The organism is Ruegeria sp. CE8 (assembly GCF_056537465.1).
The window spans coordinates 165,193-270,458 of the sequence record NZ_JBQFRP010000006.1; the positions used below are offsets into that span (position 1 = coordinate 165,193).

102 protein-coding genes, 1 tRNA gene and 1 pseudogene (1 of these 104 running past the window's edge) are annotated in these 105,266 nt (G+C 57.8%); 38 read left to right on the forward strand and 66 right to left on the reverse strand.

Annotation, left to right across the window (positions count from 1 at the left end; translation table 11 throughout):
- The 4 genes from ACR0AA_RS12285 to ACR0AA_RS12300 form a co-directional block, all read right to left on the reverse strand.
- Positions 1-581 carry the 5' portion of a glycosyltransferase family 25 protein gene (locus ACR0AA_RS12285; protein WP_480665004.1) on the reverse strand. The gene continues 142 nt to the left of window position 1, outside the view, so the window shows 581 of its 723 coding nt (coding positions 1-581); its start codon is at positions 579-581; its stop codon lies off the left edge, out of view.
- 70 nt (positions 582-651) lie between these two features.
- Positions 652-1,341 (reverse strand): outer membrane protein, encoded by a 690-nt coding sequence (locus tag ACR0AA_RS12290; protein ID WP_480665005.1) that lies wholly within the window; start codon positions 1,339-1,341, stop codon positions 652-654.
- Positions 1,342-1,481: 140 nt separating this feature from the next.
- On the reverse strand, positions 1,482-2,003 hold the full coding sequence (locus tag ACR0AA_RS12295) for a helix-turn-helix transcriptional regulator (RefSeq protein WP_480665006.1): 522 nt from the start codon (positions 2,001-2,003) through the stop codon (positions 1,482-1,484).
- Between the two features lie 23 nt (positions 2,004-2,026).
- Positions 2,027-2,299 carry a PepSY domain-containing protein gene (locus ACR0AA_RS12300; RefSeq protein WP_480665007.1) on the reverse strand — a complete coding sequence of 91 codons (273 nt, stop codon included), beginning with the start codon at positions 2,297-2,299 and terminating at the stop codon, positions 2,027-2,029.
- Between the two features lie 237 nt (positions 2,300-2,536).
- Between ACR0AA_RS12300 and ACR0AA_RS12305 the strand changes: the two genes are divergently transcribed.
- Positions 2,537-3,172: a DUF1326 domain-containing protein gene (locus ACR0AA_RS12305; protein WP_480756148.1), complete on the forward strand. Its 636-nt coding sequence runs from the start codon at positions 2,537-2,539 to the stop codon at positions 3,170-3,172.
- Positions 3,173-3,175: 3 nt separating this feature from the next.
- Here ACR0AA_RS12305 and ACR0AA_RS12310 read toward each other — a convergent pair whose 3' ends face one another.
- From ACR0AA_RS12310 to ACR0AA_RS12320, 3 genes are all read right to left on the reverse strand, one after another.
- Positions 3,176-3,565, reverse strand: a complete 390-nt coding sequence (locus ACR0AA_RS12310) for a nuclear transport factor 2 family protein (RefSeq protein ID WP_480665009.1) — start codon at positions 3,563-3,565, stop codon at positions 3,176-3,178.
- Positions 3,566-3,658: 93 nt separating this feature from the next.
- Positions 3,659-5,809, reverse strand: a complete 2,151-nt coding sequence (gene pnp / locus ACR0AA_RS12315; protein ID WP_480756149.1) for a polyribonucleotide nucleotidyltransferase — start codon at positions 5,807-5,809, stop codon at positions 3,659-3,661.
- Between the two features lie 195 nt (positions 5,810-6,004).
- Positions 6,005-6,907, reverse strand: a complete 903-nt coding sequence (locus ACR0AA_RS12320; RefSeq protein WP_480665011.1) for a LysR family transcriptional regulator — start codon at positions 6,905-6,907, stop codon at positions 6,005-6,007.
- Between the two features lie 149 nt (positions 6,908-7,056).
- Here ACR0AA_RS12320 and ACR0AA_RS12325 point away from each other — a divergent pair, with 149 nt between their 5' ends.
- A complete protein-coding gene (locus ACR0AA_RS12325) occupies positions 7,057-8,625 on the forward strand; it encodes an arylsulfatase (protein WP_480665012.1) in 1,569 nt (522 codons plus the stop codon).
- Between the two features lie 254 nt (positions 8,626-8,879).
- The gene (locus ACR0AA_RS12330; RefSeq protein ID WP_480665013.1) at positions 8,880-10,481 is read left to right on the forward strand and encodes a BCCT family transporter; all 1,602 of its coding nucleotides are present in this window, start codon (positions 8,880-8,882) and stop codon (positions 10,479-10,481) included.
- An 84-nt stretch (positions 10,482-10,565) separates the two neighbouring features.
- Here ACR0AA_RS12330 and ACR0AA_RS12335 read toward each other — a convergent pair whose 3' ends face one another.
- The 8 genes from ACR0AA_RS12335 to rbfA all read right to left on the reverse strand — a co-directional run bounded on the left by ACR0AA_RS12335 (position 10,566) and on the right by rbfA (position 16,448).
- A complete protein-coding gene (locus ACR0AA_RS12335) occupies positions 10,566-11,216 on the reverse strand; it encodes a sulfotransferase family 2 domain-containing protein (protein WP_480665014.1) in 651 nt (216 codons plus the stop codon).
- Between the two features lie 113 nt (positions 11,217-11,329).
- Positions 11,330-11,968, reverse strand: coding sequence for an outer membrane protein (locus tag ACR0AA_RS12340; RefSeq protein WP_480665015.1), 639 nt, complete (start codon positions 11,966-11,968; stop codon positions 11,330-11,332).
- A 328-nt stretch (positions 11,969-12,296) separates the two neighbouring features.
- Positions 12,297-12,566 (reverse strand): 30S ribosomal protein S15, encoded by a 270-nt coding sequence (gene rpsO, locus ACR0AA_RS12345; protein ID WP_170613058.1) that lies wholly within the window; start codon positions 12,564-12,566, stop codon positions 12,297-12,299.
- Between the two features lie 143 nt (positions 12,567-12,709).
- Positions 12,710-13,732, reverse strand: coding sequence for a calcium-binding protein (locus ACR0AA_RS12350; protein WP_480665016.1), 1,023 nt, complete (start codon positions 13,730-13,732; stop codon positions 12,710-12,712).
- A 95-nt stretch (positions 13,733-13,827) separates the two neighbouring features.
- Positions 13,828-14,331 (reverse strand): DUF1643 domain-containing protein, encoded by a 504-nt coding sequence (locus ACR0AA_RS12355; protein WP_480665017.1) that lies wholly within the window; start codon positions 14,329-14,331, stop codon positions 13,828-13,830.
- Between the two features lie 21 nt (positions 14,332-14,352).
- Positions 14,353-15,258, reverse strand: a complete 906-nt coding sequence (gene truB / locus ACR0AA_RS12360; protein WP_480665018.1) for a tRNA pseudouridine(55) synthase TruB — start codon at positions 15,256-15,258, stop codon at positions 14,353-14,355.
- 60 nt (positions 15,259-15,318) lie between these two features.
- Entirely contained in the window at positions 15,319-16,056 is a 738-nt protein-coding gene (locus ACR0AA_RS12365; RefSeq protein WP_480665019.1) for a phosphodiester glycosidase family protein, read from the reverse strand.
- Positions 16,053-16,448, reverse strand: a complete 396-nt coding sequence (rbfA, locus tag ACR0AA_RS12370) for a 30S ribosome-binding factor RbfA (RefSeq protein WP_010438628.1) — start codon at positions 16,446-16,448, stop codon at positions 16,053-16,055. The genes ACR0AA_RS12365 and rbfA overlap by 4 nt, the downstream gene beginning before the upstream one ends.
- A gap of 89 nt (positions 16,449-16,537) precedes the next feature.
- Between rbfA and dapB the strand changes: the two genes are divergently transcribed.
- Positions 16,538-17,347 (forward strand): 4-hydroxy-tetrahydrodipicolinate reductase, encoded by an 810-nt coding sequence (gene dapB / locus ACR0AA_RS12375; protein ID WP_480665020.1) that lies wholly within the window; start codon positions 16,538-16,540, stop codon positions 17,345-17,347.
- Between the two features lie 3 nt (positions 17,348-17,350).
- On the opposite strand, the gene ACR0AA_RS12380 is transcribed toward dapB, so the two are convergent.
- The 3 genes from ACR0AA_RS12380 to ACR0AA_RS12390 all read right to left on the reverse strand — a co-directional run bounded on the left by ACR0AA_RS12380 (position 17,351) and on the right by ACR0AA_RS12390 (position 19,284).
- Positions 17,351-17,719: a hypothetical protein gene (locus ACR0AA_RS12380; protein ID WP_480665021.1), complete on the reverse strand. Its 369-nt coding sequence runs from the start codon at positions 17,717-17,719 to the stop codon at positions 17,351-17,353.
- A 34-nt stretch (positions 17,720-17,753) separates the two neighbouring features.
- On the reverse strand, positions 17,754-18,611 hold the full coding sequence (locus ACR0AA_RS12385) for a hypothetical protein (protein ID WP_480665022.1): 858 nt from the start codon (positions 18,609-18,611) through the stop codon (positions 17,754-17,756).
- Between the two features lie 61 nt (positions 18,612-18,672).
- Complete coding sequence (locus ACR0AA_RS12390; protein ID WP_480665023.1) at positions 18,673-19,284, reverse strand: TetR/AcrR family transcriptional regulator; 612 nt, start codon at positions 19,282-19,284, stop codon at positions 18,673-18,675.
- A 99-nt stretch (positions 19,285-19,383) separates the two neighbouring features.
- Between ACR0AA_RS12390 and ACR0AA_RS12395 the strand changes: the two genes are divergently transcribed.
- Positions 19,384-20,271 (forward strand): DMT family transporter, encoded by an 888-nt coding sequence (locus ACR0AA_RS12395; RefSeq protein WP_480665024.1) that lies wholly within the window; start codon positions 19,384-19,386, stop codon positions 20,269-20,271.
- Positions 20,272-20,343: 72 nt separating this feature from the next.
- On the opposite strand, the gene ACR0AA_RS12400 is transcribed toward ACR0AA_RS12395, so the two are convergent.
- Genes ACR0AA_RS12400 through tmpA form a run of 3 tightly spaced genes read right to left on the reverse strand, consistent with a single transcriptional unit; the run spans position 20,344 to position 22,732 of the window.
- Positions 20,344-21,012, reverse strand: coding sequence for an ureidoglycolate lyase (locus ACR0AA_RS12400; RefSeq protein ID WP_480665025.1), 669 nt, complete (start codon positions 21,010-21,012; stop codon positions 20,344-20,346).
- Positions 21,009-21,599 (reverse strand): (R)-1-hydroxy-2-trimethylaminoethylphosphonate oxygenase, encoded by a 591-nt coding sequence (tmpB, locus tag ACR0AA_RS12405; RefSeq protein WP_480665026.1) that lies wholly within the window; start codon positions 21,597-21,599, stop codon positions 21,009-21,011. The genes ACR0AA_RS12400 and tmpB overlap by 4 nt, the downstream gene beginning before the upstream one ends.
- Positions 21,596-22,732 (reverse strand): 2-trimethylaminoethylphosphonate dioxygenase, encoded by a 1,137-nt coding sequence (gene tmpA / locus ACR0AA_RS12410; RefSeq protein WP_480756150.1) that lies wholly within the window; start codon positions 22,730-22,732, stop codon positions 21,596-21,598. The genes tmpB and tmpA overlap by 4 nt, the downstream gene beginning before the upstream one ends.
- A gap of 98 nt (positions 22,733-22,830) precedes the next feature.
- Here tmpA and ACR0AA_RS12415 point away from each other — a divergent pair, with 98 nt between their 5' ends.
- Complete coding sequence (locus ACR0AA_RS12415; RefSeq protein ID WP_480665028.1) at positions 22,831-23,685, forward strand: LysR family transcriptional regulator; 855 nt, start codon at positions 22,831-22,833, stop codon at positions 23,683-23,685.
- 4 nt (positions 23,686-23,689) lie between these two features.
- Here the strand turns inward: ACR0AA_RS12415 and ACR0AA_RS12420 are convergent, their stop codons facing one another.
- Positions 23,690-23,872 (reverse strand): DUF1674 domain-containing protein, encoded by a 183-nt coding sequence (locus ACR0AA_RS12420; protein ID WP_170326393.1) that lies wholly within the window; start codon positions 23,870-23,872, stop codon positions 23,690-23,692.
- Between the two features lie 90 nt (positions 23,873-23,962).
- On the opposite strand from ACR0AA_RS12420, the gene ACR0AA_RS12425 reads away from it, so the two are divergent.
- The 7 genes from ACR0AA_RS12425 (at position 23,963) to ACR0AA_RS12455 (ending at position 32,427) form a co-directional block, all read left to right on the forward strand.
- Positions 23,963-25,219, forward strand: a complete 1,257-nt coding sequence (locus tag ACR0AA_RS12425; protein ID WP_480665029.1) for an RsmB/NOP family class I SAM-dependent RNA methyltransferase — start codon at positions 23,963-23,965, stop codon at positions 25,217-25,219.
- Between the two features lie 88 nt (positions 25,220-25,307).
- Entirely contained in the window at positions 25,308-27,047 is a 1,740-nt protein-coding gene (locus tag ACR0AA_RS12430; protein WP_480756151.1) for a heparinase II/III family protein, read from the forward strand.
- A 22-nt stretch (positions 27,048-27,069) separates the two neighbouring features.
- Positions 27,070-28,659: a bifunctional phosphoribosylaminoimidazolecarboxamide formyltransferase/IMP cyclohydrolase gene (purH, locus tag ACR0AA_RS12435; RefSeq protein ID WP_480756152.1), complete on the forward strand. Its 1,590-nt coding sequence runs from the start codon at positions 27,070-27,072 to the stop codon at positions 28,657-28,659.
- Entirely contained in the window at positions 28,659-29,129 is a 471-nt protein-coding gene (gene lspA / locus ACR0AA_RS12440) for a signal peptidase II (protein WP_480665032.1), read from the forward strand. Before purH ends, lspA begins: the two co-directional genes overlap by 1 nt.
- Before the next feature lie 50 nt (positions 29,130-29,179).
- Complete coding sequence (locus ACR0AA_RS12445) at positions 29,180-29,698, forward strand: DUF3035 domain-containing protein (RefSeq protein ID WP_480665033.1); 519 nt, start codon at positions 29,180-29,182, stop codon at positions 29,696-29,698.
- Positions 29,699-29,779: 81 nt separating this feature from the next.
- Positions 29,780-31,120 (forward strand): M16 family metallopeptidase, encoded by a 1,341-nt coding sequence (locus tag ACR0AA_RS12450; protein ID WP_480665034.1) that lies wholly within the window; start codon positions 29,780-29,782, stop codon positions 31,118-31,120.
- A complete protein-coding gene (locus ACR0AA_RS12455; protein WP_480665035.1) occupies positions 31,117-32,427 on the forward strand; it encodes a M16 family metallopeptidase in 1,311 nt (436 codons plus the stop codon). The genes ACR0AA_RS12450 and ACR0AA_RS12455 overlap by 4 nt, the downstream gene beginning before the upstream one ends.
- 20 nt (positions 32,428-32,447) lie before the next feature.
- Here the strand turns inward: ACR0AA_RS12455 and ACR0AA_RS12460 are convergent, their stop codons facing one another.
- The 3 genes from ACR0AA_RS12460 to deoC form a co-directional block, all read right to left on the reverse strand.
- Positions 32,448-33,257 carry an SDR family oxidoreductase gene (locus tag ACR0AA_RS12460; protein WP_480665036.1) on the reverse strand — a complete coding sequence of 270 codons (810 nt, stop codon included), beginning with the start codon at positions 33,255-33,257 and terminating at the stop codon, positions 32,448-32,450.
- 24 nt (positions 33,258-33,281) lie between these two features.
- Positions 33,282-35,615, reverse strand: coding sequence for an aldehyde dehydrogenase family protein (locus tag ACR0AA_RS12465; RefSeq protein WP_480665037.1), 2,334 nt, complete (start codon positions 35,613-35,615; stop codon positions 33,282-33,284).
- 75 nt (positions 35,616-35,690) lie between these two features.
- Positions 35,691-36,689 (reverse strand): deoxyribose-phosphate aldolase, encoded by a 999-nt coding sequence (gene deoC, locus ACR0AA_RS12470; protein ID WP_480665038.1) that lies wholly within the window; start codon positions 36,687-36,689, stop codon positions 35,691-35,693.
- Positions 36,690-36,886: 197 nt separating this feature from the next.
- Here deoC and ACR0AA_RS12475 point away from each other — a divergent pair, with 197 nt between their 5' ends.
- The 6 genes from ACR0AA_RS12475 to ACR0AA_RS12500 all read left to right on the forward strand — a co-directional run bounded on the left by ACR0AA_RS12475 (position 36,887) and on the right by ACR0AA_RS12500 (position 44,197).
- Positions 36,887-37,840, forward strand: a complete 954-nt coding sequence (locus ACR0AA_RS12475) for a metal ABC transporter solute-binding protein, Zn/Mn family (protein WP_480665039.1) — start codon at positions 36,887-36,889, stop codon at positions 37,838-37,840.
- Between the two features lie 3 nt (positions 37,841-37,843).
- Positions 37,844-38,647: a metal ABC transporter ATP-binding protein gene (locus tag ACR0AA_RS12480; RefSeq protein ID WP_480665057.1), complete on the forward strand. Its 804-nt coding sequence runs from the start codon at positions 37,844-37,846 to the stop codon at positions 38,645-38,647.
- A 3-nt stretch (positions 38,648-38,650) separates the two neighbouring features.
- Positions 38,651-39,856: a metal ABC transporter permease gene (locus tag ACR0AA_RS12485; protein ID WP_480665040.1), complete on the forward strand. Its 1,206-nt coding sequence runs from the start codon at positions 38,651-38,653 to the stop codon at positions 39,854-39,856.
- Entirely contained in the window at positions 39,853-40,782 is a 930-nt protein-coding gene (locus ACR0AA_RS12490; protein WP_480665041.1) for a metal ABC transporter permease, read from the forward strand. The genes ACR0AA_RS12485 and ACR0AA_RS12490 overlap by 4 nt, the downstream gene beginning before the upstream one ends.
- 282 nt (positions 40,783-41,064) lie before the next feature.
- Positions 41,065-42,915: a DNA mismatch repair endonuclease MutL gene (gene mutL / locus ACR0AA_RS12495; protein ID WP_480665042.1), complete on the forward strand. Its 1,851-nt coding sequence runs from the start codon at positions 41,065-41,067 to the stop codon at positions 42,913-42,915.
- Between the two features lie 52 nt (positions 42,916-42,967).
- Complete coding sequence (locus ACR0AA_RS12500) at positions 42,968-44,197, forward strand: DNA recombination protein RmuC (RefSeq protein WP_239343204.1); 1,230 nt, start codon at positions 42,968-42,970, stop codon at positions 44,195-44,197.
- Between the two features lie 3 nt (positions 44,198-44,200).
- Here the strand turns inward: ACR0AA_RS12500 and ACR0AA_RS12505 are convergent, their stop codons facing one another.
- The 3 genes from ACR0AA_RS12505 to ACR0AA_RS12515 are packed head-to-tail and all read right to left on the reverse strand — an operon-like array spanning position 44,201 to position 45,981.
- A complete protein-coding gene (locus ACR0AA_RS12505) occupies positions 44,201-44,605 on the reverse strand; it encodes a hypothetical protein (protein WP_480665043.1) in 405 nt (134 codons plus the stop codon).
- A gap of 58 nt (positions 44,606-44,663) precedes the next feature.
- Positions 44,664-45,314: a ChrR family anti-sigma-E factor gene (locus tag ACR0AA_RS12510; RefSeq protein WP_480665058.1), complete on the reverse strand. Its 651-nt coding sequence runs from the start codon at positions 45,312-45,314 to the stop codon at positions 44,664-44,666.
- 10 nt (positions 45,315-45,324) lie between these two features.
- Positions 45,325-45,981, reverse strand: a complete 657-nt coding sequence (locus ACR0AA_RS12515) for a sigma-70 family RNA polymerase sigma factor (RefSeq protein ID WP_480665044.1) — start codon at positions 45,979-45,981, stop codon at positions 45,325-45,327.
- Positions 45,982-46,130: 149 nt separating this feature from the next.
- Here ACR0AA_RS12515 and ACR0AA_RS12520 point away from each other — a divergent pair, with 149 nt between their 5' ends.
- From ACR0AA_RS12520 to ACR0AA_RS12535, 4 genes are all read left to right on the forward strand, one after another.
- Complete coding sequence (locus tag ACR0AA_RS12520; protein ID WP_480756153.1) at positions 46,131-46,904, forward strand: DUF1365 domain-containing protein; 774 nt, start codon at positions 46,131-46,133, stop codon at positions 46,902-46,904.
- Positions 46,905-46,991: 87 nt separating this feature from the next.
- Positions 46,992-47,309 (forward strand): DUF3775 domain-containing protein, encoded by a 318-nt coding sequence (locus tag ACR0AA_RS12525; protein WP_480665046.1) that lies wholly within the window; start codon positions 46,992-46,994, stop codon positions 47,307-47,309.
- A gap of 151 nt (positions 47,310-47,460) precedes the next feature.
- Entirely contained in the window at positions 47,461-48,540 is a 1,080-nt protein-coding gene (locus ACR0AA_RS12530) for a hypothetical protein (RefSeq protein WP_480665047.1), read from the forward strand.
- A 212-nt stretch (positions 48,541-48,752) separates the two neighbouring features.
- Positions 48,753-48,842: transfer RNA gene (locus tag ACR0AA_RS12535), tRNA-Ser, on the forward strand.
- A gap of 104 nt (positions 48,843-48,946) precedes the next feature.
- Here the strand turns inward: ACR0AA_RS12535 and ACR0AA_RS12540 are convergent.
- From ACR0AA_RS12540 to ACR0AA_RS12550, 3 genes are all read right to left on the reverse strand, one after another.
- Positions 48,947-49,300 (reverse strand): PepSY domain-containing protein, encoded by a 354-nt coding sequence (locus tag ACR0AA_RS12540; protein WP_480665048.1) that lies wholly within the window; start codon positions 49,298-49,300, stop codon positions 48,947-48,949.
- A gap of 400 nt (positions 49,301-49,700) precedes the next feature.
- A complete protein-coding gene (locus tag ACR0AA_RS12545) occupies positions 49,701-50,084 on the reverse strand; it encodes a hypothetical protein (RefSeq protein ID WP_480665049.1) in 384 nt (127 codons plus the stop codon).
- Between the two features lie 812 nt (positions 50,085-50,896).
- Positions 50,897-51,847: a helix-turn-helix transcriptional regulator gene (locus ACR0AA_RS12550; RefSeq protein ID WP_480665050.1), complete on the reverse strand. Its 951-nt coding sequence runs from the start codon at positions 51,845-51,847 to the stop codon at positions 50,897-50,899.
- Positions 51,848-51,925: 78 nt separating this feature from the next.
- Between ACR0AA_RS12550 and ACR0AA_RS12555 the strand changes: the two genes are divergently transcribed.
- Positions 51,926-52,423, forward strand: a complete 498-nt coding sequence (locus ACR0AA_RS12555) for a DUF1579 domain-containing protein (RefSeq protein WP_480756154.1) — start codon at positions 51,926-51,928, stop codon at positions 52,421-52,423.
- An 871-nt stretch (positions 52,424-53,294) separates the two neighbouring features.
- On the opposite strand, the gene ACR0AA_RS12560 is transcribed toward ACR0AA_RS12555, so the two are convergent.
- Complete coding sequence (locus ACR0AA_RS12560; RefSeq protein ID WP_480665052.1) at positions 53,295-53,846, reverse strand: orotate phosphoribosyltransferase; 552 nt, start codon at positions 53,844-53,846, stop codon at positions 53,295-53,297.
- Positions 53,847-54,132: 286 nt separating this feature from the next.
- Between ACR0AA_RS12560 and ACR0AA_RS12565 the strand changes: the two genes are divergently transcribed.
- On the forward strand, positions 54,133-55,491 hold the full coding sequence (locus tag ACR0AA_RS12565) for a leishmanolysin-related zinc metalloendopeptidase (RefSeq protein ID WP_480756155.1): 1,359 nt from the start codon (positions 54,133-54,135) through the stop codon (positions 55,489-55,491).
- 226 nt (positions 55,492-55,717) lie between these two features.
- Here the strand turns inward: ACR0AA_RS12565 and ACR0AA_RS12570 are convergent.
- Positions 55,718-55,878, reverse strand: a pseudogene (locus ACR0AA_RS12570) (two-component system response regulator); the annotation flags it as partial.
- Positions 55,879-56,058: 180 nt separating this feature from the next.
- On the opposite strand from ACR0AA_RS12570, the gene ACR0AA_RS12575 reads away from it, so the two are divergent.
- Positions 56,059-57,030, forward strand: coding sequence for a DUF2652 domain-containing protein (locus ACR0AA_RS12575; protein WP_480756174.1), 972 nt, complete (start codon positions 56,059-56,061; stop codon positions 57,028-57,030).
- Positions 57,031-57,414: 384 nt separating this feature from the next.
- Here ACR0AA_RS12575 and ACR0AA_RS12580 read toward each other — a convergent pair whose 3' ends face one another.
- Together ACR0AA_RS12580 and ACR0AA_RS12585 are read right to left on the reverse strand one after the other, a co-directional pair.
- Entirely contained in the window at positions 57,415-57,612 is a 198-nt protein-coding gene (locus ACR0AA_RS12580; RefSeq protein WP_480666172.1) for a hypothetical protein, read from the reverse strand.
- 469 nt (positions 57,613-58,081) lie between these two features.
- Positions 58,082-58,447 carry an HAD hydrolase-like protein gene (locus ACR0AA_RS12585; RefSeq protein WP_480666173.1) on the reverse strand — a complete coding sequence of 122 codons (366 nt, stop codon included), beginning with the start codon at positions 58,445-58,447 and terminating at the stop codon, positions 58,082-58,084.
- Between the two features lie 502 nt (positions 58,448-58,949).
- On the opposite strand from ACR0AA_RS12585, the gene ACR0AA_RS12590 reads away from it, so the two are divergent.
- Together ACR0AA_RS12590 and ACR0AA_RS12595 are read left to right on the forward strand one after the other, a co-directional pair.
- Positions 58,950-59,543 carry a helix-turn-helix transcriptional regulator gene (locus tag ACR0AA_RS12590; protein ID WP_480666174.1) on the forward strand — a complete coding sequence of 198 codons (594 nt, stop codon included), beginning with the start codon at positions 58,950-58,952 and terminating at the stop codon, positions 59,541-59,543.
- 348 nt (positions 59,544-59,891) lie between these two features.
- The gene (locus ACR0AA_RS12595) at positions 59,892-60,143 is read left to right on the forward strand and encodes a hypothetical protein (RefSeq protein WP_480666175.1); all 252 of its coding nucleotides are present in this window, start codon (positions 59,892-59,894) and stop codon (positions 60,141-60,143) included.
- 64 nt (positions 60,144-60,207) lie between these two features.
- Here ACR0AA_RS12595 and ACR0AA_RS12600 read toward each other — a convergent pair whose 3' ends face one another.
- Genes ACR0AA_RS12600 through ACR0AA_RS12610 form a run of 3 tightly spaced genes read right to left on the reverse strand, consistent with a single transcriptional unit; the run spans position 60,208 to position 63,540 of the window.
- Positions 60,208-61,443, reverse strand: coding sequence for an ABC transporter permease (locus ACR0AA_RS12600; RefSeq protein WP_480756156.1), 1,236 nt, complete (start codon positions 61,441-61,443; stop codon positions 60,208-60,210).
- Positions 61,440-62,204 (reverse strand): ABC transporter ATP-binding protein, encoded by a 765-nt coding sequence (locus ACR0AA_RS12605; RefSeq protein WP_480666177.1) that lies wholly within the window; start codon positions 62,202-62,204, stop codon positions 61,440-61,442. The genes ACR0AA_RS12600 and ACR0AA_RS12605 overlap by 4 nt, the downstream gene beginning before the upstream one ends.
- 7 nt (positions 62,205-62,211) lie before the next feature.
- Positions 62,212-63,540 (reverse strand): efflux RND transporter periplasmic adaptor subunit, encoded by a 1,329-nt coding sequence (locus ACR0AA_RS12610; protein WP_480666178.1) that lies wholly within the window; start codon positions 63,538-63,540, stop codon positions 62,212-62,214.
- Between the two features lie 546 nt (positions 63,541-64,086).
- Between ACR0AA_RS12610 and ACR0AA_RS12615 the strand changes: the two genes are divergently transcribed.
- Positions 64,087-64,995: a GNAT family N-acetyltransferase gene (locus ACR0AA_RS12615; RefSeq protein WP_480756157.1), complete on the forward strand. Its 909-nt coding sequence runs from the start codon at positions 64,087-64,089 to the stop codon at positions 64,993-64,995.
- A 142-nt stretch (positions 64,996-65,137) separates the two neighbouring features.
- On the opposite strand, the gene ACR0AA_RS12620 is transcribed toward ACR0AA_RS12615, so the two are convergent.
- From ACR0AA_RS12620 to ACR0AA_RS12720, 21 genes are all read right to left on the reverse strand, one after another.
- Complete coding sequence (locus ACR0AA_RS12620; protein ID WP_480666180.1) at positions 65,138-65,668, reverse strand: N-acetyltransferase family protein; 531 nt, start codon at positions 65,666-65,668, stop codon at positions 65,138-65,140.
- 645 nt (positions 65,669-66,313) lie between these two features.
- Positions 66,314-67,216, reverse strand: coding sequence for an FAD:protein FMN transferase (locus tag ACR0AA_RS12625; RefSeq protein WP_480666181.1), 903 nt, complete (start codon positions 67,214-67,216; stop codon positions 66,314-66,316).
- Entirely contained in the window at positions 67,213-67,728 is a 516-nt protein-coding gene (locus ACR0AA_RS12630) for a nitrous oxide reductase accessory protein NosL (protein WP_480666182.1), read from the reverse strand. Before ACR0AA_RS12630 ends, ACR0AA_RS12625 begins: the two co-directional genes overlap by 4 nt.
- Positions 67,725-68,546, reverse strand: a complete 822-nt coding sequence (locus ACR0AA_RS12635; RefSeq protein ID WP_480666183.1) for an ABC transporter permease — start codon at positions 68,544-68,546, stop codon at positions 67,725-67,727. The genes ACR0AA_RS12630 and ACR0AA_RS12635 overlap by 4 nt, the downstream gene beginning before the upstream one ends.
- Positions 68,543-69,436, reverse strand: a complete 894-nt coding sequence (locus ACR0AA_RS12640) for an ABC transporter ATP-binding protein (RefSeq protein ID WP_480756158.1) — start codon at positions 69,434-69,436, stop codon at positions 68,543-68,545. The genes ACR0AA_RS12635 and ACR0AA_RS12640 overlap by 4 nt, the downstream gene beginning before the upstream one ends.
- Complete coding sequence (locus ACR0AA_RS12645; RefSeq protein ID WP_480756159.1) at positions 69,426-70,682, reverse strand: nitrous oxide reductase family maturation protein NosD; 1,257 nt, start codon at positions 70,680-70,682, stop codon at positions 69,426-69,428. Before ACR0AA_RS12645 ends, ACR0AA_RS12640 begins: the two co-directional genes overlap by 11 nt.
- A gap of 3 nt (positions 70,683-70,685) precedes the next feature.
- Positions 70,686-72,593: a TAT-dependent nitrous-oxide reductase gene (gene nosZ / locus ACR0AA_RS12650; protein ID WP_480666186.1), complete on the reverse strand. Its 1,908-nt coding sequence runs from the start codon at positions 72,591-72,593 to the stop codon at positions 70,686-70,688.
- A gap of 16 nt (positions 72,594-72,609) precedes the next feature.
- Complete coding sequence (locus ACR0AA_RS12655; protein ID WP_480666214.1) at positions 72,610-74,733, reverse strand: 4Fe-4S binding protein; 2,124 nt, start codon at positions 74,731-74,733, stop codon at positions 72,610-72,612.
- A 44-nt stretch (positions 74,734-74,777) separates the two neighbouring features.
- A complete protein-coding gene (locus ACR0AA_RS12660) occupies positions 74,778-75,242 on the reverse strand; it encodes a DUF2946 family protein (RefSeq protein WP_480666187.1) in 465 nt (154 codons plus the stop codon).
- Between the two features lie 89 nt (positions 75,243-75,331).
- Positions 75,332-75,595, reverse strand: a complete 264-nt coding sequence (locus ACR0AA_RS12665) for a hypothetical protein (RefSeq protein ID WP_480666188.1) — start codon at positions 75,593-75,595, stop codon at positions 75,332-75,334.
- Entirely contained in the window at positions 75,552-77,105 is a 1,554-nt protein-coding gene (locus ACR0AA_RS12670) for a cytochrome D1 domain-containing protein (protein WP_480666189.1), read from the reverse strand. Before ACR0AA_RS12670 ends, ACR0AA_RS12665 begins: the two co-directional genes overlap by 44 nt.
- Positions 77,080-78,294, reverse strand: coding sequence for a heme d1 biosynthesis radical SAM protein NirJ (gene nirJ, locus ACR0AA_RS12675; RefSeq protein ID WP_480666190.1), 1,215 nt, complete (start codon positions 78,292-78,294; stop codon positions 77,080-77,082). Before nirJ ends, ACR0AA_RS12670 begins: the two co-directional genes overlap by 26 nt.
- A 3-nt stretch (positions 78,295-78,297) precedes the next feature.
- On the reverse strand, positions 78,298-78,792 hold the full coding sequence (gene ahbB, locus ACR0AA_RS12680; RefSeq protein ID WP_480756160.1) for a siroheme decarboxylase subunit beta: 495 nt from the start codon (positions 78,790-78,792) through the stop codon (positions 78,298-78,300).
- On the reverse strand, positions 78,789-79,238 hold the full coding sequence (locus ACR0AA_RS12685; RefSeq protein ID WP_480666192.1) for an Lrp/AsnC family transcriptional regulator: 450 nt from the start codon (positions 79,236-79,238) through the stop codon (positions 78,789-78,791). The genes ahbB (ACR0AA_RS12680) and ACR0AA_RS12685 overlap by 4 nt, the downstream gene beginning before the upstream one ends.
- A complete protein-coding gene (gene ahbB, locus ACR0AA_RS12690) occupies positions 79,235-80,224 on the reverse strand; it encodes a siroheme decarboxylase subunit beta (RefSeq protein WP_480756161.1) in 990 nt (329 codons plus the stop codon). Before ahbB (ACR0AA_RS12690) ends, ACR0AA_RS12685 begins: the two co-directional genes overlap by 4 nt.
- Before the next feature lie 3 nt (positions 80,225-80,227).
- On the reverse strand, positions 80,228-81,373 hold the full coding sequence (locus ACR0AA_RS12695) for a cytochrome D1 domain-containing protein (RefSeq protein ID WP_480756162.1): 1,146 nt from the start codon (positions 81,371-81,373) through the stop codon (positions 80,228-80,230).
- On the reverse strand, positions 81,370-81,720 hold the full coding sequence (locus tag ACR0AA_RS12700; protein WP_480666195.1) for a c-type cytochrome: 351 nt from the start codon (positions 81,718-81,720) through the stop codon (positions 81,370-81,372). Before ACR0AA_RS12700 ends, ACR0AA_RS12695 begins: the two co-directional genes overlap by 4 nt.
- The gene (cobA, locus tag ACR0AA_RS12705; RefSeq protein WP_480666196.1) at positions 81,713-82,474 is read right to left on the reverse strand and encodes a uroporphyrinogen-III C-methyltransferase; all 762 of its coding nucleotides are present in this window, start codon (positions 82,472-82,474) and stop codon (positions 81,713-81,715) included. Before cobA ends, ACR0AA_RS12700 begins: the two co-directional genes overlap by 8 nt.
- A gap of 205 nt (positions 82,475-82,679) precedes the next feature.
- A complete protein-coding gene (locus ACR0AA_RS12710) occupies positions 82,680-83,081 on the reverse strand; it encodes a cupredoxin domain-containing protein (RefSeq protein WP_480666197.1) in 402 nt (133 codons plus the stop codon).
- A gap of 54 nt (positions 83,082-83,135) precedes the next feature.
- On the reverse strand, positions 83,136-84,923 hold the full coding sequence (locus ACR0AA_RS12715) for a NapC/NirT family cytochrome c (RefSeq protein WP_480756163.1): 1,788 nt from the start codon (positions 84,921-84,923) through the stop codon (positions 83,136-83,138).
- Positions 84,924-85,047: 124 nt separating this feature from the next.
- Positions 85,048-86,724, reverse strand: a complete 1,677-nt coding sequence (locus ACR0AA_RS12720; RefSeq protein WP_480666199.1) for a cytochrome D1 domain-containing protein — start codon at positions 86,722-86,724, stop codon at positions 85,048-85,050.
- Between the two features lie 235 nt (positions 86,725-86,959).
- Between ACR0AA_RS12720 and ACR0AA_RS12725 the strand changes: the two genes are divergently transcribed.
- The 7 genes from ACR0AA_RS12725 to ACR0AA_RS12755 all read left to right on the forward strand — a co-directional run bounded on the left by ACR0AA_RS12725 (position 86,960) and on the right by ACR0AA_RS12755 (position 93,658).
- Positions 86,960-88,141, forward strand: a complete 1,182-nt coding sequence (locus tag ACR0AA_RS12725; protein ID WP_480756164.1) for an NnrS family protein — start codon at positions 86,960-86,962, stop codon at positions 88,139-88,141.
- 99 nt (positions 88,142-88,240) lie between these two features.
- Positions 88,241-88,690: a c-type cytochrome gene (locus ACR0AA_RS12730; protein WP_480666201.1), complete on the forward strand. Its 450-nt coding sequence runs from the start codon at positions 88,241-88,243 to the stop codon at positions 88,688-88,690.
- A 15-nt stretch (positions 88,691-88,705) separates the two neighbouring features.
- On the forward strand, positions 88,706-90,073 hold the full coding sequence (locus tag ACR0AA_RS12735) for a cbb3-type cytochrome c oxidase subunit I (protein WP_239343150.1): 1,368 nt from the start codon (positions 88,706-88,708) through the stop codon (positions 90,071-90,073).
- Positions 90,074-90,078: 5 nt separating this feature from the next.
- A complete protein-coding gene (locus ACR0AA_RS12740; RefSeq protein WP_480666202.1) occupies positions 90,079-90,888 on the forward strand; it encodes an AAA family ATPase in 810 nt (269 codons plus the stop codon).
- A 9-nt stretch (positions 90,889-90,897) separates the two neighbouring features.
- Positions 90,898-92,820 carry a nitric oxide reductase activation protein NorD gene (locus ACR0AA_RS12745; protein WP_480666203.1) on the forward strand — a complete coding sequence of 641 codons (1,923 nt, stop codon included), beginning with the start codon at positions 90,898-90,900 and terminating at the stop codon, positions 92,818-92,820.
- Entirely contained in the window at positions 92,817-93,365 is a 549-nt protein-coding gene (locus tag ACR0AA_RS12750) for a cytochrome c oxidase subunit 3 (protein ID WP_480666204.1), read from the forward strand. Before ACR0AA_RS12745 ends, ACR0AA_RS12750 begins: the two co-directional genes overlap by 4 nt.
- 5 nt (positions 93,366-93,370) lie before the next feature.
- Positions 93,371-93,658 carry a cytochrome C oxidase subunit IV family protein gene (locus tag ACR0AA_RS12755; RefSeq protein ID WP_480666205.1) on the forward strand — a complete coding sequence of 96 codons (288 nt, stop codon included), beginning with the start codon at positions 93,371-93,373 and terminating at the stop codon, positions 93,656-93,658.
- 58 nt (positions 93,659-93,716) lie between these two features.
- Here ACR0AA_RS12755 and hemA read toward each other — a convergent pair whose 3' ends face one another.
- On the reverse strand, positions 93,717-94,940 hold the full coding sequence (gene hemA / locus ACR0AA_RS12760; RefSeq protein WP_480756165.1) for a 5-aminolevulinate synthase: 1,224 nt from the start codon (positions 94,938-94,940) through the stop codon (positions 93,717-93,719).
- A 182-nt stretch (positions 94,941-95,122) separates the two neighbouring features.
- Here hemA and ACR0AA_RS12765 point away from each other — a divergent pair, with 182 nt between their 5' ends.
- Together ACR0AA_RS12765 and ACR0AA_RS12770 are read left to right on the forward strand one after the other, a co-directional pair.
- Positions 95,123-95,815, forward strand: a complete 693-nt coding sequence (locus tag ACR0AA_RS12765; protein ID WP_480666207.1) for a Crp/Fnr family transcriptional regulator — start codon at positions 95,123-95,125, stop codon at positions 95,813-95,815.
- A 134-nt stretch (positions 95,816-95,949) separates the two neighbouring features.
- Positions 95,950-97,569: an adenylate/guanylate cyclase domain-containing protein gene (locus ACR0AA_RS12770; RefSeq protein WP_480756166.1), complete on the forward strand. Its 1,620-nt coding sequence runs from the start codon at positions 95,950-95,952 to the stop codon at positions 97,567-97,569.
- A 100-nt stretch (positions 97,570-97,669) separates the two neighbouring features.
- On the opposite strand, the gene arcC is transcribed toward ACR0AA_RS12770, so the two are convergent.
- From arcC to ACR0AA_RS12800, 6 genes are all read right to left on the reverse strand, one after another.
- On the reverse strand, positions 97,670-98,608 hold the full coding sequence (arcC, locus tag ACR0AA_RS12775) for a carbamate kinase (RefSeq protein WP_480756167.1): 939 nt from the start codon (positions 98,606-98,608) through the stop codon (positions 97,670-97,672).
- Positions 98,609-98,611: 3 nt separating this feature from the next.
- Complete coding sequence (argF, locus tag ACR0AA_RS12780) at positions 98,612-99,610, reverse strand: ornithine carbamoyltransferase (RefSeq protein ID WP_170423409.1); 999 nt, start codon at positions 99,608-99,610, stop codon at positions 98,612-98,614.
- A 56-nt stretch (positions 99,611-99,666) separates the two neighbouring features.
- Positions 99,667-100,893 carry an arginine deiminase gene (locus ACR0AA_RS12785; protein ID WP_480756168.1) on the reverse strand — a complete coding sequence of 409 codons (1,227 nt, stop codon included), beginning with the start codon at positions 100,891-100,893 and terminating at the stop codon, positions 99,667-99,669.
- Positions 100,894-100,907: 14 nt separating this feature from the next.
- Positions 100,908-102,269, reverse strand: a complete 1,362-nt coding sequence (locus ACR0AA_RS12790) for an amino acid permease (protein WP_480756169.1) — start codon at positions 102,267-102,269, stop codon at positions 100,908-100,910.
- Positions 102,270-102,278: 9 nt separating this feature from the next.
- The gene (locus ACR0AA_RS12795; protein WP_480756170.1) at positions 102,279-103,766 is read right to left on the reverse strand and encodes a YfcC family protein; all 1,488 of its coding nucleotides are present in this window, start codon (positions 103,764-103,766) and stop codon (positions 102,279-102,281) included.
- Positions 103,767-104,047: 281 nt separating this feature from the next.
- Positions 104,048-105,055, reverse strand: coding sequence for a helix-turn-helix domain-containing protein (locus ACR0AA_RS12800; RefSeq protein ID WP_480756171.1), 1,008 nt, complete (start codon positions 105,053-105,055; stop codon positions 104,048-104,050).
- Between the last annotated feature and the right edge of the window lie 211 nt (positions 105,056-105,266).

Below are 105,266 nucleotides of genomic sequence, written 5' to 3' on the forward strand. Positions count from 1 at the left end.
CTTCCCTGCAATGAAAGAATTGGCTGTCCTGTCACCCAATGCATCTGCAGGAACGTATCAACCGGTCGGTCGATCTGATTGGTTACGGCTAGCAACCGCTCGGCCGCACGGCGTCCGACCATCTGGCAAACACATTGCAGGCCAATCACCCTGGGCAGGATCAGGCGCAGCCCGTTATGCTGGGCCAGGGTTTGCGACGGTTCTTCGCGTTGCTTTACCGGAATGCGGATATAGTGATCCGGGGTGGCCAGCGGTTCCAGCATTTCCAAGGCTTCGGCCATGCGGCAGGCGTCCACGCGCAGATCATCCTCGGTGATGATCGCCCGATCGATTTTCTCATCCACCATCTTGCGCCAAATGCGACGGTGACTCTCGAAGACGCCAATCTCGGCCGGCTTCAATGCGAAGGGGTATCTGGGGCGATACAAATCGCCGGGAAACAACTGAATGCCCGCGATCTGTTCGGGGTCTTTGCCGTTTACGGCTTCGAACAACTCGGCGTTGGGCAGTTCAGAGCATAGCCTTTCGGCGTTGGGACGCCGGGCTGCGCTTGAGGTCATATGGATCACAAAAGACTTCATGCCACAGTGCATAGAACACGGGGGGCAGAGGGGGAAGAGAAACCAGACAGAAACCCTTCCGCCCAGTCAATCAGAAGCCGTAGCGCAGGCCAAAGTTGACGCTGAAGGCGTCGATGTCGTCCTCAACTGTACCAGTTGAGGTGCCATTTGGGGCCAAACGCGCAGAAGAAACGTCGAATGCGCGAGTATAACGAGTGTCCAGGGTCAGGTCGGTGTTCGTGCTGACCTCGTAGGCGACACCGGCAATAACTTGCGCAGCAAAGGTCGTGTCGGTGTCGTTCAGCGCGACGCCCGGTCCGTACGCAAAGTCCAGATCGGAATAGGTGGCCCCCAGACCCAGGCCGACATATGGGGTGAACGCTCCGGCTTGCTTGAAATCGACCAGCACATTGGCAAACAACGATGTTTGCGTCACGTCGCCCGAAATGTTGGCTTCGGCGCCGGGACCGTTGCCCGAGAAGTTCACGCCATCCACATCATTGTCACGATAGGACAGCTCAAGCTCGATCCGGGTGCCGATCTGGTCGTTCGACCATTGCGGGATCTCTTTGCCGACGGCGATACCCAGCCCGTAACCGCCATCAAAGTCTGCATCCACGGATTGGGTCGATCCGTTGATCGTTCCGCTGAAGTCGCTGTCCTGCAACTGGCTGTACCCGGCGAAGCCCTGAACGTAGAGGCCGTCCGACAGGCTTTGCGCGGCCAGCGCGGATGCGCTGATTGTCAGGGCCGCTGAGGCGAGAATAAGACGCTTAACCATAATCAAGTCCTTTGTTCCGTGGTCTGTCTTGCGCAGATGTGGGAACCGCGGGGACGAAAGGAAGGTGGCGGGCCTTCACTTCGCTTCACAGGTTATTTGGGCAGTGTGAATGAATAACCCGGAGACTGTAAGTCGTCAGTTCAGACCGCCGAACCCGCACTGTCATCAGGGTTTTTGATCAGCGGTTCAGACAGAAGTTCTTCGACGAAGTAGCTCAGCAACTGCAACCGCCCAGAGACGCCCGCCTTGCGGTAAACCGCAGCGCACTGTGCCTTGATCGTGCCCTCTTTGGTCTGTCGCAGTTCAGCCATTTCAGCTATGGTCAGGCCCTTGATCGACAACATCGCGACGTCCCGTTCAGCATCGCTTAGCTGCCATTCATCGAACTGGTGTTCAATGATCCGGGCGAATGCGCCTTGCGCGATGTGCAATTGCCGCTGCAAGTCGTATACCCGTCTGACCTGAGAGCGGATCAGGGCGATTGTGGCGGTCAGCCCTCCGACCAATGCCAGCGCCAGAACCAGTTCGAACGCGTGCAGGTGGCGAAAACCGGCGCTTTCCCCTCCGGTCCAGTCCAGAGCCGCGTCGGTCATGAAAAAGGCGGCGCAGAGGGCCTGCACCACCAGAAGAAGCCAGAGCAAAGACGTTTGTGAAATCTTCATACGGCCCCTTTGACATCACGTGTTCAGTCGTCGTCCTCTTCCAGTTCGATGGCGGTCACCACGCCATCGGTCTCGGACAGGACCAGTTCAGTTTCCACGCCATCCTTGACGAGTTCAACCTCGATCTCGCCATCTTCGAATTCGATCTCTTCGATCTGGTATCCCTGCCCCTCCAGAGCGGCGCGGATATCGGCCTCGGTGGTGCCCAGCTTGTCACCCAGCCCAACATTGGCCAGCGCAAGGACCGGTGCGGTCGCAATCAGGCCGGTCAAAGTCAGCAGTTTCAAGGTTTCCATATCGCATCTCCTTTTTGCGTTGTGGCGATGTGATCGAACTGGGGGGCTGCGGGACGCTCTGCGATTGGCTTTTGGTTGATTTGGGTCGAATTGAACCAAGGTTTATGCCTCAAAAACGGTGGATTCGGGCGTCTGGTTTAGGATTTGAGCATTTTGTGATAGGGTGTCGTGGGGGAAAATCTACAGGCAGCAACCAACGACGTCGGGATTTCACACTGTGCGTAACAGGAGATGACGATGGCATTTACTGATTGGTATGTTGAAGGCGATGCTTTTGGGAACTGTAACTGCGGCTATGCATGTCCATGCCAGTTCGAAGAGTTGCCCACTCATGGGCATTGTCGCGGGTTCGAAGTGCTTGAGATCAAAAAAGGACATTTCGGCGATACGGATTTGAGCGGCACAAAAGCTGCCCTGATTTACGCCTGGCCGGGTCCGATTTTCGAAGGTGGCGGCGAGATGCAGGTGATCATCGATCCCAGCGCGTCAGAGGCGCAGCGCGCAGCATTGGAAAAGGTTTTTCACGGCGAAGAAACCGAAGAAATGGCAACACATTGGTTCGTGTTCAGGGCCATGTGCGAGAGGGTTCACGACACCCTGTTTTTGCCGATTGATTTCGAAATGGACATGGAGGGGCGCACGGCCAATGTCTCAATCGGTGACGTACTTCAATCAACCGGAAAGCCGATTCAGGCCCCGCATGGCGGCGGCCCACATCGTGTGCGGATCGACATACCCGGCGGGATTGAATTCACCCTGGCTGAGATCGGTAGCGCTTCGACCAAGGCAGACGCAGCGATCAAGTTGGATCTGAACGACAGCTATGGCCAATGGCATGTGATGAAGCACGGACCGTCGGGAGTTGCGCACTGACGATCACGCTTCATCGATGTCCACAAGAACCGGGGCTGTGTCATAGATGATCGTTACAGATTTGAACCGGCTCTGATCTTCGGTAAGTTCGAAAAGGGCCACACACTCGATGGTTTCGGGATGACCGTCATGGATGATGCGTGTGTAGTCAAAATGCACCGCCATTTGCAGTGCGCTGGACGTATCGGCGAATGTGTTCTTGTGTACGGTAGACCGGTCCTTCGTGATCTTCATGACATGGGTATAAAAATCCCGCGCCTGTTGCTTGCCGGAAATTGGTGAGGTCGCGGTCGCGTCATTGGCAAACAAGCTCAGCATCTGAGAGACATCATCGCTTTCGATAGCCTGCAAATATTGCCGCGCCAGATGGTCAATTCGATCTTTGTCTGACATCGCTTTCCCTCCTGCTGGATCAGGTTGCAATGTAGCACAAAAAAAGGCCCCGGCGTTTCCGCCGGGGCCTCGGTCATTGGAAAGAAGAACAGATTACTCTGCGCTTTCCTCTTTCTTTTCTTTCTTCTCGGGAACGATCTCTTCGCCGGTTTCTTGATCGACGACTTTCATCGACAGGCGGACCTTGCCGCGATCGTCAAAGCCCAGCAGCTTGACCTTTACTTCCTGACCTTCTTTCAGAACATCCGACGGATGGTTCAGGCGGCGGTTTTCGATCTGGGACACGTGGACCAGTCCGTCGCGCTTGCCAAAGAAGTTCACGAAAGCGCCGAAGTCGACGATCTTGACCACTTTACCGGTGTAGACCTGACCTTCTTCCGGCTCGGCCACGATCGAGTAGATCATGTCGTAGGCCTTCTTGATCGATTCACCATCGGGCGAGGCGATCTTGATGACGCCATCGTCGTTGATGTCGACCTTGGCACCCGAGGTTTCCACGATCTCGCGGATGACCTTACCGCCCGAGCCGATCACTTCGCGGATCTTGTCGGTCGGGATGTTCATGGTCTCGATACGCGGAGCGTGGACCGAGAATTCGTTGGTCTCTGACAGGGCTTTGCCCATCTCGCCCAGAATGTGCATCCGGCCTTCTTTGGCCTGTGCGAGAGCGGTTTCCATGATCTGCGGCGTGATGCCTGCGACCTTGATGTCCATCTGCAGCGAGGTGATGCCGTTTTCGGTACCCGCCACTTTGAAGTCCATGTCGCCCAGGTGGTCTTCGTCACCCAGAATGTCGGTCAGAACAGCGTATTCGCCGTCATCTTCCAGGATCAGACCCATGGCCACACCGGCAACCGGTGCTTTCAGCGGAACACCTGCATCCATCATCGACAGCGAGCCGCCGCAGACAGAAGCCATCGAGGACGAGCCGTTGGATTCCGTGATCTCCGACACCACGCGGATGGTGTAGGGGAAGTCGGTCGGCGCAGGCAGAACCGCCTGCAACGCGCGCCATGCCAGCTTGCCGTGGCCAATCTCACGACGGCCGGGCGACCCGACGCGGCCAACCTCACCCACCGAATACGGAGGGAAGTTGTAATGCAGCAGGAAGTTCGATTTGAAGTTGCCGTGCAGTGCGTCGATGAACTGTTCGTCGTCGCCGGTGCCCAGCGTGGTCACGGCCAGTGCCTGTGTTTCACCACGGGTGAACAGGGCAGAACCGTGCGTACGCGGCAGCAGCGAGGTTTCAGCATCGATGGCACGGACATCGGTGGTCGAGCGACCGTCGATGCGCTTGCCGCCTTTGACGACGTCGCCGCGCAGGATGCCGGCTTCCAGCTTTTTCATCGCCGAACCCAGGTTGCCGTCTTCCAGCTGTTCCTCGGTCAGCGCTTCCTTGATCGCTTCACGGGCAGCGGCAACAGCGGCGGTGCGCTCTTGCTTGTCGGTGATTGCGAAAGCGGCGCGCATCTGCTCTTCACCGGCGGCCGCAACGGCGGCGTACAGTTCCGAGTAATCGGGCGCTTCAAACTCAAACGGCTCTTTGGCGGTTTCTTCGGCCAGATCGATGATCAGGTCCAGAACCGGCTGGATCTGCTCATGCGCGAAATTCACGGCGCCCAGCATCTCTGCTTCGGACAGCTCGTAAGCTTCGGATTCAACCATCATCACGGCGTTCTTGGTGCCGGCGACAACTAGATCCAGACGCTGTTCAGGATTCAGGCGCAGGTCCTGCATGTCGTCCACGGTCGGGTTCAGGACGTACTCGCCATCCACGAAACCAACCCGGGCACCGGCGATCGGGCCGCGGAACGGTGCGCCCGAAATGGTCAGGGCAGCCGAAGCGGCGATCATAGCGACGATGTCGGGGTCGTTGACCAGATCGTGGCTCAGCACGGTGCACATCACCAGAACTTCGTTTTTGAAGCCGTCAACGAACAGCGGGCGGATCGGACGGTCGATCAGACGCGCGGTCAGCGTCTCTTTCTCGGTCGGGCGCGCCTCGCGCTTGAAGAAGCCACCCGGAACCTTACCGGCGGCATAGTATTTCTCTTGGTAGTGCACGGTCAGCGGGAAAAAGTCCTGACCGGGCTTTTGCTGCTTGGCAAAGGTCACGTTCGCCATAACGCTGGTTTCGCCCAGCGTGGCAATCACGGTGCCGTCGGCCTGGCGCGCAACTTTGCCAGTTTCCAGTGTGAGCGTCTCTTCGCCCCACTGCATCGATTTCTTCGTTACATCAAACATATGCGTATCCTAGATGAGAGCACTCCCGCCCCTGCGGGTCTCCCGTTTGCATGGCGGCCCCATTGCCGCCGACCCCAATTTATCTTCCGTTCGAGTGCCGGGGTCAGGGCACAACGTCTCAGATAGCGCGCGCATACATGAGATTGCGCCCAAAGGAAAGCGAAACCGACCGCTCCGTTGGGGCTGACAATTTGGTCACGCAGCAAGTCCGCACAACTTTTGCCAAAGCAGTTCGATGGCAATGTGATCCTGATCCGCCTTGCGTGCAGCGCAAATGTTCCAAGTGATCTGCGGGTCGGTCTCGATCAGTTTGATCCGGCCAGTTTCGACAAGCTCAGCAAAGGTTTCGGGCATCCCACCGACGATCCATTTTCCGTCGCCCAAAAGAGAGGTCAGAAACGCATAGTCGTCACTTTCGATCTGCGGCAATGTCTTGACCTTCTGGGCCGCGCCATCGTCGCCACCAAGGGCTTTGGTCAGCGCCGCGCGCCAGTGTTTGTGCAAATGCGGCGAGGCAAAAGGATAGGTGAACACGTCGCTGAGGGTGCACACAGGAACGTCGTGCAGCGGATGGCTGACATGGGCGCCGAAGACCACGGCCCGTTTTTCGAACATCATCAGTTCGATATTCTCGGTTTCCGGCGTGTGGGTCAGATCGCCGACGTAGATGTCAATCTCGCCGCTTTCCAGCATCTCGATCGGTGCCTGTCGCGCGCTGACAGAAACGCGAACGCGCAACCCGGGCGATACCTGCAAAGCTGCCTGTATTGCAGGCTTGATCAGCGTTCGAGGCGTCAGTGGCCCACAGCCGATGCGTACCGTCTGCCCCGCATCAGACCGGATAAATTCGATTTGACGTTCGCAAGTCTGCAAGTCCGTTTGGAGCTTTCTGGCGACCGGCAGAAAGTCCCGCCCTTCGCGGGTCAGACCACTGTTGCCGCGTTTGCGGTGAAACAGCGGAAATCCAACCTGGCTTTCCGCCATCGCGACATAGCGTGACAATGATGCGTTCGATACGCCCATGCGTTTTGCGGCCTCCTGAAAGTTTCCGGTTTCAGCAAGGTTCAGGAAGGCAGAGAGGGATTTTTCGTTCAGCATCGCGGCCTCTGAAGTTTCAGATATCGCGTATTACGTTCCAGAAATTGCAAGAATGTAAACCCATGTTGCGAGCCAATCAGGCCAGCCTCTAGGAACATATCATGCGGGCCGTTTTGGCCAATATTCATCGTTCTCAGGAGGTTAACCTGGTGTTTCAGATCAAATCGATAGCGGTTAGCGCCGCCACCGCACTCTGGGCGGTCGCGACAGCGGCCATTGCAGAAACCGAAAAACCCAACATCCTTGTCATCATGGCCGATGATGTCGGTTGGGCCAGCCTCGGCAGTTATCATCAGGGTGTCAAAAGCATCCAAACGCCCAATCTCGATCAGCTTGCCGCCCAGGGTGCGCGCCTGACGGACTACTATGCGCAGCCCAGTTGTACAGCAGGTCGGTCCGCTTTCATCACGGGCCAATACCCGGTGCGGACCGGCATGCACACAGTTGGCCTGCCCGGCGATCCCGTTGGCCTCAGTGATGAAGACCCGACATTGGCCAATATCCTGAAATCTCTGGGCTATACGACCGGTCAGTTTGGCAAGAACCACCTGGGTGACCTCAATAAGTTCCTGCCAACGGTCAAAGGGTTTGATGAGTATTGGGGGTGGCTCTATCATCTCAACGCGATGGAATACACGTCCGACCCGGATTGGCCAAAAGATCCGGAGTTCGCGCAGCAGTTCGGCCCGCGCAACATCATTCACTCGTTTGCAACGGACACCATGGACGAAACCGTCAATCCCCGTTGGGGCGTGGTTGGGAAGCAGCGCATCATCGATGACGGCCCCGCCCCACCAGAACGCCAGAAGACGCTAGATGACGAGGTCACGGCCCATACCCTCGACTTCATTGATCGCGCGGTCGAAAGCGAAACGCCGTTTTTCGTCTGGATGGCCCCCGCAAGGGCGCATGTCTGGACCCATCTCAGCCCGGAATACGAGGCGATGCTGGGCGACGGTCGTGGGCTGCAGGACGTTGTGATGAAAGAGTTGGACGATAATGTCGGCAAAGTCACCGCTCATCTGGAAGAGCTCGGTATCACCGACAATACCATCGTCATTTTTACGTCTGACAATGGCCCCGAGACGATGACCTGGCCCGATGGCGGCACGACGCCGTTCCACGGCGAAAAAGGCACGACCTGGGAGGGCGGATTCCGTGTGCCCGCCATCATCCGCTGGCCCGGCCAGATTGCCGAGGGTCAGGTGCTGAACGGTATCTTTGATGGCATGGACTGGATGCCGACACTTGTTGCGGCGGCCGGAGGCTCTCAGGATTTGCCAGCAGAGCTGCTGGACGGGTTCGAAGGGTACAAAGTGCATTTGGACGGTTACAATCAGCTTTCCTACCTGACTGGCGAGACAGGCAGCAACCGGAAGGAAATCGTTTATTATGAAGGCACTGACCTGCAGGCGGTGCGCTATAACGACTGGAAGGCGCACTTCACCATTCAGGAGAAAGGCTGGGCTGGTCCCAAGGAAGAACTGAACGCGCCGCTTCTGTTCAATCTGCGCCGTGATCCGTACGAAAAGGCGGCCGAGGAATCCGGCATGTATACCCGCTGGATGGGCAACAAGATGTGGGCTTTTGGCCCGGCAGCCCGTCTGGTTCAGGCGCATCTGGCCACGTTCGCCGAGTTTCCACCGCGCGGCGCAACCGTGGGCAATGAGACACACGTTCAGGAGCAGGTCAGTAGCGAAGGGGGGATGTCGCAGTAGCGTCTCAGGCGATTGCGTACCGGCTAACAAAAGGTTGAAACGCCCGCTACTCGGTGGGCGTTTTCCTTTCAATATGTTTGCCGCTAACATGCGGTAAAGTGAATGCATTTTGTGAAATTTTGGTGTCAGTGTAATATGTTAACACTTCCCCCAAGGTCGACATGACGGGAGCGCGCCAAGGGAGTCGATAACTCAGAACCGTCATCCGGCAGAATACCTTGGCGTTTGCATTGCGCGAACAGAAGGGCAGTCGAATGGCTGACACCAAGAAAATGCTGGATCCGGATCCGCGGATCTATGATTTTGAGACCGAATACGAGCTTGGGCAAGACAACGTCCGGCCCTTCGGTCTGGATATCCACAACCCCGTTTTCCTGATCTCGAGCATCGTGATTTTTGCGTTCGTTCTGATCGCACTGGCCAACCAAGAAGCGGCCGCCACGTTCTTTGGGTGGCTCAGGCCATGGCTGACCAGCACGTTTGACTGGTTCCTGGTGCTATCGGTCGATGCGATCACCCTGTTTTGCCTCGTTCTGATCATTCTGCCGGTGGGCAGCGTTCGGATCGGAGGCAAGGACGCCAAGCCTGACTACTCCTACGCCGGATGGATCGCGATGATGTTCGCCGCCGGTATCGGCATTGGGCTGCTGTTCTTCGGCGTGATGGAGCCGGTTTATTACAACTTCGCGGAAGATGGTAATGCCGTTCCGTTGGGTATCGACATCGCAGTGCCGGGCAATGAATACGCCGGTGTCGTTGGCACCATTCACCATTGGGGCCTTGAAGGCTGGGCGGTCTATGCCGCAGTCGGTCTTAGCCTTGCGATCTTCAGCTATAATCTGGATTTGCCACTGACCCTCAGATCCGCTTTCTACCCAATTTTGGGCGAGCGCGTCTGGGGATGGTGGGGTCATATTATCGACACGCTGGCGGTCTTTGCCACATTGTTCGGTCTGACCACCTCACTTGGTTTGGGCGCACAGCAAGTTGCAGCGGGGTTGAACGAAGTCTTCGGTATCGAACCCAGTCCGACAGTCGTCGTTCTGTTGATCATCGGTATCACCATGATTGCCCTCGGCTCGGTTCTGCTGGGTATGGATGCAGGCGTCAAAAGGCTGAGCGAGATCAACATGGTCATGGCCGTTGGCCTGTTCCTGTTCGTGATTGCCGTGACCGGAGTCGGCACTGCGATAGCGCGGTACTTCAACGTGATGACGGACTATGTGTTGCACTTACCGGCGCTCTCGAACCCATTTGGTCGTGAGGACACCAGCTACTTCCACGGCTGGACGACGTTCTACTGGGCATGGTGGATCGCATGGTCGCCATTTGTGGGCATGTTCATCGCCCGCATTTCCAAGGGTCGCACGGTGCGTGAATTCGTCATATGTGCATTGCTGGCCCCCACAGCGGTATGTGCCCTGTGGATGTCGACATTCGGTGGCGCAGCCATCGATATGCTGAACGCAGGCGGTGCCGAAGGTGTCCGTGCAACGGTGATCGAAAGCTACGCCCCCGAAGGCGCGCTGTTTGGGTTCCTGAAAGAGCTTCCGCTCTACGGTATCGTGGCCCCGATCGCGTTGATATTGATCGTGATCTTCTTCGTGACCTCGTCGGATTCCGGATCGTTGGTGATCGACACGATCACTGCGGGCGGCAAAATGGATGCCCCGGTGATCCAGCGCGTGTTCTGGTGCACTCTGGAAGGTCTGGTGGCCATTGCGTTGCTGCTTGGCGGAGGGTTGGCGGCGTTGCAGGGCGCGGCGGTATCGACCGGCATTCCGTTCACGCTGGTGGTTCTGATCATGTGCTACTGCCTGTGGCTGGCGCTGAAATCGGAACGGGCTAAGATGTAAGCTGACATCGCATGAACTGAAAATGCCCGCCAATTCGGCGGGCATTTTCAGTTTTGACCTGGTATCTTGATCGTGCCTCAGAGGCTATTTCAGAAACCCGAGAACCCCGGACTTTTGTCTCCGGTTTCCGTCCTCGAACTCATACCCCAACAGGTCGATGTCCCGTTCGTAAACCCGCGCGATCACTGCGCGGCTTTCATCGTCATAATAGTCGCGGAAATCAGAGCGTTTCGTTTGCTTTCTCCGGCGTACGAGCGAGCGCCGCAGCCCTATCTTTTTCAGCACCACCTTGAGATCGTCTTCGAACCTTTCCAACCGACCGACAAAATCCAATGGCACCGCACCGGTGGCGTCTGTCAGATAGGTCCATTGCGGTCTGAAATAGCGGATATGCAGGAATGCCTCGGGGTCAGCTGAGAATGCGGAGGTGAACTCTGCGAATGATCCGTGTGACGTCACCTGAGTCAATTCCGGGCGCCTCTGGCAAACATAGTGATAAGCCGAGACAAACCGATCCCAGGGGTTTCTTGCAAAGCTGAACTTGAAGTAGTCGGCGGCCTCATCCCCAAGCACATCGAGATATTGCGAGACAAATTCACAATCATCGCAACGGGGGTCTGTATTGTTCACCCGTCGTCCCAGAAAACGATTGCGTTTCAGCACCGTTGTCAGCGTTGATCCACCGTTTTTCGGAATGTTCACGAATATCGCGCGGTGATTTGGGTAAACTGGCATCTTTCTTCCTCGAAATCACAAACCCTACAAGCCTGTGGGTCAAATGGCACGAAAAACCTGAACTTCGGCACACTCACCTGAATGAGTTCACGCCAAAACACTCTCGGCGTTCTTCAGAACCGATACGCAACCCGGGCGGTGATTGTGCTCAGATCGATGTCCGAGTCGCTGGAGGCGTCGTCGAAACTGCCGCTAAGGTCGCGATAGGTATAGTCCGCGCCTACGAACCAACGTTCCGAGACATTGTACTCCATACCCAGGCCGATGTTGAAGCCATTCAACGTGGTCTGACTGTCACGGGGTTTGAAAGTTCTACTGGGATGAACGCGGAAACGCGACCAGGACCATCCCAGCGCGCCGTAGAACATAAAATCGCCGGTCACATAACCCACCCTTCCGCGCAGGTCGGAAAAGTCCAAAACCTCGCGCCGCTCGGGATCGGGGGCGTCGTTTTGCAGAACGTGGGACATGTTCGAATACCGAAACTCGGCACCGTAAATCCAATCGCCACGTTGCAGGTTATAACCGGCCAAGGCACCAAAGCTGCGCCCATTGTCCGGGTCAAAGGACGCGTTCACATTTCCGCCGGACAAAACAGGGTAATCCGTCGTGCCATCTGACGTTGCTGCGCCGAGTTCCAGACCCACATACGCCCCATCAAATGCGCTGCCGGTCGCGGTGCTCTGCGCCAGCGCCAAGTTCGGTATGAACTGGACCAACGGCAAAAAATACACAAGCGCGACTGCTTTCATCGAAACTCTCCTAAAACCCAAAAAACTGACGTCATAAATGCGCATGTATAGAAAGCATAGGGGATTTGGTAGGGCGGGCAAATATTAAGTAAATTGTGCGGGCATTTAGCCGCTTATGGCTGGCAAAAAATCACCATCGAATTCCAGTTGGTTTGAAAGACGGAAGCCAGCTTTGTTTTTGACCTCTTCCAAGGATAAGCGTGTTCGGAATTGAAAGTCCGGTAATACGTTTTGTTCGAAACATGAAACAAAAAACGCCCGCCAGGATGGCGGGCGTTCCAATCAGCAAACCGGGTCTCAAACCCCGTCCAATGCGCACAAATGGCGCTTAGCGACGGATGCCCAGCTTTTTGATCAGGTCCTGGTAGCGCGCTTCTTCTTTGCCCTTCAGGTAGTCCAGCAGCTTGCGGCGCTGAGCAACCATCTTCAGCAGACCACGACGACCGTGGTTGTCTTTCTTGTGGGTCTTGAAGTGCTCGGTCAGGGTATTGATGCGCGAGGTCAGGATTGCAACCTGGACTTCCGGGGAACCGGTGTCGCCCTCTTTGGTTGCGAATTCTTTCATGACGCGTGTTTTTTCAGCGGCAGTAATCGACATCGGGGTCTCCTTTAAAGGTTAGAGTTGATGGCGCAGGCCGGGATGTCGTCCAGCACAGGCCCATGGAGAAAACCGCACCGAATCCGATGCGGATGGGCGCGTATAAGCGCATTTAGGGTAAATGGCAAAGGGATTCTGGTGGTTCAGCTAAGTGCGCTGAGCTGCGACAGGTCCTGACCGTTGATCAACTGGATATCGTCCAGCGTCAACCCGTCAGCGCCCAGCAATTGGGCGACGTTCTGTCCGTTGACCATTACGCGGGTCAGGTTTTCGTTATCGGCGTCGGTTTCGATCTGAATGTCGGGGTCTTCCTCACCTTCCCAGGATACCAGCAGCTTGTCCTGACCCGGTTCGAAATCCATGATTTGGACCGCCTCATCGCCATCCTCCGGGGCGACCTGGATGCTGTCCGCACCTTCGCCTCCGGTCACGATGTCTCCGCTATCTGCCAGGATCGTATCGTCGCCAGCACCTCCATTCAGAAAATCCATGGACTCGTCACTTTCGCCGTCGTCGCCGGTCAGCACATCGTTGCCGTCACCGCCAAGCAACACGTCCTCGCCCGCGCCGCCATCCAGCACGTCGTCGCCATACCCGCCGTGCAGCGCATCCTTTCCCGCTCCTCCGGTCAGAGTGTCGTTGTCCTGGCCGCCGAACAGATCATCATCGCCTTCGCCGCCGTCCAGTTTGTCCGCGCCGAAATGCCCGTAAAGCGCGTCGTCGCCAGCATCACCGGACAGATCGTCATCGCCGTCCTCACCATGCATCACGTCATCGCCTTCGCCGCCTTCCAGCGTATCGGCCCCCTCTCCACCGTGCAGGGTGTCGTTGCCCACGCCCCCGATCACCGTGTCGTCACCGCCATAGCCGTTGATCTGGTCGTCCCCATCCTGTCCGGTCAGGACATCCGTGTCTTCGCCGCCGGCAATGACCAGATCGCCCTCGAACTCCGAAATTATGGTCCCGGTCGAAAGCTCGGGTACTTCGGGCGGCTCGGGGTCGTCGACGTTTTCGCCGACGTCCAGAAAGTTCCCGTCGGGCACTTCATGAGGTTCATCATCGATGACATAGTCCTCTTCGGAGTTTTCGTCAGAGTCGAATATGTCGCCCATCGCGTAGGCCGCACCGCCTACCGCGGCCAGACTCAGAAATCCAATCAGAAACATGGGAACCCTCCGCGAACGCACTGCTCCGAGGGTGAAATATCCCATGATGTCAGTCAGTTGGTCAAAGCCAAGCTGGACTCGTGGTTAACCTTTGGTCACCAGCGTTCGGGTTGTTGAGTGTATGCGATATAGAGCGGATGCTTGGGATGCCCGCCCTTGGTCAGCCCCAGATGGAACAGCGGCTGGCCGGTGCCGCGCAGCAGGGCTTCCACGGCGGGCCCGCGATCAAGATGTGCACCATGCGTGCCCCAGGCGGCGATGACCTGATCGGCCCATTCGACGCCGTCCAGTATGGCCGCATCATTCTCTGGCCCAACCGGATCGCCAGCGGCGCGCATCTTGCGTGGGTCGGTGTCGCGCCAGGCAAAAATGTTGGTCACCTGAAACGCGCCGAACCCTAAAGCCCGCGCGCGACGCTCGCAACGTTCGACCGTTGGGTCGTTCTGCACTTCGGTCGCAGTGGATGGGTTCAGCATCACGAATAACGCCTTGCGCCCATCCGGATCCCAGATGCGGGTCAGGCTGTATCGATACTTCTCGCAATCGGAATAGATGGCGGTCGAGGGCGCGTCGCCCTTGGTGTGGGAACGGGTGATCATGCCACCGGCCTAGCACGCTGTTTAGGCAACGAAAACCCGGCTGGGATGCAATTCGCCGGATTTGTAGATACCCACGGCCACAGCCTTGCCATCCAGCGAAGCCCAGGCCTCATCGCCGTATTCGACTTCCGACGCCAGAACCATACCCGGATTGCCATTGCGCAGGCGAGTGGCACCTTCGGGGGTGCATTTCAATTCAGGCAGGTCGGCGAGGCCGGTTTCCAGCGGATGCAGGTATTCGTCCAGTGCGGTGGTCTTGGCCATCTCGTCGATCTGTTCGATGTTCAACCCATCTTCGACCTCAAAGGGACCTGACCAGATGCGACGCAGCTCTTTAACGTGGCCATGACACCCCAGCGCCGCGCCCAGATCGCGCGCGATAGAGCGGACATAGCCACCCTTTCCGCAGGTCATTTCCAGCACAACGTGATCTTCGTCGGGACGGTCGACCAGAATCAACTCCTCGACCCATAGCGGGCGGGCCGACAGTTCAACGTCCTCGCCATCGCGGGCTAGCTTATAGGCGCGCTGGCCGTCGATCTTCACGGCTGAGAATTTGGGTGGCACCTGCATGATGTCCCCCAGAAACGGCGCCAGCGCCTGCTTGATATCATCATCTGAAGGGCGCGCATCGCTTTCAGCAATCACCTCGCCTTCGGCGTCGTCGGTGTTAGTGGCCTGACCCAGTCGCACGGTGAAGGTGTATGCCTTGAGCGCATCGGTGATGTAGGGAACAGTTTTGGTCGCTTCTCCCAGCGCCACGGCCAGAACGCCCGTCGCTTCGGGGTCCAGCGTGCCCGCATGGCCCGCTTTCTTGGCGTCCATCGCCCAACGCACCTTGTTGACCACCGCGGTTGAGGTCATGCCCGCGGGTTTGTCCACCACCAGCCAACCGGAAATGTCGCGACCCTTGCGTTTGCGTCCCATATTACACCTAGAATCTTGCCGAGGCGCGCGAGTTAGCGGATCACTCTGCCCCTGTCAATTTCAGGGTGCGTCTTCGACCACGCCGACGATCGGTCCCAGCGAAAACCCGACATCTGATCGATTGTTCGCCCGGTCATACATACGAGAGATATTGCCATCGAAGAACAACGCATTCGGAGTGTTCAGCACGTCCCGGAACAGGCTGCCGAATTCGTGGAATGTCACGTAGTCATCCGAGATTGCGAACACAGCGCGCGCGCCGTCATCGCTGGTGCCCACACCGTTGCGCACATAGCGCGAGGTCGAATCGAGCAGAAAGCGTGGGTGCAATTCGCCATCAATGACCAGCATCGGGCCGGATTGAGTGGCGAAACGGCACTCTGGAGCCTGCTCAACGTAGTTCAACGTTTCGAACACATCGGCGCGGCCTTCCCGGATGCAGAACACGCCGTTCGGAAGCAGCCCGAAATTGCCCGGCCCGGCGTTCGGGATCACGCGCATCTGCTCTTGACCATTTTCGACGTAGTGGCCAACCGGCGAGCGGTCGTCGTGATACATCCCTGCGTTCATCGCAAAGGCCAGACGTTTGTCATCCGCGTTCAGGGCTTCATTCACCGAAGAAAAATGCCCAAGCAAGGTGCCGTCTTGGTCATTCAGGAACAGGCGCAAGTCTTCGTTCGCGGCATCCACCTCGCAGACAGTGTACCGCTTGTCCTCATGGGTCAGCTTCTCACAGGTAACCGCAGAGGCTTGCGCCGCCCAGAGGACAGCGCCCAGAGTGACAATTGCGCGGATCACTCGTCCAGATCGCGGCGCACCGCGTCCTGTTCGAACATGCGGCGGGTGTCGTCCAGACGGTCAAACGTGTCATCCAGACGGAAGCGCAGATCGGGCGAGAATTTCAAACCGACTTTCTTTCCGACCATGCGCCGTAACTCGCCCTTGTTGCGGGCGAGCAGTTCGATCACGTCCTCCTGCCCTTTGCCACCCAAGGGCAGCACATAGGCGGTGGCAATCTTCAGATCGGGCGAGGTGCGCACCTCACCCACGGTGATCGACATGCGGTTCAGGTCGGGGTCGTGGACATCTCCGCGCGCCAAAACCTCGGACAGGGTGCGGCGGATCAGTTCGCCGACGCGTAGCTGTCGTTGGGACGGGCCGGGGCCATCGTGGAATTTGTTCTTAGCCATATCCCCGATCTAAGCGCAAAGCAGGGCTTTGCCAAGCGGGCGCGAACGGGGTAGGAGGCTTTGAGCCGACTTTAGAAAGGACCAGCGCAATGACCCATATTCCGGGGATCGTCATCACAGGGGCTTCAGGCCGTATGGGGCAGATGCTGATCAAGACCGTGACCGACAGCGATAAGGCGCGTTTGGTCGGCGTCGTCGAGCGTAAGGGCCATGATTGGATCGGTCAGGATGTCGGCGAAGCAATGGGCGGTCAGGCGCTGGGCGTGAAAGTCACCGATGATCCGCTGGAGGCGTTTTCGCAGGCGCAGGCGGTGATCGATTTCACCGCGCCCGAAGCGACCTTGGAATTTGCCGCTCTGGCCGCGCAGGCGCGCTGCGTGCATGTGATCGGGACGACCGGAATGACCGAAGAACAGATCGCCGCGCTGGAACCGGCTTCGCGCCATGCGGTCATCGTGCGGGCCGGCAACATGAGCCTCGGGGTGAACCTGCTGGTGCAACTGACCAAAAAGGTTGCGGCTGCACTGGACGAGGATTTCGACATTGAAGTGATCGAAGGCCACCACCACCACAAGGTCGATGCCCCGTCGGGCACCGCCCTGATGCTGGGCGAGGCCGCTGCAGAAGGCCGCGGCGTGAAACTGGAAGATGTGTCCGACCGGGGCCGCGACGGCATCACCGGCGCGCGCCAGCGCGGCAATATCGGCTTCCACGCCATTCGCGGCGGTGACATCGTCGGCGAACACGATGTCCTGTTCGCCGCCCCCGGAGAACGCATCGTCCTGCGCCATCTGGCTACCGACCGCGCCATTTTCGCCCGCGGCGCATTGAAAGCGGCGCTGTGGGGGCAGGGTAGGGCGCCCGGTCAATATGACATGGTGGATGTGCTGGGGCTGTAGGGGCTAAAACAGCGACCTCAGATAGCTGTATGCGACAAACACCGCGATCCAGAACAGTGCAGCTGTTATCCAGGACACGATCCCCAAGGCGAACCAAAGGAAGAAATTCCTATTGGGTACAAGGCGTATCGCATTGGGTTTGTGCTGATCCCAGCATTTCTCGACCATGAAAAAATAACTTCCCGCTCCATAGGCGTTCAAAATGATCCGTCTGCGCGAGGGCGGTCTGCCGCGCGTGCTTATCCAATACTCAACAAACTCATCCTTGAAGTTGAATACTGGAAAGACCGACGTGAGAAAAACCATGGCGACACAGAACGAAAGGCCTAGGAGGGCGAAGCAGCCGAGTATGAAAAACAGCTCAGTCAGCAAATCTGTCTCCTGCAAATGTCAAAAATATTCTGTTTCAGCGAAATGAAACCAGACCGGGTGGTTCCATACCCGACTGTTCGACCTGCGTAAACAAGGCACCCAGCCGCTGATCCCAGGTCGGGAACTGGCCGGTCACCGCATAGGTGAGGCGCTCGGCCCCGATTGAGATGCCAAGGGGCGCGGCGGTGCCGTCGATCACGATCTCGCCGATCTCGGTCCAGTTGGGTGACGGAGGATAAACCTTAGGCACGGACTCATCGGTTTCGCCTACGCGGTAATAGACGCCCATGGTCACGATGTAGTCTTCGCCAAACGGATCGGGAAAGAAATAGCCCGAGGCATCGCGGGCTGCCAGAGCCTCGGCCTCATTCCGCAACAAGACTTTCTCCGCAAAAGGCAGGCCGATCTCGTCCAGAACCGGGCGGATGTTGTCCGCTTGCGGCACGCTGACAAAGGCGATGCGGGACGGGTCGAGGCCAAACGTGTCGGTCAAAAGGCCTATCATCAGGCGGGTTGTGGCCTGACCGTCAGCATCTGAGGGATGGCAGCCGACCTCATGAAACAGGGGCAGCACATCCGGGCGCTGCTTTTCCTCTAAATCCGCGACCCGCGCCAACGGCTGGATCACAAAGGCACTTGAGGACAGCTCGGCCTGATCGAAATCGTGTCGCAGGCCGCCATTATAGTCGTCCGCGCCGGTCACAACTGAAAGTGGCGTAGCCTGGTTATAGCCGAGTTCAGTAAACGCCGCTTTCAAACGGTTTAGTGTGTCGGCAAATTCCTGTTCGAACGGGTCGTTTTGATTGGATGCCGAAAGTCCCAGTCCCGGCAGTATCGATCCGACGGTAGCCGCTGTTCCCAGTTGAACAACTCTGCGTCTGTTCAAGCCCATAAGGTGCCTCCCTGACATAACTTTTTCGACGAGCCTGTCGAGAGTAACACAGAAGAAACGGTCAGGTGTTACGGGATTCTAAAGCTCTCGCGGCCAGCCCTGCGAACAGGTAGTCAGTTGCCGTTTCGGCATAGATTGCCAGTTCTTCTTCATTCGGAATGCCTTGTCCGAGCATCGCGGCTTCTTGATGAGCAAACAACATGGTCGTCCACAGGCGCATCGGGATTTCCGGTTGATCTACGCCCAGCCTGTTTTTGAAGAACTCGCGCAGATGCTCCTTGGTTTCGCTCGGTCCCATCGAAAAATATGACCGTACGATTTCAGGCGCTTTTGGCGCCTCGGCAATCAGCAGGCGGATTGTATCCAGATACTCCTGCCTCAGGTGAGATCGCATGAAACCGGTGGCGAATTCGATAAGGGCTTTGCGCATATCTGGCACCTCCAGTCTCTCCAGATAATCCGCCTTGGGCCCTGGGGCCATGTGCCTGAGCGTAGCTTCAAACAGCTCGAGTTTCGATGGAAAGTACCGGTAGATCGTCTGTTTCGTGACCTGCGCCCCAGCTGCGATCGTGTCCATGCTGGCCAGGACGTAGCCTTTTGTCAGAAAGACAGATTTCGAGGCATTCAGGATTGCTTGGCGGGTCTTTTCTTTGCGTGCTTCCTGCTTGCTCATACTTGCACCATCAAATCATACTGCATGGTGTGATAGCCTTAAAATCTTCGCAAGCGCACAATAATCACACCGGTCAGTATGATTCTATTGTCGGCTGACATGGGGCCTTCCTCTACCCTCGCTCTGCGACCCCAAAACCCACGTATAACCGGCATTGCGATTGCCCTTCTTGGCACCTTGCTGATGAGCTTTGATCCCATCTTTATCCGTCTCTCGGGTGTCAGCGGATTTGACACTGCCTTTCTGTTCGGATTGTTCACGGCGATCTCGATGTCGGCGTTCATTCAGTTGCGGGATCAGCGTGGATTGATCGAAGTCCTAAAAGCCGGCGGCTGGCCAATCTTGCTGTCGGGCCTGTTGATATTGGGCAGCACTTCGGCCCTTGTTCCGAGCATCAAGAACACGTCGGTCGCCAATACGTTTGTGATCCTCAGCACATCGCCAGCGCTGGCCGCGCTGATTAGTTGGTTCTTTCTGAAAGAAATCACACGACGGTCAATGTGGATCTCGATCGTGTTCGTTATGCTGGGGATCGCGATTGTGGTGTCGGGGTCATTTGGCTCCGGTAACCTCAAGGGCGATTTGCTCGCGTTATTTGCGGTAATCTGCCTGTCGCTGAACCAAACTCTGTTGCGCAAGTATCAGGACGTCAGCCGCATGGCGAGCGTCGGGCTGGGCGGGTTGTTCCTCGCACGTGTGATGGCGATAGTGGCGGAACCTTCGGGGTACAGCCTCAGCACATGGGTTATCATGGGGGCCATGGGACTGTTTACAGCGCCGTTTGGCCGTGAGATGTCAGCGGTCGCAACCCGCGATATTACGGCACCAGAAGTTGGCATGATCCTGATGACTGAAGTGGTCTTTGCTCAGTTATTTGCCTTCGAGTTCTTCGGAGTAATCCCACCTGCCGCAAACTTTGTCGGAGGTGCAGTTATCATAGTGACGGTGCTGATCTACGCAGAGTTGTCCGCCAAGCAGGAAAAGTGACCGGCCAGTGAAAATCCGATCGTTTGCAGGGCCGGTTCCAAGCGGAGTCGGCCCTGCCAAGACTTTGTGTTGTCAAAGGTCCCGAACCTTGTCCGCGCGCAGCGGACAGGCAAGATATACGCCAAACTCATTGCCGATATCCGCGCTGACGCGGGCATGCACCCGGCCTTGCCGGTCCAGGAAACGCTGGTTGTCTTCGACGGGGAAAATCCCCTCATGCCAGATGCCGGGATGGATATAGAGACCGCGTGAGCCATCGCACCAGAACGCGACCACCTTTTCGGGTGTCAGGTTGTCACCCGGCAAAGCGGCGGGGACGATGAAGGGTTTGTTATCCAGCGGCCAGAACATCTGCCCGCCGTCGGGGTGATAGTTCATGTGCCACAGCAGCACCTGATCGCGCGGCCCGGTTTGATGGTCTGTCTGCGCCTTCTGGGGATCAGCGGACCAACCCAGCACATAGTGGCCTTTGACCGCCTCATTCTCACCGAAGAGCACATCGCCCTGCCAATCGCATTTGAACGTGCCTTCGACCCAGCCACCCTCGTCGCCGGTTCCTTCGTCAATTGGTCGCCAGCCCTGTTGGGGCCAACGGACGATCTCGATTTCAAAGCTGTCGGGGTCATCGACCAGACAGCCGTATCCTTTGACCGATGCGTCCGTGGCGCGGATCAGGGGAACCTCGTGCCACGGCAGCGACGGCTTCGAGCTGGCTTCAAAGATATATTCAGGTGCGCTCATGACGTTCCCAGATGTTTGTCGACCATGCGCTGAACCATCGGCGCGAAATGGTTGAAATCCGGTGTTTCCATGTCGGCGCGCTTGCCCGCCTCGTCCAGATACCGCACCTGAATGATCTCTTTCAGGTTCGGATTGGCTTCGAACGCGGCCACTTCATCGGCATTCATCGGCCCGCCCTGCAGTTCCAGCGTATGGACCGAGGCGGCCGACAGACGGTTGAAGTACTCGGGCTTGGTAGCGCAGAGATACCGCTTGGCTGCCACGTGATAGCGGCAGCAATCGGTGATGACCGAGGGGAAGAACTTTTCCAGCACCTCCGCGCCCGCGTCCTCATGGTGACGATCCTCAGTATCATCTGGGTGGTAAGTGCCAAACTCGGACGTGAAATGCCCGATATCGTGCAGCAGGGCACCGACGATGATCTCTTCGGGTTGACCGTTCTGTTCGGCGATGGTGGCGCCTTGCAGCATGTGTTCTGCCATGGTGACGGGCTCGCCCAGATATTCTTCGCCGCCGCGACGCTCGAAAATATCACCGATGAAGGCCACGATATTGTCCCGGTTCAGGGTCGAAAAATCCGGTTTCATTCCGCTGCCTCCGGCTGGGCCATTTCCATCGCGGCCAATGTGGACAGCAACCCGTCCTTGTCGGCATAGCACCCCTGCAACCAGCGTGAACCCGCGCCGGAATAGCCCAGACGCGCGTGCAGAACGCGGGTGTTGTCGACGATGAAGCTCTCGCCCGGTTCAAGCTTGAACGACACGCCCATGGCCGGATCGTCGATGATGTCCCCCAGTTGGCGATAGGCGGCGTAGTAGGCCTCCATCTGGTCAAAGGGCACATCAACGAAGGGTGCGGACGAGCGGTTGTTGAAACGGATGCCGATCAGTTCACCGTCCGGCGACAGTTCGATCATCGGGCGGCGAGAGCGCAGGCAGACACCGTCCGAGCCCTTATATTCGAAACGCGCGGGGTAGCCTGCCAACAGAGCAAACCCATCCGGGTTCTGTTCGCGCAGCTTTTCGGCGGCACGGAAACCATCGACCACAATGGAGTCTCCGCCTTCGGCGCTGTTTTCGAGGCAATACAGAATTTGCAGAGTCGGAACCGGATCGCGGTAGGGGTTGTCCGTATGCGCCTGCAAACCAAGGCCGGTATAGGCGAGGTTAGTTGGGTTTACCTCGGTGCGGACCTCGAAATAGGAACCGTAGTTGGTTTGACGGACATAGCCGAACAGATCCGCGACCTTCAGCAGGGATTCCGGTTCGGTCGGGCCGCCGGTCAGCTTGGCAAAACCAAACTCGGCCACTGAGGCCAGCCAGCCACGCTTGGAGGCGGGATTGGCATGAACTTCGCCCCAATCGGCGCTGGGCGCGTCGATCCCGCGTTCCCAGGTGGTGATGCCGGGGGCAATACGCCCGGTTGCGAGGCCGTGTTCACGATCATAGCTGTGTTCGGCCAGCCAATCGGCGGGGAAGGTGACCGTCTTGTCTTCGGGCTGGAACGTGACGCTGAGGTCACCGTTGCTGACCTCAGTGGCACTGACCGAAATGTCCGAGGGTATATCACCGATGGTGATCAGACGTTGGCCGTTTCCGGGCGCGCGGGTTTCAGGGTCCAGCGCATTGTCGCGCAGCCAGATGGCGTGAAAGCGAGCCTTTGTGCCGGTGTCGAATTCAACGGTCACGACCGAGGCGTCATGGGTGGCAGAGCGCAGCATGGGGGTCTCCTGTTCAGCGCGGGCTTTGGTTGAGGAGATACGCCCCTTCTGGCATTAAGACAATTAATCCTTCTTTCTGCTGAGGCTTGGAAAAACTTATGGCTAAGGAAAAGATCGGTTTACCGCCTTTGGACTGGCTGCGCGTGTTCGAAGCGGCGGGGCGTCTGGGCGGTTTTTCGGCGGCGGCACGGGAATTCGGGCTGACGCAGGCTGCGGTCAGTCAGCGCATCGGCAATCTTGAGGCATGGCTGGGGCGGACGTTGTTTGTGCGTGAGGCACGTGGTGTCTCGCTGACGGTCGAAGGCGAAAGCTATCTGCCCTTGGTGCAGGACAGCCTGCAGGCACTAGAGCGTAATACTGAAGATCTGTTCGGCAAATCCCCGCGCGAGCTGCGCGTGGCCGGTTTGTCATCGAATATCCATGCGCTTGTGGTGCCCAGTCTTGCCCGCTTTCAGGAGATGCGCCCGAAGGTGCGCGTGATGACGGATTCCGTGGCGCGGCGGTCGTCGCTGGATGAAGAGCGGACATCGCTGCAGATCCGCTATGGTCGGGGCGCTTGGCCGGGGCGGGATTCAGAGCTGATCGCACGAGAAGTGCTGGTGCCAATGGCAGCTCCGGGCGTGGAATGGGGTGCACCTTTGATTGATCTGCGCGGAGAGCGGCCGGGATGGCGGGATTGGGCGCGGAAGACGGATCAGGGCGACGTGACGACGTCGAACGTCAGTTTCGATTCAATGGAGCACGCGCTTTCGGCGGCGCGTCAGGGAATGGGTGTGGTGTTGGGGTCGATGCCCTTGGCCAAGGCGGATCTGCAGGCCGGGCGGTTGCACAGGCTGAACCTACCAGAGTTAAAAACGCGGGATGGCTATTGGCTGACGTGGCCTGAAGATCGCGCGAAATCGAAAAAACAACGCGCTCTGATCGCAGATTTTCTGGAAGCTTTGCGGGGATGAGCAATCAGAAATCGATTGCGATGCCCTTCTTCTCCCAATCACCGTAACGGGCCGGGTCGGGACCGTCGCGCCCGCCCAGTTCCTTGGGCATCTCTTTTGCCTCAGCTTCCGCTTTTTTGCGACGCTCTTCGGCTTCGGCCAGCGCGCGTTGGGCGGCGGGGGGCAGGTCTTTGCGGTCGTCACTCATGACATCGGGTTCCTTTCCGTGCATTCGCTTGATATACGCCCCCGTCCGCCCTTGGCAATGCGGGCGACGGTCACATCAAAGGCGGTTTTCATGTCCGACAACGCAACAGCGGCGCGACGCAGCGCGATCTATCTGCTGGATCAGATTCTGGGGGAAGGGCGGTTGCTGTCCGAATGTCTGGCTACGGGCGCGCTGGATCGGCTGGAGCCTGAGGATCGTGCGCGGGCGCAGCGGCTGACGCTGGAAACCCTGCGCGGGCTAGAGCGTGCCGACCGGTTGCTGGACAACCACCTGAACCGAACCCCGGCGCTGACCGTGCATAACGCGCTGCGCCTTGGCGCAGTGGAACTGTGCCACGGTGAAGCCGCGCATGGGGTAGTCAATTCCATGGTCGAGATCGTTGGTCGTTCCCGCAAGCATGGGCGGCTGAAAGGTCTCGTGAACGCCGTACTGCGCAAAGTAGCGGCTGAAGGTCCAGAAGCATGGCCCAAGATGCGGGTTCCGCGTTTGCCGGATTGGCTGCGCGAGCCGCTGATAATGGCGTGGGGCGCCGAGGCTGTTTCGGGAATGGAGCAGGCGCAATTTGCGGGTGCGCCGCTGGATATCTCGCTGAAACCCGGCGCAACCGGCCCCGGTGAAGCGCTGCCGACGGGATCACTTCGGGTCCAGGATGCGGGGCAAGTCTCGGCCCTGCCGGGTTTCAACACGGGCGACTGGTGGGTGCAGGATGCTGCAGCCGCCCTGCCTGTGCGTATTCTGGCACCCAAGGCTGGAGAAAAGACTCTGGACCTCTGCGCGGCACCTGGCGGCAAGACGCTGCAAATGGCGGCCGCTGGGGCGGAGGTCACGGCGTTGGATATCTCGGACACGCGGCTGGAACGCGTGCGCGAGAACCTCAAACGCACCAGACTCAAAGCAAATGTCATCGCAGGAGATGCGCTGCAACACCGGGGCCAATACGATGCCATCCTGCTTGATGCACCTTGCTCGGCCACGGGAACCATCCGTCGCCATCCCGATTTGCCATTTGCCAAGGACGGGTCTGAATTCGGCAGCCTGATCGAACTGCAGGCCCAAATGCTGGCGCACGCCTGGACCCTGCTGAAACCCGGTGGACGGCTGGTCTATTGCACCTGTTCGCTGCTGCCGGACGAAGGCGAGGTGCAGGTCGAAGATGCGCTGGAACAATATCCGGATATGGCGGTGGATCGTGATGCGCTGAATGTCCCCGGTGTTGAACAAGAGTGGATCACCCAAGAAGGTGGCCTGCGCCTGCGGCCTGATTATTGGGCGGATCGGGGCGGGATGGACGGCTTCTACATCGCCTGCCTGAACAAATCGACGTAACAAGACGCTTTTCGATGACTTGACGATCGCCGCGGTCTATCGTTGGTTCAGGCGCCAGCAGAGCGCAAGGGGCAGAGTAACGAGCGTCATGTCAAAGACAGATACCATGACCAATCGGTGGACACGGTTTCAGAACCGTCTCTACGCACGGCTTAGCCAGCGACGCAAGGCGGTTTCGGGATTTGTCGGCGAACCTGAGCCGCGCACGGTCGGTTCATTTGCGCGTGGACGTCAGCTTGTCGCCGGAAACCTCCTGTTCGCGGGGTATCTTGTCGAGGCTCAGGACACCGAGTTGTGGGACGTTTCCGCCCCCAGCGCCGGGTTCGACAATGAACGCCACGGATTTGCCTGGCTCGACGATCTGGCAGCCGTCGGCGATATGCGTGCGCGGGAAAAAGCCCAGCGGTGGGTCTGGGGTTGGATCAAGGCGCATGGCCGGGGGCATGGGCCTGGCTGGGCGCCGGACCTGACCGGGCGCCGGGTCATGCGCTGGACCAACCACGCAATGTTCCTGTTACGTGGCATGGACGAAAAGCAAAGCAAGATCTTCTTCCGCTCTTTGGCGCAACAGACATGGTTTCTGTCCAAGCGTTGGAAGGCCGCAACACCGGGCCTGCCCCGGTTCGAGGCGCTGGCCGGACTGGTTCAGGCCGGTCTGGCATTGGAAGAATTAGAGCAACTGGCGGACCCCGCTTTGCGGGCGCTGGCGCGCGAATGCGACGGTCAGATTGACCAGCAAGGCGGTATTCAGACTCGTAACCCCGAGGAACTGCTTGAGGTCTTTACCCTGCTGGCGTGGACGTCAGCGGCACTCAGCGATCTGGGGCGGGGAACGCCCGGCGCGCAGGCAAACGCGATCAAACGTATGGCCCCCACATTGCGCAGCTTACGCCATTCGGACGGTGCCCTGGCCCGCTTTCACGGAGGCGGGCGCGGCGTCGAAGGGCGTCTGGATCAGGCGCTGGCGCAAAGCGGTGTAAGGCCTCAGCATGCCGCGGGGTTGTCCATGGGTTTTGCCCGGATTTATGCGGCCCGGACCAGTGTCATTGTCGACGCGAGCCCGCCGCCGAAGGGGGCCGCGTCGTATAATGCGCATGCGTCAACCCTGGCGTTCGAGTTGACGTCAGGCCGGCGACCGCTGATCGTCAATTGCGGCTCGGGCGAGAGTTTCGGGTTGGATTGGCGCCGCGCCGGGCGGGCCACGCCGTCGCACTCGACGCTGTGTCTGGATGGGTATTCCAGCGCGCGATTGACCACTCCGACCCCTGGGACCGAGCGCGAGGCGCTGGTGGACGCACCGCAAGAGGTTCCGGTTGAGTTCGAAGAAGCGTTCGAAGGCACGCGCTTCATGGCCGGTCATGATGGCTATACCAAGGTTTTCGGCCTGACCCACGCCCGCACGCTTGAACTGCGCTTTGACGGGCGCGAACTGACCGGCGAAGATATTCTGCTGACCGCCACCGACAAGGCGAAACGGCAATTTGACAAGGCATTGGACGCCTCGGGCCTTAAAGGCATCAACTTTGATATCCGGTTTCACCTGCATCCGGACGTGGATGCGGCCATTGATCTGGGCGGTGCGGCGGTGTCGATGGCGCTCAAAAGCGGCGAGATCTGGGTTTTCCGTCACGATGGTGTAGGAAAATTATCAGTTGAGCCAAGCGTTTATCTTGAAAAAGGTCGATTAAAGCCCCGCGCGACAAAACAGATCGTTCTATCCGGGCGCGCAATGGAGTATGCGACCCGCATCCGGTGGACGCTGAGCAAGGCACAGGATACAGCCTATGCCGTGCGCGATCTGCACCGGGACGAGCCCGAGTTTGACTGACGCCAAAAGGACCTTTGGACCCATGAACGACCTTCACCCCGTGCGCCGCGCGTTGCTTTCCGTTTCCGACAAGACCGGGCTGATTGAGCTGGGCAAGGCGCTGGCCGAGCGCGGCGTTGAATTGCTATCGACCGGTGGAACCGCCAAAGCGCTACGTGATGCGGGACTGGACGTGAAGGACGTCAGCGAGGTGACCGGCTTCCCCGAGATGATGGATGGCCGGGTAAAAACCCTGCATCCGAAGGTGCATGGCGGCTTGCTGGCGCTTCGTGACAACGACACTCATGTCGCTGCCATGGAGGAACACGGCATCGGTGCCATCGACCTGCTGGTGGTGAACCTCTACCCGTTCGAAGCGACCGTGGCCAAAGGCGCGGGTTATGACGAATGCATCGAGAACATCGATATCGGCGGCCCTGCGATGATCCGCGCGGCCTCCAAGAACCACGCCTTCGTGAACGTGGTTGTGGACGTCGAGGATTACTCATCGCTGTTGGATCAGTTGGAAGAGAATTACGGCAAGACATCCTACGGTTTCCGACAGTGGTTGGCGCAGAAAGCATATGCCCGGACTGCCGCCTATGATACGGCTGTTTCGAACTGGATGGCCGAAGCGCTGCAGCTTGAGGCCCCCAAGCGCCGTGCCTTTGCCGGAGAGCTGAAACAAACCCTGCGCTATGGCGAGAACAGCCATCAGCAGGCGGCGTTTTATACGGACGGCACCAACCGCCCGGGCGTGGCGACTGCCGTTCAGCATCAGGGTAAGGAACTGAGCTACAACAACATCAACGATACAGACGCCGCGTTTGAGCTGGTGGCCGAGTTCAATCCGGCGCAAGGCGCGGCCTGCGCCATCATCAAACACGCAAACCCTTGCGGTGTTGCCACAGGCGCGACCTTGCTGGACGCGTATAAGTCGGCTTTCGACTGCGACCGGACCTCGGCCTTTGGCGGGATCGTGGCTCTGAACCAGCCGCTGGACGCCGAAACCGCGCAGGAAATCACCGGGATTTTCACCGAAGTCGTGATTGCGCCGGGCGCGTCGGACGAGGCCAAAGCGATCTTCGCCGCCAAGAAGAACCTACGCCTGTTGACGACTGAAGGCCTGCCGGATGTGACCGCAGGCGGCAAAACTGTGCGTCAGGTGGCCGGTGGCTTGCTGGTGCAGGACAAGGATAACGGTTTCATCGGGATGGATGACCTGAAAGTTGTCACCAAAAAAGCTCCGACCGAAGAGCAGATGCGCGACCTTCTTTTTGCTTGGAAAGTGGCGAAACACGTCAAATCCAACGCCATCGTCTACGTCAAAGACGGTGCGACCGTGGGCGTTGGTGCCGGTCAGATGAGCCGTTTGGACTCAGCCATGATCGCTGCCAAGAAAGCCGAACGCATGGCCGACGCGCTGGGCCTGCCGCAGCCATTGACCATCGGCTCGGCAGTGGCGTCTGACGCGTTCTTCCCGTTCCCCGACGGTTTGATGGAGGCGGCTGAAGCTGGCGCCACCTGCGTTATTCAGCCGGGTGGTTCGATGCGCGATGACGAGGTGATCGCAGCAGCGGATGAGGCCGGGTTGGCCATGGTCTTCACCGGCATGCGCCACTTCCGCCACTGATGCGTTACCGCCTGCTTCTCTGGGCTGGTCTGGCCGCGTTTCTGATCGACCAGATCAGCAAGTATCTGGTCGTTCACGTGATGCGCGTGGCCGAAGGGAATATCGATGTCCTGCCGCCGTTGCTGGTGTTCAAGTATGGCGAGAATCGGGGCATCAATTTCGGCCTGTTTCAGGGCAATACCGATGCTGCCCGCTGGGTATTGATCGGTGTTTCGATGGTAATCTCGGTCGGCGTGCTGATCTGGCTGATGCGCACAGTCCCGTCGAAACTCATGCTGGTTTGCGGCGGGCTGCTGATCGGTGGTGCGCTGGGCAATGTCGTGGATCGCCTGCTTTATGGCTATGTTCTCGATTTCCTGAACATGTCCTGTTGCGGTATCAACAATCCTTTCGTGTTCAACCTGGCCGACGTGTTCATTTTTGCGGGAGCCATCGGTTTGGTGCTGTTTGATGGAAAAAAGCCCTCGTGACGCGCCATTTGAAATGCGATAAAAGCGCCTGAAACTGGCTGGAGACTATGATGCGGCTGCCGCGTTCCATAATTGCTTTGACATTGGCCTTTGCGGCTGCTGGGTGTTCCGATATCGGATTGCGCCATCTCGAAGCGCCGGGGCAGGGGCCGGATGAATTTTCGGTTATGCCTGTCAAACCGTTGACCCAGCCCAAGGATTACAAGTTCTTGCCTGCGCCCACACCGGGCGGGGCGAACCTGACCGATCCGAACCCCAACGCAGAGGCGGTCGTCGCCCTTGGTGGCAATGCCTCGTCGCTGAGCCCCAACACGGCGATCCCGTCCTCGGACGCTGCCCTTGTGACCGCGTCCAGCCGCCATGGCGTTCCGGCAAACGCGCGGCAGGTCGTCGACACCGAAGATGCCGAGTTCCGCAGAAAGCAGGGCCGTCTGACACGCCTGCGTTTGTTCAAGGTAGATCGCTATTCGCAGGTTTACCGCCGCGAAACTCTCAATCCTGACATACAGAACGAAGCGGCACGTCGCGCGGGCATCGAGACGCCCTCATCGCCGCCGGTAGATGAATAATCTTTAACTTTCCGTCATCGGCCTTGAACCTGCGCGGCGTCACCGTAGTTTGAAAACCATAAATCAAACGGAGGACGCCCTATGGTTCGGGCTCTGGCACTGTCGGCTGCCCTGATGGCCGCGACCCCTCTTGCCGCAAGTGAGGGGCACGAAGCGGTGACTACATTTACGTTGGACAACGGCATGGATGTTGTGGTGATCGAAGATCATCGCGCGCCGGTAGTGCAGCACATGGTCTGGTATCGGGCCGGCTCGGCGGACGAACCGGTGGGATCGTCCGGCGTGGCACATTTCCTCGAACACCTGCTGTTCAAGGGTACTGACACTTTGGCCCCGGGCGAATTTTCCGCCACCGTCGCGGCCAATGGTGGTAATGACAACGCATTTACGTCTTACGATTACACTGCGTATTTCCAGCGCGTAGCGGCTGACCGGCTTGAGCTGATGATGCGTATGGAAGCCGACCGGATGCGCAACATCCGGCTGTCCGAAAACGATATCGTTACCGAGCGCGACGTGATCCTTGAAGAGCGCAACCAGCGCACCGACAACAGCCCCCGCGCCCTTTTCGGCGAGCAAATGAGCGCGTCGCAATACCTCAACCATCGTTATGGCGTCCCGATCATCGGCTGGCGGCATGAGATGGAGACGCTGGATATGGAGGACGCGCTGTCGTTCTACCAAACCCACTATGCGCCCAATAACGCCATTCTGGTCGTCACGGGCGATGTCGAGCCGGACGAAGTCAAATCGCTGGCCGAGCAATACTATGGCGTGATTCCCGCCAACCCGGACCTGCCCGAACGTGTCCGCTCGCAGGAGCCGCCACAAACCGCGGAACGTCGTCTGACCTACAAGGACGCGCGCGTCTCGCAGCCATACGTTCAGCGCAGCTATCTGGCACCTGAACGAGATCCGGGCGAACAGGAGAAAGCGGCAGCCCTGTTCCTGTTGGCGGAACTTCTGGGTGGCAGCACGACATCTTACCTGAACGAGAAACTGCAGTTCGAACAGCAGAAGGTCGTTTATACCGGCGCGTTCTATCGGGGCGTTTCGCTGGACGACACCACTTTTGATCTGATCGTTGTGCCGGCGGCAGGTGTCTCACTCCAAGAGGCCGAGGATGCCATGGATCAGGCGATTGCCGATTTCGTCGCCGAAGGTGTGAACGAAGAAGATCTTGACCGAATCAAGATGCAGCTGCGTGCGGCGCAAACCTATGCGCGCGACAATGTGGACGGGATCGGAAACCGCTATGGACGCGCCCTGACCAGCGGCCTGACCGTCGAAGACGTGCAGGCCTGGCCCGATATTCTGCAGGCGGTGACCGGGGATGAGATCATCGCCGCAGCGCGCGAGGTTTTGCAGCCTGAAGCGTCAGTTACCGGCTGGCTGATGAAAGACGATGAGGTGACGCAATGAAACGGATTTTCGCGACGCTGATCGCCTTTGTCATCGCTCTGCCCGCATGGGCCGAGATTGAAATCGAAGAGGTCACCTCACCTGGCGGCCTCAAAGCCTGGCTGGTCGAGGATCACTCGATCCCTTTCACCGCACTGGAACTGCGTTTTCGTGGCGGAACCTCGCTGGATGACCCGGACAAGCGCGGCGCGGTCTACCTGATGAGCAGCCTGATCGAGGAAGGCGCAGGGGATATGGATGCCCGCACCTATGCGCGCGAGTTGGAGTCTCTGGCGGCCTCGTTCCGGTACAACGCAACGGATGACACGGTGTCGATTTCCGCGCAGTTCCTGACCGAGAACCGCGACGACGTGATTGATCTGCTGCGCACCACGATACACGAGCCGCGCTTTGATCAGGATGCGGTGGATCGTGTTCGGGCGCAGATCCTGTCCAGCCTCCAATCGGACCAGACCGACCCGAACGACATTGCCGGTCGCAGCTTTGCGCAGATGGCCTATGGTGATCACCCGTATGGCACGGAAGGCAAGGGCACGATTGAAAGCGTGACGGCCCTGACGCGGGACGACGTGGTCACCGCCTTTGAGGATGTCTTTGCCAAGGATCGTCTGTATGTGGGCGCAGTGGGCGACATCACCCCGGAAGAACTGGGCGCGCTGCTGGACAAGCTGCTGGCGGACCTGCCGGAAACCGGTAAACCGATCCCCGGTCGCGCGGATGTAAACATCTCTGGCGGCGTCAGCGTGGTCGAGTTTGACACACCACAATCCGTCGCCCTGTTTGGACATGCTGGCATTGACCGTGACGATCCTGATTTCTTTCCGGCCTATATCCTGAACCACATCCTTGGTGGCGGTGGGTTTGAAAGCCGCCTGATGCAGGAAGTGCGCGAAAAACGTGGCCTGACTTATGGCATCGCGACCTATCTGGTGCCCAAGGATCTGGCCTCGGTCTATCTGGGGTCGGTGTCTTCGGGCAATGATCGCATCGCCGACGCCGTCGAAGTGATCCGTGCCGAATGGGCCCGCGCCGCGTCCGAGGGCGTGACCCAGAAGGAACTGGACGACGCCAAGACCTATCTGACCGGTGCTTACCCGTTGCGCTTTGACGGAAATGGGCAGATTGCGGGGATCATGGTCGGGATGCAGATGGAAGATCTGCCGATTGATTACATTGCCACCCGCAACGACAAGGTAAACGCGGTCACGCTGGAAGAGGTCAACCGGGTCGCAGCAGAACTGCTGGACCCGGAGGGGCTGCATTTCACTGTGGTTGGTAAACCCGTGGGTCTGGAAACAACGAACTGAGAATAGGGGCTGAGCGTTGCTCAGCCCTTTTTCATTCTACGCAGCATCTGCCCCATCATCTGACCGAACTTGCCCGATCCGCGCTGATACAGCGCGCCGTCAACGGCCAGAACTGTACCGCTGATATAGCTGGCCAGATCAGAGCTAAGGAACAGGCAGGCGTTTGCCACGTCTTGCGGCTGACCCCAGCGACCCAAGGGGACGTCCTTGCGCAAAGCTTCTCCGGCATCTGGGGTAGGAGCCAAACGTTTGGCCCCCTCGGTGCCCTCGATAAAGCCTGGCACGACCGAGTTCACGCGAATGCCTTCTACACCCCATTCCATCGACAGGGTACGGGTGATCTGATCAACACCCGCCTTGGCGGCGCAGACATGAGCCTGACCTTCGTAAGGCAGATATGACTGCGGGGCCGAGATGTTGATGATGCTGGCTCCGGGGCGCTTCAGGTAAGGATAGGCCCCCTTCATCACATGGATCGTGCCCATCAGGTCGATGTCGATCACGGTTTTGAACGCATTGACCGACATTTCCGCTGCCAGCGCCGGGAAATTACCCGCCGCGCCCGACACCAGAACGTCAAAGTCACCGAATGCATCGTGGAATTGCTTGAGGCCCTCGGCCACAGCCTCAGGGTCGCGCACGTCGAACGCGGCACCGATGGCATCCTGTGCGCCCGCAGCTTTCAGTGCGGCAACGGTGTCATCGACCTTTTCCTGCGATCGGCTGGCAACGGCCAGTTTGGCACCCGAGGCCGCAAAGGCCTCGGCAATGCCGCGATTGATACCGCTGGTTCCGCCAATGACGATGACGGTTTTACCTGAAAAATCCATGTAGGCCTCCCTTGGAGGGGAGCCCTACTCGCCGTAGGGCACCCAGATGTTTTTGACTTCGGTCGCAGCCTGCAGGAAGCGGCGAGAATGGTCCACGCCCCAATCAAATGCCGTCGCGTTATTCACCCAAGTCCGTTTCAGGTTCCCGGCCGAGACAACCTCGATCTCTTTCGACAGGTCGGTGGACGAGAACGACCAGACCGCATCGACGTTCAGATGCGAGGCCAGCGGTTTCGCCAGTTCCGCGTGGCTGCCGGTCAGGATGTTGACCACGCCAGCGGGCACGTCGGAGGTTTCGAGGACCTGGTAGAAATCGGTGGCCGCCAGCGGATAGGGTTCGCTTGCTGCCAGTACCACCCGGTTGCCCATCGCAATCGCAGGTGCCATGGCCGAAACCAGACCCAGCAGAGGTGCCTCATCCGCACAGAGCGCACCGATCACGCCGACCGGTTCCTTCATGGCAATGGCAACACCACGGATCGGAACGCCGTGCACCTGACCGTCATACTTGTCGGCCCAGGCGGCGGCGGCGAACAAGCGCTGGATCGAGGCTTCGACCTCTTTCGCGCCGTCCTTTTTGCCGGTCATCGCGTCGATGCGAGCGGCAAACTCGTCGGCGCGGGCCGAGAGGTTTTCGCCGACGTAATACAGGATCTGCGCGCGCAGGTGGCCGGTGGTCGTGGACCAGCCTTTGGCACCCGCCGCTGCCTCAACCGCGTTGCGGACGTCCTTGCGGTTGGCGAGCCCCACATGGCCCAACAGCCCGGACTTGCCCCAAACGGATTTTGAATAGCCGCTATCGGGCCGCGCCTGCTTGCCGCCGACATACATCTTGGCGGTGCGGTCAATCGGATCGACCGGGGCACCTTCGCCCACGATCACCTCGACCTTCGCCAGCGGCTTGGCCTTGCCTTTGGGTTTGGTGTAAGCAGCCAGCCCTTCCCAGCCGCCTTCACGGCCAAAGCCGCTTTCACGCACACCGCCGAAACCAGCAGCGGCGTCGAACAGGTTGGTGGCATTCACCCAGACCACGCCCGCAACCAGCTTGGGCGCGATATCCAGCGCGAGGTTCACATTCTCGGTCCACACGGTCGCGGCCAGCCCGTAGCGGGTGTTGTTGGCCAGCTCGACCGCCTCCTCCGGCGTCCGGAAGGTTGACGACACCAGAACCGGGCCAAAGATCTCTTCCTGCATCAGCGGGTCGGATGTTTCGAGGCCCGAGATCAGCGTCGGCGGGTAGTAGCAACCGTTCGCAGGCAGATCGCAAGCTGCCTGATGGACGTGACCAACCGTGTTGCTTTCGACCATGCCCTTGATGGTCTGCAGTTGAACCGGGTCCACAACCGCACCCACGTCGATGCATTTGTCCAACGGATCGCCAACACGCAGCTTGTCCATCCGGGCACGCAGTTTCTCGTGGAAGCGATCGGCAATGCCTTCCTGCACCAACAGGCGCGAGCCCGCACAACAGACTTGACCCTGATTGAACCAGATCGCATCGACCAAGCCTTCGATAGCTGAATCAATATCGGCGTCGTCAAAGACGATGTAGGCGGACTTGCCACCCAGTTCCAATGTCAATTCCTTACCCGATCCAGCGGTCGCCTCGCGAATGCGCCGACCGACAACCGTCGAACCGGTAAAGGCGATCTTGTCGACGTCCGAGGACACGATCATCTCACCCACGGCACCGTCACCGGTAACGATATTGACTACACCTTTGGGCAAGCCAGCCTGCGAGCAGATGTCAGCGAACAGCAGTGCGGTCAATGAGGTGTACTCAGCCGGTTTCAGGACCACCGTGTTGCCCATTGCAATCGCAGGCGCGACTTTCCACGCCAGCATCAGCAAAGGGAAGTTCCACGGGATGATCTGACCGCAAACACCCAGCGCCTCAGCATCGGGCATTTCGCTTTCCATCAACTGCGCCATGCCTGCGTGGTAATAGAAGTGCCGCTGCACCAGAGGGATGTCGATGTCGCGCGATTCACGGATCGGCTTGCCGTTGTCGAGGCTCTCGAGCACCGCAAACAGGCGGGAATGCTTCTGCAACAGGCGCGCGATGGAGTAGAGATACCGTGCACGGCCTGCGCCGCCCAGCTTCTCCCACTTGGGCTGTGCCTTGCGCGCGGCGTTGACCGCCGCGTCCACGTCGGCCTGTTTCGCCTGTGTCAACTTGGCCAGAACCTCTCCGGTCGCGGGGTTGCGGCTTTCGAACCCTTTGCCCGGCTTGGTGAAGGCTCCATCGATATAGTGACCGAACTTGTCACCCTGATCGACCAGCCAGGCCAAAGCCTCGGCAGCGCTTTCGGGGGCAGGGCCGTAATCCATGGTTTCGAAAATCTCTTTGACTGTCATAGTTTTTGTCCTTTTCCCGGGGCTTCGCCCGTTCAGCGCTGAAATCGCTCCACTGGAGTGATTTCCGGGCGCGCCTCACCCCATAGAATGACGGTAGCCAGCCGAGTAGGACCCGGTGACGTAGTGTTCCAACTGCCGCTCGATATCGCCCAGCAGCGACGACGCTCCAAAGCGGAACAGATCCGGCTCCAGCCAACGGTCGCCCAGTTCGTCCTTGATCAGCGACAGGTAGACCAGCGCGTCCTTGGCTTTCGAGATGCCCCCAGCAGGCTTGTACCCGACCCGATACCCTGTGCGGTCATAATAGTCTCGGATCGCACGGATCATCACCAGCGATACGGGCAGGGTAGCGTTGACGCTTTCCTTGCCGGTCGAGGTCTTGATGAAATCCGCACCGGCCATCATGCAAACCAGCGATGCACGTGCGACATTGCGCAGGCTGCCCAGTTCTCCGGTGGCGAGGATGGCTTTGACATGCGCATCGCCGCAGGCGACGCGGAAGGCCTTCATCTCTTCGTACAGCGCCTGCCAGTCTCCTGACAGGACATGACGGCGCGAGATCACAATGTCGATTTCTTCGGCCCCGGCCTTAACGCTTTCTTCGATCTCTGCAACTCGCAGGTGGAAGGGGGACAGGCCAGCCGGGAAGCCGGTCGACACAGCCGCAACCGGAATGCCCGTGCCATGTAGCGCGTCCACGGCGGTTTCGATCATGTCGTGATAGACGCAGACAGCGCCTGTCGTGATCGCTGGCATATCCAGCGCCTGCAGAACCGAAGGTGCCACGGGTTGCCGAGCCTTGGCGCAAAGGCGGCGCACGCGGCCAACCGTGTCATCACCCGACAGGGTGGTCAGATCGATCATCGTGATCGCCTTCAGCAGCCACGCGGCCTGATACTCTTTCTTAACGGACCGCCGACCGGGCAGGGTCGCGGCTCGGCGTTCAATGGCGGAAGTATTGACCTGCACGGCGCGCACCCAGTCCAGATCAAGATCCATACCGGGGTTTCTGGGCTCGGTCACTTGCGGCAGATGCGCTGTGCGCACGGGGCTTTCTGAGCTCTGCGTATCCATTTTCACATCCTTTGGGAGGTTTGCGCCAAATTCGCATGGCTTGCGACTGAATGGAAGGCATACCGGCCTCGCCAATGCAATTTTTTTGACCAAATGGACAAAATTGGTGTTTTCTTGCGAATAATTCGCAATAGCGTTGACTTAGTTGCGAATGGTTCGCATATTCATTCTCAACAAACACCAGAATGGGGTCAGCAATGATTCGTCGTAGTTTTCTTGCGGCTTTGGCTTTCGCCGCCGCATTGCCGGTGGCGGCCTGGGCAGAGGCACCGCTCAAGGTTGTTGCCACCACGGGTATGATAGCGGATACGGCGCGTCAGATCGGTGGCGATCAGGTCGACGTGAAGGGTCTCATGGGACCCGGCGTCGATCCGCATGCCTATCGACAGACCCGCAGCGATATCGTGGCGATGACCCGCGCGGACCTGATCTTGTGGCATGGTCTCTACCTTGAGGCGCAGATGGAAGAGTTCTTCCACGACCTCGGGCGTAAACGGCCCGTCGTGGCTGTTGCTGAAGGTGTGGATAAGTCCAAGCTGCGCGCGCATGACGACTATGCCGACAAATACGACCCACATGTTTGGATGAGCCCGGCTCTGTGGCGCGATGTGGCGGTTGAGATCCAGAAAGCCCTGACCGAGGCACGCCCCGAAGCTGCAGATGAGTTTCAGGCCAACACTACGGCGTTCCTGACCGAGATTGATCTGCTTGAAGCCTATGGTAAGCAAGTCTTGGCCAAGGTGCCTGAAAACAACCGGATACTGGTAACGGCCCATGATGCCTTTGGCTATTTCGGTGCGGAATATGGCTATGAAGTGCTTGGCATTCAGGGCATTTCGACCCAATCCGAGGCGGGTCTGAACAGGATCGGAGAGTTGGTCGATACTCTGGTCGATCAGGAATTGACGGCCGTGTTCGTAGAAAGCTCGGTCTCCGACCGGTCGATGCGAGCGCTGATCGAGGGCGCTGCGGCCAAAGGTCATGATGTCGGGATTGGTGGAGAACTGTATTCCGACGCTATGGGAGAACCAGGCACCTATGAGGGCACCTATATCGGTATGCTGGACCACAACATCACTGTGATCGCAGGCGCGTTGGGCGCCGATGTGCCCGAGCGAGGCATGAACGGCAAGCTGTCGGCGGGGTTTTGAGTGATGTTGGAGCTGGCCGCTAATCAGGGTGTTTCGGTTGCCGAGAAAAGCATTGAGAGCAGCCCTCTGGCCATTCGCGGATTGACCGTATCCTACGGCCAGAAACCGGCGGTGTTTTCAGTGGACATGACCGTCGAGCCGGGGGCGATGACAGCGATCATCGGGCCAAACGGTGCCGGAAAATCAACACTCCTGAAAGCGGCGCTGGGTATTGTCTCGCCCTTGTCCGGACAGGTGTCCGTCTTTGGCGACCCGCTGGAAAAACAGCGTGCCCGGATTGCCTATGTGCCACAACGCGCGAGCGTGGACTGGGATTTCCCGACCCGCGTGATTGACGTGGTTCTGATGGGCCTGTCGCGTGAATTGGGTTTGCTGGGCCGCGTGCGCGCCCGCCACATGTCCCGTGCAATGGATTGTCTCAACCGGGTCGGGATGCGCGATTTCGCGGATCGTCAGATCGGCCAGCTTTCCGGTGGTCAGCAGCAACGTGTCTTTCTTGCCCGCGCACTGGCGCAGGATGCTGATCTGTATCTGCTGGATGAACCGTTTGCCGGCGTCGATGCGGCCACGGAAAAGGCGATCATTGCCGTGCTCAAATCGCTGAAAGAGGCGGGCAAGACCGTGGTTGTCGTTCATCATGATCTGGCCACTGTCACCGATTACTTCGACCACGTGTTCCTGATCAACACGCGCAAAGTCGCCGAAGGGCCGGTTGCCGAGGCGTTTACCGCCGAGACTCTGCAATCCGCTTATGGCGGACGTCTGGCCACTGCCCAGATCGATCAGATCTCGCGCGCGCTGGGGTAAATCATGCTTTGGGATGCTCTGACGCTGCAGCTTGGCTATAACGCCACGCTGGTTGCCATTGGTGCCACGTTGCTTGGCATATCTGCCGGTGTGACCGGTACGTTTCTGTTTTTGCGTAAGCGCGCGCTGGTCAGCGACGCGATCAGCCATGCGACGCTGCCGGGTGTCTGCCTTGGGTTCATGGTGCTGGTGGCGCTGGGCGGGGACGGGCGCAATCTGATCGGCCTGCTGGCCGGATCGGGGATATCGGCCTGGATCGGACTGCTGTGTATGAACTGGCTGACACGTCACACGCGGCTCGCCGAAGATGCGGCTATTGGCGCTGTTCTTTCGGTGTTCTTCGGTTTTGGCATCGTGTTGCTGACCGTGATTCAAACGATGGGCGTGGGCCGTCAGGCGGGGCTGGAAGGGTTCCTGCTGGGGTCCACCGCTGGGATGCTTTGGGCGGACGCTTTGATTATCGCGGTTGGCGGGGCAGCAACCCTGTTGCTGGTGATCATCATTCGTCGTCCCATGACAATGGTGGCCTTCGATCCCGAATATGCTGCAGCCCGGGGATTGCCGGTTCATCGAATTGACCTTGCAATGATGGGATTGGTCATGGCGGTGACGGTCGTGGGGCTGAAGATTGTCGGGCTGATCCTGATCGTGGCACTGCTGATCATTCCTCCCGTCACCGCTCGGTTCTGGTCAGAACGTTCTGACCGCGTCGTGCTGCTGGCCGGGCTGGCCGGGGGAGTGGCGGGGTATTTGGGCGCGGCACTGTCTGCATCGGCCCCGAACCTGCCGACCGGTCCGATTATTGTTCTGGTCAGTTTTGGTTTCTTTGGCCTGTCCCTGCTTTTGGCGCCTGTTCGGGGTGTACTGGCTGCCGTAATGCGGCATCTGCGGTTCCAGCGTCGGGTCCACATTCGGCAGGGCTTGCTGGCGCTGGCACAAGGGCAGAAAATCTATGAGCCGCTGACCCTGCGTCTGTTGCGCCGTGCCGGATTGGCCAGGGCCGACGGAGTGGCGACTGAAACGGGCAAAGCCCGCGCCGCCAAAGCCTTGCGCGATGAAAAACGTTGGGAAATCGTCCGCGCCGATCAGGCGCATGAGTCAACGGCGGCGCTTTACGACGGACTGCGCGATATCGAAACCGTCCTGACCCGCGATCAGATCGCCGAGATCGATCGTCAGATTGGCGGCCCGCAGGAGGTTCCTGCATGAACGGTGAAGAATTCGTCCCCCTATCGTTGACGCCCCTGCTGATTGGCACCTTCGCTGCCATCGCCTGCGCACTACCGGGGAACTTTCTGGTGCTGCGCAAGCAGGCCCTGATCGGCGACGCAATCAGCCATGTGGTGCTGCCCGGCATCGTTGTGGCCTTTCTGCTGACAGGTGCGATTTCAACCTGGCCCATGATGCTGGGTGCGGCCGGTGCAGCCGTGGTCGCAGTGGTGATGATTGAGGCGATCAGAAGGCTGGGCCAGATCGAGCCAGGCGCCGCGATGGGCGTGGTCTTCACGACCATGTTTGCGGCGGGGGTGTTGCTGTTGGAACAGACCGATACCTCGACCGTGCATCTGGATGTGGAACATGCGCTTTACGGCAACTTGGAAAGCCTGATCTGGCTGGAGGCCACCGGATGGGCCTCGCTGTTGGATGTAGAGGCTCTGGCGGGTTTGCCGCCCGAATTGCCCCGCATCGCGCTGACGTTGCTCGTCGTCAGCCTGTTCATGTGGCTGTTTTGGCGGCCGCTGAAGATTTCCACTTTCGACGAAGGGTTCGCGCGCACGATTGGCATACGCACCGGAGCTTTGGGGTTTGCCTTGGTGATTACTGCAGCCATCGCAGCGGTCGCGGCGTTTGATGCAGTGGGGTCGATCATCGTGATCGCCATGTTCATCTGTCCCCCCGCAGCTGCGCGCATGATGACCAACCGGCTCGAAACGCAGATCACGTGGAGCGTTGTTTTCGCAATTGTTTCAGCAGTGAGCGGGTATGTTTTGGCCGGATACGGGCCTTTGTGGCTGGGTGCGGCGGATGCGGTCAGCGCTGCGGGAATGATCGCCACCATGTCCGGCCTGATTTTGGCATGTGCAGCGATCTGGGGACCATGCCGGACGCGGGCAGGCGCACCGAGTACAGCTTAACCCGGCGTCTTCCCGCCACCGGTGACCGCAGGTCATCGGCCAAACTTCGCCACCGGAAATGGCGTCGGGAGAGTCCTGACGCCATGCGGGGGGGATTCGTGTTACACACTTCTGCATTGATTACTGAATGACCACCACTCACCCGGATCGTTCGAGCAATCGCGACCAGGCTGGCTGTTTGTCAGACGGGCACGGCGCGGTTGTTCGAACGCCCCCTCTTCCTGAACTTTAGTGCGTCAAACCGGTGGCAGAATCGCGAACGTCTGTGCTAGGTCTGGTGGTATGGCGCAGGCAAACCCCAATATCAGCGAAAACCGACCCGTAATCCGGCAACTGGACGATGCGGCCATCAATCGTATCGCGGCGGGCGAGGTTGTCGAGCGTCCGGCCTCGGCCGTTAAAGAGCTGGTGGAAAACGCCATCGACGCCGGGGCAACCCGCATCGCCATAGATATTGCTGACGGGGGAAAGACGCTAATTCGCGTCACCGATGATGGATGCGGGATCGCTACGGACGATCTGCCTTTGGCATTGTCGCGCCATGCGACCTCGAAGATCGACGGATCCGACCTGCTGAACATCCACACATTTGGCTTTCGTGGTGAGGCGTTGCCATCGCTGGGCGCGGTTGGGCGTCTGACCATCACCAGCCGGGTTCCGGGGGGTGAGGCGGCTTCGATCCATGTTGCAGGCGGTCGGATGGAGGCGGTTAAACCTGCCGCCCTGCGCGCGGGTACGGTGGTCGAACTGCGCGATCTCTTCTTTGCCACGCCTGCGCGACTGAAATTCATGCGCACCGACCGAGCTGAGGCCCAGGCGATTACCGACACTGTCAAGCGCCTGGCTATGGCGGAACCGTCCGTCACCTTCACACTACGCGATGTGTCCGGCGGCGGAGAGGGACGGGTGACTTTCCGCGCCGATCGTGAAAACGGCGATCTGTTTGATGCGTTGCATGCCCGTCTGGCCCGCGTGATCGGCCGCGAGTTTGCCGAGAACGCGCTGCAGATCGATGCCGCCCGCGATGGGATCAGATTGTACGGCTACGCCGCCTTGCCAACCTATTCGCGGGGTGCCGCGGTGGCGCAGTACCTGTTTGTGAACGGGCGCCCTGTGCGGGACAAGATGCTGACGGGTGCGCTGCGGGCGGCCTATTTCGATTTCCTCAGCCGGGACCGCCACCCGGCGGCGGCGTTGTTCATCGATTGTGATCCGACTTTGGTGGACGTGAACGTGCACCCCGCCAAATCCGAAGTACGTTTTCGCGATCCGGGCGTGGCGCGTGGTCTGATTGTTTCAGCATTACGGCACGCGTTGGCTGAAGCAGGCCACCGAGCCTCGACCACGGTAGCAAATGCGACCTTGGGTGCGATGCGGCCAGAACCGGCACAGCCCGCACCCGCGCGTGTCTACCAGATGGATCGTCCTTCACCCGCTGCGCGGCAAATGGCGTATCAGGCTCAGGCACCGGGATTTGCCGAGATGTCCCGGGATTATAGCGGCAGTGTGGTCGATCCGACCCCGGCGCCGATCGTTGAGGCTCCGGTCGAAGACCTGCCTCTGGGTGCTGCGCGCGGTCAGGTGCACGAGAATTACATCATCGCTCAGACCGCCGATGGCATGGTGATTGTCGACCAGCATGCAGCGCATGAGCGGCTGGTCTACGAAAAGCTCAAAAACCAGATGGCCGAAAACGGGGTCGCTGCGCAGGCGTTGCTGATCCCTGAGATTGTAGAACTGTCCGAGGGGGATTGCGCCCGTTTGATGCAGGTGGCTGATGATCTAACGAGATTGGGTCTGACCCTGGAACCTTTCGGTGGTGGCGCTGTCGCGGTGCGTGAAACCCCTGCCATTCTGGGCGAGGTGGACGCGAAGGCGATGATCCTGGACATTCTCGACGAGCTTTCCGATCAGGGTGAAAGCCAGACAGTGCAGGCGCGGATCGAAGCCATCCTAAGCCGGGTGGCCTGTCACGGATCGGTCCGGTCTGGTCGACGTTTGCGTGCCGAAGAAATGAACGCCCTGCTGCGCGAGATGGAAGCCACGCCCCATTCGGGTCAGTGCAACCACGGGCGGCCGACTTACGTGGAACTGAAGCTGAGCGATATCGAGCGATTGTTCGGGCGCAGTTGATCCCAGGGCCCGGCGGGGCTATGAAGAATAAAACAAGAACACGCGAGTTGAGATGATTGAGATTGCAGGCACCCAATATGCATTGAATGACCCGGTCTTGATGATCGGCGGCGGGGTTGTCCTTTTGATCCTGCTGTTGCTGTTCCTGTCTTTGCGCGCAGCCAACCGGTCGGCCCGTATGGCGGAACCACTGGCGCGGCAGATGGCGCATTTGGGCCAGCACGTGCAGCAGTTGGGGCAGGGGCAGGAGCAGCTGCGCGGCGGATTGCAGCATGTCTCGGACACGCAGGCGAATGCGCAGGTGCAGGTGATCCAGACGGTGGAATCCCGCCTGTCTTCGGTGCAGCAGCAGATGAACGACCGGCTGGCGGACAATGCGATGAAATCGGCGCGGGCGTTGGCCGAGATGCAAGAGCGGATGAAGGAATCCTTGCATGGGTCCTCTAAACAGACGGCGACCTCACTAACGCAATTGCAGGAGCGTCTGGCCGCCATCGACAAGGCACAGGACAACATCACCAAGCTGTCCGGCGATGTGCTGTCGCTGCAGGACATCCTGTCGAACAAGCAAACCCGCGGCGCGTTTGGTGAGATTCAGCTGAACGACATCGTCTCCAAGGCGCTGCCTTCGGACAGTTTCCAGCTGCAGGCAACGTTGTCGAACGGGCGGCGTGCGGACTGCCTGATCCACCTGCCGAACCCGCCGGGGCCGATCGTGATCGACAGCAAGTTCCCGTTGGAAGCCTATGAGGCACTGATTGGATCGACCAACGACATGGAGCTGAAGGCGGCCGTGCAGATGTTCCGCAGCACGGTGCGCAAGCATATTACAGATATCTCCGAGAAATACATTCTGGACGGTGAAACCGCCGATGGCGCGCTGATGTTCCTGCCGTCCGAGGCGGTTTACGCGGAATTGCATGCCAAGTTTCCCGAATTGGTGCAGGAGAGCTTTTCGAAACGTGTGTGGATCGTTTCCCCGACCACCTGCATGGCAACGCTGAACACCATGCGCGCGATCCTGAAAGATGCGCGGATGCGGGAACAGGCCGGTGCAATCCGCAAGGAATTGGGGATGCTGCACAAGGATGTCGATCGTCTGGGCGACCGTGTTTCCAACCTGGACCGCCATTTCGGACAGGCGGCCAAGGACATCTCGGAAATAAAGATCAGCGCGGAAAAAGCGGGTCGCCGGGCGCAGCGGCTGGACAATTTCGATTTCGAAGAACTTGCCCCCGAAGATCATACCAACGTGGTACCGCTGGGCAAATCTGAGGGCTAAATCTTACTGAATCGACAGGTCGAGGTTGTAACCGACCGTCTTTCCGGTATCCCGGTCATTGCCCATCAGGTAGACGCGTATCGTGTAATCCCCGTCCTCGGGTAACTCGATCCGGGCGGTGTTCCCGTTTATAGAGCCATTGTAGATTGCAACTCCATCACTGTCCGGCGGCAGGATGTTGAAATAGATCACGCCATTGCCGTTGGTATCGCTGACCTTTAGATCGGCAAACATCTCCTGTCCGGCCTTTGCACCCAGCTTGTAGTCGAAGTATTCATTCCCAGTAACGGTGCCGTTGACCATGGTCCCGAAATTGCCGGGTTCGAATTTGACGTCGGCAACCCTTTGGGCCGATGCCAATGATGCAAAGCCCAAAAGGACACATGTGAGGATCAAAAATCTCATCATTTTATGCATCTCCACCAATCCGTTTGCCGAGTCAATGTAGCGCGATCTTGCGACCCGATCAGATACGCAAGAACGGCTGGAACAGGCGCGGCATAAGTTTGTTGAACTTAAGCGGTGCATCGGTCACAGCCAGGCAAATGCAATCTTCGGTGATATCGGCCGTTGGCGTGTGATGCAGGTCTTCGTCCGCGATTTCGACATCGCCTCGGGCGAAATGGTCAACTTCGTCCGAAAATGCGCCTTGTAATACCATGGTAAGCTCGATGCCATTATGGCTGTGGTCGGGTACAGCTGTTCCGGCCGGAATAAACAACAATCGGGCGGTCGCTTCACCAGTCGTCGGCAGGATTGCTTGTTTTACACCCATTCCGATGGGACGCCACTTGATGTCGTTTACGTCACCGCCCACGTAATCCTGCAGCGGAGTTGGCAGCACGGAACAACTCGGACGGTTCGGTTTGGCCATCGGCGCACCGTTTGCGATCAAGGCCATCGTCGCGGCTAATGACGTTTCAGCCATGGCAACCGCGTCGTCCTGTTCTTCCAGAACATAACCACCAACCGCGTCAAAGCTCTCCGCCCGCGCGCGGCAATGATCGCACAGAGACAGGTGCGTGGCGACCATCAGGTCAAAAGCCTCGGGTAGCGCACCCGCTGCATAAGCCATCAGCAGGTCGTCTGTAAGGTGATGTTTGATCTTGTTGCTCATCATCGTCATCTCAATTCATCGCATGGCGCAAGCGGTCCAGCGCCAGCCGTATCCGTGATTTGATCGTACCCAGTGGCAGTCCGGTCTGAGACGCGATTTCTCGATGGCTCAGATCGCCGAAATAGGCTTTCTCGATCAGCTCTCTTTGCGCCTCGGGCAACGCGGTCAGAGCGTCGCGCAGCTGCGCGGTTTCCTGTTGCAGCGCAACAACGTCGGCCTGCTCAGGTTCCGCCTCTGGTCCCCATCCAAGATCCTCGGGTTCAGGGCGGCGCTGTTTGCGCAGGACGTCGATGCGCTTGTTCCGGGCAATTGTGAACACCCATGTGGCCACAGTCGCCCGTGTCGGGTCGAACAGGTGGGCCTTGTGCCAAAGCGTGGCCATCACCTCTTGCGCGCACTCTTCCGCCAAAGCGCCGTCAGAGCCGGACTTGATCAGGAACGCCTTGATGCGCGGCGCAAAGTGCTGAAACAGTTCGGCAAAGGCTGCCTGATCCTGCGCGTCACGTATGCGCCTGACGTGGTCTACCCACTCAGCTCTTACGTCCTGACAATCTTCCGCTCGGTTCACCGGTCTGCCCCTGCTGCGTTTCTTTGCGAGCCGAGGCTTCGTTGACAGCCTTTCGGCCACCGGTTCATCCAAGGTCGCGGTATCGATCTCGGTAAACATAACAACATTACGTGGTGTGGCCCAAGCCGGATCACTTAATGCGACTATTTTAATCCAAACCGCGCTAGGTTTCGTATCGTTTGTAGATACATAATCAGGAAATCGATGCCGTTTGAACGGTTTGCAGGCAGAATGGAATACCGCCCGGAATGAATCAGATCGACCATATTTCAGGCCACACCTATCACGGGCGCAAGGGCGCTATTGAGAATGCGTTCCGCTATTCCATCGACTACATCCTGCTGGACCCCGAAATCCAGCCGGACACACCCGCGCTGTTTTCGATGAACCGCGCCAACGTGATGAACTGGCGAGACCGCGATCATGGGGGTGAGCCCGGCAAGGGGAGCGGAGCGGCATGGCTGCGAGACAAGTTCAATCAGATGGATGTGGCACAACCGATGAGGATTGCCTTGCTGACACAGCCACGAGTACTGGGACATGTCTTTAATCCGGTCAGCTTCTGGTTCTGTTTCGACCATGGGGATCAGCTCTACGCGGTCGTGGCCGAGGTCACCAATACCTATGGAACGCGTCACAGTTATCTGTGCCACAACGTCGGTTTTACCCCGATCCAGCCATCGGACCGCATTGTTGCGGACAAGTTGATGCATGTCTCTCCTTTCCAGAAAATCGAAGGAACCTACATGTTCCGATTCGACTATCGGCCGGAACGTGTTGGGGTGTGGATTGACTACGGTCGCGAGAGTGGCGGTCTGATCGCCACGCTGACCGGACCAAGGGCTCCGCTGACCAACCGGGGTATCCTGTGGTCATTGCTGCGGCGCCCGTTCGGCGCGCGGCGCGCCTTTTTCCTGATCTTATGGCAGGCGCTGAAGCTTAAGGTCAAAAAGGCTCGGTTCGTCCCGTTTCGCACCGCCCCTGTTCCAGATCACCCCATTTCCCGCAGTCGCAGACGCTAGGCGCGAACTTTTTGCTCAAGATCAAAGACTCAGCCCGATCCCCATGGTTGTGCTACTATGGAAACCGCGAACACGAGGAGTTGGGTCATGTTGGAAATTTCGGCAAGGAAAATCGCTCAGGTCGCTATGATGGGGCGCGAACTGGGGCGCGCCGAAGGTGAATTGCGCGCTTTTATCGACCGGATGAGCGAGGACGAACAGGCCGAACTGGTTGCCGTTATGTGGGTTGGGCGCGAAAGCTTTTTCGCCGAAGACCTTGCCGAAGCCATTGCAACCGCCAAGTCCGAGGCATCGACCCCCTGCGCCGACTATCTGATTGGTACGCCGCATCTGTCGGATCACCTTGAAAACGGTCTGGACGCGCTTGGTATCTCGGCCGAGGACGTGGAAAACGACTTGATGTAAACTCTATGGCGGGCCGAAAAAAATGCTTTGTCGCCCGCCTAGCCACCCACCAGGCCAAGAATTCGCTGATTTTCCGATTTTGGGATAAACTGCTTGTGAAACCCTAATGCGACCCTGTTCTGGCGGGGCCGCAAGGAACGGAGCACGACCCATGCGGCGCGTTTTACACATGATTGCGGTTCTGGCGCTGAGCTTTGGCAGCGGGCTGGCCCCTGGTCCGGCCCTTGCCTGTGGTGTATGCGTTTCGCTTCCGGAATACTCTTTGGCGGATCGCATCCTTTCGGCCCGCGTGATTGTGTTGGCGGCCCCTGCGCCAGACAACCCGTTCAAATTCACGCACGTCTCGGTTTTGAAAGGCACGCCCGAACAGGTCGCCGCGCTGCCCGAGATTCCCTTTCTGGTCGACAGCGTCACGCGATCTGCCTTTCGCGCTGATCCCGATAGAACCGTTTTGATGGTCTACGGGGCCGGGTACCGGGACAAGGCCGGTCGCAGCTTGTCCAACGAATGGAGCAAGGGCTTCCTGATGACGGCAGAGCGTGCGCGGTTCGTGGAAACACTGCGTTCGCAAGGAGAGGGTTGGGCAATTGGTGCGACAGGCGGTGCGGCGCGTGTCGACTATTTCGATGACTATCTCGCGCATGAAGATCGTCTGCTGCGCAATGCGGCACTGATTGAAATCCATCGCGCGCCTTACACTCTGGTGTCGCATCTGTCAGATGCCTTGCCCACAGAGCAGTTGTTGCAAGAGATGCGCGATCCGAATCGTCTTGCTTACGCGCCTGCATATATTCGGTTGCTGGGGCTTCGGTCCGATAGCAAGGCAAAGGAGTTCGTCAGCCAACGCTACCAACGCGTCGTTCGAAACGGGGGCCTCAATTTGTACGATTGGGGATTGGCGGGTATCGAAGTTGACGGTGCTCTGGCGGTTACGGAAATCGCCAAGGCGCTGGAACAGCCCGACCGGTTAGCTGAGGAAAAACAGGTTCTGGTTCGTGTCCTGGCGGATAGCGGCACGGCCCATCCGGAACTGCAGCCGCAGATATTGAACATCTACAAGCGTCAGCTAGAGAACGGCGGCGCTTTTGCGATCTGGATAGCGCGCGCAGTCAAAGCCTGGAACACCACAGCATTGAATCCGGCATTCGAGGCCGTGTTGACCAGCGAGTCTGTGGACCCGGCAACTCTGTTCGTTATTCGCACCACACTTGAGGGCAACGAACCAGGGTAAATCTGTGTTCTGCCAAGCGGCACATTTACATGCCGCGCCGAGTTCTGTGAAACAAACCCCGCAGAACGCTTGCCACCATATTGTTGGTTTGCCATTCATTTGTAGATGCAATTGCAGCCTAAATGTCACCTGTGTGTTTGATTTCAGAAAAATAGCAGCGTTGAACAAAATCGCCTTGTATCTGGTCGACAGGCAAGGATATACCGGCCAGCGGAGACGTGGCCGAGTGGTCGAAGGCGCTCCCCTGCTAAGGGAGTAGGCCCGGAAGGGTCTCGAGGGTTCGAATCCCTTCGTCTCCGCCATATATCATTGATTTTAGATGATATTTTTCGACTATAGTTGCGGTACCCGCCAAAAAGCCCGCCATCCCAAATGCGCTTGGTTGCCACTTCGTGCAACGGGTGAATCAGCTATGCCCAACAGCAATCCATTGGCCGCATCGTACATCGCCATCGTCGCTTCCATCGTGATCGAGTTCTTCCAGCATGGCATGCAATGCTTCCGAGGACGCTGCCGTAATCGTATTGTTCGCAAGCACCTCGCCGGACACGCCGTTAATCTGTAGCATGGTGTGTGTTGTGTTGCCCTCGAGCTCGGCAACATAGACCGGGCTGTCGCCATAATGGTCTACTTCGAGCGCCACTAGGTTGCCCTCTGCAGCGCCAGTTGCAATCTCCATTGCTTTCGCGAAGGGAACCGAAGGCGCAATCACCTTTTCAGATCCCGCCGGTTCAGCAAACGCAAGGGTGGACAGGGCCAAAAAAAGACAGGCTAGCTACAGCGCCAATGCACAGTTTGTTTGTTTTTAACGAATTCACGGTGTTTTCCTTTCTTGTCAGCGAGGATCATCCCCTCGCATGACAGAAATAGGCGCCTGACGTTTCATACAGATTCGTTGAAGATTACGTGTGTATTACAATTTGGCTCGAGTGCCCCATTTGATTTGGACCACCGTTGTGTTCGAGTGCAGCGAAGGCCCTTTTAATTCGCTCACCTACCATTTCCCACCTGGTTCTAACGTCAGGAACGCGCGGTTTGCTACGCTCTGCCCATGCAATGGGCTGAAGCCTTGTAGACGGCGGCTTTGGGCTCAATCTGCTTGCCCGAGCTCGCCGCAGAGAAAGTCGGTAGTGAGCCCAAAGCGGACAGTTGAAGCAGCATTACTTCGCCAAGTCTCCTACGATGCCTACGGCATCAACAACAGTCGAGAGGTCATCCGTAACTTCCAAAATTTCATCATTGACGCGAATATAGCGATTTCCTTTTCCCGGCGGTTTCAATTTCCACTTCGACAGGTCGCCGACGTTTGAGTAGTTTAGGTCGCTGGGAAGCTTTGCACCGCGCGTGTATCTCTTGATTTGCCCTGGCGGCACCGCCTTTTTACCCTTGCTTGGCTTACCGTCCACTTGCACTTTCTTGTCTTTGGACTTGCCTCCCTTGTCTTTGGCTAACGCTAAATCAACCCCGCCAATTGATAATGCCAGAGCAAGAACCCAAACAAATCCAGTACTAACTCGCATATTCATTCCCTTCACTCGAACCATACCCAGACGCTCATGCTGGCGACTAGAAAGATTAACCCCTGATAAAGTCTTCAAAGGTGGAAACGCAGGTTACCACTTCAAAAGTAACAGCCTTATGTTACATCAGGACCGATAAGTAGCGTGCGACCGATGCGTCTTTAAGGCAATAGACCAAAATACAAGTCCAAAAAACAAACGCGCCTGCTGGCTCAATAATCCTACTAAAGTTCGACAGGGAGCCATTCCCTTTAGCACCGTGGGCCACGACGCTACTGCCACTTAGCGAAGGGAACAGGTCCCTTTTGTTTTGCTTAACCATGTTCAACTCACAAAATTTACTACAAGGTTTATATTTTCCCCCACATTAACCCATTGTTAACATCAGAGTATTTTGTGTTTTTTCGCGTATTTGAGGCAATTTTCGAACACAATGTTGTTGAATGTTTTGATATTGTAGAGCCAGAACCGATCGCCCCCATTGAATTGATCCGAACCTATAGTTGGGAAACGGAGGATCAAAGATGGGGAGCAAGCGAACGAGCGCATTCGGACTGTTGCAACTTTTCGAACTGCGTCGCCAAAGCCAGTTTCGTCCGCAATGCCGACCTTACTGCCGTCTGATCCGGTACCATGTTCTACCAAAAAATGCCCGATCTGAGGCCAAACCAGTCATTGCCCCACAGTTGGGTTGCTGCAATTGCACTGGATTGCTCCCAGCCCTATGCGGGCATTCATGACTAGACTTTGCAGATTCCGATTTGCGGGACAAAGTGTAACTTTGCCGCGGGCGCAAACGCATTTCGCTCTAAAAACGAGCTTGGATTTCCTCGCTGTCAGGAAGAGTAGTGACCAGCTATCCTATGAATTTCAGCGATTACATTTTTCCGAAGACTCCTAGGGGAAATAACCTCGACCTCTTTGCCCAAGGAGAGGATACTGCGGATGGTAATTGCTCCGTATTCCATTTGCACTGTCACGATATGCAATCCATCAACTTTATGGGTAACTGTTTGGGTGTCCGGTGCGACGCCCATCTCGCTTAGCAAGCGCAACCCTTCGGACGTCACCTTAAGCGTAACAGTTTGAGATTTCAGCCGGCGCTCGAAATCGGTTCTCCAAACGTCCCAAAACTCGCGAATATTGAAGTTTTCAGGTCGAGAGAAAACTTTGTCCAATGCCTCAATGCTCTGGATTTTAGCAATTTTGTAAACTCGGGGAGTATCGACCAAGGCCACAAGATACCAACTCCCTGCTTTGAGAACGATTGCTAGAGGTGACACTATACGTTCCACGACGCCCCTCCAACTCTCGTATCTTATGGAAAGCTGTTGTTGTGCCCATACAGCGGTAGCGACTTGCCGGACAAAAGGGGCATCTTCTTTTTTCCGATACCAACTCACCGGATCCAGAAAAAATCGCTCGGAAACGATGGCGGCATGGTCGCGCGTTTCATTCGGAAGCGAGGCCAGAACCTTCAACTCGGTCTGGTTCGCTGCTTCCAACAACCCCAGATCGTCTAAGACCGCACCTAGTCCGGAGAGAAGAAGGCTGCTGGCTTCGTCGGCGTCTAGGCCTGTTAAACGTGTTTGATAGCCGTCCAGCAACTTATACCCGCCATTGCGACCTCGTTCGGCAAACACAGGGACGCCGGCATAGCTCAACTGATCGATGTCTCTGTGAATCGTACGCGGGCTAACCTCTAGTTCCTCTGCCAATTGATCAGCCGTCATTTGGCCGCGCGTTTGAAGACGTATCAGGATTGAAAGCAAACGCGACGATTTCATTCCACCCTCAAAAAACATGACACATGATGGCAAGTTATCTCCGGTAATAGTGTGCATGTCACGCACAACGGAGAGACCATGCACACAAAATTGAACCAAAGAGGGAGCGAGCAAGCTCAGGATGATTTCGACTTCATGTTTGGCTCCTGGACTGTACAGCACCGAAGATTGCGGGAACGTCTTGTAGGGTGCCAGGATTGGGATTCTTTCGATGGAACCTCCCGAACCGCCCCGATCCTGGCGGGCAACGGAAACGTTGAAGACAATTTTGTAGATCTTCCAGAAGATCCCTATCGCGCAATTGCACTGCGTAGCTTTGACATCAGGTCGGGTCAGTGGGCGATCTGGTGGCTCGATGGCAGATCACCACATACTCTTGATACGCCTGTTAAGGGCCGGTTTGATGGTGAAGTCGGTGAATTTTTTGCCGAAGACACTCTGGATGGTAAGGCCATTATGGTACGTTTTCTCTGGAAAAAAGGCATAGTCCCACGATGGGAACAGGCCTTCTCAACGGATGGAGGCGTTAACTGGGAGACCAATTGGACGATGGACTTCACACATATTCCACGTTGACATGCGATAATCTACCAAAAAAACCTGCCCAAGTTGTTGGACACTGAATGAGCGTCATTGGGCAGGGCATTCATTCTTAAACGACGCCAAGGTCTGGCTGGGGCAGGTTTTTCTGCCTAAACCTAGACCAACAGCACCAATTGAACGATGCTCTTTAATAGCCTCACAAGAACCAAGCACCGAGTTAGAGGAAGCGGTCTGGCAGCTACGCTAATCTGTACTTGCCGTGAACGCCGCTTAGAAGGGCCGCAGCGCAGCATTACGCGGCTCAGTCAGCGGCGGCTTTGGGCCGACTCGTCAAACTTTGTAAAGTCCGGTTTCCGCGCAAAACTGCCCTTGGCGCTCCTCAGTCTCGCTACTGCGGCGAACGGTAACTCTGTCCGCAGAGCTGACATCAGTCGCTCCTATTTGTCGTCTACAGAATCTACCGCACTTAATCCCGCTGCAACGGGCACACTAATTAGGCAGTGGCGCACCTTAAGCTTGTGGCTAACTCGCAACAAGAATGACGTAATCTGAACGCCGTGTTCACGTTGAGTTCACCAACGGTCAAGTAATCTCTCTCTAGCTTCTTAGCGATTTTAGTTGTGTACGTTGGGAGATGAAAGCCATGACAATGAGGCTAGATGGAGAAGTCGATGACGGCCAAGCAAAATGGTCTGAATGGACCATGTATCCTAAAAAGCGCACGCTTAAGCTGACAGACTACGCCTCCGGATTCGTCATCGCACTCTCTGCGTTTGTTGCGAGTGACGGACACAACTACTTATTATTCTGAGCATACCGACGCAGCCAGCCCGCCTCGTTATAGTTGACTTCGAATTTCCGCTGCGAACCCGTGTTCCGGAAAACCTCTGGCACCAGATGTTCTTTAGCGCTCCAATTCAGCACGTAAAAATACTGGATAAACAGCGAGAGTGGGAACGCCCTGAATGGTCGGCACGCTTTCTCCCCGCCAAATAGCGCAGACAACCGCGAGGACGTCAGCACCTTCCTGCACTGCTAGCTGATGAGCATCAGCAACTGCACCACCCGTGGAAATGACATCCTCAACGAACGTTACCTTTTTCCCGGCGATATCCTGGCCTTCTATTGCGCGACACGTTCCGTAGGTTTTCGCTTCCTTTCGAACGAACGCTGCTGGCAACCCCGTCTCAAGGGAAATCGCTGTAACCAAGGGTATTCCTCCCAACTCAAGCCCTGCGATAATTTCCGTATCCGTGGGCAGAAGCGAACTCATTGCTAGCGCCAACGGCTTCAGTATGAGCGGATCGCCCTCAAAACGATACTTATCGAAATAGCGATGAGAAATTTCTCCGGAACGCAGCAGGAATTCGCCCTCAAGCGTGGCAATGTCGGCAACGCGACGAGCGAGTTCAGATTTTGAAAGATTGTTCAGGCTAGCCATCACGTCCTCCGGCATGCAAACATCCTAGAAGTAGAGGAATAACAAAGCGTTGTCAGCCCTTGGTTGCGGAAATGACCGTAACGTCCGCCCGGCCGTCATTCGCTCCTTATTTTGGACTTCGAGTGTCCGTTGCGAGCCCATTTTAGACCTTTACGGGGATAAAATTGTGCGACGGTTTTTTTTAAGAGCTACCGTTCAATACATAAACTAGACATAAACAGCATATTCAACACACATTTAATCGCGTTATTTTATTCTGATAATCAGATGTATGGGGGGCTTCAATTCGGAGATAGGTAATATGCACGCAAAACGTTTGGATCGAATTCTGTTTGACGATTTTTTTGATGCCATTGATGAATTTGTTTGGGAGCATGTTGACACTCCCAACGGACCCCAACCGGGTACACCTGCAGATGGCCCGGCATCGCATGCACTCCTTCAGCCAACCGCCCTTGACAGTCATGCTGGTGAGACCTCCGACGTATCCGTCAATGATTACAAAGTGTTAAACACGGGCGATCCGGTCGGCGGATCTAATGGTGAAGGCGGAGATGGCCTTGATCCAATTATTGAATTTATCTTGGAGCGGGCTGACGCTCCCAACGGGCCCGAACCGGTTGCGTCGGCAGATGGCCAGGCGCTGCGCGCACTCCTTCAGCCCAACGCCTTCGAAAACCAAACCAGCGTAAGCTCCGATGCAAACTTCGTTGACTACCAAGAGTTCAACATGGGCAATCCCTTCGGCGGCGGCGGCGGCGGCGGCGGTGGTCGACCGGGCGGTGGCGGCGGCGATGATGGAGGCGGCGGCGGCGGCACTGTGGAAGCTACCTACACTTCGGGTACTCTCGATACTGGGTTCGACGATAAAATCACTGTAGATACCAATCGCGGCACAAGTGATCCGTTTAATTTTCAGATCGAATTTGTGGGAAACGGGTCAGATTGGAACACTTCGATCGCGACAACCATACAAGGCTATGTCGAAGCGGCAGCGGAATTTCTTTCTTCGGTCATTGCATATGGCTTTACGGACGATGACAACGGCTTGAAATCAGATGGTACGGAGTTCGTGCTTGATGACCTCTATGTCGAAGTCAAACTTGAAACCGGAGCGCTGGGTGGAGAGGTTGCATCGGCAAATATCTACGCCGCAAACGATTGGGACGGCAATGGTACGGCTGAAACACCGGCTGGCGCTACCCTTACCATCGACCTTGCCGATGCGGCCTCTCTCGATGCGCTCGGCGTGCTGGATGACACGATACTTCATGAGATGATCCATGCGCTGGGATTTGGTACCCTTTGGGATGTTGCGGGCAACGATTTGACAACTAAGTCGAAGCGTAATCTCGTATACACTGGGACAGAAGCCACGACCTTGTATGGTGATAATATTCCGGTGGAAGGCGGTGGCGGGCGCGGCACTTCCGGAGGTCATTGGGACGAGGTAGCCTTGGATGCCGAACTAATGACCGGGATCGTTGAACAGACCGATACCATGTATCTGGCAGACTTTTCGCTCGCGTCTCTAGAAGACCTGGGGATCTATGAACTCGCTGCCGGATGGGAGGACGAACTGGCTGCCCTGAATGGCTCAAACGCTACGGGCGACGGAATCGATCTTATGGCCTGGCACGACGGTTTTCTTACTGCTTGAACAGCATCAAACTAATTCACAGCGGTGCCAGTTGGTTCTGGCGCTTCTGTTTTCTTGGAAGCCAAGTTCGCAGCACATTGTGATAGCTAAAGCCGGCTAGTATGCAGCCCCTTTTCCGGCTAGCTGCGTAAATGTTACTAACGGTCGCTTTGTCCGCATTGCCGCCTTAAAGAATATCCTCTGAACAGAGTCCTGATTCAGATTGAACCCAATTCGCTGCCCATTTCCGAGGACTAAGCTTCACCAAATTCCCCTGCAGCGTCCGGCGGTGCGTGTTCAGGCGGCAGGCGGTCTCGGACACACTCCGGTCACACAGCTTGTAGACCCGCTGGATATGTTCCCAGCTCACGCGGTCCGCGCTCATGGGTTTTCCGGGGGCGGTCGCAGACGCGCTTGTCCGGTACTGTGGCCGAAGTTACAGTCAAGGGAGGGAGGGCAAAGGGGAAAGCTCGGATGTCTGTTCAAAGCGGTTACCTGCTAATCGCCGATATTACCGGTTATACCGAATACCTGACCCGGTCAGAGCTGGAACACGCCAACCCAATCATCCGTTCTTAGCTTGAAGCAATTGTAATGGGACTGAAGGACCCAATGAAGTTGCGTGGTCTAGAAGGTGATGCTGTTCTCGCTTATTCGAGTGGGCCGTTCCCTTCAGGTGAGACTTTCCTCAATATATGCGAAAGCCTTTATCGGGGTTTCGCCGAACGCCGTCGGAACATTGTGCAGAACACGACTTGTCCCTGCAATGCTTGTCGCAACGTAACCGATCTCGATCTGAAGATCCTTGCGCATCACGGAAAATTTGAAGAACTGTCGATCGGACCGATGAAAGATATCTCCGGTGCTGAGGTCATACTCGTGCATCGTATGGCGAAGACCGATGTGAAGGATGATACTGGTATCCGCAGCTACGCCCTGTTCTCGGAAGACGCATTTCAGGCAATGGGTATCAAGTCTGAACTTATGCAGTATAGCGCTCAGTTCGAGCACTTTGGTGACGTACCCATGCGGGTTTATGATCTTGCTGCTGCTTGGCAACGATACCGGGAGATCGCCGGGCCCGTCCGCGTTACAGACGAGGATGCCGTGTTCACAACCCGGCACTTACTGAAGGCGCCTCCGGTAGTGGCCTGGGAAATGCTCACAGATCCCCGGCTCAAGATGCGTTGGATGATGTTGAAGGACGCCTATCGGGAAGGGGATGCGTCGCGAACGTCCGCCGGCGTCCGCCTGCACTGCGTTCATGAAGCAGCTCACTTCCAGATGCTGATCGTCGATTGGAATCCGTTCGAATACGTGACCGATATCCTCCACAATTCGTCCATCGAGGGCCTTACAAATCTGGAGACCTATGAGTTGGTTCCGGTAGAAGAAGGCACCGAGGTCGTGTTTCGGATGGGGCAGCTGACTGACGCTGAAGGCAAACATCATCCCGTAGAGGAATCTGCAGTAATCGATCTGTTCGAGAATCTTTATCCTGTGGCTTTCGGTATTCTGGACGAAATGGCGTTGGAGCTTCATCAAAAGAAACAAGAGTAATGACTCTTGGGCGACTATTTGTCGGAACCATCATTGTGAGGCAGCCAGTCACAGTGAACCCTCTCGCGCTGAGCTGTCTGACGCGCGGCTGATCAAGAACGGGTTGCTATTTGAATTTTTAAAAATTGGCTCATATCTATGCGAGGTTTTGTCGCCGCCAACGTTGGCGAAAGCGGTCACCAACGCAATCATGTTGAACGGCAGAAAAGTCCCGCTTGTCGGCCATCCGACACTGGACTTTGAACATCCGGAATGCGCGGGTTCTCGGCACTCGGTATCTGCACTCCAAATATGGCAGTGGTGGTCCGGCAATTCCAACAATTAGAAAGGGCCGCTTTGCGAGGCGCAACCAGCGCAGTGGCCTAAACAGTGTGATCAAGTAAGTTAGTTAGGTCGCACCGCAACGAGAACGACGTTAAGTTTATCTTCCAAGGCCTGCAGTTTCTCGAGCTGTTCTTTTGGCAGCGTCACAGTATCAGTTTCAACAGCGGTAAGAGCCACAACCGGGCTTCCAATTTCTTTTTCAAGTTCCCGAACCGCATTGAGTTTATCGGCTTCAAGTTCCGCGATCGGGTATAGCATAGCAATCTCCTGGCTACTGATGATGGAAAGCATAGCCTATTTTCGCGATGTTTGGGCATACTATGGTAGATCGGCCTTGTTGCGCCCACCCGCCTTTCGTTGAACTCCGCTGAATGTCCCTTTAGTGCCGCATTCAGATGAATGCACGCGCAATACTCAGCTTATCCGGGAACGGCCGGTAAGGGCTCTTCCCGCTAGTCAAAACGACCCGCAGAGAACGGCGGCCAAGAGCCCAATTTGTCCAATACTGCGTGACGCCCCAATGACAGCTATGCGCAGAAAGCGGGCTTTGCATAGTTCGGAATGCGGCCCAAGTCGGACATGAGCTCAGAGTTCATTTGTTGCGGAGGGTTCTCCAAAGCTGCCGTTCACACGCGGCGCTTCGTTCACATGGTCGGTATGTGCTCAATGCAGATTCACCCAACACTCGAGTTAGCAGAAAGACGTATCTAAGCGGAACGCCCTAATATCAAGGCCGGTCTACAACAAAGTTCGGTACTATCCCTGCCTTCATGATCGATGCTTCAACATCATGTCCTGCGAAGAAGCCGAATCCAGAGATGAGCGCGGAAGCTATGCCAGCCTTTCGTGCACCTAGAACGTCGGTGTGCAGGCTGTCGCCAACCATCAGAACCCGGGACTTGTCGATGTGCCCCAGGCGGCTGAATGCAAGATCATAGATGTTGGCGAAAGGTTTTCCAAAGAACTGTGGGGTGACGCCTGTCCGGTCTGCTAGCCGGTGCGCGTAAAGACCGGGTTCTTTGGATACACCGTACTCGCGCGGAGCGACAATGTCAGGATTGCCAACCAATACCGGGCGGGGACGTTCCAGCAAAGCTGGCCTCCAACATGGCTTGTCGCGTTTCATTTCAAACGGCTGACCCAATCATCAAAAAACAGTCGACGGTTTCGTAGGGCTTCGGGTCATCCTCCAGATAAGAATCACAAAGGCATTAACATTGCCTCATTAATTCTGCGTTAATTTTGCATTAATATTAAATTCACGCCTGGAGGTTTCGGACACTTCTATCCAGCACTTATTAGGAAATTCAGGCAAAGATCACACACCTAACAGTAGCTGAAATGGAACAAATATCGAACAGGAAAAGTCAAAAAAACGATCACTGGTGCCAAATACGAGTTTGCAGTTTACTTAAATGAGTATATTCAGGATAATCTTTACGCAACGTTAGTGTTGTTTCAGTGGTCTTGTCATCTCGAGGTTTTTAAGCGGTTTTTGCTGACTATGGATTGTCCCCGCGGCTGCCCTCAGGGCAGCTTTTCCATAGGCGCGCACTGCCGATTATTGACCGGGTTTTTAGTTTGGGTTTCGAGTGATGAATTTTCTGTCCTTTGTCCGCTGGTTTTCCCTTTTTGATGATCAAGCCGTCAATATTCTTCTGCTTGATTTAGACGGAAATATTTTCTCCCTGAGTGAATGTGACGCAAAGTCTAATGGCCGAAAGTTGTTCTTGCACTGGCGCGACGTAAACGTTGGGGATGATTTACAAAACAAGAAATTTGAAAGACTGATAAAAGCATGTCTGAGTTTTTCCTTTGAAAGCGGCGCCCCTTTACCTCCCCCGGTTATAGTCAAAATCAAAGAAGACCGTCGAATTTACATTGATGTTCTGCCTTTGCCGGACGAATACAAACCTCCTTTTGGACATGCTCATGCCTTGCTCAACTTCCGTGAGCTGGAAACCCAGGTTTCTGTCACGGATGATAGTCTTCGGGAATACTTTGGCCTTACGCCAAGTGAGGCATCCCTGGCAATGGCCCTAACCGAAGGCAAAAGTCTAAAGGAAGCATCGTCCCGGTTGGGTATCTCGATTTGGACGGCACGCAGTCATTTGCGGTCAATCTTTCAGAAAACAGACACGCATCGTCAGGCTGAGTTGGTGTCGTTAATCACCCACATGGATCATTAAGAAATAGCTTGTCAGCTTTTCTTTTCTGAAGCTCAATAGCATCCCCTATATAAGTTAATCTGAATTCACTAACGCGTTTAGGTTAGTTTATTTGAGCTAATCAAATTAGTATACTGTGTTTTCATATTAAATGTGATTCAGAGATAGATAAAACAAGCTGCTGCAAATGAGTTACCTAAAATGAGTTAGCCTATATTATTTAGCTCGTGATAGCTAGCGCGGCTGATTTAGTCAAAATTAGGCACTTCCTATGGGTGATTTATTATGAGTTTCCGCCCCCCTTGAACGAGCGATGTTTGCTTCCTTCATTTTTGCTTTACTATCGCCACGTTCTCAAAGGAGGTTATTATGAAAACGATATTGATTGCGGCCGTAGCATTCGCGTTGACTGCTCCAATGGCAATGGCAACAGACAACGGTGGAAAACCGTCTGATCGGGAACTGGCCGAGCGCCGTTGCGGAAACAACGGTGAAGGCAACGACGCTGAACTTTTGTTTAAGAAGAAAACCAAGGACGGAATTGTCTATGTCTGCAAAAAGTTTGTGGATCTTAAGGGCGAACCTGACGAAGACATCCCACGCGACGTAGACCCCAACTGAGCTTCCCCTTCAGCTCAGAACGCTGGTTAAAAGCGTGGACAAGCGCCCCAAGCGGGGCGCTTTTTCATTCGAATTTCAAGGCGACAACCGGATCCAGGCGGGATGCCCGTCGCGCAGGGACATAGCCAAAGATCAACCCCACCACCGAAGCCAGCCCAACTGCCCCGATCATGGACATGGGGCTAAGGAACACGGGCCAACCGGCCATGTTGCCAACGATGACCGCAACCCCGCCTCCGATGAGCAATCCAATCAGTCCACCAATGAAGCACAGCAAAACTGATTCCATGAGGAATTGGCCTTGCACATCGCTGGGTCTAGCCCCGATGGCCATACGCAGTCCGATTTCGCGGGTCCGTTCCGCGACGCTAACCAGCATGATGTTCATAATGCTGATGCCGCCCACAACTAGCGAAACCGAGGCGATCCCCGCCAACAACCAGCCGATCGTTTTCTTGGCCGCGTTCCGTGCCTCCATCGCGGCGGCGGGATCAACGACCCGAAAGTCGTCTTCCTGTTCGGCCCGCAATCTGTGTCGTTGCCTCAGCAGAGATGAAATGGATTGGCTGGCATCGGCGATGCTATCGGTCGAGTTTGATTTAACAAGGATATAGTCCACCGCTCCCCGGTCAGTTACGTTCGAACTGCCAAAAAGACGCTGTTTCGCCGTTCTGATTGGCACAAAGACAACTTCGTCCTGCGCACGTCCCGATCCAGCCGTACCTTTTTTTGACAAGACTCCGATGACTTTGAAGGGTGTCTTAAGGATGCGAATGGTCTGGCCAACAGGGTCTTCTTCACCAAACAGGTTTTGCGCGGTGTCTTGCCCAAGTAAAGCGACCTTCTCGGCGCTGTTCAGTTCACCCGAAGAAAAGTGTCGCCCAGAGCTCAACGGCCATTCGCGGATCGAAAAATAGGTCGTCGTTGTGCCATTCACCGTGACCCACACACTCTGATTTCTATTGACCACCTGAATGTCTTCGCGGACAGACGGTGCGACCATTGCAACGTCGGGAATTGTTTCGGCTATGGATTTGGCATCCAATTCGTTCAGAATAGCAAGCTCATATTTCCCGCCGTCAATGCCAGTTGCATTCACCCATTCGGGTACGACCATCAATACATTTGCCCCCAAGGTCTGGATTTGACGCTCGACCTCTCGTTGCGCGCCCGACGCAAAGGCCACCATTGATACCACCGAAGCCACACCGACAATAATACCCAGCATCGTGAGAACACTCCGCAACAGGTTGGAGAGGAGCGCCCGAAACGCGATCTTGATACTCTCGGCGATATTCATTCCAGAAGCCGTCGTTGCGATCTGAGGTCTTGAGTTAGAATCAAGGGCGCTAAAGGTTTTTCCGACCGCGATAAATCAAGTTCGACAGGAGAGGTTTCTTTTTCAATTTGCCCGTCCCTCAAACGCAAAATACGCTTCGATTTTGCAGCGACGGTTTCATCGTGGGTAATTATAACGACGGTGTGACCAGCTTGGTTAATTTGCTCAAACAACGAAAGAATTTGATTGCCTCGTTCGCTGTCTAAGGCTCCCGTGGGTTCATCTGCTAATATCAACTTGGGGCGATTGGCCAAAGCACGCGCTATCGCAACCCTTTGTTGTTCCCCACCCGATAGTTGGCGCGGGTAATTGGATTGGTGACCTGACAGACCCATTTTTGTTAACAAGTCCGTCACTCGCTCCCTTCTCTGTTGCTTCTCCAAACCTGCATAAATCATTGGCAATTCGACGTTTTCGAAAGCCGTATGTCGCTGAAGCAAGTTGTAAGACTGAAAGACAAAGCCGATTTCCCGATTGCGGATTTCGGCACGTTTTTTTACTGACAAACCGTCTGCATTTTTCCCGCAAAACAACAAGTGGCCTTCGGTGGGCCTATCCAGAAGCCCAAGGATATTCATCAGTGTCGACTTACCCGACCCGCTTGGCCCGGTAATTGCAACAAAGTCACCTTCTGCTATTGTAAATGAGCACCCTCTGAGCGCGTCATATCGTGTTTCACCGCTGTCATAGCTGCGCCGCAAGTTATTAACCTCGACCAGCATGTCAGGCCTATTTCACGAAAAAGGAATTGACGAAGCTTCTCTTTTTGGACGCTTTTACCTCACCGGTTGCGATTTGATCGCCTTCTTGCAGATGCTCGGAGTAAACGATCTGGTGGCTTGCATCTCGTTGTCCCAGTTCAACGTCTATCGGTTCCAACGCCCCATCAGGCGCGACCTTCCAGACCAATGCTCCATCTTTGACGCTTTCGACCGGTGTGACAGTACTTGGTTGAAAACCGATTGCATGGCTCAGCACTTTTAGACCTGGTTCGGATTCTTGAATTGTGATCTCCACCAAGGCTGTCATACCAGGGAGCAGCAACTGATCCGTGTTGGTAGTCTTTAAAACGACGGTATACGTTACGACGTTTTGAAATACTGTCGGCGACTTTCGAACTTCTTTGACAGAGGCTTTGAAGGCCCGGTCAGGGTAGGCGTCTACCAGGAATTGAGCACTCTGCCCGACGTCTATTTTGCCAATATCTGTTTCGTCTACATTTACGTTAACCACCATCTGATCCAAACCACCCGCAATAGTGAACAGTCTCGGAGCTTCTAAAGCGGCTGCCACTGTCTGCCCCTCTTCAATGTTGCGGTCAATAATTACCCCGTTGGTCGGAGAGCGGATCGTGGATCTCGCGAGCTCAACTTCGGCAGCTTCCAAGGCCGCACGTCGTTGCGGGATGCTTGCCAATGCCCCGTTGAGTTCTGCCTTGGCTCTGACCAAGTCCGAACGCGTTACAGAAATTCTTAATTTGTTTGTGGCTAGAAGCGCTTTGGCTTCCTTCAGACGAGCTTCGGCGGTCAGCACTAAACTTTCGTCATCTTCGACGTCTGCGACAGCAACCGTGCCATTTGTTTGCAGCTGTTTTTTTCTGGCCAGTTTGGATTGAGCAACTGCCAAAACCGCCTGAGCTTCGTCGACCCTGGCCAAAAACACCTGTTGCTCCAACTTTGCAACTTCGATTTCAACCGAGGTCTTGTCTACTATTGCTTGTTGAACGTCTACGACTGCGAGGCCGACTTCTATGTCTGCTTCCGCCTCCTTGAGACGCGCCTCAAAACTCTGCCTGTCGATTTGCGCCAGAGCTTGACCTTTAACCACTGTGTCGTTGTAGCTGACATGAACCTTGGTAATTCTGCCGGATACCTGCGACCCAACCTCGACCGCAGTCAAGGAATCGACCTGCCCCGTTGCTGTGACAGTCTCCCTCAATACCCCGCGCTCGACCGGCACGGTTACAACTTCGAATAAATCGCGAGATGTGCCGCCATTAAAATAAACTAACGCAATGGCTGCACCGCCCGCCAGAATAAACGCCACGGTTTTCAACATATTACAACGATGCCATGAAACGACGTTTCATTCAATTTCTTAATCATCTAGTGCAAACTGATGACCTCGTACTTTCCGTTCTTTAAGAGGCAGATTCCTGTAATCAGTGAATTTTTTGACAAGAGCATTTTCAGAATTATGTCTACGCTCCAAAGCAAAGCGTGACGCAGTTGTTTATGAAGCCAATATGGCGAAATGAATACTCCAGAAATTATGCTCCTCTCCCACCTAAGTCGTCTGCTGTCACCCAAAATGACACCCAAAGCCGATTTTGAGTACGTCCAAGCGGCGCAATATGCGCCTATCTGTCTGATTTGTAAGGGAAGTTTTGGTGGCGAAGGAGGGACTTGAACCCCCGACAAGCGGATTATGATTGAGTCTAGGTATCGCCACGAGAGACCACAATCTGCCACATCCAACCACATCAACTTGTTGGCCACGTTGAGTTTAAAACGCGCGAACACCCACAACCGACAACAAGCCCTCATACTTAACCACACGGATGTTTGTCACCCATACGCTACCCAGTCCCGAAAGCGGGCGTTCATGCATCCCGCAGCGAACGTCCGCATCGAGCCCATCTCGGTCATTCTGCTGTCATGGTTTCTTGACTCTGCCGACGGTCACCTGAACGCTTACACAATGGATGACCTTGCCCCCGAATATTTTGGCAATTCTGATCAGCAACGCCTTCAAATGCGTGCGGACTATCTTTGGAAACTGGTGCAGGACATCCCTGACTATGCTTGCCATGGTCGCGTTGTGGGACTGGCAAATTATTCTGAGCATAATCTCGAACAGCAAATAGCGCTTGCACGTCTGCAAGGGGTTGCCCCAGTCGACGGGATGCCGCGGGAATATCTTGCCAAGCGCCGCACAGGATTGGAGAACGCGGGACTGATAACGGATGTCTACGACCACTGGGAAGGCTCTGTAGCGACGTTCAAAGCTGCCGATGCAATTCTTGCCAAAAGTGGCTTGCCCGCTGACCTAAAGGCCTGTGTTGTCACTTCGGACACCTCGGTGGAAGATTTGACAAATCGCGACAGCCTCACGCAGAGCTGCGATGTGCTGCTTCCCATGGGCTTATTCATGCGGGGCTTCGAGCGTCCAAGTGTGTTCCTTTATGCGAAAGACCGGGCAGAACGTGTCGTCGGAGCCGCCGCGGCCGTCGCGCAGTTTCACAACGAACACGACAAAAGCCAAATGGTGTGGTGGGGTATGCTCTCGACAGATCCCAAGAGACGCGGACAGGGCATCGCGTTGATCTTAGGTGCCATGGTGTCGCGCGATGTTCGCCAAAAGCAAGGGCTTTCCAAGTGTTTCACCGGTATTCGCGCCGGAAATGTGCCTTCGGAGGCGCTTTGTTCTAAGCTCGCATTGTCACGAACGGACACTGTAGATTTGCTCGCAATTAATCCGGAGTCGTTTGGTGGTGGCCAAATGTCCAAGTGATTTGGGCTTGGCAGCTTTGTCCCGCTGAGCCGCTGTTCGACACGTCGGACTTGCTCGTGAACCTGACCGGAAACGTCGGATGACCGCTTGGAGCCCAAATCGACCAATGCTACGCGTGGCACGAACGGAAGCTGTGCGAGAGCTACAAAAGAGGTTTCTTTAAAGGTGTTCCATCGAACGTACAAAGCATCATGAGGTCGGAGCGTTCTGTTTTCTCAAATATGACAGAGCGCGGGCGAAGGCCGAACTCGACAAAACCCAGAGCTCTGTAGAGTGTGATTGCTCGATGATTGGATGCATCAACTGTCAACTCTGCTTGAAGCAGACCGTCATCTTTTAGCACCTCAGACACTGTCTCCATAAGCGAACGGCCAATGCCTTGCCCGTGAGATTTGGCGGCAACATACAACGGACCAATATCCGCAGTGTGCTTCAACCGTTCAACACCGCCGCGCCGAGCAACCACGAAGCCGACGAGTTCGTCATTTTTGTCAAAAGCCCCGATGTAAACGCCGTTCTTGATACCGCTCTGAAAGGTCGCCTCAGGGATTGCCAAGAGTTCTTCGCGAGTGAGAAGAAAACACTCTGGCGCAGTTCGCAAGGCTTCCCCCCAGAATGCTCGAAGAACTGACGAGTCGTCTGGAGTAAGGCGGCGAAGTAATGGTTTTGTCACTATCAAATCCACATTTTTCGAACTAGTATTCGCATAACCCAATTTCTCGTCTTTTACCTGCTACAGAAACTCGCAAAAGCCATGTACGTCCACCATTGGGAGTGATTTGCATCAAGAGACCTGACACTCCACCTACCGCGACAGTGGAGTTTCTGGTACTGCCCGAATGCTTCAACCTCTTCACATCAAGCGCAGTGAGTTCTTTCGCTACTTTCGGCATGCTTACCCCGCAACTGACCCGCCAAAACCACTGACAGCAGTTGCGACGAGGTGCAATGGGTTACAGCGGAAAATTCTCTAATATTGTTTATTATTAATTTGTTGCGATGAGATTCGTCATCTGATGCAACGACAGGATGGCTGCCTTCGTCTCCGCCACCCCCCAATTTCATTGTAGTGCAATGCACGGTGTTCCGTGCACGTCGGTGACCTATTAACGCGACGCGCGCCAGCCAGTCTTTGGTCGACTTTTCCCTGCGATCGGGGTGTTTTCCTTTCGCGGTGCGAGTGTGTCGTTTTCGATGTCCGGTGTGTAAGCGCAGTTAACAAAAGAGCCAAAAAGACGAAACGCCAAGCCGCTGCCATTAGTTCTGGCAGCGGTATAGCGCAGCGTTGTGTCCGGATTATGCTTGTCCCGTGAAGGGATCAGATCTTCATTTCAAGCCTGGCATCGGGGAACCGCATCAGCGCGTTGGCAATCTGCCGATCCGGTAGGGCGCAAAGGGCGGTGGACAGGCCATCTGCAAGCGCTGCAGTCTTTGCAGAGACCGAAAGAACCCGATGTCCGGGCATTTCATCTGTCGGGCTAAGGATGTGGCCGTGAACATCGGTCAACATCAAGCTGGCGGAATCCGAAGTTGCGACGGCCCGGTCACTCAGCGTGATGCGTTTTTTGACCGTCCGCTCCGGCCCGGCAAGACCGACTTGCCAGGGCTGACCATCGTTGCGATCGCCCAAGGCCGCGATCTCTCCCATATCGACCAGCACATTTTTCAGGCCCTTTGACCTGAGCAGCGCGGCAATACGGTCTGTAACCGCACCTTGGGCGATACCGTTCAGCGTCAGTGCCGATTGACCGGGATAAGGCAGGCGGACTGCGTCGCTGTTCACAGAGACCTTGTGCCATCCGATCGTTGCCTTGGCGGATGCGATGTCGACCGCGTTTGCGTTATTGGCCAATGCGACCCACAGGGGTTGGATTGTGGGATCAAAAACCCCATCCGAATTCTCGTAAAGAGCCGTACACAGGCTGAGCAGATCCAACAACTCTGGTGCCGGATTCGACAGCTGACCGTCCCGGTTCAGGCGAGAGAGCTGGGATTCGGGGCGGTACAGGCTGAAGATGTTCTCGAGCCGCGTTACTTCGACTTCGACCGCAGCAAAGATCGGGTGCGCCTGCGCGTCGGTCAGACCTGCCAACTGCATGGTTGCCGGTGCACCCAGGGCGGACCCATGCCACCGGGCCGTCGGTGTGGGGGCGGCGACGGCGGGGCAGGCCGCACTTGCGGCCGAGATTGCCAGAAACCGGCGACGGGACAAAAGGGTCATGCGGGGGTCTCCAGTAACAGGTCCAGATCGACCGGGCCCAGCACCTCGGTGTCTGGGATGTCGGACAGGGGCAGAGCGGAACCGCCATATTGGTCAATGAAGGCAGTGGCGTCATCGGGGTTGGAAAACGGCACCACTTCGCGTGCGCCCATTCCGCCCGCGACATTCGAGCCAACGACAAACGTCGCACTGCCGGCTGCAATCCAATTGGAAATACCAGGCTGTCGCCAGTTGGGCGCGACGCTCATATCGCTGACATAGACAGCGGTGATTTCTGCATCCCGTTCGGGGCTTTTCAGGTAGGCTACCATGTCGCGTACCTGCGCAAAGAACAGCGGGGCAGGGTAGCCTTCCAGATGGATCTGCCCCTTTGGTCCGCCATGTTCTGCGATGTTCATCTGGCAGAAAAAGCTCAGCGCATCCGGGGTCAGATCAACCGGGTCAGGTGCCTCGGCGACTTCTTCTTTGCAGGCGCTTACCGCGAGCAATGCGATCAGGCACAGGCGTTTCATGGCTCAACCCTCCGGAAAGCAAGCCGCGCAAGGGCGAAGCCCAACACTGGCCAAATCAGCAGAGACGCGGGCGCGGCCCAGACGGGCAGGGCTTGCGCGGCTCCGGTCATGCCGGACGCCATCGCAACGCCTTCGGTCGCGGCAATGTTCCACAGACGAAATGCGTCGGCCGGGTTGGCAACCATCACCCACGGAAAGACGGATTGGGTGAATGTGCCGCCATTATCCATGACGACGGCTCCCAACAAGCCCAGATCATAGAGGACGACAAAGACCAGCCAGAGCCCGGCCGACAGACCTGCCGCCGCCGTTGCGCCCCTCGCCAGGGCGGACAGCAGGTATCCCAGCGCCAGAAACACTGCGCCCAGCAGGATGGATGTGAGGATGAGCCGGACCAAAGCCATCAGGCTTTCCGGCCCTGCGCCACCGAACCATGCGGCAACAGCGCCGGCGGTGCCAAAGCCGACGGTCATGGCAAAGGCCAGCGCAGCGAGGTGGGCGGTGAACTTGCCCAACAGGATTTCTCCGCGCCCGGCGGGGTAAGACAGCAGCAGCGACAGGCTGCCGCGGTCCACGTCGCCCGCGATGGCGTCAAACGCGATCATCAGCGCCAGCAGGGGGGCAAGATAGACTGACAACGTTGTCATCGAGGCGACTGAAACGGTCAGCATATCGACCCCTAGCGTGCCGGTTGGTGCGCTGCCCGCAAAGGTCAGCGCCAACGCGAACAGAACCATGATCAGCGTGGCGACCAGCAGCCAGCGGTTACGGCGCAGGATCAGCATTTCAGTGCGGGTGATTGCGAGGAAGCGGGTCATTGCAAATCCTCCTGAGCGTAGTGGCGATAGAGGTCTTCCAGCTTGGGCGGGGTCATTTCCACATCCGCCACTGCATCGCCCAGTCCGGCGATGCGGCGCAGGGCTTCCATCTTGTCATCTGGGGTGCAGAGCAGTTCGACCGACGCGCCATTGATGCGATTTCCGCCCAATTCGGCGGCAAGCGCTTCGGGATTGGCGCTGGCGCGGACCCGCAGGCGGATTGGCAGACCCGCCAGCGCTGAGAGGTTGTTTAACGTGTCATCGGCGACCATCCGACCCTTGCGCATGATGGCGATACGGTCGGTGCGGGCCTCAACTTCGGTCAGCGCATGGCTGGCAATCAGCACCGCGGTGCCTTGGGCAGCCAGTTCATCAATGATGGCGTACAGGTCCTGCCGCGAGATCGGGTCCAAGCCTGATGTTGGCTCATCCAGCAATGCCACTCTCGGCTGACCCAGCAGCACCTGCGCCAGACCCAGACGTTGCCGCATTCCCTTGGAATAGGCTCCGATCCGGCGGTCCAGAGCATCGCTCAGACCCACGCGCTCCAGCAGGCCGGGTACATCCGCTTTGGCACCGGACAATTGCGCAAATAGCGTCAGTTGCTCGCGCCCAGTCAGGGCCGGGTGGAACGACACCGCTTCAGGCAGATACGCGGTCTCGCGCCGCGCCTGTGCGCTGCCGGGGGTGGCGTCTCCGATCCGGATGGCGCCGCCATGGATAGGTGTCAGGCCGAGGATGGATTTGATCAGGGTCGACTTGCCCGCGCCGTTATGGCCCAGCAGTGCGACGCGCTGACCGGGGGTAAGTGACAGGGTGATATCATCAAGAACGCGGGTTTTTCCGCGGTCCTTGCTGACATGGTCGATAGACAGGGCCTTATCCATCATGAGGCACCTTTTTCATAGCTGGGGGTTCAGGGGCTTGCATCAATGGATTGCTGTCCATCACACCGCCCGGCAACAACGCCGGGAAGGCCGATTGCGACCAGCGCACCAGTTGCACGGCAGGGGAGCCGAGCAGTAGTTTGGCTGAGGGTTGGGTCCACAGCACATGGTCCATCGAGTCATTGGGGCGATAGGGGGCATCGGCGATGCCGTTGCCATCCACATCGTAAGCGGCGAAATCGGACCAGTAATTTCCGCGCCCGTCTTCGGACCACTCGACCCATTTGGTCGAGACATATTTCACCTGCGTCCGGTTTCCGACAAAGGCATTGCCGACGATCCGATTGCGTTCGGACCCGGCCGTAAAGTGGATGCCGATCCCGCATCCCTGGAACCAGTTGTCGGTGAATTCGTTCTTGTTGGAGTTATAGAGGAAGGTGCATTTTTCCTTGGCACCTTTCACCACATTGCCGGTGATGACACTCTTGTTGGCGTAGTTCAGCATCACGCCATGTTCCCGGTCGCCGATCGAGACATTGTTGGCCACGGTCACATTGGTCGTGAACATCACGGCATAGCCCAGATCATTGCCGATCGAGATGTTGTCGCTGACGACTGAATTGTCGGCGTACATGTAGTGCACCGCAAACCGCAGATCGCGGAACAGGTTGCCTGTGAAGGTGTTTTTCTTGGACGAGTTCACAAAGATCCCGTCGCGGCCATAGCGGATGTCGTTGTCTTCCACCCGCGCGCCCGGCGCGTTCCAGACATAGACGCCATTGCCACGGTCGTTCATTCGCTGGTCCAAACGGCCTTCGATCCGGTTGCCACGCACGATGCTGTCCTTGGCCCCGTGAATGTCGACGCCGTAGAGATTGCCCAGCAGCACGTTATCCTCAACCACGGGTGCTTTGGCCGTTTTGGTCAGCTGGATACCGCTGTCGATCCCGTCATGGCTTGAACCAGAGCCGATCACCGTCAGCCCGCGCACGGTGACACCCGGCCCGGTCACGGTGATGACGCTGCCCGCGCCTTGCCCGTCAATGGTGGCCTGTCCCAGCCCGTCGATGGTGACGGGCCGGTCCAGAACCAGTGTTTCGGTGTAGACACCGGGGCTCAGGCGGAGGGTGTCCCCATCCGCCGCCTGCGCCAGTATTTCATTGATGGCCCCCGCCCGATTGGGCACATCCCAGTCCGCCGCCCAAAGGGGCGAGCCGAGCAGGAGCGGTATGAGCAGGGACCAACGCATGGGTTATGCTCCCTGCGGTTCGACCAGCATCCGGCCGCGCATTTCCATGTGCAGCGCGTGGCAGAACCACTGGCAATAGAACCAGTGCACGCCCGGACGGTCGGCTGTGAAGGTGACCGAAGCGGTCGCCAGCGGTGCGACCTCCATCGCGATGCCGTAGTTGCCCAGGCAGAAGCCGTGGGTCACATCGTCCACGTCATCCAGGTTGGTGATGTAAACCGTCACCTCGTCACCCTGTTTGACGGTGAACTTCTCTAGGCTGAAGGTCGGAGCCTGCGATGTCATGTAGACCCGCACCTTATTGCCGTCCCGGATGGGTTCCTCGGCGCCTTCTTCCAGATCGATGCCATCAGCTTCGGCCTGTTTGCGGGCGTCTTCCCATGTGACGTCGTTACGATCCCAGACGTTGACTGGGTTCACGATGTCGCTGCGAACGATGATCGAGTCATGCGGTTCGGCAAAGGTCGGGCCGTCGTGAACCACTTTCATCTCGTCGGACGAGATGTCGATCAGCTGCTCGTTTTCGGGCTTCAGCGGACCCACGTTCAGGAAGCGGTCTTTCGAGAACTTATTCATCGAAATCAGCCACTTGCCATCGGCATCCTTGGTTTCACCCATGGAGGTCGAGTTGTGGCCCGGCTGATAGTGCACGTCGACCTTCGAGATGATCGGGTCCACATCGGCACCGCCATAAGCCTCGATTGCCTTGTCGATGTTCCACTTCACGATCTGGCTGTCGAGGAACAGCGTGGTGAACGCGTTGCCCTGGCCATCATAGGCAGTGTGAAGCGGGCCAAGACCCAACTGCGGCTCACCCACAATGCACGACCGTGGATCAGCGTCGCTTTCGAACAGCGCGTCCAGTTTGGTAACGTCCATGATCGAGACGGTCGGCGACAGCTTACCGTTGATGCAGACGTGCTTGCCGTCAGGCGCGGTGTTGATGCCGTGCGGCGAGTTCGGGATCGGGATGTAGCGGGTGTATTTCTTGTTCTGACCCTTACGTCCGTCCAGAACCTTGACGCCTTTCAGCTCCTGATAGTCACCGGCTTCGATGCCTTTTTCGATCTCAGCGAGGTTGAAGACAACGACGTGGTCCAACTCGTTCTCGGTCATTTCGGCCAGGTTCATGCCCATTTCCGAGTTATACGAGGTCGAGTAAGCGTATTTGCCCTGATAGTCGCAATCGGTGTTGTCGAGGTTACCCGACACGATCACCTGCCATGCCACTTCCATGGTGTCACCGTCCAGCGCGGTGAAGATGTTCACGTATTGCGATGGATCGTCCAGCACGCTGCCGTCATTGACCAGCGGAGTTTCATCCTCACCATTGGCAAAGACATAGCCGGTGCGCGGGAATTTCTGCGGACGCAGACCGTGGATCGCCTTGGCGTTCGGGATTTCTGTGATCTTGTCGCATTTCATCACGTCGCAGCGCACGCGGGCGACGCGGGTGTTGGCCTTGTCGTTCATGAACAGGTAGCGGCCGTCATAGGTGCCGTCGGTGAACGACATGTGCGGGTGGTGAAGGTCGCCGTTGTCATAGGTTTTCATGCCGCGCTTGGCGAGAAACTCTTTGGTCTCCGGCAGCAGGCCGTCAGTCATGATCTTCAGCGATTCATTGGTCTGGCCCCAGCCGGTGGCCGAGCAGCGGTTGAAGACCGGCACGCGCATCAGCTCGCGCATGGACGGGAAGCCCAGAATGCGCAGTTCGCCGGTCTGACCCGAGGACCAGAAACCGTAATATTCGTCCAGCTCGCCGGGCTGCAGATTGGCATTGGCCGCGGCGCTGGCCTGTTTCGCGGTCATCAGGGTCGAGCCCAGACCGGTTCCGGCCAGCACGGCGCCGGTTGCGGTTGCACCCAGCATCCCGCGGCGTGTGATGTTCAGTTTGTTTTCATTGTCCGACATGATCGTTCCTCCTTTTTTAGGAAACGGATTGCGGTTTGGCGTTCGGATGGTTCGCCGGTGGTTGTCCGAGTGGGGTCTTCATCTGGACCGACCCGGTCTTGGCCCGCCGCTTCAGCTGGCGGATAACGACGGGACATTTGTCCTCGGACTGGTAGAGCACCTGACAATGCAGGCAGGTGACGCACTCGTTCGGGTTAATCTCACCGGTGGGGTGGATCGCCTGAACGGGGCATTCGTTGGCGCAGGTCTGACAGGGGGTGCCGCAATCCTTGTAGCGGCGCAGCCAGTCGAACATGCGGATACGCGCGGGGATGGCCAGCGCTCCGCCCAGCGGGCAGAGGTAGCGGCAATAGAACCGTTCAATGAACAGCCCGATCCCCAGCAGGGTCAGCGCAAAGACCACAAAGGGCCAGTCGCGCATGAATTTCAGAATGATCGCGGTCTTGAACGGTTCGATCTCGGCATAAGTCTCGGCCAATGGGATCGAGACGAAGCTGAGGCCAAAGAGACCCAGGAAGATCATGTACTTTGCGGGCCAGAGGCGCTCGTTCACACCCCAGGGCAGCGTCCACTGCGGCACCTTGAGCGCGCGGGCGATCTTGTTGGTCAGCTCCTGCAGCGCACCGAATGGACACAGCCAGCCGCAATAGGCCCCACGCCCCCAGAACAGCAACGCGGCAGCGACAGCGAACCACTGGATGAAGACCAGCGGGTCCAGCAGGAAGGCGTCCCAGCTAAATCCGGTCCGTAGGCTTCCGGCCAAGGCCATCAGGTTCACGACGCTCAGCTGCGCGTTGGCATACCAACCGATGAAGAACAGGGTCATGGTCAGATAGCCGATGCGGAACCAATAGAAGACCCGCGCGTTCATCGTGGCGTGGAACTGGAAAAAGAAGGTCGCTGTCAGCACCAGCAGCATGACGCCCAAAACGCCGATTTCAACGGTGCGGTCCTTCCAGATACGCTTCCACAAAGCGGCCTTGGCGGCGGCTTCGCCGGTAGCGTCATCCACCACGGCTGGGGCCGCAACCGGCAGCAGGTACTGTTCCGGCAGTTTATAGCCCAGATCAAAAGTCAGGAACGTTTTTTCAACTGCGCCCACGGCCCGCTGCACCAGCAGTTGCAGGCGGAACGGCTCGGCAGGGTTAAACTCAGCCTCGGCAGGGATTTTGAAGATATCCAGTTCGTTAAAACTCGGTGCATCCGAAGCCGCGACCTTGCCCAGACGCTCTTGCTGCTTGTCGAAGAACCGAACCGAGTTGTCGCCCTGGATCAGCTGAATGCGGTCAAAAATGCCGCCGCGGACATAACCCGATCCCTTAAAACTGTAGGCCCCGCGCCCCAGCACCAGAATGGCCTGTTCGCCTTCGTCCAGCCACTCGGTCAGGTTCTGATACTCGGCCGCGCCCAACAGGGACTTGCCGATCGACGGAACTGAGACCAGCGCCACATGCATGTCGATGAACGTGTCGTCAGGCTCACCCGGTTCCGGGCGTTTGATGGCACGCTGATCGCCTGTGGCCTCAAACGCGGCGTTGACCTGGCCAACATCCAGCGTCAGACGCCGGATTGAGCCGTCGCCGGACAGGGTGGTCCAGTCGTATGTGGCGTTCTGCGCCATATCGACTTCGCGTTTCGGGCCATCGGCCTGCAGCGGAGACAATCCACCCAGACCCAGCGCGCGGGCCACCTTGATACCGCCGCGCACAAGGCTGTCGTCGATCACCATGATCGTGACCGTCGCGCCCGAGATAATGTCGAGGTCATGCCCCTCGCCCCCGGTCTCGGCTTCGACCTTCAGGTCCAGCCCGGCATAGCCTTCGGTCAACTCGACCATGCGTGAGTTGGGGATGCCGATCAGGACGATGGGTTCCGAGTGTTTGACCAGCTTCACACCGGTCAGAACCGCATCGTCGTCGATAGCGGCCACAACGTGGATAGGTTTGCCAGAATAACCGGTGGTGCCGACGAAATCGGATGTCAGGAAAGCCCAGGCGACGGTCTCTTCGCCTTTCAGAACCGGGGCAACGGGTACGTCATCGCGCACCGGGCCAAAGGTATCGGCACCGGGAACCAGATCGGCAGGCGTGATATCGGGCAGGAAGCTGGCGAGGCTGTCGGCCCGGGCGCTGATCGCCATCAGGCAGGACAGGGTAAGGGCCAGCAGGAAATGGATTGCGCGACTTACGACCACAGCGCACCTCCGGGTATTTGGATTGACGCTATGGACGCGCGCGGGGCGCGTTCGGTGTTATTTTTGGGCGCAACCGGGGGCCCTCGGGTTTCGGGCCATAGCAAGGCAGAACTGTAGGGTTCGCACAGGAAACGAACGCCGCGTTGCGCGGTTTCGACAAATCCGATCCGGTTCAGTTGAGTCAGGTCGGGCAGCGGCGCTGCCGCCGTTATCGCGCATAGTGCACAATCGGCACATTTGGGACAGGGTGCGGTCGGGTCGCGGTTTTCCTCTTCGAGGTCCACCTCTACCCAGACCGCCCCTGCCTCCGAGCAGATCTCCACCCACATGCTTGTTCCGGGACTCGCCAGCGCCGGGCCAAGCATTTGCAACAAAAGCAGGAAAATGCCCGCCAGCGCACATGTCGCACGCAGGGCGCGATCAGGGAGATTGTGCAGAGGGTTAAGGGCGGGCATGGAGAATCCAACTCGGCAATCTTTCCTGAGTCCTAGGGGATTCTCTCGCTCCGATACTTGACTTAGGTCAGGTCGCTGGAAATTCTCATTTATCCGTCAGCTTCGTCCATCAACCTGCGCAGCCAGCGACCCGCCAGCCAGGATGCCGGGACGCCCAAAGGGATCGACCACAGGATTGCGGTGACGGGTGCGATTATGCCAAAGCCTGCGCTGTTGGCGATCAGCCCTGCCAGAAACAGGTTGATGGCCACGGTCAATGCCGTGGCCGGATAAAGCAGAATGGCCAGTTTCCAAACCGGCCATTTGCCGTCAGTGGCTGGTGCCTTCCGAGAAGGTGATTTTGTTCCAGACATTGTATTTCCCCGAAGGTTTGCGCATCGGCAGACGGCGGACTTCTTCCAGTGTCTGCGCGTCGTAAACGATCACCGCGCCATCATCTTCCCAGATCGAAACAAGCGCATGGCGACCATCCTTTGTGAACTCGACATGGGCCACGGTCTTGCCCGGCGCGGGGCGCAAAGTCTTCACGATCTTAAGGCTTTGCTTGTCGATCACATGCATCGCATCCTTGTTGGGACCAAAGAACACATCGGCCCAGACATAGGGCGAATTCTCATGACTGCGCATGAAGAATCCCGGTCCTTCGGTCTTGATCCGTTTGACGGTCTCCCAGGTTTCCATGTCGATCACCGACACGGTGCCATCAGTCAGGTGCGGCGTGGCCATAACGGTCGTATCGCCATGCTGCCACGTGATGCCCGAGCCCAGATGCGGCATGCCCGGCAGGTCGAGATCGGCGACTTTCTGGCCGATCACCAGATCGATCACCTGACCACCCTTGCCATCGCGCGAGGCGCCCATAACGTATTCATAGCTCTGGTCGAAGAAAAAATCGTCCAGATAGTCGGGCGTAGTAATCTTGCGCACCGGGAAGGGGTCGGGATTCTTGAACTGACCCTCGATGCGGAAGTCGTGACCCAGGCCGGATTGGGGTGGGTTCTCGCCATAGAAAACCTCCCAGATCTCGGGTACGTCTTTCAGAGCCAGCACAAAACTTTCGCGCGGTGGGGCCTGATACACGGCCGAGACACGGCTGGGGACTCCCTTCTTGCTCTTGATCTCAACGACCTTGGCAACCGACAGGTCCTCGGTCGACAGCAGGGTCAGGCTGTTGGGCAGGTAATTCGCCACGGCAACCCATTTGCCATCGCCAGACATGGCGATGTTGCGGCTGTTGAGGCCTGCGCGCACGCGACCCACCTGTTTCAGCGCCCAGATGTCGTATTTCTGCACCCAGCCATCGCGGGACATGATGAACACGTACCGCCCGTCGGGGCTGAACTTCGGACCACCGTGAACGGCGAAGGGGGTCTCGAACCGGTCCAGAACCTCGAAGGTGTCACCATCCAGAACGCTGACATGATGATCTCCGGTCTCGACCGCCAGCGTGATATTCATCGGGTCGCTGTCCCAGACAGGGGCATCAGCCGAGACATAGTCCTCGTCCAGCGTCCGGCTGGCCATGATATCCGCCTCGCCCCATTCGGGATCATTTTCCAGCGGAGATTTCAGCCAGCCCGCCAGTTCCTCGATCTGCAATGCATCCAGCTCGTGCGAAAACGCAGGCATCTGAGTGGCGGTGCGACCTTCGGCAATCACGGCGGCCACGCGCGGCCCGCGCATGCGTTTCAATGTCTCGGGGATCAGGGCAGGACCCACACCGCCCAGACGGTTCTCGCCGTGGCACGAAGCGCAATGTTCGGCATAGTCCGACGGTGCATCGGCCCAGGCGGTGCTGGCCATCAACAGGGAACAGAACGTGCCGATTTTCAGAGTGTCAAAAGAACTGATGCGCCGGATCATGGCGTTTCCCCCGGAACGGCGTGACACGCAGACGATCGCCCGCACCCTCAACGCCAATTTCTTCGTTTGATAGATAGCAGGCCGGATCTTCGGCCCAGGGATCACCGGTCAGCTGCAACGCCCGAATCCGGGTATTACCGCCGCAGACGTCCTTGAGTTGACAGGCCCCGCAACGCCCTTTCAGCGGACGCGGGCGGGTGCGCAGCATGGCCAACATCTGGTCGTCGCTGGTCCAGAGTTCGGAAAACGATCGGGTCTTCACATTGCCGACCGTGTAGTCGGACCAATAGGTGTCGGGATGCACGCGTCCCAGATTGTCGATATTCGCCACGCCCAGACCGCTGGAGTTGCCCCCCCAGGCGGCCAAATGTTCGCGGACATGCGCCACTTTTTCGGCATCGAAATGCGTGCGGATCCAATTCAGGAAATACCCCGCGTCAGCGTCGTTGTTGCCTGTCACGATGTCCAGCGGGCGCCCGCCCGAAACGGCCTCCCATGCGCGGTCCAGCAGCAGATCGAGACCCTTGCGGGTGCGCAGGTGTTCGGCGTCTTCGCCCCGGTTCTTGTCGCCACGCCCGGCATAGACAAGGTGAGACAGATAGAACTTGTCCACGCCTTCGTCGTCGCACAGTTGCAACAGGTCCGGCAGGTGATGCTGGGTGCCCTCGGTCAGACAGAACCGCAGGCCGACCTTGATGCCGCGTTTCTTGCATTCGCGCACGCCGCGCAGGGCGTCGGCAAAGGCGCCCTCGACGCCGCGAAACCAGTCATTGGTGGCGCCGATCCCGTCCAGCGAAATGCCGACATAGTTGAACCCCACATCGGCGATCATGTCAGCGGTTTCGTCGTAGATCCGCGTGCCGTTGGTCGACAGTGCCAGCATCGGCACCAGTTCACGCGCGCGCTTGGCAATATCAAAGAAATCGAACCGGTCCAGCGGCTCCCCACCCGAGAGGATCAGGGCTGGAACGCGAAACTGGCCCAGATCCTCAAGGGTTACCATGGCTTGCTCATGGCTGAGCTCGCCGGGGAACGCCACATCCGCCGAAACGGTGTAGCAATGGCGGCATTTCAAATTGCAACGCCGCGTCAGGTTCCAGATCACAACTGGTTTTACCGGTCCGGGGCGACGTTTGCGCACCGGGGTCGGTTTGACCAACTGGTGCATATATTCGGTCAGGCGGAACATGTCTCAGCCTTTCGCTTGCTCTTTGGATTTCAGGCGCAGCCCGGTCTTTTTCAGAATGCGCGTGGAATAGAGGATGTCTTTGGCCCGGCAGGCATCGCCCAGAATCGCCGTGATCTCGGCCCGTTTTTCTTCGACCTCATCACGGTCCTTTCCGTGAACCATGGCGAACAGGTTGTAGGGCCAGTCGGGCAGGGCGCGGGGGCGTTCATAGCAATGGGTGACAAACGGCAGTGCACCGATCTGGGCGCCCAGTTCGGTGATGCGGGCGTCTTCGACATCCCAGACGGTCATGCCGTTCGATGTCATGCCCAGCTTGTAGTGGTTGGGCGCGGCGGCGATGCGGCGGATCACACCGCGCGATTTCAGCTCGGCCAGACGATGCAGCAGCGCGTCCTCGACGATGCCAAGGCTGTCCGCCACCTGCGCATAGGGTGCGGGCACCAGAGGCAGGCCGCCTTGCAGCGCCTCGATAATCTCTCTGTCTTTTGCGTCGATCATGCCGCCACCCGGAAGCCGATGAAGAATTCCTGAAGTTTGGGGAAACGGAGAACCACGATCCCCGTTTCCCGTTCGATTGCATCGGCGGCGGCCTCGATCCCCTCGGGCGTTTCGGTGGCCAGCACGAACCACATGTTCAGCCGGTGCGTACGCTCATAATTATGGGCGACCTCGGGATGCGCATTGACTTTGGTCAGGACGGTTTCGAAATTCTCGGCCGGAACTGCCATTGCGCACAGGCAAAATGCGCCCCCCATTGCGGCGGCGTCGAAGAAGGGGCCGAAGCGTGTGATTACCCGGTCGTCTTTCAGGCGAGTCAGACGTGCCAGCAGGTCATGTTCCGACAAATCCAGTTCTTCGGCCACTGCTGCATAGGGATGCGACGTCAGCGGCAGGTCGTCCTGCATCCGGTTCAGAATTGCCCGGTCAGTTGCGTCAAGCGTCATGCCGCGGCCTCCTTTGTCTGGATCAGCGCACCGGTCTGTTTGAAACAGCGGGTCGAGAACAGGACCTTATGCTGCGCGCCAAACAGTTCCGGCAGGGCGCGTGCACTGGCCAAAACCTCGAGCGCTTCGCTGCGCGAACGGGCGTGGATCATGGAGTAAAGGCGGTAGGGCCAGACCCCTTCGATTGGGCGTCGTTCGTAACACAGGGTCACCCCGGGATGGGCCGCAAGGGCGGGTCCGGCGGCGTCGATCTGCTCGCTGGGCAAGTCCCAGACGACCATCGCATTGGCTGACCACCCAAGCGCGCGGTGCCGCACGATAACCCCAAGGCGCGAGATTATGCCGGCGCTGTGCAGCGCCTCGATCCGCGCCATCACTTCTGCCGCTTCGCGGTCCAGTGATCGGGCCAATTCGGTATAAGGTTCAGCAACCAGAGGCAGCCCGGAACTGAGGGCCTGCAACAAGGTTCGGTCGCCTGCTTGCAACGCCGAGCAATCAACCCGCCGTGGTCCGGGCACGTTGCGGACCTCGCCAGACATCCGAAAGCCCAGATCCACATTGAACGGGCGCACCAGTCGCAGGTCCAGAACCCGCAGCCCGGTGCGATTGGCGATTCGGGTCAGCGTTTCGTCGACATGCGCGCGGTCCGGCCCGGTGGCGACAAACCACAGGTTCCACTTGTTCTCGCGCTGGTAATTGTGGTTCACGCCCGGCTCGGCGTCGATCAGCGCGGCAACCTCTTCCAGCCGTTCATTAGGTGCGGCAACCGCGGCCAACGTGCTGGCCGAAACCGCCCCCGGCGCGACTGTCGCGCCAACTCGGGTGATCCGTCCGGTGGCTCGCATCCGGGTCAGGCGGTCGAGCACTTCGCTCTCGTCCAGTCCAAGCGTGAAAGCCAGCACCTGAAAAGGGCGCTCGGTGACGGGAAAGTCGCGCTGAAACTCATCCAGCAGCCTACGATCGATCGGATCGGTGATATGCTCCATCGCTTACAGCCCCATTTTGTGCGCACGGGCAGTGAAGAAGATGCCCGAGGGGCTGTCCGCATCAATCTCGCGCAGTTTTTCGAAGGTCTGCGTGTCGTAGACCATGACCTTGTTGGCATCGCGCACGCTGAGCCAGACCTCATGCCCGCGCGGTGTGAATTCCATATGCAGCACCGCCGGACCCGGCTTGAATTCATGGATGATCTCTTTGCTGACGCTGTCGATTACCTGGATCGTGTCGTTCAGCGGGTGGGCGAAATTCACCCAAACCTGCCGCCCGTCGGGGCGGGCCATGGCAAAGACCGGCTGACCGTAAGTTAGGGTTCGCCCTGTTTCCTCCAGGGTGTCGGCATCGATCCACAGAACTTCGTGGTGGCCCACTGCAGGCAGAACAAACTCGCGGCCTGTCAGTGCCCAGCCTTCCAGATGGGGCATTTTGTAAACAGGCATTTCTTCCTGACCACGGCCGTAGTCCGGCAACACGCGGATGGGTTCGGGACTATCGGCCCAAAGGTCCAACGCGGTCAGACCGTCCTCGCCAAAGAGGCCAGTAATATAGGTCCGGCCATTGGCGGTGATCAGCGCGTCATAGGGATTTTTGCCCATGTCGGGGATCTTGGTGATCTCGGGGTCGCCCTTGGCGAAATCGGCGATCCATGTCTCGCCCGTGTCCCACATGGTAAAGACGAACCGGCGACCGGGTGCATCGACCAGGCCGATTGTTTTGCTGTCGGTGGGGATGTCGGCAACCATTTCCAGCGTGTCCGCATCAAAGACGCGCACGCCACCGGGTTCGTAATTCGAAACTGCCACCAATTGGCCATCATCCGAGATCGCGCCGCCAATGGCGTTGCCGGCCTGCACCACACGGTTCACGATCTGACGGGTGACGATATCAACCTTTGTCAGCCCGCCATCGCGCCCGAAGACATAGGCAAAGCGCTCATCGGGTGAATAAACCAGCGAGGCATGGGACAGATCGCCCAGCCCTTCGATCCGGGCCAGAGCCGCCCGGTCGGATTGATCAACCAGCAGAACCGAACCTTTGGCGCGTTCGATCACCAGCCCAAGGTCTCCGGTGGCCGTGGTTTCGGCTTGCGCCGTTGTCATCATCAGTGTGGCCGCAAGGCTAAGGATGAGGTGTTTCATTGTGCCTCCGATTCAAGAAGGTAACGAGCGATCCATTCGGCCTCTTCCTCGCTGATCAAAGGCCGCCATGGGGGCATTGCCGTATCGGGGATGCCATCGAGGATGACGCCGGTCAGAACGTCCGCGTCGTAATGCTCCAGAGTTTCCGATCGCAGATCCGGACCAAGGCCACCCTTGAGGCTCAGCCCGTGGCACGAACCGCAATCCTGGTGGACAAGACGTTTCAGGGCGTTGGGATCAATCACGTCAGCGGCAAGAGCCGACGTTGCGATCAGTACAGCTGTAGTGAGGACCGCGCGTGAGGTCCAAGCCGGAAGCCCGCCGATCATTTGGGCGACGCTAGCCATGAGCCTGCTCCAACAGGTCAGCCACAGGGCGATCCGCGTACAGCGAAACCACCTGTCCGATGATAAACAGCGTCGGGGCCTTCAGGTCGGCGTCCCGCACATCTGTAGCGAGCTGATCGAGGCGCGAAACAAGTCGGCGTTCCTCTGGCGTGGTCGCCTTGCCAACGGCCAGAACGGGGGTCGAGCCTGGCAGGTTTTCGGTCATCAGCCCCATGGCGATCTGACCGATATTGGCGACCCCCATGTAGATCACAAGGGTGGTTGCGGGATCGGCAAGGCGTTTCCAATCGAGGTCCAGCACCTTGTCCGCCTGCCGGTGGCCGGTGACGTACTGGACCGAGGTCGCCAACCCGCGATGGGTCAACGGTACGCCTGTCGAACAGGACGCCCCCTGTGCCGCCGTGATACCCGGCGCGTATTCGATTGCGATACCGTGGGCCATCAGATAGGCGGCCTCTTCCGAACCGCGGCCAAAGATCATCGGATCGCCGCCTTTAAGACGGGCAACGGTGTGACCTGCGCGGGCCTCTTCGACCAGAATTTCGTTGATGCGATCCTGCGGGACGGTATGGCATTTGGGGGCCTTGCCCACAGGGATGAGACGTGCGTTTTCCGCGTGCATGGCGAGGATGTCGGCCGAGACCAGACGGTCGTAAACCACGACATCGGCTTCTTGCAGCATACGCAATGCGCGCAGGGTCATCAGTTCGGGGTCGCCAGGGCCAGCGCCTATCAGAAAAACCTTACCGCTCATGTGCAAACTCGCTTGTTCTGAATGTCTTCGGAACCCGGGTTTTCCTGCCGTTTCCATGCGCGCATTTGGGACGTTGCTGGGTGAGCCGGGCGTGTCATGACGGCAGACTGGCGCAATCCTAAACCAACCTCCTTGACATAAGTTAAGGAGCGCGGGATTTGCGCCCGCGCTCCTTTCTTCATGCCTGTTTTTATTCTGCCTCGGCTCAGGGTTCGACGGTGACCATTCCGATCATATTCTGTGTTTCCCAATGCGGGCCGCACAGGTATTCCTGCGGGCCGGGCGTGAGGAACGTCAGATCAACGGATTCCTCAGGGAACAAACGGTCGCTTTCGGGTTCACTACCATCCTTCAGCAGGACCGAGTGGCTGGTGCGTTTGTCCACGTTCACCCAGCGCACCGTGGTGCCCGGTTTGACTGTCAGTTCGGTAGGACAGAAATTGTATTTGTACATCAGAACCACTTCGGCGTCCTCGACCGCCGATGAGGGTTGACCGAACAGCTCGGCATAGCGTTCTTCGGCCTCAGCACAGATCGTGGCGGCCTCGTCCGCAAATGCAGGCGCTGCCATAAGCAGCAGCGCAGGAAGAAGGCGGTGGGGTTTCATTGTCCATGTCTCCTTTCCGAAAAGGGTAGGGGCCGGATTGCCCGGCCCCTACAATCATTGTTTTACCACGTTGATACTGGCGGTGTCGTCATCCAGCGCGAGGCTGGTGTTCAGCGTCACATGGTGGAACCTTGCCGCGGCAAAGTCGTCGTGGATCGCAAAGCCGACCGTGTAGGTCCGGCCCGGCTCCAGCGGGACATCCCCAGGCGCGCCGGAATTCAGCGGCCGCGAGAAGACGACGGTCCACATGCCACCGGACAGGTTGGCCGAGGCGGCGATTTCACCGTCATTGACCACGCGCTGTTCCAGCAGATAGCCGTTTGTTGCGCTGCCATCGGCGTAGACACGCATCAGGTCCAGATAGGTGCCATCGGCCAGGTACTGCTCGATCTGCGCTTCGGCTTCCAGCTTGTCCCAACCACCCAGCGGTTTGCCGCGGCGGCCTTTGACCTCGACATCGGTGCGGCTTTCGCTGATGTACTTGGTCACCGTGTCCTGGGTGTTCAGGCGGCCAGCGATATCACCGTTTGCGGAAATCGCATCAGCGCCCGGATCAAAGGGCATATAGCTGTTGTCTGCGTGACACGAGGCCCAGCAACCCACCTGTTCGCCCAGCTCGATCCCGGTGCCGGTGATCATCATGGCGACCTTGATCTGGTTGTCCGGATCCATCTTACCGCCATCCACGAAGGGTGCCGGGTTGTGGCCCGCATCCGGCCATTGCAGGCGGATATACAGGTTTTCATCGTCATGGGTTGCCTGAACGGTTGCGTCGATCACGCCGCGTTTGCCGGGGATCGGTGTCGGCTCCAGATCACCACCCGCGACGATCTTGTTGCCGATCGTATCCAGTTCCTTGGCATGGCAGGTCGTGCATTGATCGCCACCTTTGGTCAGCGGGCGTGCACCGCCGTGGAACTTTCCGTTCTGCACCCATTCGAACGAGGCCTGACCGGGGTAGAACAGTTTCAGATCCGCGCTTGCAACGGCATTCCAGTCGACGTCGCCACCGACATCGCTGCCACCACCACCTGCGGGGGCCGCAGCTTCTGCTCCGTTTGCTTTAGAACGCTCTTCGGCAACGGCTGCGTCAACGGCGGCTGCGATTTGGGCCTGTACGGCCTCGTGCTGCGCTGCTTTGGCGGCTTTTTCAGCTTCGGCTTCGGCAGCTTCCTTGGCCTCGATCTTTGCAAGGCTGGCCAGGTACTCCGGCGGGATCGGACGAATAAAGTCCGGGTTTGGTGCTTCCAGCTCTTCCAGATACTCCTCGTCGGCCCGGTCACGGGCATCCGAGTGCGCGATCCCCTTATGACAGTCGATACAGGTCTGGCCGATCTCCATCGCATTCAGGTGCTGCTGACGCGCACGAGGTTTTTGGAACTCGGGCATCATCGATTCGAAATCGTGGCAGTTGCGGCATTCGCGCGAGTCGGTGGCTTTCATCCGTTCCCACTCGTTCATCGCCAGATGCACGCGCTTGGCTTCGAACTTCTCACGCGTGTTGATGGTGCCGACGACCTTGCCGTACAACTCTTTGGACGCTTTAATCTTGCGGATCATCTTGTGCGTCCAGTCCTTGGGCACGTGACAGTCGGAACAGACTGCGCCCACGCCGGACCGGTTCACGTCATGGATCGTGCCGGTGTATTCCTCGTAAACGAAATCGCGCATCTCGTGGCATGAGATGCAGAAGTCCTTGGTGTTGGTGGCTTCCATGGCGGTGTTGAACCCGCCCCAGAAGACGATGCCGCCGACAAAGGCCGCGGCGATGCCGGCCACGGGCATTCCCCACAGGAAATACCGGCGCCAGATCGGTGGTTTTTTATCCGGTTCGGAGGTCATATCCGGGCTCCGTTATGGCTGTTTTGACTGGCGCGGCGTGTCAGGCCGGCGCATTTGGCTGAAAAGGCAAACGAAGAAAGGGCGGGCGAGGGGCCCGCCCTTTCCGGTTTTGGCTGAGAACCCGTCAGGTGACGTGGTTCGAGCGGTTGTAGACGTTGAACTTGCCGGTCGGGGCATACAGCCCTTCGATGCGACCGATTTCTTCCAGCGTCTTGGCGTCGAAGATCACGATCTGACCGTTGGGTTCTTTCGAGTCCGACAGGTTCCATTTGGAAACCCAGACCTCGGTGCCATCCGCGTTGAACTCGAAGTGTACGGCAGCGCTGCCTTCATCTTCGGTGATCTGGATGGTTTTCACGATCTCGCCGGTCTCTTTCGAGATGACCTGCACCGATTGCTGAATTTCAGGCTCGGGGTGCTTGGTCTGGTCCGCCCAGATGTAGTCCGAATTCGGGTGGGTCCGAACAAACAGGCCGGGGCCATCGGTTTCTACTTCGTAGCAGACTTTCCAGGCATCATCCGGACGATTCTCAGGATCGTTGCCCCAAACAGTCACGGTACCGACACCAAGGTGGGTTGTGCCAGCGACCGGACCGCAATTCGGGTCGACCCAGTTGGCGCCCGGCCCGGGGTGCGGCAGGGCAGCGGTGTCGATCATCGCCTCAAGCTTGTGAGTTTCGGTGTCGACAACAACCATCTTGTTCGACGCGTTCGCAGCGATCTGGAAGTACCGGCCTGTCGGGTCAAAGAAACCGTCGTGCAGGAACTTGGCCGAGTCGATTTTGTCGATCCGCAGGTTATCCAGGTCGGTATAGTCAACCTGCCACAGCTGACCCAATTCCTTGATCGCGACGATCCAGGTCGGTTCGTTCGGCGTTGTGTAGATTGCGGCCACACGGGCCTCTTCCACATAGTCGCCGTCCACATTCACACCGCGGGTCGATACAACCTTGACCGGTTCCATTGTCTGGGCATCTACGATTGCAAAGTGCGGCGGCCAGTAACCACCACCGATGACGTATTTGCCGTCGCCGGAAACGGCCACGTCACGTGCGTCATAGGCAATCTTGACTTCCGAAACCAGCATGTTCTCGGGCTTTTGCCAGAGGTCGATCTTGGTCATCTTGCCGTCGCGGCCCATGGTGTACCAGAAGCGGCCGGGGTGCTCAGGCTCGGTAATGCTGTGGTGTTCCGATGCTTTCAGAACGTGCACGGCATAACCTGTCGGGATATGTGTCAACACTTCTTTGGTGTCGCCGTCGATAACGGCCACTTTACCTACGTCACGCTCGATGACGACGAAGAAGTTTTCCCAGTTGCGGCCATGCAGCGGCTCGGTCGGATAGTCGGCTTCTTCGACATAGACCTTGCGGGTGGCTTTCATCTGTTCCAGCGACATCTCTGGCGGCTTGGGGGCCTCCATCTGGATATAGGTCGCCATATCCTTGATTTCCTGCTCGGTCATGATGTCCGAGAAGTTGTTCATACCGCCTTCGGTACCCCAGGCGATAATCTTTTCGAGGCGCTCTTGACCAAGTGCAAGGGTGCCGCCTTCGGTTACGGTGCCGTCGGCTGCGGTTTTCTTCCAATGTGGTTCGAGGCTTTTGCCGGTGGCGCCTTTGCGCAGAACGCCGTGGCAGCCCGCGCATTGTTCGAAATAGAGCTGTTTGGACGACTCAAACGCTTCGTCGCTTAATGTTGGCTCTTCGGCAAAGGCTGGCGCGGCGACGCTGCCAAGAAGCATCGCCAAACCGACCCCAAAGGCGCGGCCAGTTTTGTTGTAGCTGATTCCAAGTGACATGATCACTCTCCATTTGCTGGTGAGGCGGGGCTAAGGGTGGAACATCGCGGGATTGTGATCCTTGACGAAAGTCAACACCGGGGGTGCAATCCGGGTGTCGGGTGCGAAAAAAACGGTCAAAAACCTTCGGAAAATCTGTGTTTTAGGAACATGTTTTGTGCGGGTTTTGATTTTGGTTAAGTCATGCGGATTGGCCGACTGCTAGAGCTTGGGCAAACGACCAAGGAGAGCAGTCATGCCCGCAGTCATCACCCGTATTTTTGGTGAGGGGTTCCGAGTATTCTTTCTGTCCGCCGGGCTGTACGGGCTGTTTGTCGGACTGGTCTGGGGGTTATGGCTGACAGTGCCCTACATGGCGCCGGATTACGGCATGACGCCGCCGATGTGGCACGCGCACGAGATGATCTTTGGCTATGCCACCGCGGCGCTGGGCGGGTTCTTTCTGACAGCGGTGCCGAACTGGACAGGTGCGCCTGACGCGCGCGCGCGGTTTATTACTCTGGCAGCCGGATTGTGGCTGGCCGGTCGGATGGCAATGTGGTTCTCGGGCATGCTGTCCCCGGTTTTTGTGGCGGTTGTTGATCTGGCTTTCGTGCCGATCTTGGCTGCCAAGATCGCCACACAGCTGATCCGTCGCCCGAAACCGCAGAACATGATTTTCCTGCTGTTGCTCAGCTATATCTGGATCGCGGATCTAATGACCCACCTGGAATGGATGGGGATCACGGATGATACGCTGCAGACCGGCCTGCGGGCAGGGTTGATGAGCCTTTGCGCGATGATCGCGATTCTGGGCGGACGGATCACGCCGGCCTTTACGCGAAACGCCATGAAGCGCGCTGGTGTACCCGAAGCGGACTGGCCGGTCTCTGTCGCGCGCCTGGATAAGGCGGGCATGATTCTGGCCCTGATTCTGCCGCTGGGCGTGCTGACCCTTGGGGCGGCACCCGCAACCGGTGCTCTGGCGCTGGTGTTGGGGGCTGTGCAGATCCTGCGCATGTCGCGTTGGAGGACCAAATGGGCTACGCGGCAACCAATCCTGCTCGCGTTGCATCTGGGGTTGGGCATGCTAGCTCTGGGCCTGATCCTGTGGGGGTTTGCGGTGCTGGGTATAGGTGACGAGGTTGCAGCCCTGCATGTTCTGGGCATCGGCTGTGTCGGCGGTATGACCCTGGCGGTCATGAGCCGAGCTGCGCTGGGGCATAGCGGCCGCGCACTGATCGCGCCCGGACCGATGGTTGTGGCTTATGGTCTGATGGCGTTGGCCGCTCTGTCTCGCTGGGTCGGCGCAGAGCTGAATGCGGGCTATATGGTTGCGATGCTGCTGTCGGACGGCCTTTGGATCACCTCGTTTGCGCTGTATCTGGTTGCCATGTGGCCTGCTTTGACCAAACCCCGGGCGGATCGTGCAGCCTGAATTTCAATTCCTTTCGCCTGTCTTGACTTTCGTTAAGGCGATCCTATGGCCCGGTCGCCATTCTGGCTTAACTAGCTAATCGGCGCAAAGGAGAGCGCGATGCGAGAAGTCATGACCAAGAGCATGGCCCGCAATATATTCTATGGCGGGTCACTGTTCTTTATTCTTATCTTTCTGGCCCTGTCGGCCCATTCCCACTGGTATATCGTGAACTCCGAGAATTCGGCGAAGCTCGATGACAGTGTGGTTAGAGGCAAGCACGTCTGGGAAAAACACGCCTGTATCAACTGTCACTCGATAATGGGTGAAGGCGCCTATTTTGCCCCCGAGGTCGCCAATGTAATGACCCGGTGGGATGTTCTGGACGATCCTGACGAGGCCTTCGAGGTCCTCAAAGGTTGGATGGAGTCTCAGCCTACGGGAATCGAGGGACGCCGGCAGATGCCCAATTTCAACCTCAGCGACGAAGAGATCCGTGATCTGGCGAACTTCCTGATCTGGACGGACAATATCGACGCTCAGGACTGGCCCCCGAATGATGCGGGCTGAGAAGGGAACGGAGAAATGAAGTACGAATCCCAAAAAATTGCCTACGCCTACTTTGCAGTAGCCATGGGCCTGTTCGCGATACAGGTGATCGGCGGCCTGCTGGCTGGTCTGATCTATGTATCCCCCAACTTCCTGAGCGAGCTTCTGCCGTTCAACATCGTGCGGATGCTGCACACCAACTCGCTGATTGTCTGGTTGATCCTGGGCTTCTTCGGCGCGGCCTATTTCCTGATCCCGGAAGAGACCGAGCGTGAGATCCATTCGACCAAACTGGCCTATCTGCAGCTGATCATCCTTGTGGTCGGTACACTGGGCGTGGTCGTGACCTATGTCTTCAACCTGTTCGAAGGCAACTGGCTGCTGGGCAAAGAAGGGCGTGAGTTCCTTGAACAGCCCAAATGGGTCAAGGCGGGCATCGTCGTTGCCGCGCTGATCTTCCTCTACAACATCTCGATGACGGTGCTGAAGGGTAAGAAAACCGCGATTTCGAACATCCTGCTTCTGGGCCTCTGGGGTCTGGCGCTGCTGTTCCTGTTTGCCTTCTACAACCCGGGCAACCTGTCCCTGGACAAGCAATACTGGTGGTACGTCGTCCACCTGTGGGTCGAAGGTGTTTGGGAACTGATCATGGCCTCGATTCTGGCCTATCTGATGCTCAAGCTGACCGGCGTTGACCGTGAGATCGTCGAGAAATGGCTTTATGTCATCGTTGCCGCCGCCCTGTTCTCGGGCATCCTCGGCACCGGCCACCACTATTACTGGATCGGTACGCCTGCGTACTGGCAGTGGATCGGTTCGATCTTCTCGAGCCTCGAGGTGATCCCGTTCTTCGCGATGATGGCCTTTGCCTTCGTCATGGTCTGGAAGGGCCGCCGTGACCACCCCAACAAGGCCGCGCTGCTGTGGTCGCTGGGCTGTGCCACGCTGGCGTTCTTCGGTGCCGGTGTCTGGGGCTTCCTGCACACGCTGCACGGGGTGAACTACTATACCCACGGCACTCAGATCACTGCGGCTCACGGACACCTGGCCTTCTACGGCGCCTATGTCTGCCTCAACCTGGCGATCTTCAGCTATGCGATGCCGATCCTCAAGAACCGCGATCCTTACAATCAGGTTCTCAACATGGCGTCCTTCTGGCTGATGACCAGCGGCATGGTCTTCATGACCTTCGTGCTGACCTTCGCCGGTACTGTTCAGACTCACATGCAGCGGGTCGTCGGTGACTACTTCATGGATGTGCAGGATCAGATCGCGATCTTCTACTGGATGCGTCTTGGTTCTGGTCTGGTGGTGGTCCTTGGTGCGCTGCTGTTCATCTACTCGATCTGGGTCCCCCGGAAAGAGATCATTGAACCCGGCGTAGCTGAAACACCTGCGGAGTAATGGATATGGACGGCTCCATACAAATGGGAACGGGGGCGGCTGACGCCCCCTTCTACCTCCCTCAGGGCGACGAATGCGACGTGTTCGCCGCCGCCTATACCAACAACCTGCCGGTTCTGCTGAAAGGACCGACCGGATGCGGCAAGACCCGCTTTGTGGCCCATATGGCCGCCAGCCTTGGCCGCCCGCTTTACACCGTGGCCTGCCACGACGACCTGGCCGCCGCTGACCTGATCGGCCGCTACCTGCTGAAAGGCGGCGAAACCGTCTGGGTCGATGGCCCCCTGACCCGCGCGGTGCGCGAAGGCGCGATCTGCTACCTTGATGAGGTGGTCGAAGCCCGCAAGGACGTGACCGTCGTGCTGCACCCGCTGACCGACGATCGGCGCATCCTGCCCATCGACCGCACCGGCGAAGAGCTTGAGGCTGCGCCCGGCTTCATGCTGGTGGCCTCCTACAACCCCGGTTACCAGAATATCCTGAAAACCCTGAAACCCTCGACCCGGCAACGGTTCATCTCGCTGGAATTCGACTTTCCGTCGCCCGAGATGGAGGCCGAAGTCGTCGCGCAGGAAAGCGGTCTGCCGCTGGAACGCTGCAAACCGCTGGTGCGCCTTGCTGGCAAGCTGCGCGGGCTCAAGGGCCAGGACCTAGAGGAAGGCGTTTCCACCCGTCTGGTTGTCTATGCCGCGACACTGATCGCACAGGGCATGTCCACCGACCGCGCCATCCTTGCCGCAATGATCGAACCTCTGACTGATGACGAGGATATCAAACGCGGGCTCCTCGATCTTGTCACGGCTGTCTTTGGGTGAGGCCGGCCGATGGTCAAGATCGACTTTGAGCCATGGGAACCCGAAGAAACGATCGGGAAACTGTGGCACACCCTTGCCAGCCGCCTCGATGCACCTGAGGTGCATGTTGGAGCCGCGGTCGACCTCTCTGAGGTCGCGGGGCGGCTGGCAGTCCTCTTTCGAGGGCTTGGGGGTAGTCCGGGCGTTGAATTGCGCCCGGTCTCACCCGAGGTTTCGCGCCACCGGCTAGGTTGGCGCCGCCGCCTTGCGACCGAAGCGGAATTAATCCCCCGTGCCTCATTCGATGGCGAGGTTTTGCGCCTGCCCGACCGTCTGGCGGTGTTCCCAGCACGTGAGGCAAATGGCGCGCTCTATGTTTGGCTTGCCGCCGCTGCGGCCCACGCCGGAACGCGAATTGACGAAGATGACCCGCTACGCGCTGATCTGCGCGCCCTGGCCGCCGCACAGGACATGGTCGACGCGACATTGGAAGACGCACCTGGTTTGCGACCGCTCTACACAGAGCTCTGCAAAGGGTTGCTGCATCAGCGCGACGTGCCCGACTTGCCGCCCATTGAAGCTGCGGTCGAGGAACTGGCCCGCCACATGCTGGGCGATCCCGCGCCGCTTTCGACCAGGGCCGAGGAGCTGCTGACGCTGGAGGATGACCTGACCGCGCCGCGCGGATACCAGCGTTTTCGCCCGGTCGCCCTGTGGCCGGAATTGCGTGCCGTTGGCTTTTCCGAGCATAACGAGGTCGAAAACCCCGACACCGAAGGCCCACCCGAGGAATCGGGCGAAAAAACCCATCGCGCCCGCCGTCGCAAATCGGATCAGGCGTCGCGTAGCGACAGTTTTATCTTGCACAAGTTTGAGGCGATCCTCAGTTGGGCTGAGTTCCTCAATATCAACCGCCGTATCGATGACGACGATCCGGACAACGCCAAGAAGGCTGCCGACGATCAGGAAGAAATAGGGCTTGGACAGATCTCCAAAGCGCCCCCGACCCGGTTGAAACTGCATCTGGACCTCGCACCCGAGGATGTGAACCGCGAACGTCTGTCGGGTCGAATCCTGTACCCCGAATGGGATGTGCGCACCGGTAAGTACCTGCCCGATCACGTCAACGTTCTGTTGTCAGATGCGGATATTCGCGAAGACGCTGCCGAGTTTGGTAAAGACCCCGCCACCGCTCGCCGGATACGCGCCGTGAAACGCCAGTTCGAGGCGCTGCGCCCCGGTCGGGTCATGACCCGCGGCCATCTTGACGGCGACCAGTTGGACATCGAAGCGGCCGTGCGTTCTCAGGTCGATCGGTGCGCCAATGGCGAAGGCACCGAACGCGTCTGGCTGCAATCGCGTCCCGAAGCACGCGACCTTGCGGTCTCGATCTTGCTCGACGTCAGCCGCTCGACCGAAAGTGCCGTCACGGGCCGCGCCGTGATCGATATCGAACGCGAGGCTCTGGCTGCGCTCGCTTGGGGGCTGAATGCCTGCGGGGACGATTTCGCAATCCACGCCTTCAGTTCGCTGAAACGTCAGCGTGTCTATGTCCAGCGCTGCAAACGGTTCGACGAGCCGATGGGCGGAACGGTCGAACAGCGTATCGCCTCGTTGCGGCCGGGGCATTATACCCGTCTGGGTGCTGCGATCCGCCATTGCTCGGCCGATCTCGCGGCGCAGTCTCGCAAACGTCGCCTGCTGCTGGTCATCACCGATGGCAAACCGAACGACCTCGATCACTATGAGGGCCGCCACGGCATCGAGGATACCTGCATGGCTGTGCGCGAGGCCCGTCGGGTCGGGCAGTCCGTGTTTGGCGTCACCATCGACAAGACCGGTAAAAGCTGGTTCCCGCGCATGTTCGGGCAGGGTGGATTTGCCGTTATTCCCGACCCGCATCGACTGACGATGGCCTTGCCGCAGATCTACCGCCAACTGGTCGGGGCATGAGCGACACGTCTCTCATCGACGAACTGCCCGGCGAATTGCTGATGTGGGTGCTGATCATTTCAGAGTTGCTGGTCTTCGGGGCTGGCCTGATCGCTTTCATGGCTGTTCGCCTGACCGACCCGGTTGGCTTTGCCGAAGCGCAATCGCACCTCTACCGCACGGGTGCGGCGTTCAATACGGCGGTGCTGGTCACCTCGGGTTATCTTGCCGCGCAGGCCCTGCACTGGCGCAGAGCGGCGTGGCGTGGCGTGGCGCGGCTGGCACTGATTGGCGCAGCCCTGCTGGGGATCGTATTCCTGATCATAAAAGGTGCCGAATACGCGGGCAAAGCCACACAGGGGATCACCTTCGAGACCCACCCGTTTTTCCTGTTCTACTACCTGCTGACCGGCTTTCATGCCGCGCATGTGTTGGCGGGTGTCGGCATTCTGCTGTTGGTGTCCTGGCGGGATGACCCTCGCAACATCGAGGCGGGCGCTCAATTCTGGCACATGGTCGATCTGGTCTGGATCATGCTGTTCCCTGTGATCTACCTGCTGGGATGATAGCCATGCCCACCGCTTCACCTTTTCCCAAATACTCTAACCGAAGGTTCCCGAACGCATTGACCAGCGCCTGGTTGAGCCTGTTGGCGCTGAGCTTGGCATCCGCTTTGCTGACCATGCTTTCCGCGCCTCCGGAACTTGTTGGCGCGGGCATTCTGATCCTTGCGTTAGTCAAAGCCCGGGTGATCCTTGCGCGTTATCTCGACCTTGCCGAAAGCCCCGCCTGGCTGCGCGGCTTTACCATGGTGCTGACCGGGTTTTCGGTGGTGATTTTCGCCCTCTATCTGATCTGACCAAAGAAAAAAGCCGCCTCGGTGAGGCGGCAGGTTAGCAAGCGAGGGGGCGCTTTGGTTACTGTGCGGCGATCGGCATCCGGGCGATCTGGCACCGCTGCCACAGGGCCGACAGCGCGCCGACCAGATGGTCGACATCTTCGTCGGTGTGAACGGGCGAGGGGGTGATCCGCAAGCGCTCGGTCCCTTTCGGCACGGTGGGGTAGTTGATCGGCTGGATGTAGATGCCGAACTCTTCCAACAGTGTGTCCGAGATGAATTTGCACTTCACCGGATCGCCCACCATCACGGGGATGATGTGGCTGGGGTTGGGCAGATGCGGAATGCCTTCAGCGTCCAACCGGGCGCGAACCTGTTCCACGCGGGCCTTTTGCATGTCCCGCTCGGTGTTGGACTGTTTCAGGTGCCGGATCGACGCGGCCGCACCGGCCGCTATCGCGGGCGGCAATGCGGTTGTGAAAATGAAACCGCTGGCAAAACTGCGCACGAAATCGCACAGCGCGGCAGACGCGGCGATGTACCCGCCGACCACGCCGAAAGCCTTGCCCAGGGTCCCTTCGATCACGGTCAACCGGTCCATCAGGCCTTCGCGTTCGGCGATACCACCGCCGCGCGGGCCATAAAGGCCGACGGCATGGACCTCGTCGAGATAGGTCATCGCACCGTATTTGTCGGCCAGATCGCAGATCTCTTTGATTGGGGCGATGTCGCCATCCATGGAATAGACAGATTCAAACGCGATCATCTTGGGCGCGTCGGGATCGGCGGCGGCCAGTTTGGCCTCGAGGTCCTCCAGGTCGTTGTGTTTCCAGATGACCTTCTGAGCCCGTGAGTGGCGGATGCCTTCGATCATCGAGGCATGGTTCAGCGCATCAGAGAAAACGATCAAACCGGGGACCTTCGATGCCAGCGTCCCCAACGCGGCCCAGTTCGACACGTAACCCGAGGTAAACAGAAGCGCGGCCTCTTTCCCATGCAGATCGGCCAGTTCGTATTCCAGCAGCACATGGTCGTGAGTCGTGCCCGAGATGTTGCGCGTGCCCCCCGCACCCGCGCCGCATCGGTCCAACGCGTCATGCATGGCGCCGATCACGTCCGGATGCTGGCCCATGCCCAGATAGTCATTGGAACACCAGATCCGCACATCGCGCTGCAGCGCGCCGTCGGTCTGGCGCGCGTTCGGGAACGCTCCGCAGCGCCGTTGCAGATCTATGAAAACGCGATAGTTTCCTTCGTCCCGCAGATCATCAAGGCTCTGGGTGAAAAATCGCTCGTAGTCCATCTCGCACACTCCCGGGAATACTGGCTTTGGGCCGAGATTAGGTCTGTGAGCCCGTCAGGGACATGACAATTGTCAAGTTGCGGCGCATGAAAAGACTGGTGCAGGGGATTCATGTTTGGCATAGGCATAAAGTGACAAATGTACCGGCCTGACTATCGGCCAGGGAAAAAAGGGGACGCTTCGTGGCGCATGAAGCACAAAAAGCAATCGCCAGACAGTCGCTGTTGCTCAAAAGCTTGCCGGAACACCATATCGACAAACTCCTCAGCCATGCGATTTGGCGGCGTTATGATCGGGGTGAGACGATCTTTCTTCAGGAGGAAGAGGCCAAGGCGGTTCACGTTATTCTGGCCGGTTGGGTTAAGTTGTTTCGCATGGCACCCACCGGGGCCGAGGCCGTGGTCAGCGTGTTTACCCGCGGCGAGAGTTTCGGCGAGGCAGTCGCCTTGCGTAATGTGCCATACCCAGTTTCCGCCGAGGCGGTGTCGGCCTGCGAAGTGATGCATATTCCCAGCCCGATTCTGCTGTCATTGATGCGCGAAGACCCAGAGATCGGGGTGTCGATCCTGGCGGCTACGTTTACCCATCTGCATTCGCTGGTCGCGCAGCTTGAGCAGCTCAAGGCCCAGACCGGTGCCCAAAGGGTGGCCGAGTTCCTGTTGAACCTGTCTGACCAGGAAACTGGCAAATGCGAAGTTGACCTGCCATACGACAAGATGCTGATTGCCGGGCGTCTGGGCATGAAGCCCGAAAGCCTGAGCCGGGCGTTTTCCCGTCTCAAGGCTGTGGGCGTGAAAATCAACCGCAACCATGCGGAAATCGCGGATATCGAAACTCTGCGGGATTACGCTGAAAGCGACTCCTCCGAGAAATAGTCTAAACAAAAGCCTCAATCGGGGGTTGCAAATGTGCCCGCCGCGCCAAGAAACTGCGTCGGTTTCTGGCAATTGCATGCGAATTTGTGTATACTTAATCTCGTACTGCCGCACATTTCGGCGGGGTTGCGAACATGACACACGACCGCAGCATTGGCCTTGAGAGACCACCCATTGTTGCGCTCAGCGTCGCCAGGATCGCTCTTTCGGTTCGGGTCAAGTTGCTTGCCGCGTTTCTGGGAATAACCTGCCTGCTTGTTGGTCTGGCGCTGTTTGGCCTTTTCGCCCTGCATCAGACAAATCAGCGAACCGAGGCGATGGCGCGCGATCAGGAGCGCATAGCATTCTTTAGCGATACTTATGGAACAATTTCCAACCTGAACGGGCATGTTCTGGCGCTTTTCGTGCCGCAAAATTCGTTGGATTTAGCTCAGCGTGGCGGATTCTTCGGAAGACCAGCGGCGTCGATCTTTCACGTTACCACGGAACTGGAGCGCAATCTGGCAATCGGAGCCCGCAAGTTCGGACAGCCCGGCATGCCGGATGAGAAAGCGATAGAAGGGCTTCGGTCCGATCTTCGGGCCCTTGAGCCTGCGCTTTTGGAGTTACGCCGGTTGAGTGGGGCGGGCGAACTCGCGGCGGCGGTGAATTACGGCATCCAGGTTTTTGAACCGCTACAGGCGATGCAACGCGAGGCCTATACGGCCGCGCAAGGTATCGAAAAAGAAATGCGCGACCTCGCAACTACAACGACGCAGGCTTACCTGACCTCGCGCCAGAACATCATTGCCGCAGCATTTGTGGCGATCGGGATTGCCCTGTTGCTGGGCTACTCGATTTCGACCGCATTACTGTGGCCAATTGAACGCATCCATGGGGCGCTCAGCAAGTTGTCTAGCGGAACGTTCGACACCAGAATCACGGTGCCCAACCGCGATGAACTTGGCGAACTGGCCAGCCATGTGAACCAAACCAGCGAAAAACTTGGCGCGCTTTACGAACAGGTCGAGCTGCAAAAGGCACAACTGTCTGATTGGAACGCGGCATTGGAATCCCGCGTGGCCAAACAGATTGAAGAGATCGAACGCACCAACCGCCTGAAACGTTTCCTTCCGCCGCAGGTGGCGACAATGATTGTCGGCGCAACCGACGAGGCGGACGTCCTGAGGACTCGCAAAGCTGAGATCACGGTTCTGTTTGCGGATCTGCGCGGCTTTACGGCCTTTGCGGCAGTGGCCAATCCCGATCAGGTCGTCGCGGCACTGAATTCTTTTCACGGCACCTGCGGACCGCTTGTCGAGGCGTGCGGTGGGACGTTGGAACGGTTTCTCGGGGATGGCCTGATGGTTTTGTTCGGTGCTCCGGTGCCATTGGACGACGCGGCGCAGCGGGCCGTCGATTTGGCTCAAAAAATGCAGGTGGATGTCCGTCAGGCAATGTTCCCATTCAAGGCAGGTTCTGCCGAGCACGGCCTGGGCCTTGGAATCGGGATCGCCACGGGCGCGGCAACCCTGGGACGGATTGGGTTTGAAGGGCGTCAGGATTACTCGGCCATCGGGCCCGCGCCAAACCTGGCGGCGCGTCTGTGCGAAATCGCGAAGGACGGGCAGGTGCTTGTCTCCAGTGCGACCGCTTGGCAGGTACAGAGCGATATGGTTCCGGCTGGCCCGTTTGATCTGAAAGGCATCGGAGCGAGTGTCGGGGCGTTCGAACTTGCAAACACGCCGGAACCTCAGGGCGCGTTGCCGATGTGACCGGAAAATAGCTATATACGTCACGCAGTATTGTAGGGCGGCCAATAGCTGCTCAGGGCAACGATGGCCGCTTTCAGGATCCGACTCAGATTTGATCCGCTCAGTGATACTGCGTCGCACCGGCCTCCAGCGAAACTGTGGTGCCTTTCTCGCCCCTTATTGCGGCCGGAACATCTGCGAGTGCGCAAATAATGGCCCGACCGCCCGAGGATCGCACGAAGTCCTGTGCGGCCTGCACCTTTGGACCCATTGACCCGGCGGGGAAGTCGTACGCGTCCAACGCATCAGGCGTGATTGACCGGATACCCTTTTGATCGGGAGTTCCCCAGTTCAGGAACACGGCCTCAGCGTCCGTGGCGATGACAAAGAAATCTGCGCCAAGGTTCTGCGCCAGCAGGCACGAGGCGAAATCCTTGTCGATGACGGCTTCGACCCCAACCAGTTTCCGTTCAGCACCTGCCTCATACATCGTCGGGATGCCACCTCCGCCAGCGGCGATTACGGTCGCGCCCTTCTCCAGAATCCAACGGATCGGTTCGACCTGAAAGATACGTTTCGGGCGGGGCGATGGCACCACGCGTCGCCAGTACTCGCCATCCGGTTTCACCGTCCAGCCCTTGTCAGCCGCCTCTTTCTTGGCGTCCGCTTCGGAATAAACCTGCCCGATGAATTTGGTCGGATTGTCAAAGGCCGGGTCGCTCGGATCGACCTCGATCATAGTCAACAGGGTGGCGATGTGATGCTCGAAGGGCAGGATGTTCCCAAGCTCCTGCTCGATCATGTAGCCGATCATGCCCATCGTTTCGCCGACCAAAACGTCCAGCGGATATTCCTCGACATCCGTATACATGATCTCTTGCAGGGCCAGCATCCCGACCTGCGGGCCATTGCCGTGAGTAATGACGGTTTCATGCGCTTCGCAGAGCGGGGCGAGGGCTTCGGCGGCAATCTTTGCGTTCTTGCGCTGATTGTCCGCTGTCATCGCCTCACCCCGTTTGAGAAGCGCGTTGCCGCCGAGTGCTACAACAACGCGTCCCATGGATCAGGCCCCCAGCGTGGCGACGAGGATCGCCTTGATGGTGTGCATCCGGTTTTCGGCTTGCTCGAACGCGATGTTCATATCACTTTCGAAAACTTCCTCGGTCACTTCCATCTCGGTGATGCCGAACTGTTCGTGAATGTCCTGACCGACCTTGGTTTCCAGATTGTGGAAGGCGGGCAGGCAATGCATGAATTTAACCGCCGGATTGCCGGTTTTCTTCATCAGATCCATGTTGACCTGATAAGGGCTCAGCAGCTTGATCCGTTCGGCCCAAACCTCTTTTGGCTCACCCATCGACACCCAGACATCGGTATGAATGAAATCCGCGCCTTCTACGGCCGAGGTATCGTCCGTGATGGTCACACGTGCGCCGGTCTTTTCAGCCCGTTCCATCGCCAATTCGCGCACATCGTCATGGGGCTGGGTTTCTTTCGGCGAGATCATCCGGACGTCGCAGCCCATGATCGCGCCCAACATCAACAGCGAGTTGCCCATGTTCGACCGACAGTCGCCTGAGTAGGCATAGACAATGTCCTTGCGGGGCTTGTCAGCGTGCTCGATCATGGTCTGCATATCGGCAAGCATCTGGGTCGGATGCCAGTCATCCGTCAGGCCGTTATAGACCGGAACACCGGCATATTCTGACAGCGTTTCAACCATGTCCTGACCCGCACCGCGGAATTCGATCCCGTCGAACATGCGGCCCAAAACGCGGGCTGTGTCTTTCATCGACTCCTTGTGCCCGATTTGCGAGCCCGACGGATCAAGATAGGTGATATTCGCACCCTGATCGTAAGCGGCCACTTCAAAGGCGCAGCGGGTGCGTGTCGAAGTTTTCTCGAAGATCAGGCAAATGTTCTTTCCGGTCAGCGAGGGCTGTTCCGCGCGGGCATATTTCGCGCGTTTCAGGTCGCGGGCCAGATCCAGCAGGTACAGCATTTCACGCTGGCTGAAATCGGCAATTTTAAGATAGCTACGGCCTTTGAGATTGAATGCCATTTTGTCTCTCCTAACAAAAAATCAGCGGGCGCAAGGGGGCTGCACCCATGGTAAATTCAATAGGCGGGGTCGCGGTCGATCGGGCAGGTCATGCAGTGGCCACCGCCGCGGCCACGCCCCAGTTCCTGACCCGAGATTTCGATCACTTCGACACCGGCTGCGCGCATCTTTCCGTTCGTAAACGTGTTGCGCGCATAGCCAACGACCACACCGGGCGAGAGGGCCACGACGTTGTTGCCGTCATCCCATTGCTCGCGTTCAGCCTGGAATTCGTTGCCGCCGGTCGAGATGACCTCGAGCGAATTCAGCCCCAGAGCCTCTTTGTAAACGTCAAACAGGTGCCCTTTCTCCACGTGGATATCCAAATCGCCGCGGTCGCCAGGACGAATTGAGATACAGGTGATCTGGTCCGCGACTTCGGAGAATGCGGTGACTTTGTCGTGGTCAAGGCAAGTGAACACTGTATCCAGGTGCATGGCCGCGCGGCTTTTTGGCATCGCACAGGCGACGACACGTTCAGCACCGCCCTTTCTGAATAGGGCTTCCGCAACCTGTGCGACGGCTTGCCGGGTAGTGCGTTCGCCCATTCCAATGAAGACTGTGCCGTTGCCCACCGGTTGAACGTCGCCACCCTCGACCGAGGCGAGGCCAAAATCGTCGTCGCTGTCGCCCCACCAGAACTCGAACTCGGCGTCCTTGAACATCTTATGATGCCGATACACTGTGCGCATGATCAGGGTTTCCGGCTTACGAGCAGGCCAGAACATCGGGTTCGTCGTCACACCATCGAAAATCCAGCAGGAGGGGTCGCGCTGGAACTGGGCATTCGGGATGGCCGGAAGGATGAAATCGCCCAGCGAAACCAGATCACCGAACTGCTCATCAATCATACCCTTGGGCAGGTCCGCGAAGATGATCCCGCCCAGCATATGGCGGGCCAACATTTTGGAATCCATCTCGTCCAGCCAGGCGCGCATTTCCACGGAAAACCCAAGCCCGACCATGTTGGGCGTGATCAGGCGGTCCAGAAGGAAGGCACGCGCGGCCGGGTCTGACCGGATCGCCTCGGCCAGCAGATCCTGAATGTCATAAACCTCAACCCCGCGTTCCCGCATGAGCGAACAGAATTCGGCGTGATCCTTGCGGGCCTGTTCGACCCAGATCACGTCATCGAACAGAAGCTCTTCGCAGTTTCGCGGTGTCAGTCGATCATGCGCCAGTGACGGGCGCGAGACGATCACCTTGTTGAGCTTTCCGATCTCGGAATGAACGCCGAGCTTCATGGCAATTCTCCTTTCTAGGTATCCGTTTTCTGAATGTCTTCAACGTCATTGGCCTGGCTCCAGCGGACCCAGACATGGATTGGCACGCCCGCCAGCAACAGGACGGAGCCAACCAAAACGGTTTCAGCGCCCGAACCGATGAAAGCCCAGACCGAATAAATGAACCCAAGCGCGCCCAGCACGACAACCTTGGCCAATTCCGGGCCATGCAAAACCTGCCCGCCTTTCAGTCGGATCATGATCTCGGCCACGGAACAGATGGCATAGGGTAAAAGGCTGGCGACAACGGCGAGCAGAATGACAAAGTTGAATGCGGCGACCAGACCTTGGGCGTAGTTCATGATGATAAGAACCGAGGCCAGCGCGTTCGACAGGATCAGCGCATTTGCGGGCGTTCCAAATTTGGATTTTCGCGCCAATGCTGCAGGGAACACGCGATCCAAGGCCGCCCCGTAAGGGACCTGCCCGCTGAGTAGGGTGAATCCGTTTAGAGTGCCAAACGTTGATATCACCGCGCCTATGGCCACGAGGATACCGCCAACAGGGCCGAACATGACTTCGCCAACGGCGGCAAGCGGCGCGGCGGACACGGCAAGAAGCTCGGCAGGAATGACCCCCATCGAAACGGCAGTCACCGAGATATAGACGCATGCCGCAACAATCACTCCGATCACGGTGGCGCGCGGAATGGTCTTTTCAGGTTCGATAACGTCGCCGGAAGGAACCGTTGCGGATTCAAGACCCAGATAGGCCCAAAGCGTCAGGGCTGCCGCCGCCGAAATTGCCGTGAAAGCTGTGGTGCCACTTTGGTTGACTGGAATGTAGTTCTCGGTATTGATCCAGAAGATACCCAGCGTGCCAATGACGATCAGCGGAGCAAGTTTAAGCACAGTGGTCACGATCTGAACCAAGCCCGCCCCTTCCACACCGCGAATATTGATCAGCGTCAGCGACCAGATCGCGACCAGAGCGGTTGCAAGGCCGTACATGGGGACTTCGATAATGACCGGGAACAGGAAGCCCAGATACCCCACCAAGGCCACGGCAACAGCGGCGTTCCCAGTCCACAGGGCGATCCAATACCCCCAGGCGATGATAAACCCGGCAAAATCACCAAACGCCTCTTGTGAGTAAGCGTAAGGACCACCGGGCTTCGACACCACCCGCGACAGTCGTCCAAAGATGATCGCCAGAACCAGAGCGCCTGCGGATGTCAGAATCCACCCTCCGATCGCGATAGGGCCGAACGGCGCAAGCGAGGCAGGCAACAGAAACACTCCCGACCCGATCATGTTTCCTACGACCAGAGCGATACACGCCGTCAGCCCAAGGGCACCCGTTGTTGACGTCGTCTCTGAGGCGGTACGATCGGTCATTGCGCCGGCTCAGCTCGACGTCGTGTCTGAGGTCTCGGCTGCGGGGCTGTCGATCCCTGGGTCCGTAATGGCTCCGACTGTGAGCGCGGCGCAGATGATGACGGCAAGGATGACCAGCAGAGGGAAGACAAATCGAAGCCACCGATCATAAGACACCCGGCCAATGGCCAACCCGCCCATCACCACCGCAAAGGTCGGATTGAACAGGTTCACCCATCCATTAGCGGACTGATACGCAGTCACCACCAGATCGCGTCCGACTCCGGCGAAGTCTGCCAGCGGCGCCATGATCGGCATCGACAGCGTTGCTAGCCCTGAGGACGAGGGCACAAGGAAGGACATCAGAATCTGAATGCCGAACATCGCGTTGATAAAGGCAAACTCGCTGAGGCCGGACACAAAGCCCTCGGCTGCTGCCAGAATCGTGTCGGTGATCTTGCCTGCATCCATGATGACAACCACGCCGCGCGCGACCCCGATAATTAGCGCCACGCCCAACAGGTCGCGCGCGCCATCTACGAAGGTATCGACAAAGGTCGCCTCATCCATCCGGGACGCTTCATCCAGTTTCCCGACCCACCAGACGATGATCGACATGACAAGAAACAGGCCCGACATTCTAGCCATCCACCAATCCAGCGCAACCACGCCATAGATCATCACGGCAAAGGTCAGGCCGAACAGGATCAGGATGATCGACCGCGTCCGAGTCAACTCGGGGAACGCGTCGTCGCTGTCCGATCCTTTCAGGAAATGCGCCCTGTTTTCTTCGGCTTGATCCGCAACCACTGACGCGGATGGATCGGCCTTAACGCGTCGTGCATATCGCATGACAAAGGCAATACCAGCGGCCAGACATAAGGCGAGAATGATGAAGCGCAGGACGATCCCGTTGGTGAAGGGAATTCCGGCACCCTGGGATGCAACAACCGTCGCAAACGCATTGAAGGTCGAACCCAACGTTCCGATCCCCGCGCCCAGCATGATGACGGCAACGCCGGTCAGAGAGTCATACCCAGCCCGTATGAAGACCGGAATGATCAGCGCGTAGAACGCCAGCGACTCCTCGGCCATGCCATAGCTGGTTCCGCCGAAAGCAAAGGCGATCATCAAAATGGGAATCATCAGGATTTCCCGTCCGGCCAGCCGGTGCAGCAACCATCCGATTCCCGCATCAATCGCACCGGTTTTCGTAACCACCATCAGGAATCCGCCGATGATCAGAACAAAAAACGCCACATCGATTGCTGCGCTGGAGGAACTTCCCAGAAGTCCCGGGTCGTACATCCCGGCAATCGGGGCAAGGATGACGGACGTAATCCCCTGCGGGTTTGGCGCGACCTCGTGATAAGTGCCGGGTACAGGGGCTTCGCTGCCAAGCGCTTCGTTCATCTGCCGCTCATACTCACCAGCCGGGATGACCCAGGTCAGTACAGCTACAACGGCGATCAGGACAAACAGGATTGTAAAGGCAGTCGGGAACTTGAATTTCGACATAGTATACTCGCGCTTGGGGGTTAGCAGAGCGGGAAATCAATCAAACATTCGAATTTTATAGTCGCAAACTAATGCTAAGATGACATTCTGTCATCAAAGTTTTGCGAAGTGGAGTGCGCGTGGCAAAGCTCCGCGCTTAGGTTGCTTTGTTACACTCGATTTTGGCGGCTCAATGAAAGACGGGTGGCAAAACAGAAGTCTGGCCATTGGGCGAACCAACGACACCGTTTTCAGCCCGATCATCTGGACCGAAATCAAAACCAAAGCCCTTGGGCCGCGGCCTAGACGGCAGTGTTTACGGCTGAAAGTTGACCGGCAAAACGCTGATTGCGGATGTCGTCGGGCGTCGTCTTGAAATGAGAGCGAAATGCACGGCCCAATGCTGCCGCAGACGAAAATCCAGTGGCCGCCGAAATCTCGCGCTGAGAAAGATCTGTTGTCCGAAGCAGGATGTCGGCACGTTCAAGACGCAACTCTCTGTAGGTGGTCAGCAGTTTTGTGCCGGTCTTGCTGAGAAACCTGCGTTGCAACTGGCGCGTCGACGTTCCCAATGATTGCGCCAGATCGGATATCCGCAGGGGATCTTCCAGGTTTTCAAGCATAGTTTCGACGGTTTTGCGGACTTGTGGATCGGCCTCGGAGCGTTGGAACAGGCGGATCGCAAGATGACTTTTGGCGGATCGTTTGGGTTCGGACAGGCCGATATAGCTGCGTAGTGTGTCGGCCAGATGCTCACCGTGATCAACAGATACAAAGTCGGACAAAAGGCGAAGGGCGCTCAGCCGGGTTGAGGCGCTGTGCAAACGACTGTCATATGACATGTGGATGCCGCTGCCATCGTCAATCAACCCGACTTCCTGCGCTGCTGCCATGAAATTGGGATGAACCGCTGCGACCGTTCTTTCCGATCGTCCGGTTTGACCAAGCAGCAAAACCGCTCCGCCCACAAGAATTGTGCGGGACGCCAAATTCATGACCTGACATGTCCAGGCTTTTTCGGAATCATCCAGCAGCCAGTTTTTGTTGATATCCCCCCAAAACAGGGCTGTTCGACTTGACCAGCATAACGGCCCACCAACCGGTTCTTCGGCCAACCTCCGAACATTGACAATGTAAGAGTGGTTTTCGACCAGCTTGTTCAGGGCGTCAAAGAATTCGATGACAATTTGCGCCGACGCATCGGTATCTGTGCCAGCTAGAATGACATCGACGTGGTGTTTTCTTTCAGGTGACGACGAGGCCGCGCAGGTCCAGCGTGCCCGGCCGTTCTTGAGGACGTAGTGTTTCATTGTTCCTCCGCCTGAGTGATGTGGACGTTGCCCATCAAGGCAAGGTCGTTTTCTGATGCCCGACCCCCGCCATGGCAGGGGTCGGAGTGTTTTTCAGGTCCGCGTTTTTACTCGGCGGCTTCTTCGTATTCTGACATTGGTGGGCATGTGCAGACGAGGTTTCGGTCTCCGTATGCGTTGTCGACGCGGTTGACGGGGGACCAGTATTTGT

What these genes read in the sequence shown, in the direction of transcription:
- ACR0AA_RS12290 (WP_480665005.1), bottom strand. Translation starts at nt 1,341, where the DNA reads ATGGTTAAGCGTCTTATTCTCGCCTCAGCGGCCCTGACAATCAGCGCA.
- ACR0AA_RS12295 (WP_480665006.1), bottom strand. Translation starts at nt 2,003, where the DNA reads ATGAAGATTTCACAAACGTCTTTGCTCTGGCTTCTTCTGGTGGTGCAG.
- ACR0AA_RS12300 (WP_480665007.1), bottom strand. Translation starts at nt 2,299, where the DNA reads ATGGAAACCTTGAAACTGCTGACTTTGACCGGCCTGATTGCGACCGCA.
- ACR0AA_RS12305 (WP_480756148.1), top strand. Translation starts at nt 2,537, where the DNA reads ATGGCATTTACTGATTGGTATGTTGAAGGCGATGCTTTTGGGAACTGT.
- ACR0AA_RS12310 (WP_480665009.1), bottom strand. Translation starts at nt 3,565, where the DNA reads ATGTCAGACAAAGATCGAATTGACCATCTGGCGCGGCAATATTTGCAG.
- pnp (WP_480756149.1), bottom strand. Translation starts at nt 5,809, where the DNA reads ATGTTTGATGTAACGAAGAAATCGATGCAGTGGGGCGAAGAGACGCTC.
- ACR0AA_RS12320 (WP_480665011.1), bottom strand. Translation starts at nt 6,907, where the DNA reads ATGCTGAACGAAAAATCCCTCTCTGCCTTCCTGAACCTTGCTGAAACC.
- ACR0AA_RS12330 (WP_480665013.1), top strand. Translation starts at nt 8,880, where the DNA reads ATGGCTGACACCAAGAAAATGCTGGATCCGGATCCGCGGATCTATGAT.
- ACR0AA_RS12335 (WP_480665014.1), bottom strand. Translation starts at nt 11,216, where the DNA reads ATGCCAGTTTACCCAAATCACCGCGCGATATTCGTGAACATTCCGAAA.
- ACR0AA_RS12340 (WP_480665015.1), bottom strand. Translation starts at nt 11,968, where the DNA reads ATGAAAGCAGTCGCGCTTGTGTATTTTTTGCCGTTGGTCCAGTTCATA.
- rpsO (WP_170613058.1), bottom strand. Translation starts at nt 12,566, where the DNA reads ATGTCGATTACTGCCGCTGAAAAAACACGCGTCATGAAAGAATTCGCA.
- ACR0AA_RS12350 (WP_480665016.1), bottom strand. Translation starts at nt 13,732, where the DNA reads ATGTTTCTGATTGGATTTCTGAGTCTGGCCGCGGTAGGCGGTGCGGCC.
- ACR0AA_RS12355 (WP_480665017.1), bottom strand. Translation starts at nt 14,331, where the DNA reads ATGATCACCCGTTCCCACACCAAGGGCGACGCGCCCTCGACCGCCATC.
- truB (WP_480665018.1), bottom strand. Translation starts at nt 15,258, where the DNA reads ATGGGACGCAAACGCAAGGGTCGCGACATTTCCGGTTGGCTGGTGGTG.
- rbfA (WP_010438628.1), bottom strand. Translation starts at nt 16,448, where the DNA reads ATGGCTAAGAACAAATTCCACGATGGCCCCGGCCCGTCCCAACGACAG.
- dapB (WP_480665020.1), top strand. Translation starts at nt 16,538, where the DNA reads ATGACCCATATTCCGGGGATCGTCATCACAGGGGCTTCAGGCCGTATG.
- ACR0AA_RS12385 (WP_480665022.1), bottom strand. Translation starts at nt 18,611, where the DNA reads ATGGGCTTGAACAGACGCAGAGTTGTTCAACTGGGAACAGCGGCTACC.
- ACR0AA_RS12390 (WP_480665023.1), bottom strand. Translation starts at nt 19,284, where the DNA reads ATGAGCAAGCAGGAAGCACGCAAAGAAAAGACCCGCCAAGCAATCCTG.
- ACR0AA_RS12395 (WP_480665024.1), top strand. Translation starts at nt 19,384, where the DNA reads ATGGGGCCTTCCTCTACCCTCGCTCTGCGACCCCAAAACCCACGTATA.
- ACR0AA_RS12400 (WP_480665025.1), bottom strand. Translation starts at nt 21,012, where the DNA reads ATGAGCGCACCTGAATATATCTTTGAAGCCAGCTCGAAGCCGTCGCTG.
- tmpB (WP_480665026.1), bottom strand. Translation starts at nt 21,599, where the DNA reads ATGAAACCGGATTTTTCGACCCTGAACCGGGACAATATCGTGGCCTTC.
- tmpA (WP_480756150.1), bottom strand. Translation starts at nt 22,732, where the DNA reads ATGCTGCGCTCTGCCACCCATGACGCCTCGGTCGTGACCGTTGAATTC.
- ACR0AA_RS12415 (WP_480665028.1), top strand. Translation starts at nt 22,831, where the DNA reads ATGGCTAAGGAAAAGATCGGTTTACCGCCTTTGGACTGGCTGCGCGTG.
- ACR0AA_RS12420 (WP_170326393.1), bottom strand. Translation starts at nt 23,872, where the DNA reads ATGAGTGACGACCGCAAAGACCTGCCCCCCGCCGCCCAACGCGCGCTG.
- ACR0AA_RS12425 (WP_480665029.1), top strand. Translation starts at nt 23,963, where the DNA reads ATGTCCGACAACGCAACAGCGGCGCGACGCAGCGCGATCTATCTGCTG.
- ACR0AA_RS12430 (WP_480756151.1), top strand. Translation starts at nt 25,308, where the DNA reads ATGTCAAAGACAGATACCATGACCAATCGGTGGACACGGTTTCAGAAC.
- purH (WP_480756152.1), top strand. Translation starts at nt 27,070, where the DNA reads ATGAACGACCTTCACCCCGTGCGCCGCGCGTTGCTTTCCGTTTCCGAC.
- lspA (WP_480665032.1), top strand. Translation starts at nt 28,659, where the DNA reads ATGCGTTACCGCCTGCTTCTCTGGGCTGGTCTGGCCGCGTTTCTGATC.
- ACR0AA_RS12445 (WP_480665033.1), top strand. Translation starts at nt 29,180, where the DNA reads ATGCGGCTGCCGCGTTCCATAATTGCTTTGACATTGGCCTTTGCGGCT.
- ACR0AA_RS12450 (WP_480665034.1), top strand. Translation starts at nt 29,780, where the DNA reads ATGGTTCGGGCTCTGGCACTGTCGGCTGCCCTGATGGCCGCGACCCCT.
- ACR0AA_RS12455 (WP_480665035.1), top strand. Translation starts at nt 31,117, where the DNA reads ATGAAACGGATTTTCGCGACGCTGATCGCCTTTGTCATCGCTCTGCCC.
- ACR0AA_RS12460 (WP_480665036.1), bottom strand. Translation starts at nt 33,257, where the DNA reads ATGGATTTTTCAGGTAAAACCGTCATCGTCATTGGCGGAACCAGCGGT.
- ACR0AA_RS12465 (WP_480665037.1), bottom strand. Translation starts at nt 35,615, where the DNA reads ATGACAGTCAAAGAGATTTTCGAAACCATGGATTACGGCCCTGCCCCC.
- deoC (WP_480665038.1), bottom strand. Translation starts at nt 36,689, where the DNA reads ATGGATACGCAGAGCTCAGAAAGCCCCGTGCGCACAGCGCATCTGCCG.
- ACR0AA_RS12475 (WP_480665039.1), top strand. Translation starts at nt 36,887, where the DNA reads ATGATTCGTCGTAGTTTTCTTGCGGCTTTGGCTTTCGCCGCCGCATTG.
- ACR0AA_RS12480 (WP_480665057.1), top strand. Translation starts at nt 37,844, where the DNA reads ATGTTGGAGCTGGCCGCTAATCAGGGTGTTTCGGTTGCCGAGAAAAGC.
- ACR0AA_RS12485 (WP_480665040.1), top strand. Translation starts at nt 38,651, where the DNA reads ATGCTTTGGGATGCTCTGACGCTGCAGCTTGGCTATAACGCCACGCTG.
- ACR0AA_RS12490 (WP_480665041.1), top strand. Translation starts at nt 39,853, where the DNA reads ATGAACGGTGAAGAATTCGTCCCCCTATCGTTGACGCCCCTGCTGATT.
- mutL (WP_480665042.1), top strand. Translation starts at nt 41,065, where the DNA reads ATGGCGCAGGCAAACCCCAATATCAGCGAAAACCGACCCGTAATCCGG.
- ACR0AA_RS12500 (WP_239343204.1), top strand. Translation starts at nt 42,968, where the DNA reads ATGATTGAGATTGCAGGCACCCAATATGCATTGAATGACCCGGTCTTG.
- ACR0AA_RS12505 (WP_480665043.1), bottom strand. Translation starts at nt 44,605, where the DNA reads ATGATGAGATTTTTGATCCTCACATGTGTCCTTTTGGGCTTTGCATCA.
- ACR0AA_RS12510 (WP_480665058.1), bottom strand. Translation starts at nt 45,314, where the DNA reads ATGAGCAACAAGATCAAACATCACCTTACAGACGACCTGCTGATGGCT.
- ACR0AA_RS12515 (WP_480665044.1), bottom strand. Translation starts at nt 45,981, where the DNA reads ATGTTTACCGAGATCGATACCGCGACCTTGGATGAACCGGTGGCCGAA.
- ACR0AA_RS12520 (WP_480756153.1), top strand. Translation starts at nt 46,131, where the DNA reads ATGAATCAGATCGACCATATTTCAGGCCACACCTATCACGGGCGCAAG.
- ACR0AA_RS12525 (WP_480665046.1), top strand. Translation starts at nt 46,992, where the DNA reads ATGTTGGAAATTTCGGCAAGGAAAATCGCTCAGGTCGCTATGATGGGG.
- ACR0AA_RS12530 (WP_480665047.1), top strand. Translation starts at nt 47,461, where the DNA reads ATGCGGCGCGTTTTACACATGATTGCGGTTCTGGCGCTGAGCTTTGGC.
- ACR0AA_RS12545 (WP_480665049.1), bottom strand. Translation starts at nt 50,084, where the DNA reads ATGGTTCGAGTGAAGGGAATGAATATGCGAGTTAGTACTGGATTTGTT.
- ACR0AA_RS12550 (WP_480665050.1), bottom strand. Translation starts at nt 51,847, where the DNA reads ATGAAATCGTCGCGTTTGCTTTCAATCCTGATACGTCTTCAAACGCGC.
- ACR0AA_RS12555 (WP_480756154.1), top strand. Translation starts at nt 51,926, where the DNA reads ATGCACACAAAATTGAACCAAAGAGGGAGCGAGCAAGCTCAGGATGAT.
- ACR0AA_RS12560 (WP_480665052.1), bottom strand. Translation starts at nt 53,846, where the DNA reads ATGCCGGAGGACGTGATGGCTAGCCTGAACAATCTTTCAAAATCTGAA.
- ACR0AA_RS12565 (WP_480756155.1), top strand. Translation starts at nt 54,133, where the DNA reads ATGCACGCAAAACGTTTGGATCGAATTCTGTTTGACGATTTTTTTGAT.
- ACR0AA_RS12580 (WP_480666172.1), bottom strand. Translation starts at nt 57,612, where the DNA reads ATGCTATACCCGATCGCGGAACTTGAAGCCGATAAACTCAATGCGGTT.
- ACR0AA_RS12590 (WP_480666174.1), top strand. Translation starts at nt 58,950, where the DNA reads ATGAATTTTCTGTCCTTTGTCCGCTGGTTTTCCCTTTTTGATGATCAA.
- ACR0AA_RS12595 (WP_480666175.1), top strand. Translation starts at nt 59,892, where the DNA reads ATGAAAACGATATTGATTGCGGCCGTAGCATTCGCGTTGACTGCTCCA.
- ACR0AA_RS12600 (WP_480756156.1), bottom strand. Translation starts at nt 61,443, where the DNA reads ATGAATATCGCCGAGAGTATCAAGATCGCGTTTCGGGCGCTCCTCTCC.
- ACR0AA_RS12605 (WP_480666177.1), bottom strand. Translation starts at nt 62,204, where the DNA reads ATGCTGGTCGAGGTTAATAACTTGCGGCGCAGCTATGACAGCGGTGAA.
- ACR0AA_RS12610 (WP_480666178.1), bottom strand. Translation starts at nt 63,540, where the DNA reads ATGTTGAAAACCGTGGCGTTTATTCTGGCGGGCGGTGCAGCCATTGCG.
- ACR0AA_RS12615 (WP_480756157.1), top strand. Translation starts at nt 64,087, where the DNA reads ATGCATCCCGCAGCGAACGTCCGCATCGAGCCCATCTCGGTCATTCTG.
- ACR0AA_RS12625 (WP_480666181.1), bottom strand. Translation starts at nt 67,216, where the DNA reads ATGACCCTTTTGTCCCGTCGCCGGTTTCTGGCAATCTCGGCCGCAAGT.
- ACR0AA_RS12630 (WP_480666182.1), bottom strand. Translation starts at nt 67,728, where the DNA reads ATGAAACGCCTGTGCCTGATCGCATTGCTCGCGGTAAGCGCCTGCAAA.
- ACR0AA_RS12635 (WP_480666183.1), bottom strand. Translation starts at nt 68,546, where the DNA reads ATGACCCGCTTCCTCGCAATCACCCGCACTGAAATGCTGATCCTGCGC.
- ACR0AA_RS12640 (WP_480756158.1), bottom strand. Translation starts at nt 69,436, where the DNA reads ATGATGGATAAGGCCCTGTCTATCGACCATGTCAGCAAGGACCGCGGA.
- ACR0AA_RS12645 (WP_480756159.1), bottom strand. Translation starts at nt 70,682, where the DNA reads ATGCGTTGGTCCCTGCTCATACCGCTCCTGCTCGGCTCGCCCCTTTGG.
- nosZ (WP_480666186.1), bottom strand. Translation starts at nt 72,593, where the DNA reads ATGTCGGACAATGAAAACAAACTGAACATCACACGCCGCGGGATGCTG.
- ACR0AA_RS12655 (WP_480666214.1), bottom strand. Translation starts at nt 74,733, where the DNA reads ATGGCGATCAGCGCCCGGGCCGACAGCCTCGCCAGCTTCCTGCCCGAT.
- ACR0AA_RS12660 (WP_480666187.1), bottom strand. Translation starts at nt 75,242, where the DNA reads ATGCCCGCCCTTAACCCTCTGCACAATCTCCCTGATCGCGCCCTGCGT.
- ACR0AA_RS12665 (WP_480666188.1), bottom strand. Translation starts at nt 75,595, where the DNA reads ATGTCTGGAACAAAATCACCTTCTCGGAAGGCACCAGCCACTGACGGC.
- ACR0AA_RS12670 (WP_480666189.1), bottom strand. Translation starts at nt 77,105, where the DNA reads ATGATCCGGCGCATCAGTTCTTTTGACACTCTGAAAATCGGCACGTTC.
- nirJ (WP_480666190.1), bottom strand. Translation starts at nt 78,294, where the DNA reads ATGTTCCGCCTGACCGAATATATGCACCAGTTGGTCAAACCGACCCCG.
- ahbB (WP_480756160.1), bottom strand. Translation starts at nt 78,792, where the DNA reads ATGATCGACGCAAAAGACAGAGAGATTATCGAGGCGCTGCAAGGCGGC.
- ACR0AA_RS12685 (WP_480666192.1), bottom strand. Translation starts at nt 79,238, where the DNA reads ATGACGCTTGACGCAACTGACCGGGCAATTCTGAACCGGATGCAGGAC.
- ahbB (WP_480756161.1), bottom strand. Translation starts at nt 80,224, where the DNA reads ATGGAGCATATCACCGATCCGATCGATCGTAGGCTGCTGGATGAGTTT.
- ACR0AA_RS12695 (WP_480756162.1), bottom strand. Translation starts at nt 81,373, where the DNA reads ATGAAACACCTCATCCTTAGCCTTGCGGCCACACTGATGATGACAACG.
- ACR0AA_RS12700 (WP_480666195.1), bottom strand. Translation starts at nt 81,720, where the DNA reads ATGGCTAGCGTCGCCCAAATGATCGGCGGGCTTCCGGCTTGGACCTCA.
- cobA (WP_480666196.1), bottom strand. Translation starts at nt 82,474, where the DNA reads ATGAGCGGTAAGGTTTTTCTGATAGGCGCTGGCCCTGGCGACCCCGAA.
- ACR0AA_RS12710 (WP_480666197.1), bottom strand. Translation starts at nt 83,081, where the DNA reads ATGAAACCCCACCGCCTTCTTCCTGCGCTGCTGCTTATGGCAGCGCCT.
- ACR0AA_RS12715 (WP_480756163.1), bottom strand. Translation starts at nt 84,923, where the DNA reads ATGACCTCCGAACCGGATAAAAAACCACCGATCTGGCGCCGGTATTTC.
- ACR0AA_RS12720 (WP_480666199.1), bottom strand. Translation starts at nt 86,724, where the DNA reads ATGTCACTTGGAATCAGCTACAACAAAACTGGCCGCGCCTTTGGGGTC.
- ACR0AA_RS12725 (WP_480756164.1), top strand. Translation starts at nt 86,960, where the DNA reads ATGCCCGCAGTCATCACCCGTATTTTTGGTGAGGGGTTCCGAGTATTC.
- ACR0AA_RS12730 (WP_480666201.1), top strand. Translation starts at nt 88,241, where the DNA reads ATGCGAGAAGTCATGACCAAGAGCATGGCCCGCAATATATTCTATGGC.
- ACR0AA_RS12735 (WP_239343150.1), top strand. Translation starts at nt 88,706, where the DNA reads ATGAAGTACGAATCCCAAAAAATTGCCTACGCCTACTTTGCAGTAGCC.
- ACR0AA_RS12740 (WP_480666202.1), top strand. Translation starts at nt 90,079, where the DNA reads ATGGACGGCTCCATACAAATGGGAACGGGGGCGGCTGACGCCCCCTTC.
- ACR0AA_RS12745 (WP_480666203.1), top strand. Translation starts at nt 90,898, where the DNA reads ATGGTCAAGATCGACTTTGAGCCATGGGAACCCGAAGAAACGATCGGG.
- ACR0AA_RS12750 (WP_480666204.1), top strand. Translation starts at nt 92,817, where the DNA reads ATGAGCGACACGTCTCTCATCGACGAACTGCCCGGCGAATTGCTGATG.
- ACR0AA_RS12755 (WP_480666205.1), top strand. Translation starts at nt 93,371, where the DNA reads ATGCCCACCGCTTCACCTTTTCCCAAATACTCTAACCGAAGGTTCCCG.
- hemA (WP_480756165.1), bottom strand. Translation starts at nt 94,940, where the DNA reads ATGGACTACGAGCGATTTTTCACCCAGAGCCTTGATGATCTGCGGGAC.
- ACR0AA_RS12770 (WP_480756166.1), top strand. Translation starts at nt 95,950, where the DNA reads ATGACACACGACCGCAGCATTGGCCTTGAGAGACCACCCATTGTTGCG.
- arcC (WP_480756167.1), bottom strand. Translation starts at nt 98,608, where the DNA reads ATGGGACGCGTTGTTGTAGCACTCGGCGGCAACGCGCTTCTCAAACGG.
- argF (WP_170423409.1), bottom strand. Translation starts at nt 99,610, where the DNA reads ATGGCATTCAATCTCAAAGGCCGTAGCTATCTTAAAATTGCCGATTTC.
- ACR0AA_RS12785 (WP_480756168.1), bottom strand. Translation starts at nt 100,893, where the DNA reads ATGAAGCTCGGCGTTCATTCCGAGATCGGAAAGCTCAACAAGGTGATC.
- ACR0AA_RS12790 (WP_480756169.1), bottom strand. Translation starts at nt 102,269, where the DNA reads ATGACCGATCGTACCGCCTCAGAGACGACGTCAACAACGGGTGCCCTT.
- ACR0AA_RS12795 (WP_480756170.1), bottom strand. Translation starts at nt 103,766, where the DNA reads ATGTCGAAATTCAAGTTCCCGACTGCCTTTACAATCCTGTTTGTCCTG.
- ACR0AA_RS12800 (WP_480756171.1), bottom strand. Translation starts at nt 105,055, where the DNA reads ATGAAACACTACGTCCTCAAGAACGGCCGGGCACGCTGGACCTGCGCG.